111 protein-coding genes, 1 tRNA gene and 1 riboswitch (2 of these 113 cut by a window edge) are annotated in these 113,643 nt (G+C 57.1%); of the genes, 54 read left to right on the top strand and 58 right to left on the bottom strand.

Features of this window, described 5'->3' with window-relative positions; all coding sequences use genetic code 11:
* The 4 genes from AC2FIT_RS08980 to AC2FIT_RS08965 all read left to right on the top strand — a co-directional run.
* A protein-coding gene (locus AC2FIT_RS08980) for a DUF294 nucleotidyltransferase-like domain-containing protein (protein WP_496828679.1) crosses the window boundary here: on the top strand, positions 1–704 show its 3' portion. Its footprint begins 1,120 nt before the window's first position; 704 of the gene's 1,824 nt are visible here — the last part of the coding sequence; the start codon falls outside the window, past its left edge; it ends in the stop codon at positions 702–704.
* A 45-nt stretch (positions 705–749) separates the two neighbouring features.
* Entirely contained in the window at positions 750–1,268 is a 519-nt protein-coding gene (locus AC2FIT_RS08975) for a hypothetical protein (RefSeq protein ID WP_496828677.1), read from the top strand.
* A gap of 1 nt (position 1,269) precedes the next feature.
* Positions 1,270–2,682: a 3'-5' exonuclease gene (locus AC2FIT_RS08970; RefSeq protein WP_496828675.1), complete on the top strand. Its 1,413-nt coding sequence runs from the start codon at positions 1,270–1,272 to the stop codon at positions 2,680–2,682.
* Between the two features lie 90 nt (positions 2,683–2,772).
* Positions 2,773–3,273 carry a flavin reductase family protein gene (locus tag AC2FIT_RS08965; protein WP_496828673.1) on the top strand — a complete coding sequence of 167 codons (501 nt, stop codon included), beginning with the start codon at positions 2,773–2,775 and terminating at the stop codon, positions 3,271–3,273.
* Between the two features lie 3 nt (positions 3,274–3,276).
* On the opposite strand, the gene AC2FIT_RS08960 is transcribed toward AC2FIT_RS08965, so the two are convergent.
* From AC2FIT_RS08960 to AC2FIT_RS08950, 3 genes are read right to left on the bottom strand one after another with little or no spacing between them, the layout of a single operon-like run.
* Complete coding sequence (locus AC2FIT_RS08960) at positions 3,277–3,756, bottom strand: DUF6505 family protein (protein WP_496828815.1); 480 nt, start codon at positions 3,754–3,756, stop codon at positions 3,277–3,279.
* A gap of 2 nt (positions 3,757–3,758) precedes the next feature.
* Positions 3,759–4,448, bottom strand: coding sequence for a biotin/lipoate--protein ligase family protein (locus tag AC2FIT_RS08955; protein WP_496828671.1), 690 nt, complete (start codon positions 4,446–4,448; stop codon positions 3,759–3,761).
* Positions 4,445–5,506 carry an Mrp/NBP35 family ATP-binding protein gene (locus AC2FIT_RS08950; RefSeq protein ID WP_496828669.1) on the bottom strand — a complete coding sequence of 354 codons (1,062 nt, stop codon included), beginning with the start codon at positions 5,504–5,506 and terminating at the stop codon, positions 4,445–4,447. The genes AC2FIT_RS08955 and AC2FIT_RS08950 overlap by 4 nt, the downstream gene beginning before the upstream one ends.
* Positions 5,507–5,614: 108 nt before the next feature.
* Between AC2FIT_RS08950 and AC2FIT_RS08945 the strand changes: the two genes are divergently transcribed.
* On the top strand, positions 5,615–6,343 hold the full coding sequence (locus AC2FIT_RS08945) for a c-type cytochrome (protein WP_496828667.1): 729 nt from the start codon (positions 5,615–5,617) through the stop codon (positions 6,341–6,343).
* Here the strand turns inward: AC2FIT_RS08945 and AC2FIT_RS08940 are convergent.
* Positions 6,337–8,292, bottom strand: coding sequence for a 4Fe-4S binding protein (locus AC2FIT_RS08940; RefSeq protein WP_496828665.1), 1,956 nt, complete (start codon positions 8,290–8,292; stop codon positions 6,337–6,339). The two genes, AC2FIT_RS08945 and AC2FIT_RS08940, sit on opposite strands and share 7 nt — an antisense overlap.
* Before the next feature lie 239 nt (positions 8,293–8,531).
* Here AC2FIT_RS08940 and AC2FIT_RS08935 point away from each other — a divergent pair, with 239 nt between their 5' ends.
* From AC2FIT_RS08935 to AC2FIT_RS08890, 10 genes are all read left to right on the top strand, one after another.
* The gene (locus tag AC2FIT_RS08935; protein ID WP_496828663.1) at positions 8,532–9,086 is read left to right on the top strand and encodes a DUF3305 domain-containing protein; all 555 of its coding nucleotides are present in this window, start codon (positions 8,532–8,534) and stop codon (positions 9,084–9,086) included.
* Positions 9,083–9,649, top strand: a complete 567-nt coding sequence (locus AC2FIT_RS08930) for a DUF3306 domain-containing protein (RefSeq protein WP_496828661.1) — start codon at positions 9,083–9,085, stop codon at positions 9,647–9,649. The genes AC2FIT_RS08935 and AC2FIT_RS08930 overlap by 4 nt, the downstream gene beginning before the upstream one ends.
* A 4-nt stretch (positions 9,650–9,653) precedes the next feature.
* Positions 9,654–10,265, top strand: coding sequence for a TorD/DmsD family molecular chaperone (locus tag AC2FIT_RS08925; RefSeq protein WP_496828659.1), 612 nt, complete (start codon positions 9,654–9,656; stop codon positions 10,263–10,265).
* Between the two features lie 62 nt (positions 10,266–10,327).
* Positions 10,328–10,516 (top strand): ubiquinol-cytochrome c reductase iron-sulfur subunit N-terminal domain-containing protein, encoded by a 189-nt coding sequence (locus tag AC2FIT_RS08920; protein ID WP_068334771.1) that lies wholly within the window; start codon positions 10,328–10,330, stop codon positions 10,514–10,516.
* A gap of 104 nt (positions 10,517–10,620) precedes the next feature.
* A complete protein-coding gene (locus tag AC2FIT_RS08915; RefSeq protein ID WP_496828658.1) occupies positions 10,621–13,515 on the top strand; it encodes a formate dehydrogenase subunit alpha in 2,895 nt (964 codons plus the stop codon).
* Between the two features lie 16 nt (positions 13,516–13,531).
* The gene (gene fdh3B, locus AC2FIT_RS08910) at positions 13,532–14,128 is read left to right on the top strand and encodes a formate dehydrogenase FDH3 subunit beta (RefSeq protein ID WP_039530246.1); all 597 of its coding nucleotides are present in this window, start codon (positions 13,532–13,534) and stop codon (positions 14,126–14,128) included.
* Between the two features lie 74 nt (positions 14,129–14,202).
* Positions 14,203–15,411, top strand: coding sequence for a formate dehydrogenase subunit gamma (locus tag AC2FIT_RS08905; RefSeq protein ID WP_496828656.1), 1,209 nt, complete (start codon positions 14,203–14,205; stop codon positions 15,409–15,411).
* Positions 15,412–16,689, top strand: a complete 1,278-nt coding sequence (locus AC2FIT_RS08900; protein ID WP_496828654.1) for a c-type cytochrome — start codon at positions 15,412–15,414, stop codon at positions 16,687–16,689.
* Positions 16,686–16,811: a hypothetical protein gene (locus AC2FIT_RS08895; protein ID WP_263618944.1), complete on the top strand. Its 126-nt coding sequence runs from the start codon at positions 16,686–16,688 to the stop codon at positions 16,809–16,811. Before AC2FIT_RS08900 ends, AC2FIT_RS08895 begins: the two co-directional genes overlap by 4 nt.
* Positions 16,812–17,684, top strand: a complete 873-nt coding sequence (locus AC2FIT_RS08890) for a substrate-binding domain-containing protein (protein WP_496828652.1) — start codon at positions 16,812–16,814, stop codon at positions 17,682–17,684. It abuts the gene before it with no gap.
* Positions 17,685–17,688: 4 nt separating this feature from the next.
* Here the strand turns inward: AC2FIT_RS08890 and AC2FIT_RS08885 are convergent, their stop codons facing one another.
* From AC2FIT_RS08885 to AC2FIT_RS08845, 9 genes are all read right to left on the bottom strand, one after another.
* The gene (locus tag AC2FIT_RS08885) at positions 17,689–18,504 is read right to left on the bottom strand and encodes an ABC transporter substrate-binding protein (RefSeq protein WP_496828650.1); all 816 of its coding nucleotides are present in this window, start codon (positions 18,502–18,504) and stop codon (positions 17,689–17,691) included.
* Positions 18,505–18,523: 19 nt separating this feature from the next.
* Entirely contained in the window at positions 18,524–19,258 is a 735-nt protein-coding gene (locus AC2FIT_RS08880; protein ID WP_496828648.1) for an ATP-binding cassette domain-containing protein, read from the bottom strand.
* Positions 19,251–19,964: an ABC transporter permease gene (locus tag AC2FIT_RS08875; RefSeq protein WP_496828646.1), complete on the bottom strand. Its 714-nt coding sequence runs from the start codon at positions 19,962–19,964 to the stop codon at positions 19,251–19,253. The genes AC2FIT_RS08880 and AC2FIT_RS08875 overlap by 8 nt, the downstream gene beginning before the upstream one ends.
* Before the next feature lie 153 nt (positions 19,965–20,117).
* Positions 20,118–21,107: an ABC transporter substrate-binding protein gene (locus tag AC2FIT_RS08870; RefSeq protein ID WP_496828644.1), complete on the bottom strand. Its 990-nt coding sequence runs from the start codon at positions 21,105–21,107 to the stop codon at positions 20,118–20,120.
* Between the two features lie 56 nt (positions 21,108–21,163).
* Entirely contained in the window at positions 21,164–22,009 is an 846-nt protein-coding gene (locus AC2FIT_RS08865; RefSeq protein ID WP_496828642.1) for an ABC transporter permease, read from the bottom strand.
* On the bottom strand, positions 22,006–22,938 hold the full coding sequence (locus AC2FIT_RS08860; protein ID WP_496828640.1) for an ABC transporter permease: 933 nt from the start codon (positions 22,936–22,938) through the stop codon (positions 22,006–22,008). Before AC2FIT_RS08860 ends, AC2FIT_RS08865 begins: the two co-directional genes overlap by 4 nt.
* Positions 22,931–23,725 carry an ABC transporter ATP-binding protein gene (locus AC2FIT_RS08855; protein ID WP_496828638.1) on the bottom strand — a complete coding sequence of 265 codons (795 nt, stop codon included), beginning with the start codon at positions 23,723–23,725 and terminating at the stop codon, positions 22,931–22,933. Before AC2FIT_RS08855 ends, AC2FIT_RS08860 begins: the two co-directional genes overlap by 8 nt.
* A gap of 54 nt (positions 23,726–23,779) precedes the next feature.
* On the bottom strand, positions 23,780–25,234 hold the full coding sequence (hydA, locus tag AC2FIT_RS08850) for a dihydropyrimidinase (RefSeq protein ID WP_496828636.1): 1,455 nt from the start codon (positions 25,232–25,234) through the stop codon (positions 23,780–23,782).
* Between the two features lie 87 nt (positions 25,235–25,321).
* Positions 25,322–26,572 carry a Zn-dependent hydrolase gene (locus AC2FIT_RS08845; RefSeq protein ID WP_496828634.1) on the bottom strand — a complete coding sequence of 417 codons (1,251 nt, stop codon included), beginning with the start codon at positions 26,570–26,572 and terminating at the stop codon, positions 25,322–25,324.
* Between the two features lie 171 nt (positions 26,573–26,743).
* Between AC2FIT_RS08845 and AC2FIT_RS08840 the strand changes: the two genes are divergently transcribed.
* Entirely contained in the window at positions 26,744–27,352 is a 609-nt protein-coding gene (locus AC2FIT_RS08840; protein ID WP_496828632.1) for a TetR family transcriptional regulator C-terminal domain-containing protein, read from the top strand.
* A gap of 45 nt (positions 27,353–27,397) precedes the next feature.
* Here the strand turns inward: AC2FIT_RS08840 and preA are convergent, their stop codons facing one another.
* Together preA and AC2FIT_RS08830 are read right to left on the bottom strand one after the other, a co-directional pair.
* Positions 27,398–28,702, bottom strand: coding sequence for an NAD-dependent dihydropyrimidine dehydrogenase subunit PreA (gene preA, locus AC2FIT_RS08835; protein WP_496828630.1), 1,305 nt, complete (start codon positions 28,700–28,702; stop codon positions 27,398–27,400).
* A gap of 45 nt (positions 28,703–28,747) precedes the next feature.
* Positions 28,748–30,082 carry an NAD(P)-dependent oxidoreductase gene (locus AC2FIT_RS08830; RefSeq protein WP_496828628.1) on the bottom strand — a complete coding sequence of 445 codons (1,335 nt, stop codon included), beginning with the start codon at positions 30,080–30,082 and terminating at the stop codon, positions 28,748–28,750.
* A gap of 304 nt (positions 30,083–30,386) precedes the next feature.
* Between AC2FIT_RS08830 and AC2FIT_RS08825 the strand changes: the two genes are divergently transcribed.
* Positions 30,387–31,382, top strand: coding sequence for a GT-B fold glycosyltransferase domain-containing protein (locus AC2FIT_RS08825; protein ID WP_496828626.1), 996 nt, complete (start codon positions 30,387–30,389; stop codon positions 31,380–31,382).
* A gap of 72 nt (positions 31,383–31,454) precedes the next feature.
* Positions 31,455–32,747 (top strand): O-acetylhomoserine aminocarboxypropyltransferase/cysteine synthase family protein, encoded by a 1,293-nt coding sequence (locus tag AC2FIT_RS08820; RefSeq protein WP_496828624.1) that lies wholly within the window; start codon positions 31,455–31,457, stop codon positions 32,745–32,747.
* Positions 32,748–32,910: 163 nt separating this feature from the next.
* Here AC2FIT_RS08820 and AC2FIT_RS08815 read toward each other — a convergent pair whose 3' ends face one another.
* On the bottom strand, positions 32,911–33,606 hold the full coding sequence (locus AC2FIT_RS08815; RefSeq protein WP_496828622.1) for an SIMPL domain-containing protein: 696 nt from the start codon (positions 33,604–33,606) through the stop codon (positions 32,911–32,913).
* Positions 33,607–33,770: 164 nt separating this feature from the next.
* On the opposite strand from AC2FIT_RS08815, the gene AC2FIT_RS08810 reads away from it, so the two are divergent.
* Positions 33,771–35,795 (top strand): hypothetical protein, encoded by a 2,025-nt coding sequence (locus AC2FIT_RS08810; RefSeq protein WP_496828620.1) that lies wholly within the window; start codon positions 33,771–33,773, stop codon positions 35,793–35,795.
* A 38-nt stretch (positions 35,796–35,833) separates the two neighbouring features.
* Here the strand turns inward: AC2FIT_RS08810 and hppD are convergent, their stop codons facing one another.
* Positions 35,834–36,931, bottom strand: a complete 1,098-nt coding sequence (gene hppD / locus AC2FIT_RS08805; RefSeq protein WP_496828618.1) for a 4-hydroxyphenylpyruvate dioxygenase — start codon at positions 36,929–36,931, stop codon at positions 35,834–35,836.
* A 145-nt stretch (positions 36,932–37,076) separates the two neighbouring features.
* Here hppD and AC2FIT_RS08800 point away from each other — a divergent pair, with 145 nt between their 5' ends.
* Together AC2FIT_RS08800 and AC2FIT_RS08795 are read left to right on the top strand one after the other, a co-directional pair.
* Positions 37,077–37,532, top strand: coding sequence for an Lrp/AsnC family transcriptional regulator (locus tag AC2FIT_RS08800; protein ID WP_496828616.1), 456 nt, complete (start codon positions 37,077–37,079; stop codon positions 37,530–37,532).
* A gap of 18 nt (positions 37,533–37,550) precedes the next feature.
* Positions 37,551–39,431 carry a monovalent cation:proton antiporter-2 (CPA2) family protein gene (locus AC2FIT_RS08795; RefSeq protein ID WP_496828614.1) on the top strand — a complete coding sequence of 627 codons (1,881 nt, stop codon included), beginning with the start codon at positions 37,551–37,553 and terminating at the stop codon, positions 39,429–39,431.
* Positions 39,432–39,459: 28 nt separating this feature from the next.
* Here the strand turns inward: AC2FIT_RS08795 and cobT are convergent, their stop codons facing one another.
* Positions 39,460–40,473, bottom strand: a complete 1,014-nt coding sequence (cobT, locus tag AC2FIT_RS08790) for a nicotinate-nucleotide--dimethylbenzimidazole phosphoribosyltransferase (protein WP_496828612.1) — start codon at positions 40,471–40,473, stop codon at positions 39,460–39,462.
* A 79-nt stretch (positions 40,474–40,552) separates the two neighbouring features.
* Here cobT and cobS point away from each other — a divergent pair, with 79 nt between their 5' ends.
* Positions 40,553–41,317 carry an adenosylcobinamide-GDP ribazoletransferase gene (cobS, locus tag AC2FIT_RS08785; RefSeq protein WP_496828610.1) on the top strand — a complete coding sequence of 255 codons (765 nt, stop codon included), beginning with the start codon at positions 40,553–40,555 and terminating at the stop codon, positions 41,315–41,317.
* Here the strand turns inward: cobS and AC2FIT_RS08780 are convergent.
* The 6 genes from AC2FIT_RS08780 to AC2FIT_RS08755 form a co-directional block, all read right to left on the bottom strand.
* Positions 41,314–42,084 carry an ion channel gene (locus AC2FIT_RS08780; protein ID WP_496828608.1) on the bottom strand — a complete coding sequence of 257 codons (771 nt, stop codon included), beginning with the start codon at positions 42,082–42,084 and terminating at the stop codon, positions 41,314–41,316. The two genes, cobS and AC2FIT_RS08780, sit on opposite strands and share 4 nt — an antisense overlap.
* Before the next feature lie 113 nt (positions 42,085–42,197).
* Complete coding sequence (locus tag AC2FIT_RS08775) at positions 42,198–42,707, bottom strand: CarD family transcriptional regulator (RefSeq protein ID WP_496828606.1); 510 nt, start codon at positions 42,705–42,707, stop codon at positions 42,198–42,200.
* Between the two features lie 282 nt (positions 42,708–42,989).
* Positions 42,990–43,328 (bottom strand): ferredoxin FdxA, encoded by a 339-nt coding sequence (gene fdxA, locus AC2FIT_RS08770; RefSeq protein ID WP_068334695.1) that lies wholly within the window; start codon positions 43,326–43,328, stop codon positions 42,990–42,992.
* Positions 43,329–43,394: 66 nt separating this feature from the next.
* On the bottom strand, positions 43,395–43,760 hold the full coding sequence (locus AC2FIT_RS08765; RefSeq protein WP_496828603.1) for an RNA-binding S4 domain-containing protein: 366 nt from the start codon (positions 43,758–43,760) through the stop codon (positions 43,395–43,397).
* 6 nt (positions 43,761–43,766) lie between these two features.
* A complete protein-coding gene (locus tag AC2FIT_RS08760) occupies positions 43,767–46,655 on the bottom strand; it encodes a helicase-related protein (RefSeq protein WP_496828601.1) in 2,889 nt (962 codons plus the stop codon).
* Positions 46,656–46,677: 22 nt separating this feature from the next.
* Entirely contained in the window at positions 46,678–47,286 is a 609-nt protein-coding gene (locus tag AC2FIT_RS08755) for a tetratricopeptide repeat protein (RefSeq protein WP_496828599.1), read from the bottom strand.
* A 30-nt stretch (positions 47,287–47,316) separates the two neighbouring features.
* Between AC2FIT_RS08755 and AC2FIT_RS08750 the strand changes: the two genes are divergently transcribed.
* The 4 genes from AC2FIT_RS08750 (at position 47,317) to AC2FIT_RS08735 (ending at position 50,723) form a co-directional block, all read left to right on the top strand.
* Positions 47,317–47,607, top strand: coding sequence for an SCP2 sterol-binding domain-containing protein (locus AC2FIT_RS08750; protein WP_496828597.1), 291 nt, complete (start codon positions 47,317–47,319; stop codon positions 47,605–47,607).
* Complete coding sequence (locus tag AC2FIT_RS08745; protein WP_496828595.1) at positions 47,604–48,584, top strand: alpha/beta hydrolase; 981 nt, start codon at positions 47,604–47,606, stop codon at positions 48,582–48,584. The genes AC2FIT_RS08750 and AC2FIT_RS08745 overlap by 4 nt, the downstream gene beginning before the upstream one ends.
* A gap of 82 nt (positions 48,585–48,666) precedes the next feature.
* Entirely contained in the window at positions 48,667–50,487 is a 1,821-nt protein-coding gene (locus tag AC2FIT_RS08740; protein WP_496828593.1) for a M3 family oligoendopeptidase, read from the top strand.
* A complete protein-coding gene (locus tag AC2FIT_RS08735; protein WP_496828591.1) occupies positions 50,484–50,723 on the top strand; it encodes a hypothetical protein in 240 nt (79 codons plus the stop codon). The genes AC2FIT_RS08740 and AC2FIT_RS08735 overlap by 4 nt, the downstream gene beginning before the upstream one ends.
* Before the next feature lie 67 nt (positions 50,724–50,790).
* Here the strand turns inward: AC2FIT_RS08735 and AC2FIT_RS08730 are convergent, their stop codons facing one another.
* The 4 genes from AC2FIT_RS08730 to AC2FIT_RS08715 form a co-directional block, all read right to left on the bottom strand.
* Positions 50,791–51,060, bottom strand: a complete 270-nt coding sequence (locus tag AC2FIT_RS08730; RefSeq protein ID WP_496828589.1) for a DksA/TraR family C4-type zinc finger protein — start codon at positions 51,058–51,060, stop codon at positions 50,791–50,793.
* Between the two features lie 57 nt (positions 51,061–51,117).
* Complete coding sequence (locus AC2FIT_RS08725; protein ID WP_496828587.1) at positions 51,118–52,092, bottom strand: Gfo/Idh/MocA family protein; 975 nt, start codon at positions 52,090–52,092, stop codon at positions 51,118–51,120.
* Between the two features lie 311 nt (positions 52,093–52,403).
* Positions 52,404–53,300: an RNA polymerase sigma factor RpoH gene (rpoH, locus tag AC2FIT_RS08720; protein WP_068334669.1), complete on the bottom strand. Its 897-nt coding sequence runs from the start codon at positions 53,298–53,300 to the stop codon at positions 52,404–52,406.
* Between the two features lie 146 nt (positions 53,301–53,446).
* Positions 53,447–54,481 (bottom strand): RluA family pseudouridine synthase, encoded by a 1,035-nt coding sequence (locus AC2FIT_RS08715; protein ID WP_496828585.1) that lies wholly within the window; start codon positions 54,479–54,481, stop codon positions 53,447–53,449.
* Between AC2FIT_RS08715 and AC2FIT_RS08710 the strand changes: the two genes are divergently transcribed.
* Positions 54,480–54,785: a DUF6476 family protein gene (locus AC2FIT_RS08710; RefSeq protein WP_068334663.1), complete on the top strand. Its 306-nt coding sequence runs from the start codon at positions 54,480–54,482 to the stop codon at positions 54,783–54,785. The two genes, AC2FIT_RS08715 and AC2FIT_RS08710, sit on opposite strands and share 2 nt — an antisense overlap.
* A 3-nt stretch (positions 54,786–54,788) precedes the next feature.
* Here AC2FIT_RS08710 and AC2FIT_RS08705 read toward each other — a convergent pair whose 3' ends face one another.
* From AC2FIT_RS08705 to AC2FIT_RS08680, 6 genes are all read right to left on the bottom strand, one after another.
* On the bottom strand, positions 54,789–55,772 hold the full coding sequence (locus AC2FIT_RS08705) for a hypothetical protein (RefSeq protein ID WP_496828582.1): 984 nt from the start codon (positions 55,770–55,772) through the stop codon (positions 54,789–54,791).
* Positions 55,773–55,803: 31 nt separating this feature from the next.
* Complete coding sequence (locus AC2FIT_RS08700) at positions 55,804–56,802, bottom strand: glycosyltransferase family 2 protein (protein ID WP_496828580.1); 999 nt, start codon at positions 56,800–56,802, stop codon at positions 55,804–55,806.
* A 134-nt stretch (positions 56,803–56,936) separates the two neighbouring features.
* Positions 56,937–58,928, bottom strand: coding sequence for a hypothetical protein (locus AC2FIT_RS08695; protein ID WP_496828578.1), 1,992 nt, complete (start codon positions 58,926–58,928; stop codon positions 56,937–56,939).
* Positions 58,925–59,866, bottom strand: coding sequence for a hypothetical protein (locus AC2FIT_RS08690; RefSeq protein ID WP_496828576.1), 942 nt, complete (start codon positions 59,864–59,866; stop codon positions 58,925–58,927). Before AC2FIT_RS08690 ends, AC2FIT_RS08695 begins: the two co-directional genes overlap by 4 nt.
* A gap of 5 nt (positions 59,867–59,871) precedes the next feature.
* Positions 59,872–60,855 (bottom strand): glycosyltransferase family 2 protein, encoded by a 984-nt coding sequence (locus tag AC2FIT_RS08685; protein ID WP_496828574.1) that lies wholly within the window; start codon positions 60,853–60,855, stop codon positions 59,872–59,874.
* 302 nt (positions 60,856–61,157) lie between these two features.
* Positions 61,158–61,244, bottom strand: a tRNA-Leu gene (locus tag AC2FIT_RS08680).
* Positions 61,245–61,387: 143 nt separating this feature from the next.
* On the opposite strand from AC2FIT_RS08680, the gene AC2FIT_RS08675 reads away from it, so the two are divergent.
* Both AC2FIT_RS08675 and lipB read left to right on the top strand, forming a co-directional pair.
* Positions 61,388–62,047 carry a DsbA family oxidoreductase gene (locus AC2FIT_RS08675; RefSeq protein ID WP_496828572.1) on the top strand — a complete coding sequence of 220 codons (660 nt, stop codon included), beginning with the start codon at positions 61,388–61,390 and terminating at the stop codon, positions 62,045–62,047.
* Between the two features lie 39 nt (positions 62,048–62,086).
* Positions 62,087–62,743 (top strand): lipoyl(octanoyl) transferase LipB, encoded by a 657-nt coding sequence (lipB, locus tag AC2FIT_RS08670; protein ID WP_496828570.1) that lies wholly within the window; start codon positions 62,087–62,089, stop codon positions 62,741–62,743.
* A gap of 419 nt (positions 62,744–63,162) precedes the next feature.
* Here lipB and AC2FIT_RS08665 read toward each other — a convergent pair whose 3' ends face one another.
* Complete coding sequence (locus AC2FIT_RS08665; protein ID WP_496828568.1) at positions 63,163–63,582, bottom strand: HIT family protein; 420 nt, start codon at positions 63,580–63,582, stop codon at positions 63,163–63,165.
* A gap of 304 nt (positions 63,583–63,886) precedes the next feature.
* Here AC2FIT_RS08665 and ctaD point away from each other — a divergent pair, with 304 nt between their 5' ends.
* From ctaD to AC2FIT_RS08650, 3 genes are all read left to right on the top strand, one after another.
* Entirely contained in the window at positions 63,887–65,545 is a 1,659-nt protein-coding gene (gene ctaD / locus AC2FIT_RS08660; protein ID WP_068334613.1) for a cytochrome c oxidase subunit I, read from the top strand.
* Between the two features lie 138 nt (positions 65,546–65,683).
* Complete coding sequence (locus AC2FIT_RS08655) at positions 65,684–66,283, top strand: 2-hydroxychromene-2-carboxylate isomerase (RefSeq protein ID WP_496828566.1); 600 nt, start codon at positions 65,684–65,686, stop codon at positions 66,281–66,283.
* 45 nt (positions 66,284–66,328) lie between these two features.
* Positions 66,329–66,817: a DUF2244 domain-containing protein gene (locus AC2FIT_RS08650; protein WP_496828564.1), complete on the top strand. Its 489-nt coding sequence runs from the start codon at positions 66,329–66,331 to the stop codon at positions 66,815–66,817.
* 26 nt (positions 66,818–66,843) lie between these two features.
* Here AC2FIT_RS08650 and AC2FIT_RS08645 read toward each other — a convergent pair whose 3' ends face one another.
* Positions 66,844–67,323, bottom strand: a complete 480-nt coding sequence (locus AC2FIT_RS08645) for a GatB/YqeY domain-containing protein (RefSeq protein ID WP_496828562.1) — start codon at positions 67,321–67,323, stop codon at positions 66,844–66,846.
* Between the two features lie 183 nt (positions 67,324–67,506).
* On the opposite strand from AC2FIT_RS08645, the gene carA reads away from it, so the two are divergent.
* Both carA and AC2FIT_RS08635 read left to right on the top strand, forming a co-directional pair.
* Positions 67,507–68,673, top strand: a complete 1,167-nt coding sequence (gene carA / locus AC2FIT_RS08640; RefSeq protein ID WP_496828560.1) for a glutamine-hydrolyzing carbamoyl-phosphate synthase small subunit — start codon at positions 67,507–67,509, stop codon at positions 68,671–68,673.
* A gap of 84 nt (positions 68,674–68,757) precedes the next feature.
* Positions 68,758–70,635 (top strand): glycosyltransferase, encoded by a 1,878-nt coding sequence (locus tag AC2FIT_RS08635; RefSeq protein ID WP_496828558.1) that lies wholly within the window; start codon positions 68,758–68,760, stop codon positions 70,633–70,635.
* On the opposite strand, the gene AC2FIT_RS08630 is transcribed toward AC2FIT_RS08635, so the two are convergent.
* Positions 70,636–71,283: a GntR family transcriptional regulator gene (locus AC2FIT_RS08630; RefSeq protein WP_224890396.1), complete on the bottom strand. Its 648-nt coding sequence runs from the start codon at positions 71,281–71,283 to the stop codon at positions 70,636–70,638. It lies immediately after the preceding gene.
* A gap of 100 nt (positions 71,284–71,383) precedes the next feature.
* On the opposite strand from AC2FIT_RS08630, the gene AC2FIT_RS08625 reads away from it, so the two are divergent.
* From AC2FIT_RS08625 to AC2FIT_RS08615, 3 genes are all read left to right on the top strand, one after another.
* On the top strand, positions 71,384–72,028 hold the full coding sequence (locus AC2FIT_RS08625; RefSeq protein ID WP_496828556.1) for a pyrimidine 5'-nucleotidase: 645 nt from the start codon (positions 71,384–71,386) through the stop codon (positions 72,026–72,028).
* Between the two features lie 86 nt (positions 72,029–72,114).
* Positions 72,115–72,363, top strand: coding sequence for a hypothetical protein (locus AC2FIT_RS08620; protein ID WP_496828554.1), 249 nt, complete (start codon positions 72,115–72,117; stop codon positions 72,361–72,363).
* Between the two features lie 77 nt (positions 72,364–72,440).
* Complete coding sequence (locus tag AC2FIT_RS08615; protein ID WP_496828552.1) at positions 72,441–73,637, top strand: UbiH/UbiF family hydroxylase; 1,197 nt, start codon at positions 72,441–72,443, stop codon at positions 73,635–73,637.
* Between the two features lie 9 nt (positions 73,638–73,646).
* Here AC2FIT_RS08615 and AC2FIT_RS08610 read toward each other — a convergent pair whose 3' ends face one another.
* On the bottom strand, positions 73,647–74,774 hold the full coding sequence (locus AC2FIT_RS08610) for an aminotransferase class V-fold PLP-dependent enzyme (protein ID WP_496828550.1): 1,128 nt from the start codon (positions 74,772–74,774) through the stop codon (positions 73,647–73,649).
* Between the two features lie 321 nt (positions 74,775–75,095).
* Here AC2FIT_RS08610 and AC2FIT_RS08605 point away from each other — a divergent pair, with 321 nt between their 5' ends.
* The gene (locus AC2FIT_RS08605; RefSeq protein WP_496828548.1) at positions 75,096–75,710 is read left to right on the top strand and encodes a GntR family transcriptional regulator; all 615 of its coding nucleotides are present in this window, start codon (positions 75,096–75,098) and stop codon (positions 75,708–75,710) included.
* A 6-nt stretch (positions 75,711–75,716) separates the two neighbouring features.
* Here AC2FIT_RS08605 and AC2FIT_RS08600 read toward each other — a convergent pair whose 3' ends face one another.
* Complete coding sequence (locus AC2FIT_RS08600) at positions 75,717–76,175, bottom strand: Lrp/AsnC family transcriptional regulator (protein ID WP_068334582.1); 459 nt, start codon at positions 76,173–76,175, stop codon at positions 75,717–75,719.
* On the bottom strand, positions 76,172–76,627 hold the full coding sequence (locus tag AC2FIT_RS08595) for an Lrp/AsnC family transcriptional regulator (protein WP_496828545.1): 456 nt from the start codon (positions 76,625–76,627) through the stop codon (positions 76,172–76,174). The genes AC2FIT_RS08600 and AC2FIT_RS08595 overlap by 4 nt, the downstream gene beginning before the upstream one ends.
* A 131-nt stretch (positions 76,628–76,758) precedes the next feature.
* Here AC2FIT_RS08595 and ilvC point away from each other — a divergent pair, with 131 nt between their 5' ends.
* On the top strand, positions 76,759–77,781 hold the full coding sequence (gene ilvC / locus AC2FIT_RS08590) for a ketol-acid reductoisomerase (protein ID WP_068334578.1): 1,023 nt from the start codon (positions 76,759–76,761) through the stop codon (positions 77,779–77,781).
* 128 nt (positions 77,782–77,909) lie between these two features.
* Positions 77,910–78,812: a DMT family transporter gene (locus tag AC2FIT_RS08585; protein ID WP_496828543.1), complete on the top strand. Its 903-nt coding sequence runs from the start codon at positions 77,910–77,912 to the stop codon at positions 78,810–78,812.
* On the opposite strand, the gene glmM is transcribed toward AC2FIT_RS08585, so the two are convergent.
* The 8 genes from glmM to AC2FIT_RS08545 all read right to left on the bottom strand — a co-directional run bounded on the left by glmM (position 78,809) and on the right by AC2FIT_RS08545 (position 89,707).
* Positions 78,809–80,152 carry a phosphoglucosamine mutase gene (glmM, locus tag AC2FIT_RS08580; protein WP_496828541.1) on the bottom strand — a complete coding sequence of 448 codons (1,344 nt, stop codon included), beginning with the start codon at positions 80,150–80,152 and terminating at the stop codon, positions 78,809–78,811. The two genes, AC2FIT_RS08585 and glmM, sit on opposite strands and share 4 nt — an antisense overlap.
* A gap of 35 nt (positions 80,153–80,187) precedes the next feature.
* Positions 80,188–81,186 (bottom strand): dihydropteroate synthase, encoded by a 999-nt coding sequence (gene folP, locus AC2FIT_RS08575; RefSeq protein WP_496828539.1) that lies wholly within the window; start codon positions 81,184–81,186, stop codon positions 80,188–80,190.
* Complete coding sequence (locus tag AC2FIT_RS08570; protein ID WP_496828537.1) at positions 81,183–82,103, bottom strand: dihydroneopterin aldolase; 921 nt, start codon at positions 82,101–82,103, stop codon at positions 81,183–81,185. Before AC2FIT_RS08570 ends, folP begins: the two co-directional genes overlap by 4 nt.
* 199 nt (positions 82,104–82,302) lie before the next feature.
* A complete protein-coding gene (locus AC2FIT_RS08565; RefSeq protein WP_224890383.1) occupies positions 82,303–82,944 on the bottom strand; it encodes a cell wall hydrolase in 642 nt (213 codons plus the stop codon).
* 186 nt (positions 82,945–83,130) lie between these two features.
* On the bottom strand, positions 83,131–85,671 hold the full coding sequence (locus AC2FIT_RS08560) for a putative PEP-binding protein (RefSeq protein WP_496828534.1): 2,541 nt from the start codon (positions 85,669–85,671) through the stop codon (positions 83,131–83,133).
* Between the two features lie 64 nt (positions 85,672–85,735).
* Positions 85,736–87,955 carry a glycine--tRNA ligase subunit beta gene (gene glyS / locus AC2FIT_RS08555; protein ID WP_496828532.1) on the bottom strand — a complete coding sequence of 740 codons (2,220 nt, stop codon included), beginning with the start codon at positions 87,953–87,955 and terminating at the stop codon, positions 85,736–85,738.
* A 9-nt stretch (positions 87,956–87,964) separates the two neighbouring features.
* Positions 87,965–89,179 (bottom strand): sodium/glutamate symporter, encoded by a 1,215-nt coding sequence (gltS, locus tag AC2FIT_RS08550; protein WP_496828530.1) that lies wholly within the window; start codon positions 89,177–89,179, stop codon positions 87,965–87,967.
* A gap of 6 nt (positions 89,180–89,185) precedes the next feature.
* Complete coding sequence (locus tag AC2FIT_RS08545; RefSeq protein ID WP_496828528.1) at positions 89,186–89,707, bottom strand: DUF6446 family protein; 522 nt, start codon at positions 89,705–89,707, stop codon at positions 89,186–89,188.
* A gap of 91 nt (positions 89,708–89,798) precedes the next feature.
* On the opposite strand from AC2FIT_RS08545, the gene AC2FIT_RS08540 reads away from it, so the two are divergent.
* Positions 89,799–90,431: a MarC family protein gene (locus AC2FIT_RS08540; protein WP_496828526.1), complete on the top strand. Its 633-nt coding sequence runs from the start codon at positions 89,799–89,801 to the stop codon at positions 90,429–90,431.
* An 8-nt stretch (positions 90,432–90,439) separates the two neighbouring features.
* On the opposite strand, the gene AC2FIT_RS08535 is transcribed toward AC2FIT_RS08540, so the two are convergent.
* Positions 90,440–91,369 (bottom strand): glycine--tRNA ligase subunit alpha, encoded by a 930-nt coding sequence (locus tag AC2FIT_RS08535; protein WP_496828524.1) that lies wholly within the window; start codon positions 91,367–91,369, stop codon positions 90,440–90,442.
* A 204-nt stretch (positions 91,370–91,573) separates the two neighbouring features.
* Between AC2FIT_RS08535 and AC2FIT_RS08530 the strand changes: the two genes are divergently transcribed.
* Positions 91,574–93,313: a serine protease gene (locus AC2FIT_RS08530; RefSeq protein WP_496828522.1), complete on the top strand. Its 1,740-nt coding sequence runs from the start codon at positions 91,574–91,576 to the stop codon at positions 93,311–93,313.
* Between the two features lie 44 nt (positions 93,314–93,357).
* Here the strand turns inward: AC2FIT_RS08530 and AC2FIT_RS08525 are convergent, their stop codons facing one another.
* Entirely contained in the window at positions 93,358–94,932 is a 1,575-nt protein-coding gene (locus AC2FIT_RS08525; protein ID WP_496828520.1) for a thiamine pyrophosphate-binding protein, read from the bottom strand.
* Positions 94,932–96,380: a TrkH family potassium uptake protein gene (locus AC2FIT_RS08520; RefSeq protein ID WP_496828518.1), complete on the bottom strand. Its 1,449-nt coding sequence runs from the start codon at positions 96,378–96,380 to the stop codon at positions 94,932–94,934. The genes AC2FIT_RS08525 and AC2FIT_RS08520 overlap by 1 nt, the downstream gene beginning before the upstream one ends.
* Positions 96,381–96,512: 132 nt before the next feature.
* Between AC2FIT_RS08520 and AC2FIT_RS08515 the strand changes: the two genes are divergently transcribed.
* A complete protein-coding gene (locus tag AC2FIT_RS08515) occupies positions 96,513–96,908 on the top strand; it encodes a hypothetical protein (RefSeq protein WP_496828516.1) in 396 nt (131 codons plus the stop codon).
* A 102-nt stretch (positions 96,909–97,010) separates the two neighbouring features.
* Entirely contained in the window at positions 97,011–97,280 is a 270-nt protein-coding gene (locus AC2FIT_RS08510) for a hypothetical protein (protein WP_496828514.1), read from the top strand.
* A 351-nt stretch (positions 97,281–97,631) separates the two neighbouring features.
* Here AC2FIT_RS08510 and folE2 read toward each other — a convergent pair whose 3' ends face one another.
* Positions 97,632–98,735 (bottom strand): GTP cyclohydrolase FolE2, encoded by a 1,104-nt coding sequence (folE2, locus tag AC2FIT_RS08505; RefSeq protein WP_496828512.1) that lies wholly within the window; start codon positions 98,733–98,735, stop codon positions 97,632–97,634.
* A 235-nt stretch (positions 98,736–98,970) separates the two neighbouring features.
* Here folE2 and AC2FIT_RS08500 point away from each other — a divergent pair, with 235 nt between their 5' ends.
* Entirely contained in the window at positions 98,971–99,111 is a 141-nt protein-coding gene (locus AC2FIT_RS08500; RefSeq protein WP_496828510.1) for a hypothetical protein, read from the top strand.
* Positions 99,112–99,212: 101 nt separating this feature from the next.
* Here AC2FIT_RS08500 and metZ read toward each other — a convergent pair whose 3' ends face one another.
* On the bottom strand, positions 99,213–100,403 hold the full coding sequence (gene metZ / locus AC2FIT_RS08495; protein ID WP_496828508.1) for an O-succinylhomoserine sulfhydrylase: 1,191 nt from the start codon (positions 100,401–100,403) through the stop codon (positions 99,213–99,215).
* 65 nt (positions 100,404–100,468) lie between these two features.
* Positions 100,469–100,546, bottom strand: a riboswitch (SAM riboswitch).
* Between the two features lie 359 nt (positions 100,547–100,905).
* Here metZ and AC2FIT_RS08490 point away from each other — a divergent pair.
* Positions 100,906–101,595 (top strand): glutathione S-transferase N-terminal domain-containing protein, encoded by a 690-nt coding sequence (locus tag AC2FIT_RS08490; protein ID WP_496828506.1) that lies wholly within the window; start codon positions 100,906–100,908, stop codon positions 101,593–101,595.
* Between the two features lie 12 nt (positions 101,596–101,607).
* On the opposite strand, the gene AC2FIT_RS08485 is transcribed toward AC2FIT_RS08490, so the two are convergent.
* Both AC2FIT_RS08485 and AC2FIT_RS08480 read right to left on the bottom strand, forming a co-directional pair.
* Positions 101,608–102,693, bottom strand: a complete 1,086-nt coding sequence (locus AC2FIT_RS08485; protein WP_496828504.1) for a Hint domain-containing protein — start codon at positions 102,691–102,693, stop codon at positions 101,608–101,610.
* Between the two features lie 118 nt (positions 102,694–102,811).
* Positions 102,812–103,213, bottom strand: coding sequence for an OB-fold nucleic acid binding domain-containing protein (locus AC2FIT_RS08480; protein ID WP_496828502.1), 402 nt, complete (start codon positions 103,211–103,213; stop codon positions 102,812–102,814).
* A gap of 127 nt (positions 103,214–103,340) precedes the next feature.
* Here AC2FIT_RS08480 and AC2FIT_RS08475 point away from each other — a divergent pair, with 127 nt between their 5' ends.
* Both AC2FIT_RS08475 and AC2FIT_RS08470 read left to right on the top strand, forming a co-directional pair.
* Complete coding sequence (locus tag AC2FIT_RS08475; protein WP_039534845.1) at positions 103,341–103,664, top strand: 2Fe-2S iron-sulfur cluster-binding protein; 324 nt, start codon at positions 103,341–103,343, stop codon at positions 103,662–103,664.
* Positions 103,664–104,410, top strand: coding sequence for an FG-GAP repeat domain-containing protein (locus AC2FIT_RS08470; RefSeq protein WP_496828499.1), 747 nt, complete (start codon positions 103,664–103,666; stop codon positions 104,408–104,410). The genes AC2FIT_RS08475 and AC2FIT_RS08470 overlap by 1 nt, the downstream gene beginning before the upstream one ends.
* Before the next feature lie 92 nt (positions 104,411–104,502).
* On the opposite strand, the gene purD is transcribed toward AC2FIT_RS08470, so the two are convergent.
* Positions 104,503–105,765 carry a phosphoribosylamine--glycine ligase gene (purD, locus tag AC2FIT_RS08465; RefSeq protein WP_496828497.1) on the bottom strand — a complete coding sequence of 421 codons (1,263 nt, stop codon included), beginning with the start codon at positions 105,763–105,765 and terminating at the stop codon, positions 104,503–104,505.
* A 75-nt stretch (positions 105,766–105,840) separates the two neighbouring features.
* Between purD and xseA the strand changes: the two genes are divergently transcribed.
* On the top strand, positions 105,841–107,334 hold the full coding sequence (gene xseA / locus AC2FIT_RS08460; RefSeq protein ID WP_496828495.1) for an exodeoxyribonuclease VII large subunit: 1,494 nt from the start codon (positions 105,841–105,843) through the stop codon (positions 107,332–107,334).
* A gap of 7 nt (positions 107,335–107,341) precedes the next feature.
* Here xseA and AC2FIT_RS08455 read toward each other — a convergent pair whose 3' ends face one another.
* Positions 107,342–107,737 (bottom strand): hypothetical protein, encoded by a 396-nt coding sequence (locus AC2FIT_RS08455; RefSeq protein WP_496828493.1) that lies wholly within the window; start codon positions 107,735–107,737, stop codon positions 107,342–107,344.
* 126 nt (positions 107,738–107,863) lie between these two features.
* Between AC2FIT_RS08455 and AC2FIT_RS08450 the strand changes: the two genes are divergently transcribed.
* The 5 genes from AC2FIT_RS08450 to AC2FIT_RS08430 all read left to right on the top strand — a co-directional run bounded on the left by AC2FIT_RS08450 (position 107,864) and on the right by AC2FIT_RS08430 (position 112,154).
* On the top strand, positions 107,864–108,502 hold the full coding sequence (locus AC2FIT_RS08450) for a lysoplasmalogenase family protein (protein ID WP_496828491.1): 639 nt from the start codon (positions 107,864–107,866) through the stop codon (positions 108,500–108,502).
* Between the two features lie 58 nt (positions 108,503–108,560).
* Entirely contained in the window at positions 108,561–109,724 is a 1,164-nt protein-coding gene (ftsY, locus tag AC2FIT_RS08445) for a signal recognition particle-docking protein FtsY (RefSeq protein ID WP_496828489.1), read from the top strand.
* 87 nt (positions 109,725–109,811) lie between these two features.
* Entirely contained in the window at positions 109,812–110,714 is a 903-nt protein-coding gene (locus tag AC2FIT_RS08440; protein WP_496828487.1) for an EamA family transporter, read from the top strand.
* Positions 110,715–110,730: 16 nt separating this feature from the next.
* Complete coding sequence (locus AC2FIT_RS08435; RefSeq protein ID WP_496828485.1) at positions 110,731–111,336, top strand: inner membrane-spanning protein YciB; 606 nt, start codon at positions 110,731–110,733, stop codon at positions 111,334–111,336.
* A 149-nt stretch (positions 111,337–111,485) separates the two neighbouring features.
* Positions 111,486–112,154, top strand: a complete 669-nt coding sequence (locus tag AC2FIT_RS08430) for a Crp/Fnr family transcriptional regulator (RefSeq protein ID WP_496828483.1) — start codon at positions 111,486–111,488, stop codon at positions 112,152–112,154.
* Positions 112,155–112,387: 233 nt separating this feature from the next.
* Here AC2FIT_RS08430 and AC2FIT_RS08425 read toward each other — a convergent pair whose 3' ends face one another.
* Positions 112,388–113,643: the 3' portion of a DegQ family serine endoprotease gene (locus AC2FIT_RS08425; protein WP_496828481.1), read on the bottom strand. It continues 235 nt past the right edge of the window; the window shows 1,256 of its 1,491 coding nt (coding positions 236–1,491); the start codon falls outside the window, past its right edge — the gene reads right to left on this strand; its stop codon occupies positions 112,388–112,390.

Here is a 113,643-nt window from a genome sequence, read left to right as displayed (position 1 = left end):
ATCTGGGTAAGTTTGTTTCTGACGGGCTGGACACTTGCGGATATTTTTACTGTCCCGGAGACATGATGGCGACCAATCCGCGCTGGTGCCAGCCAGTGCGCGTTTGGCGCGACTATTTCAGCGGCTGGATCGCGAAACCCAATCCCGAAGCTCAGATGCTCGCGTCGGTCATGTTCGATCTGCGCCCAATCGGCGGCGCGTTCGAGCTGTTCGAAGACCTTCAGGCGGATACGCTGGCGGCGGCCAATGCGAACTCGATCTTCGTGGCGCACATGATTTCAAACTCATTGAAGCACACACCTCCGCTTGGCTTGCTGCGCGGGTTCGCAACTATCCGGTCGGGTGAGCATCGCAACACGCTGGACCTCAAGCACAATGGCGTTGTGCCTGTCGTCGATCTGGCCCGTGTCTACAGCCTGCAGGGTCAACTGACCGAGGCCAACACGCGCGCCCGTCTAAAAGCGGCCGAAGCGGCAAATGTCCTCAGCCCGTCCGGTGCGCGCGATCTGCTGGATGCTTATGATCTGATCGCGGAAACGCGGCTGGAACATCAGGTGAGGCTGGTAAAGTCCGGTGAAAAACCCAACAACTATCTTCCGCCATCCGCTTTGTCGGACTTTGAGCGAAGTCATCTACGCGACGCTTTCGTTGTTGTAAAAACGATGCAATCTGCCGTGGGCCATGGCAAAGGTATGCTGGGCTAGGCAAGAAATTAAACGGGTGCAATCGCCCGTAATTCGGAGAGATATATGTTTCTGGAACTGATCGGCACAATCTTTGCGGGCTTTGCCTTCGCCGGTGTGGCCATGCTGGCGAACAAACTAACGGGCGGTCGCCTGCCCCGCTGGTCAGCGCCTGTCGCCGCGGGGTTGGGCATGATCGGAGTGACGATCGCCAGTGAGTATTCGTGGTACGACAGAACAGTCGAGACCCTGCCCGAAGGTATGGAAATTGTGCAGGAGGTCGAAAGCAAAGCCTTCTATCGCCCCTGGACTTACGCGGTGCCTTTCGTCAATCGGTTCGCTGCGGTCGACACGGTGTCTGTTCGAACCAATGAACAAGTTCCGGAACAAAGGCTTGTTGACATGTACTTTTTTGGTCGTTGGGCACCTGTCGAAAAACTTCCGATTGCTGTTAACTGCGCCACAAATAGCCGCGCCAGTCTGGCGGACGGGGCAGAATTCGGCGACGATGGCGGGATAGTGAACGCCGACTGGCTGAATGTCAGTGCCCAAGACCCAATCATTGAGGTCACCTGCGGAGTGTAACATGCTAAACCGGTTAAGCCTGCGCGTACGAATTTTTCTGTTCTTCTGCCTTTTGGCCGTAGGTGCGCTTGCCGTTAGTTCTGTTGCACTTTGGATCAGTTACCTGCGCGTCGCTGACCCATCCCTTGTCAATGCGTTCATCATGGCCGAAATCCTGATGGGATTTGGGTTCATCGCCCTGATTATCGCTGTTTGGCTTCTGTTTGACGACAATGTTGCGAAACCCATCGAACGCTTGTCAGCACAATTGCGGGCGCGTGCTCATGCAGGTGTCAGCACTGATGTCGACACGCAAGCCGCGCGCTACCTGGGCGATCTTGCCCCTGCCGCGGCGGGGCTGGCCGAGCAACTTTCTGGTAAAACCTTGGATGTGGCCCAAGCTGTTGCAGCCGAAACCGCCTATCTGACAGCGGAAAAAAAGAGGCTTACGGCGCTGCTGACAGAGATACCTGTGGCGATGGTTCTCGCCAGTCCGACGCATAGGATCGTCCTATATGACGGGCAGGCCGCCGGTGTTCTGGCCCAGATCGCGCATCCTCGTCTGAACGCGTCTTTGTTCGAATACTTGCAGCGCGGACCCTTGGAGCAGGCCCACAAGAAACTGTCGAAGTCCGGGTTTGAAGTCGACTGTACTCTCACCAGCGTCGACGGTGCGCAAACCTATTCCGCGCGGATGAAGCCTTTAGGCGATGCGCCCGGTTACTTGCTGATTTTTGACGAAAGCGCCGTGAACATCTCACCCGAAGAAGCGCGGCCGCTAGTTTACGACTTTGACCTGTTGAACAGCACGGACGGAGGCCAGTTCGAATCCCTCGCGTTGCAGGAACTGTGCTTTGTGGTGTTCGACACCGAAACCACAGGGCTGCTGCCGCACAAAGATGAGATTGTCCAGATCGGAGCGGTTCGGGTCGTCAATGGGCGCATTGTCGATGGCGAACATTTAGACATGCTGGTCGATCCCGGTATGCCGATCCCGCCAGCCTCGACCAAAGTCCATAAAGTCAGCGACCATATGGTTCAGGGTGCGCCGGATATTGTCGAGGCAGGTCGTACCTTCCATCAGTTCGCCCGGGATGCGGTGATCGTCGCCCATAACGCACCATTCGACATGGCCTTTTTGCGGCGCCACGCCAAACGCATGGAGGTCGACTGGGATCACCCCATTCTGGACACGGTTCTTTTGTCTGCGGTTCTTTTTGGGGCCAGCGATAAACACACATTGGATGCCTTATGCGCGCGGCTTGAGATCACCATTCCGGATGAGTTGCGGCATACGGCGCTGGGTGATGCTGTTGCGACGGCGCAAGCCCTGGTCAAGATGTTGCCGATGCTGCAAGCCCGCGGCATGGCGACCTTTGGTGCCGTCGTAGAAGCGACCCGCCAGCATGGCCGCCTGCTGGAAGACATGAATTAGACCTCGACACATTCAACTGTGTTGTCAGCTTTTCGTGGACAAACTTCGCAGGTCGTGGCACCTGAAACACGACGACTGCAAGAGCGTAAAATGACGGAAAAAACCTTCACTCCCACATCGGATCAAGTCAGCTCTTACCGTGAAGCGCTGGGGTGCTTTGGAACCGGCGTTACGGTTATCACAACGGATACGGGGAATGGGCCACGCGCGATTACTGTGAACTCTTTTTCGTCGGTGTCGCTGGACCCGCCATTGGTGTTGTGGTGCCTGGCCAAGGATTCCCATCGCTTCAACTCATTCAACGCGTGTCAGCACTATTCAATTCACGTGATGGCCGAGGATCAACAAGAACAGGCCTTACAGTTCGCCCGCGATGGGCTGGACTTCTCGCATACGGATTGGGCGTTGGATCACAAAGGGCGTCCGCAATTGACCGAATGCCTCGCGCGGTTTGACTGCAAGCTACACGCCAAACACGAGGCCGGTGATCACCTGATCATCATAGGTGAGGTGGAACGCGTGATGTACCGCAAGGGCAAAGGCCTGATTTTCAAACGCGGTCAGTTCGGCGGGTTCGCGGACCAGATTTAAACCTCACTCATCGGCCGAGCCGTGAACGGCCAGCGCCTCAAGCTGGGTTTCTTGCGGTGTGATGATCCGGAATGCCTCATGAACGCCGGTGTCTGACAGCTCGCGCGCCACGGTCAGCAACGTGTTTGGCGCGTGTTCCTCGCACAGATCGCACATTTGCGCCATTTCTGCCTGCGCCACTCCTAACGCCGCCTCCACTGAGGGCGCGCCGTAGAATTGCACAAAGTGCTCGGCAAGGTTTTTCGTGACCTGATCCAGTTCGGCCTCTTCAATCTGCGTAACCGCGACAAATGTCACCCGTCCGAAGGTTTCGACACCAAGCCAGCCATTCGAAAAGGCCTGTCGCGCTTTACCTTCCAGATCGGCCTGCCCCCAATTCGAGAATTCGAACCCGCCCGAGATGCACCACTCACCGGTTCGCGCCGGAGAGTGAAACACGTTCATATCGCTTTCGTCGAAATGGATCGCTCGGGCCAGTTTCATCATCAGTTCTCCAACAATTCGGTCAGTGGCCGCAGTCTGGTCTGTGAACCGTCACGGATCAACATTCCGAACCGTTCGTCCGTACCGAGGAATACGCCCTCCTCATACGGTTCACCCACACCCTGCAACAGCCCCATCCATTCGCCATGCAAAGGGGCGTTACCATCCTCTTGCCAGCGGTTGAGCCAAGTCAGCATATGACGCGACCAGCTTTCGACCAACTGCACGGCAGAGACATCGGCGCAGCCTTCGTCGTAAAGTGCTGTCACATCGGGCGTTTTCCCCGGATCTCCACCGGTTTGCAGCAATGCCAGCTCCCAGCCGACGACGAGCCAATCAGGCTCGATCTGGGGATCGGTGGTCGACGCGGCGACGTGGAACATCCCACATTTCGCGCCGTTCACATAGATCAGACCATCCCACCCCAGATGTACGGCAACCTCAGGTGGCGCCAATGCACCCAGTGCGTTCTGAAAACCAACGGCACATAGCGGCAACATCACCATGGCGTCCTGCAAGGGAACTTCGGGCGCAAAAACAATGGCAGCGCGGAGATGGTCGGTCTGAATGTTATAGACGACTGTACCGCCATCGCAGCCAAGCGCCGCCATGGCCTGCGCGCGCTCAAACGGGTCCTCTCCACCCTGTGCGGGATGGCCCATCAATAAGGGAGGAAACACCGGTTTGTTCATGCGTTTCCCTTGGCAATTAGGTCGCGGGCGATCTTGCGGAATGCTTCGGCCTGCGGGCTGTCAGGCTTTGTGACCACGATGGGGGCACCTCCATCAGCGGCCAAACGAATGTCCAAGTGCAGCGGAATTTCCCCCAACAATGGAACGCCCAGCGCGTCAGCTTCTGATGCGACACCGCCATGACCAAAGATATGCTCTTCATGCCCGCAGTTCGAACAGATATGGGTCGACATGTTTTCGATCATTCCAACAATCGGCGTTTTCAGCTGGTTGAACATGTCGATCCCTTTGCGGGCGTCGATCAGGGCTACGTCCTGCGGGGTTGAAACGACAATCGCGCCATCCACCTTGAATTTCTGGCTCAACGTCAACTGGACATCACCAGTACCGGGCGGCAGGTCCACGATCAGCACATCAAGCGCGCCCCATTGTACCTGCTTCATCATCTGTTGCAGCGCACCCATCAGCATCGGGCCACGCCAGACAACCGCCTGCCCTTCGTTGGTCATTAAACCCATCGACATCATGGTCACGCCATGATTACGCAGTGGCAGGATCGTCTTGCCATCAGGGCTGGCCGGACGACCAGAAACCCCAAGCATGCGTGGCTGCGACGGGCCATAAACATCCGCGTCCAACAGGCCGACACGCCGTCCTTCGGCCGCCAATGCACAAGCAAGGTTGGCCGAGACGGTCGACTTACCAACACCCCCCTTACCCGACGCAACAGCAATAATCCGATCGACACCCGGTACAGCCTGCGGTCCGGTTTCCGATGGTTTTGGCTTGGGCTTCAGCTCCGGCGGTGCCTTGTCGGAATGCGCCGTCATCATCGCGGAAACCTTGGCAACGCCTTCAACCATCTGTGCGGCTTGTTCGGCAGCGGCCCGAACGGGTTCCATACGATCGGCCTGTTTCGGGTCGATCTCAAGCACGAAACGCACGGTGCCGCCGTCCACGTTCAACGCACGAACAACACCCGCGCTGACGATATCCTGACCAGAGACAGGATCGGTGATCTTTTTAAGGTTTGCCAGAACCGCGTCACGAACACTCATGCCTGCACCCCGTTAGTCTGCCCAACCTTGTGGCTGATTTTCATTGCATGTGTCTCCGTCTTTTTCTGTTCAATTGACGCATTTGGGGCCGGGCCGCTAGATTAGGCCATGCGCTTTGTCCTTTTGTGCCTGACCCTGACGCTCTCTGCCACCCCCTCTTTGTCGCAAGAGGCGCTGGGGCTTGCCGCCCCGGCTGAGGTAAAAGAGTCCGGTCTGTTGCAACATATTCTTCCGCGCTTCTCGCTCAAGACCGGGATACGGGTTATTGCGGATGACGCGGGTGTTTTGCTGTTGGAGACGGCTCCCCCGGGTGATCCTGTCTTTACCCGCTCCGGTGTGGTCTATCACCTGCGGATCGAACGTGATCCCAGGCATGAGCGATTCCGCGATTGGCTGTTGTCGGATATCGGCAAGAATACGGTTGAAAGCTTTACTCCGGAACAAGGCGCACCCTTCTCTGCAAGTTTCGAAGTCGCAGCGACCCAGCAGGAAACCGCTGTCGATGGCGATGCACTCCGGGGCGAGGAGTTGTCGTTGACCCATTGCGGACGGTGTCACGTGATAGGCCCGCGGAACCGGATGAACGGGCTGGGCTCAACCCCCTCTTTCGCGGTGCTGCGCGCGATGCCGGATTGGTCCGAACGGTTTGAAGCCTTCTTCGCCCTTAACCCCCACCCCGCCTTTACGCAGATTGACGGGTTGACGCCGCCTTTCGACCCCGAGCGCCCCTCACCCATTCATCCGGTCCAAATGACCTTGGAAGAGCTTGAGGCGATTCTGGCTTTTGTGTCGGTTATCAAGGCTGCAGAACTTGGCGCCCCGCTACAGCTTCAGTGATCCTTTCTGTCTGAGAAGTAGTCTTCGGTCGTGACAACCTTGGGCTTCGGCTTTGACTGGAACGGGTTGTCGTCGTGCTGGAACTGCACTTTCACGCGGCAATTGTCGCACATCTGGATCATCCGCGCTTGTTCTGAGGTGGCGAACATCGAATGCGTGCCCGACAGCTTTTCCATGATCCGTTCGATCGTGGACTTCACCCCGAACAGGGCACCGCATTCCACGCAGGCAAACGGTTCTTCCTCGTTCAGAACCTGCTGCGACAATGCGGCGTCGCTGAGATCCAGTTGCGGAACTAAAGAGATCGCATCCTCGGGACAGATGCCCTTGCACAAGCCACATTGCAGACAGGCGTCCTGCTGAAAGTTCAGTTGCGGCTTGTCCGGGTTGTCGATCAACGCACCGGATGGGCACAGCGACACACAGCTCAGGCACAGCGTGCAGGCATCGGTATCTACCGCAATGGCTCCATAGGGCGCGTTTTCTGGCAACGGCAGGGGCACATCTGCCTGAGGGTTCAGCGCCTGCGCCGACAGCCGCGTGATTTGCCGGCGATTGCCCAACGACAAGACTGGATCAGCCAAGGGCAGTGGAACGTCCTGCGCATACAGCAATTCTGACATTGCATCCGGGTCGGCCTCATCAATCAGCCCTATACTATCCGGCCCGGCAATCGCATGCGCAAGCGCCAGCTCTTGGTTCAGCGCGTGGCGTTCAGTGGTGGGGGCCAGCAGGATGTCGACGCGTGCAAAGCCGTGGGCCAGCGCGGCCAGCATCTCGGCGTGACCGAAACCCGAGATCACGCTCAGTTCCAACGGGATGACGTCTGCTGGCAGGCCGCGCCCAAACCGCGCGGCAAGCCGGATCATCTCGGCCCCATGTGCATCATGCACCAGCAACCGAGGCGCTTCGCCCCCTGCACGCCGATACGTGCGCGCCAGAATGTGCATCCGCGACAGAAGGGCGGAAACTGGCGGGTCTTCGTAGGTTATGGCAGTTGAGGGGCACAGTGCCGCGCAGGCTCCGCATCCGGCGCACACCATCGGCTCAATCGACACGTGCTCACCCGCCGGGGTGATTGCACCCGTCGGGCAGATATCAAGGCAATTGGTACAGGCAACCTGTTCGGCACGGGAATGCGCGCAGAGCGTCTCTTCCAACCGAACGTAAAGCGGCTTTTCGAACGTACCGACCAGTTGGACCGCCTGGAACGCAATACGCTCGACCGCGACCAAATCTTTGGGATCGGCGCGCAAATACCCCTCGCGTTTGGCAGGGGCCTGAACGAACGGAGTGCCACCGGTCAGGTCAAGAACAATGTCGCAGGATGAGAGCGCGCCATTGCGCGGTTCGGACCAACCGAAGGCCCCACGACCGCCCGGTTCAAGCTGCTGCAATCCATCAAAACGCAATGAAAACCTACCCAGCGCACCCGTCACAGACCGCAACTGCCCTCGTACCACATCAAAGCTGCGCGTGATCGGCTGCGCATTGTCAGTGATCAGCACTGTAACGGCCAGCGTATCAGACAGCCTATTGGCCAAATCAAAGGCCGGTTCACCGGGACCAACAATAAAGCAGGTGCCTTCGCTTACAACATCAACGCTGCGCGTGATTGGCTGAGGTAGCAATGCTTCGGCGGCCAGAGCCGCCATCTTAGGGGCTGCTGCGCTGCCCTGCTCAGACCACCCGGCACGATCGCGCAGATCCACGAAGGCTGGCGTGTCGACTTCCAGTTCGTCGGCAAGGGTGCGGAACACGTCCTGCTCCTGCCCGCAGGCGATAAAAACCTGCTCTTCCTCTTGCAAGGCTCGTGACACCACCCCCAGCTGATCAGTGCAAAGCGCGGTATGAAGTTTAGAGCATTCAACATCGCAGGAACCTGCAATCCGGTCGCCGTCTACGGTTTGACTGCCTGCGCAATCACAAAGCAATAGTTTGGTACCCATATCCTCCCCCGGACACATTCCCTATGCTTTGCACATTAAACCGTATTAGCACTCAGGCAATCCGCTTAGCAGCATTCATTGATGAATTTGTGAATTACGAAACCAGTTCCCGACAATTGAAGTAAGGAACAGACATTAAAATATTATGTTTCAAAAGAATTCATGCTTGGCACAAAGCCGGATTGTGTACCATAGTAGACGCTAGGGAAGGCAGGGGAGAGCCTTTCGGGGAGGAGCCAGTGGCCAAGGCCGCAAGCCAGATCGAAATGCCAATCGGCGTCGTCGTGCGCAAAACACCCGGTGTTACTCGCTGGGCCAAATGGAACTGGCGTGCCGTTGCCGTATTACCGGGTGCCGGACCGGCAGACTGGCGTGAGTTGCGCCGCGAAGGTGATGCAGTGGAATACCATGCCGCCACCCTGCCCCTGACACTTTGGGCGGATGAAACCGAAGCCTACATGGTCAACCTGTCCGACGGCCAACCCTCAATCTATCTGGTTCTACGCGATGCGCTTGATGGTGAACGTCCGATGGATGCGGTCCTTGTCACGGCATCCCCGTTCGAAGGGCAGGACTATGCCGATACCGGGGAAGAAATAGTCGAGAAAATTCCAATGACCGATGGTCTGATCGCATGGGTCAGGGATTTCGCGTTGGAACATCATCGCGATGAAGTTTTCGTCAAACGCCGCCGTGACAAAAAGCGGACCGATCTTGTGGAAGACGGTAAGGGGGACGCTCGCATCCGGCAGGCTTCGGACGTTTACCGCGCTCCGCGGAGGATGTCGCAATGACCCAAGCCCGCGATTTCTGGTCCCGTCGCAAGGCCGCCGTTCAGGCTGAGGCCGAAGCCGAAGTGATCGCGGCCGAAGACCAAACCATTGCCGCACAACAGGCCGAGTTGCAAGAAAAGAGCGACGCCGAAATATTGGCTGAGTTCAACCTGCCCGACCCCGATCAGTTGCAAGCCGGGGATGACGTCTCGGGCTTTATGGCCAAGGCGGTGCCAGACCGCCTGCGCCGCCGCGCGCTGCGGCGTTTGTGGCGGCTGAATCCGGTTCTGGCCAATGTCGACGGACTGGTCGATTACGGCGAAGATTATACCGACGCTGCGTGCGTGATCGAAAATATCTCTACGGCCTATCAGGTTGGCAAAGGCATGCTGGCCCATATCGAAGCGCTAGCGGCTCAAGCTGAAGAAGAACAGCCGGAAGAAGACACAGCCGAACCGGACGCGGACCCCGAGTTGCTGGAAGAGCCTAGCCCGACGCCCGTTGTAGTCGCTGTGGCTGAGGACACCGAAGAGGTCGAACCGGCCCCGAGCCCACGTCGCATGAAATTCGAGTTTGAAGGATAGCCTTATGACCGCAAACAACGCGCAAAAACTTGATGTCTCATCCGAGGATCGCCTGCGCGCGGATTTCTATAACTTTCTTGGACTTCTTCTGGCTGCCCCGCCGGATAAGATGCTGCTGGATCAGGTCGCTGGCCTGACTGGTGACGATACTGATCTGGGGAAGGCCATTCAAGCCATGGCGCGTGTGGCAAAGGTTACCAAACCCACCGCGGCGGAACGTGAGTTCAATGCGCTGTTCATTGGGTTGGGACGTGGCGAGCTGCTGCCCTATGCCAGCTTTTACCTGACCGGCTTTCTGAACGAAAAACCCTTGGCGCAGCTGCGCAAGGACATGGCCGCACGCAGTATCACGCGGGCCAAAAACGTGTTTGAACCCGAGGACAATATCGCCTCGTTGATGGAGATGATGGCGGGAATGATCGTTGGCCGCTTTGGTGTGCCTGCCACATTGGCTGATCAAAAGGCGTTCTGGAACAAACATATCGGCCCCTGGGCCACGCATTTCTATGCGGATCTGGAAGCAGCCGAAGCATCGGTTCTTTACGCATCTGTCGGCACGGCCGGTCGGGTATTCATGGAGATCGAGCGCGAAGCGTTTCGAATGACGACAGCCTGAACCGCTGTCCTTCACCGGCGCCTTTTCTGGGCGTCAAACTGCAAATGGGAAAGGAGATGCCCATGAGCAAGACCAAGGAAGAAGGCGCAACGCGCCGCGACTTCCTCAAACTGGCCGGAACCGCAGCACCCGCTGCCGTTGCCGCCGCCAGCCTGACCGGACAGGCCGAAGCAGCCGAGCTGCCTACGGACGAAACCCGGATGCAGGACACCGCGCATACGCGCGCTTACCTCGACAGCGCCCGGTTCTAACCCGGACGTTGTCACACCCGGCAGACGGTTGCGATTGGCCCTGACGTCGGCATCAACAGTACCAAGCCAGCCATGCAGGTCATGGCCAGCAAGGGAGGAGAAAAATGCTTAGGAAAAAGACCAACGGGGTTGCGAGACGCCCCCAGCGGACAAGTATCCTGTCCCAGATCGGCGAGAAAACCGTTGATCGCCGCGCATTCCTGCGTGGTTCGGGCCTGACGATTGGCGGCCTTGCCGCGATCAGCGCCACGGGTGGAACCGTGACACAGGCCAATGCCGCCGCCACAGCCACCGGCGCGGTCAACCTAGTCAAATCGGTTTGCACGCATTGTTCGGTCGGTTGCACCGTGGTTGCCGAAGTATCGAACGGCGTATGGATCGGTCAGGAGCCGGGCTGGGATAGCCCGTTCAATTTGGGTGCGCACTGCGCCAAGGGGGCCTCGGTTCGCGAACACGCCCACGGCGAGCGCCGCCTGAAGTACCCGATGAAAAAAGAAGGCGGAGAGTGGAAACGCATCAGCTGGGAAGAGGCGATCAACGAGATCGGCGACGGCATGATGAACATCCGCCAGGAATCCGGACCAGACAGCGTGTACTGGCTGGGGTCTGCAAAGCACAACAATGAACAGGCCTACCTGTTCCGCAAGTTCGCCGCCTATTGGGGTACGAACAACGTGGACCACCAAGCCCGGATTTGCCACTCAACCACGGTTGCGGGCGTTGCGAATACATGGGGCTACGGTGCCATGACCAATTCGTACAACGACATCCATAACTCAAAAGCGATCTTCATCATCGGCGGCAACCCGGCCGAGGCGCACCCCGTCTCGCTGCTGCATGTTCTGCGCGCGAAAGAGCAGAACAACGCACCGCTGATCGTTTGTGACCCGCGCTTTACGCGCACAGCGGCACACGCGGATGAATATGTCCGGTTCCGTCCCGGAACAGACGTTGCCCTGATCTGGGGTATGCTGTGGCACATCTTCGACAACGGTTGGGAGGACAAAGAGTTCATCCGCACCCGTGTCTGGGGAATGGACCAGATCCGTGAGGAGGTCGCCAACTGGACACCCGAAGAAACCGAGCGCGTGACTGGTGTACCCGGTTCACAGCTGAAGCGCGTGGCGCGCACTTTGGTGAACAATCGCCCCGGCACGGTGATCTGGTGCATGGGTGGTACGCAGCATACAAACGGGAACAACAACACCCGCGCCTACTGCGTGCTGCAACTTGCACTTGGTAACATGGGCACGTCCGGCGGTGGAACGAACATCTTCCGCGGCCATGACAACGTGCAGGGCGCGACGGATCTTGGTGTTCTGTCCCACACCCTGCCCGGCTACTATGGCCTGTCAAAAGGGGCTTGGGCCCATTGGGCGCGCGTCTGGGGTGAAGACCCAGAATGGCTGGCTGGTCAGTTCGCTTCGATCAAGGACAAGGACGGCAAGGACAAGCCGCTTCAGAACGAACGCGGCATTCCGGTGTCTCGTTGGATCGATGGTGTTCTGGAAGACCCGGCAAACATGGACCAGGACAACAACGTTCGCGCCATGGTTCTGTGGGGTCACGCTCCGAACTCGCAAACGCGAGGACCGGAGATGAAGACGGCGATGGAGAAGCTGGACATGCTGGTCGTAATTGACCCGTATCCCACCGTCTCGGCTGTTCTGCATGACCGCACCGATGGCGTCTACCTCTTGCCCGCCTGTACGCAGTTCGAAACCCGTGGCTCGGTCACGGCCTCGAACCGATCGCTACAGTGGCGCGATAAAGTGGTCGATCCGCTGTTCGAAAGCCTGCCGGACGAGGTTATCATGGCCAAGTTCGCAAACAAGTTCGGCTGGGCAGATCGTCTGTTCCGCAATATCGAGATGGAGGACCCCGAGACCCCGAATGTTGAAAGCATCACCCGTGAGTTCAACTCGGGCCTCTGGACCATCGGCTATACAGGCCAATCGCCAGAACGTCTGAAGAGTCACATGGCCAACCAGCACACGTTCGACAGAACCACGCTGCAGGCTGTTGGCGGTCCGAATGACGGCGAATATTACGGCCTGCCCTGGCCCTGCTGGGGAACGCCGGAAATGGGTCATACAGGGACACCGAACCTTTATGATATGTCCAAACCGGTAGCCGAAGGTGGTCTGACCTTCCGCGCGCGCTTTGGCGTGGAACGCGACGGTGACAACCTGCTGGCCGAAGGGGTCTATAGTGTTGGGTCGGAAATTCAGGATGGATATCCCGAATTCACGATGCAGATGCTCATGGACCTTGGCTGGGACGGTGACTTGACGGATGAGGAACGCGCGGCCATCGACGCCGTTGCGGGACCAGAGACCAACTGGAAAACCGACCTTTCCGGCGGTATCCAGCGGGTTGCGATCAAGCATGGCTGCGCGCCCTTCGGGAACGCCAAGGCCCGCGCGGTCGTCTGGACCTTCCCGGATCCGATCCCACTGCATCGCGAGCCGCTCTATACCAACCGGCGCGATCTGGTGGAGGACTATCCAACCTACGAAGACCGTCAGGCCTATCGCCTGCCGACCCTTTATGCGTCGATCCAGAAGAACGACTTTTCAAAGGATTACCCGATAATCCTCACGTCAGGTCGTCTGGTCGAATATGAAGGCGGCGGGGATGAGACGCGGTCAAATCCATGGCTGGCTGAACTTCAACAGGACATGTTCGTCGAGATCAATCCGCGCGACGCCAACAACCTTGGTATTCGTGACGGTAGCCAGGTCTGGGTCGAAGGTCCGGAAGGAGGCAAGGTCAAGGTGATGGCGATGCTGACCAACAGGGTCGGTGCCGGCGTGGCCTTCATGCCATTCCACTTCGGTGGCCATTTCCAGGGCGATGATCTGCGGGCGAAGTACCCCCAGGGTGCTGATCCCTACGTGCTGGGCGAAAGTTCTAACACTGCTCAGACCTATGGCTACGATTCAGTGACCCAGATGCAAGAGACCAAAGCGACTCTCTGCAAAATCTGGGCAGCGTAAGGGAGGAAAAGAGAACATGGCAGCAAGAGCAAAATTTCTCTGCGACGCCGAACGCTGCATCGAGTGCAATGCCTGCGTCACCGCGTGTAAGAACGAACACGAGGTGCCGTGGGGCGTGAACCGCCGCAGGGTGGTGACGATCAATGACGGTGACCCGGGCGAACGCTCGATCTCGGTCGCCTGTATGCATTGCTCGGACGCGCCTTGCATGGCGGTGTGCCCGGTCGACTGCTTCTATCAGAACGAAGAAGGGGTCGTCCTGCACTCCAAGGACCTGTGCATTGGCTGCGGCTACTGCTTCTACGCGTGCCCCTTTGGCGCGCCGCAGTATCCGCAGGCAGGCAACTTCGGATCACGCGGCAAGATGGACAAATGTACCTTCTGCGCCGGTGGGCCCGAGGAAACGCACTCGACTGCAGAGTTCGCCAAATATGGTCGCAACCGGATCGCAGAAGGCAAACTGCCTATCTGCGCCGAGATGTGTTCTACGAAAGCCCTGCTCGCCGGTGACGGCGACGTGGTGTCGGCCATCTACCGTGAGCGTGTTGTCGCACGCGGGTTCGGCTCGGGCGCTTGGGGCTGGGGCACGGCTTACGACCAGAAAGACGGCTAAGGCCGCTTTCCGTAAACCAAACAGGCGACCTGCATACGTGGGTCGCCTGATCAGGGATTTTGACCGAGGTTCAGATGTTCCGCTTATTCATCGCATTGCTGTTTACCATTGGACTGGCACAAGCCGCCGTCGCGCAAACCAACGAGACCGAGGCACCGGCCCCCACAAATGAGCGTACCTCGACCGGTGGCGCGACTACGCTAGAGGACATACTGGCTCGTCAGCGCGGTGAAAAAGTGGACGACAGCTACCGATCGCAAAACACCGGCCAAGGCAATGTCGAAGGGTTACTGGGGCAGTTCGGGACACGCGGGGTTGCCTCGGACAGCGATGTCTACCGCGCGTTACGTTATGGTTCGGCCGACGTAACTGTGTCGTCGCGCGGACCCGCCGACAGCGTTCTTATTCAGGACGGTGGTATGTGGTGGATGGCATTTCGCACCGGTCCGTTGCGCGAATACGGAACGTATATCATTGCTGGAATGCTGGCCATCCTCGTGCTGTTTTTTCTGCTGCGTGGAAGAATTCGCATAGACGGGGAAAAGACAGGCCGGACCGTGCTCCGCTTCAACGGGTTTGAACGTTTCGGCCACTGGTTGTTCGCGGGATCATTCCTGGTTCTGGGAATAACGGGCTTGTTGACCCTTTATGGCCGCGACTTCCTGATCCCGATCTTCGGAAAAGAAGGTTTCGCGACTATCGCGCAGGGCTGCAAGTGGCTGCACAACAACCTGGCCTGGGCCTTTATGCTGGGGCTGGTCATTATCACGGTGAATTGGATCGCGCACAACATCCCCAACCGCACCGACCTGAAATGGCTGGCCGCCGGAGGGGGGTTATTCACCAAAGGCAGCCACCCGCCCGCCAAGAAATTCAACGCCGGCCAAAAGGTGATCTTCTGGGCCTGTGTCTTGTTGGGTGTATCGATCAGCCTGTCGGGCCTGTCCCTTCTGTTCCCGTTCGAACTGCCGATGTTCGCCAAGACCTTCTCGGTCGCGAATGCCACGGGAATTCCTCAGATGCTTGGCCTGAACCTGCCGACGCAAATGTCCCCGCAAGAAGAGATGCAATACGCGCAGCTCTGGCACGTGATCGTCGCCTATATCTTCATCGCCATTATCATTGCGCATATCTACCTTGGCTCGGTCGGGATGGAAGGCGCGTTCGATGCCATGGGCACGGGCGAAGTCGAAGAGCAATGGGCGCGCGAACATCACTCGTTGTGGTTGGAAGAGGTGCAGGAAAAAGAAGCCGGAAAAGCAGCGGCCTCGCCTGCGGAATAGATGCGCTGGCTGGCCGTTGCACTTGCTCTGATCCCCCTGCCCGCCTTGGCCGAGTTCTTTACGCTCAAAGGTCACGGTGGACCGATCATGGGGATCGCGACCGCGCCTGATGGGCGGATCGCAACGGCAAGCTTCGATAATTCCGTTGGCTTGTGGTCGGACGGCAAGCCGGAATGGCTTGAGGGGCACGAGGCGGCTGTCAACTGTGTCTCTTTCAACGGGCGTGCGATCTACTCAGCTGGGGATGACTTTACCTTGCGCCGCTGGCCGGGCGGCGAGGTTGTCGGCCGTCACAAAGGAAAGATCGTGGGTCTTGCGGCCTCGAAAACTCACGTGGCAACGGCAAGTTGGGACGGTACCATCGGACTTTGGCCCGAGGACGGTTCAAGCGCACATACCCTAACCATTGGTAGCGGGGTTAACGCTGTGGCCTTCTCATCCGATGGCGCCACATTGTATTCCGCCGGTATGGATGGAACTTTGCGAATTTGGGATGTGGCCAGCGGTCAGGAAACCCGGCGTCTAGTCGAACATGGCTTTGGGATAAATGAGCTTGTTCTGAACACCCAAGACAACTGGATTGCCTATGGGGCGGTTGACGGTGTGACGCGCATACTGGATCTGAATACCGGAGAAGAGCGCGATTTTACCCTTGGCCGCCGTCCTATCCTGGCCTTGGCGCTTAGCCCGGATCGCACAATGCTGGCAGTGGGCGATGGTGAAGGTTACATCATGGTCATCGACACGCAGGACTGGCGTATCGCACAGGATTTCCGCGCCACCCTGCGCGGGCCGGTTTGGGCTTTGGCGTTTTCTACCGACGGGCGGAACATTCACGCCGGCGGTATTGATGAGGCGATGTATAGCTGGCCTGTGTCGGCACTTGGCGATCAGGCGCAAATGGCTGCGATTGAGCCAAGTTTCCTTAAAAACCCAGAAGAGATGAGCAATGGTGAACGCCAGTTTGCCCGCAAATGCTCGATCTGTCATAGCCTGACACCCGATGGGGAAAGGCGGGCGGGTCCGACATTGCATGGCGTCTTTGGTCGAAAGGCAGGAACGTTGCCGGGATATTTCTACTCGGATACGCTGCAAGACTCTGATATCATTTGGAATGACGATACGATAAATGCCCTTTTCGACGAAGGGCCAGACCACTACATTCCGGGGTCAAAGATGCCGATGCAACGGATCACACAAGCGCAGGACCGCGACGATTTGGTCGCCTTTCTGCGCCGCGCAACGGCACCGGAGAACGCAACCGGAGGAGACCGATGAAAGCCTTTATTGCCGCTGTGGCCGCAATGGTCGTGATTACCGCTGCTGCACCCTTTGCGCTGCAACAGATGGGATTCAGCGCGGCGGATGTGGGATCCGGATCCGCTGTGCGCCTCGACTAAATGTCTGAATACCTGACGACGAAAGAGCTGGCCGACCTGCTGCGCATTGGCGAGCGGAAGGCCTATGACCTTGCCTCATCTGGTGAGGTTCCCTGTGTTCGCGCCATGGGTAAGCTTCTGTTTCCAAGGGCCGAGGTTATCGCATGGCTCAACGCCTCACGCTCGGGCCCGCAGGTGGCCGAGCCGCCCCTGCCCCCGATTGTTGCAGGCAGCCACGATCCGTTGCTGGATTGGGCGCTGCGTGAAAGCGGCTCTGGTCTGGCGACGTATTATGACGGCTCGTTCGATGGGTTGGAACGCCTGAAGGATCGCAGCGCACAAGCCGCGGCGCTGCATATTCACGAAGACAACGGCTTTAACACGCAATCCCTGCGCGCCAATCTCGGTGAGGCTCCGGTTGTTCTTTACGAAATCGCGCTGCGACAGCGCGGGCTGCTTCTGTCCCCGGAAGCCACAGGCATCTCCGGATTTTCTGATATGAAAGGACGGCGGGTGATCCTGCGTCAGGACAGCGCCGCCAGTCAGCGGTTATTCGACACACAACTTGAAGCCCACGGGCTGACGCGCGACGATCTGGACACTCTACCCACCGCTGCCCGCACCGAAGAAGAACTGGCCATTGCCCTGCACGACAGCAAGGCCGAGGTTGGGTTCGGGCTGGGTGCCTTGGCTGGGCTCTACGATCTGAAGTTCGTTCCGACCCATTCCGAGCGTCTGGATCTCGCCATCTGGCGACGCGCCTATTTCGAGGATCCGATGCTGAAACTGCTGGGCTTTATGCAATCAGAACGTTTCAGCATTCGCGCCGCCGAGTTCGGTGGCTATGACCTGTCTGGATTGGGAACAATCCACCACAACGGCGCCAGCGGCTGACGCGTTATTCTGCGTTCGGAAAAAACAACTGCTGGCCGTCCAGCTTGTAAGACGCGATCGCCTCCTGACCATGCGGACCGATGAGCCAGTCGATGAACCTCTGGCCTGCAGCGGCGCGAACATGGGGGTGCTTTTCAGCGTTCACAAGAATGACACCGTACTGATTGAACAAACGCGGATCGCCTTCGACCAGAACCTCAAGATTGTCCTTGTTCCCGAAAGATTGCCATGTGGCGCGATCCGTCAGCACATAGGCACCCATCCCGTTTGCCACATTCAGCGTCGCCCCCATTCCCGAGCCGGTTTCTCGGTACCACGTCCCTGATGCCGCAGTGGGGTCGGCAGCCGTAGCATCCCACAGGCGCATCTCTGCCTTGTGCGTGCCGCTGTCATCCCCGCGCGAAGCAAACGGGGCTTCTGCCTCGGCGACCGCAGTCAGTGCAGCCACAATATCCGTGCCACCCTTCACCTTTGCCGGATCAGACTTCGGCCCGACAAGAACAAAGTCGTTATACATCACGTCAAAACGCTGAACGCCCCAGCCGTCGGCCACAAATTTCTCCTCAGCTGGCTTGGAATGCACCAGCAGCACATCCCCATCCCCGTTAATCGCGTTACGAATCGCCTGACCTGTGCCAACGGAAACCACCCGGACATCTATGCCTGTTTCAGCCTCAAACCCCGGAAGGATATAGTCCAAAAGGCCCGAATTCTGGGTCGAGGTCGTCGATTGAACTACGATAAACGGCTCTTCGGCACCCACCGCTGTCGCCGTCAAACCGACAGCAATCAAGCTTGCCTGAACAATGTTCCGGATCATTTAGAACTCCAATTTTTAATTAGGTAACCAACCCGCCTGCCAGATATCGGCGTGCGGCGTCGCTTTTGGGGGCATCCAACACCTGTTTCGCTGCACCGTGTTCAACCACCCGACCGCCCTGCATCATTACGATGTCGGCAGCCAATCGTCGGGCCTGACCAATGTCATGCGTCACCATAACGATACGCACGCCACGGGATGAGGCCCACTGAACCATCCGTTCGATCATCTGCGTGGCGCTCGGGTCAAGCGCGCTGGTGGGTTCATCCAGAAACAGCGTCTCGGGGTTAAGCGCGAGGGCGCGCAGAATGGCTAGACGTTGCGCCTCCCCCCCAGACAACGACCTGGCAGACTGCCGAGCCTTACCATCCAGCCCACCCTCGGTCAGCAAATCCTGGATGCGGGTTTTCCGTTCGCTGCGGGGCAAACCTTGGCGTTTCAGGACAAAATCCAGGTTTGCCGCAACAGACCGGCGCAGCAAGACAGGCTGTTGAAACACCATCCCCTGTCGTGCTTTGTGTTCAGCGTTCAGGGGTACACCATCCTGCATCACCTGGCCACGATCCGGTACAATCAACCCATGAAGACACCGCAGCAAGAGGCTCTTGCCCGCCCCGTTCGGCCCAAGGATCAGGGTTGGTCCCGGCCCGTCGAGGTTCAAACTGGGTACGTCCAGCAACGCCTTACCTTTGCGCGTAATCCGTACGCCCCCCACCGACAGGCAACTTGCCATATCTGAAACCAGGTCACGCATGGCGCAGCCCTTCCTGTTCGGCCCGCAAGCTGAGTGTGCTGACCATGGCAGTCACGGCAACCGCGATACCGATCAGGATCGCACCAAGAGCCAGCGCCAGCGCAAGGTTGCCCTTGGACGTTTCAAGCGCGATTGTCGTCGTCATCACCCGCGTCACATGGTTGATATTCCCACCCACGATGATCACCGCTCCGACCTCAGCAATGGCGCGCCCGAAACCGGCCAAGAGCGCCGTTACCAGCGCCAATCGCGCATCCCACAACAAAACCGGGACCGAGGACAGCCGTGACACGCCCAACGAGCGGAGCTGTTCCGAATACTCCTCAGCCAGCATCTCGATGACTTGACGGGTCAGCGCCGCGATGATGGGGGTGACCAGAACCACCTGTGCGATGATCATGGCGGTTGGGGTGTACAGTAGCTCCAAAACTCCAAGCGGACCCGAACGCGACAACATCAGATAAACCAGAAGCCCCACAACGACAGGAGGCAGGCCCATCAGGGCGTTCATCAGAACGATCAACACGCGCCGTCCGGGAAACCGCGCGACCGCCAAGGCGGCCCCCAAAGGCATGCCGATCAGCGCAGAAATCAGGACAGCGACAAGCGAAACCTTCAGGGACAACAGCACAATCGCCCAAAGCTCTGCATCCCCGTTCAGGATCAAAGCTATGGCTGCGTCGAATTCTGATGCAAAATTTTGCATTTTTTTCTAAGTTTTAGGGTTGGCCGTACTAAACGCGTCAAATTACAAAAGAATACTACCCATTTCTCAACACAAGTACAGTGTCAATTCCTGTGCACCAAAAGGAAACGCGGCCCCAGTTGGGACCGCGCCAGTTTCGGAATTTGCCAAAAATCAGTTCAGGGCAGCATCGGTAATCGTGTGTGTCCACGCGCCCTCGGGCTGCTTGGTGATCACTGGATCCGAACCGCCGGCCAGCAGAGTATCCACCGTACGCTGAAAGTCCTCCTCTTCGAGCGCGCCGTTTGAACCGGCAGTCAGCTTGGCAATCTCGCTCATCATGCGCTTTTGATGTTCTTCCGTCTGGGCACCGGTCGCGTCATTCTCAAGCACGATTTCAGCTGCTTCATCAGGGTTTTCCTCGGCGTATTTCCAGCCTTTCATCGAAGCACGAACAAACCGTTCCATGCGGTCAACAAAACCTTCGTCACTCAGGTTTTCCTCCAGAACATACAAACCGTCCTCAAGCGTGGCGACGCCCTGTTCCTCGTATTTAAAGGTGACAAGCTCATCCGGGCTGACGCCGGCGTCGATCACCTGCCAGTATTCATTATAGGTCATGGTGCTGATGCAATCGGCCTGACGCTGCAGCAACGGATCGACGTTAAAGCCCTGCTTCAGGACCTCAACACCGTTCTCGCTCTTGCCGCTGGTGTCGATGCCCAACTGGCTCATCCAGCTCATGAACGGGAATTCGTTGCCGAAAAACCAAACACCCAGCGTGCGGTTCTTAAGATCTTCAGGTGACGAGATCCCAGCATCTTTCCAGCATGTCAGCATCATGCCAGAGCTTTTGAACGGTTGCGCGATATTGACCAGCGGCAAGCCCTTTTCGCGTGCGGCGAGCGCGGCCGGCATCCATTCAACGGTGACATCGGCACCACCGCCCGCGATCACCTGCGTCGGCGCGATATCTGGGCCGCCCGGCAGGATTGTGACATTTAGCCCCTCTTCTTCGTAAAACCCTTTGTCCTTGGCTACATAGTAGCCCGCGAACTGCGCCTGCGTGACCCACTTTAACTGCAGCGTCACTTCATCCGCCGCCAAGGCTGTGCTGGCTGCAAGGCTGAAAGCAGCAATCGCCCCGCTGAGTAGCTTATTCATCTTCATCTCTCCTAGTTGTTGTTGGTGCCCCGTTTTCGAGGTCTGTTTAATCTTTGTTATCCGCGTTGCGACGGGTGCCAGAAGGTCACCGCCTTTTCGATCATAGCGACCAAGCCATAAAATGCCGTCCCGGCCAAGGCGGCCACGACGATCTCAGCCCAGACCATATCCAGCGAAAGCTGCCCAACGCTGGTTGAAATCCGGAATCCCATACCCAAGGTCGGCGAACCAAAGAACTCGGCCACGATAGCGCCAATCAGCGCAAGAGTGGTAGAAATCTTTAGCCCGTTGAATATAAACGGCATCGCCGCAGGAAGGCGCAGCTTTAGGAAGCTTTGCCAATAGGTCGCCGCATAAGTCTCCATCAAGTCGCGCTGCATGGCTGTGGCTTCTCGGAGGCCGGCTACGGTGTTAACCAGCATCGGAAAGAACACCATCACCACAACCACCGCCGCCTTGGAGTGCCAGTCAAACCCGAACCACATCACCAGAATGGGGGCGGTTCCCACGATTGGCAGGGCCGCCACAAAGTTTCCGACCGGCAGCAACCCAAGCCGCAAGAAATCCCACCTGTCCACGGCAATCGCCACCAAAAAGGCCGATCCGCACCCGATGATATAACCGCTGAGCGCCCCTTTGATGATCGTCTGAACAAAGTCAGCCCAAAGAATTGGTAAGCTGTCTGCAAAGCGCACTGCGATCAAGGATGGCGCAGGCAGGATGACCAGCGGTACATCAAGCCCCCGCACCGTCAGTTCCCATATCCCTATGATTGTAAGACCAAAGATAAGGGGCGCTAAAAACCGCACGGTCTGCGTATCGGCATAGGGTCCGCTTGCCAGTCGGCTGTTTATCCACCAACCGAACAGCCACAGAAGGATTGCGCTGAAAACGAGTATCATTGCGCCATCCCCATCCGTTTCAGAACCGAACGCTCAAACAGGCCCAGCAGACCAACGAGACATGCTGCCAATATCGCTGCGGCAAACAGGGCCGACCAGATCTGCACTGTCTGACCGTAATAGCTCCCTGCCAGCAGACGCGCGCCCAGACCGGCAACCGCCCCGGTCGGCAGTTCGCCAACAATGGCTCCGACGAGTGAGGCCGCGATGCCGATCTTTAGCGAGGTAAACAGGTAAGGCATGGACGCCGGCAGGCGCAGCTTCCAAAACCCTTGCGATTGGCTGGCGTTATAGGTGCGCAAAAGGTCCAACTGCATCGCATCGGGGCTGCGCAGCCCCTTTACCATGCCAACCACGACCGGGAAAAAGCTGAGGTAAGCCGAGATGATCGCTTTGGGAATGATCCCTTGAATGCCCACAGAATACAGGACCACGATGATCATCGGCGCAAGTGCGATGATAGGTATGGTCTGGCTGACGATGGCCCAGGGCATGACCGACAAATCCATAACGCGGCTATGCACGATCCCGACGGCCAGCAGAATGCCCAACCCCGTGCCGATCGCAAATCCAAGCATTGTGGCGCTGAGTGTCACCCATGAGTGGTAGATTAGGGATCTTTTCGAGGTGATCTTTTTCTCGACCGTGCTGTCCCACAACTCTTCAGCCACCTGATGCGGTGCAGGCAGACGTGGGCGGTCCTGCTCCCACGTTTCGTCAATCGCAAAGCTGTTGTCGAAGATCAGCCCAAACTCATTCATATCTCGCCGATCGGCCGCGTTAGGCGGATCGACGGATTCTCCGGCCCGTTCGAGTTCGGTCAACACACCCTTAATGTTCATCGGCACGCTGGCCGCGTACCAAAACAGAATGATGACGCCGACAACGGTCAGGACCGCCCAGAATGCCCTTATCCCCGTACTAGTCATCCGAATGCCCCGCCCTCAGACCTTCACGTACGCGATGCGCAACTTCGATGAATTCAGGACTGTCTCGAATATCCAAAGGTCGCTCCTTTGGCAAAGGACTGTCGATTACATCCGTAATCCGCCCCGGCCGCGGGCTCATCACCACTATCTTTGTGCTGAGATACACAGCCTCGGGGATCGAATGAGTGACAAACCCGATGGTTTTTTCTGTTCGCGCCCACAGGGCCAGAAGCTGCTCGTTCAGGTGGTCGCGCACAATCTCATCCAGCGCCCCGAAAGGTTCATCCATCAGCAGAAGATCCGCATCAAACGCCAGCGCCCGAGCGATGCTGGCACGCTGTTGCATGCCACCTGACAACTGCCATGGGAACTTGCCGCCAAATCCAGTTAGATCAACAAGTTCCAGAACTTTGCTCACCCTGTCTTCTTGCTCGGCTGACGAGTATCCCATGATCTCAAGCGGCAGTTTGATATTTTTTGCGATGGTTCGCCACGGGTACAGACCCGCTGCCTGAAACACATACCCATAGGCCCGGTTTCGCCGCGCCTCATCCGGTGTCATGCCGTTGACCGTCAGCGTGCCCCCGGTTGGCGTTTCAAGCGCTGCAATACACCGCAAAAAGGTCGTCTTACCGCAACCCGACGGCCCGATAAAACTGACGAAATCACCCTTGTTGATCGTCAGTTCTACGTCTTTGAGCGCGTGGACCGGCCCGTCATTTGTCTGGAACGTCAAATCCAGCTGATTTGCCTCAATTACGGGCTCGGTCGTACTTTCAGTGTTCATTGTACTGCCTTGAAAATATTATCTTTATGCGGAGCCTGCAGTTACTGGCCTACACTAAACTCCCGTCGCCGGGATGCCCGACCGTTCGACTGGCCTTGGGGCGGTAAGCTCTTTCCAGGTGCTCAGTGCCTTGTTGACGGTGGTGTTGGCCTCACGCGCAACAAACTTGCCGTGGCCTTCTTGTGTTTTGATCTCGCCGTCATGCACGGCCACCTGTCCGCGGGTCAAGGTAAAGCGAGGCAAGCCCTTGACTTGCTTTCCTTCAAACACGTTGTAGTCGATCGAAGATTGCTGCGTTTCGGCGGTGATCGTTTTGCTCTTTTCAGGGTCCCAAACGACGATGTCGGCATCAGCGCCTACAAGGATTGCGCCTTTTTTTGGGTAGCAGTTCAATATCTTAGCGATGTTTGTTGAAGTAACTGCAACGAACTCGTTTGGCGTTAACCGCCCGGTATTCACACCGTGGGTCCACAGCATCGGCATCCGGTCCTCCAGACCGCCAGTGCCATTCGGGATCTTGGTGAAATCGCCGACGCCATAGCGCTTCTGTTCAGTCGTAAACGCACAATGATCCGTGGCCACGACGCTCAGCGAGCCCGACTGCAGCCCCGCCCACAGGCTATCCTGGTGCTGTTTGTTGCGAAACGGAGGGCTCATGACTCGCCGCGCCGCATGGTCCCAGTCGGGATGCGCATATTCGCTGTCGTCCAGCGTCAGGTGCTGGATCAGCGGCTCTCCCCACACGCGTTTGCCTAGCATCTTGGCCCGACGGATGGCCTCATGCGCTTCTTCACAGGAGGTATGCACCACGTAAAGCGGCACGCCCGCCATATCAGCGATCATGATGGCACGGTTCGTGGCTTCGCCTTCGACCTGTGGCGGGCGTGAGTAGGCATGCGCCTCGGGGCCAGAATTACCTTCGGCCAACAGCTTGGCTTGCAACTCGGCCACGACATCACCATTCTCGGCATGCACCATCGCGATACCGCCCAGTTCCGCCAACCGCTTGAATGACGCGAACAGCTCATCGTCATTCACCATAAGCGCGCCTTTATAGGCCATGAAGTGTTTAAACGTATTGATTCCACGCTCTTCCACAACGGTTTTGATGTCATCAAACACTTGCTCACCCCACCAGGTCACAGCCATATGGAAGGAATAGTCACAGTTCGCGCGGGTCGATTTATTATCCCAGCGCTTCAAGGCGTCCAGCAGGCTTTCCCCGGGGTTGGGCAGAGCGAAATCCACCACCATCGTTGTGCCACCAGCCAAGGCCGCCCGTGTCCCGCTTTCGAAATCATCGCTGGAATACGTTCCCATAAACGGCATCTCAAGGTGCGTATGCGGGTCAATGCCACCCGGCATCACATAGCAGCCCGTCGCGTCCAGTTCCTTGTCGCCCTTCAGTCCTATCCCGATCTCGGTGATCACACCATCTTCTACCATCACGTCCGCCTTATAGGACAAGTCCGCAGTGACAACGGTTCCGTTCTTGATAACTGTGCTCATTTTAATCTCCCTAACGCGGTCTTCGCCGCTTGTTTTGTTAGCCTACCGTCTCGTGGGGAACGCCCGCCAGAGGACGGCTGGTCCAGATTATTCCACGATTTCGGCAGTTTCGACGACGGCATGAAACAGAACATCCGCCCCGGCTGCAGCCCAGTCTTTGCTGATTTCTTCGGCCTCGTTATGGCTCAAGCCGTCAACACAGGGGCACATGACCATGGCCGTCGGCGCCACGCGGTTGATCCAGCATGCGTCATGACCCGCACCCGAGATGATGTCGGTATGCGAATAGCCCAACCGCTCTGCCGCATCACGCACGGCAGCCACGCAGCCCTCATCGAATTTCACGGGATCGAACCCGCCGACCTTCTCGAATTCGATCTGCAGACCCATCTCGTCGACGATATCCTCAGCGGCGACGCGCAGGCGATTTTCCATGTCGGTGATCACCTCCAACTCGGGCGAGCGGAAGTCGACCGTGAAGACCACCTTACCCGGAATCACATTACGCGAGTTCGGATATACGTCGATATGTCCAGCGGCCCCTACTGCATGAGGCGCGTGCGACCATGCGATTTCATCAACCTTCTCAAGAATTCGCGCCATCGCAAGGCCAGCGTTCTTACGCATCGGCATAGGGGTCGACCCTGTATGGGCGTCCTTGCCTGTCACGGTGATCTGCGTCCAGCTAAGACCCTGACCGTGCGTGACCACGCCAATATCCTTTCCTTCGGCCTCAAGGATTGGCCCCTGCTCGATATGAAGCTCAAAGAATGCGTGCATCTTGCGTGCGCCAACCTCTTCATCACCTCGCCAGCCAATGCGCTGAAGCTCATCACCGAATTTCTTACCCTCGGCATCTTCGCGGTCATAGGCCCAATCCTGCGTGTGCATCCCGGCAAACACGCCCGAAGACAACATCGCTGGCGCATAACGAGTGCCCTCTTCATTGGTCCAGTTGGTTGCCACGATCGGATGCTTGGTCTTGATACCAAGATCGTTCAGAGTCCGTATGATCTCTAATCCGCCCAGCACGCCCAGCACGCCATCATACTTTCCACCCGTTGGCTGTGTGTCCAGATGCGACCCTACATAAACCGGAAGCGCATCTGGATCAGTTCCAGCACGGTGCGCAAACATGTTTCCCATCTGGTCCAGACCCATGGTACAGCCCGCATCCTCACACCATTTCTGGAAAAGCGCGCGTCCTTCGGCATCTTCATCCGTCAGCGTTTGACGATTATTGCCGCCTGCAACACCCGGGCCAATCTTTGCCATCTCCATCAGGCTATCCCACAACCTGTCGCCATTGATTCTGAGGTTCTGCGCCGGAGCTGCCATTGGTGTCTTCCCTGTTGCTTGCGATTTAGCTCGCTTGTGGTGTCTTGATTTGACCATATGGTCAAACTCACGCTATCACGGGTTCGACGTCAGTCAAGAAATTGCATGGTGCCGCCAGAAGTTTCGGCGCTATTTACCCGCGCATGGCAAAAAAAGAGACACGCTGAAAACATGCCCAAGGATCGTGCCCCGACCCGTATACAGAAAAAGAATCGCGCCACGATTCTCAATGCCGCCCTGAACGTGTTCTCAGCCCATGGGTTTCGTGGGGCGACAGTCGATCAGATCGCGAGTGAGGCCGGGCTGAGCAAACCGAACCTTCTGTATTACTTCCCATCAAAAGAAGCGATCCATACCGCGCTGCTGTCGGGCTTGCTTGAGACATGGCTGGCACCGCTGCACGATCTGGACGCGGACGGCGAACCGATGGAAGAAATTCTGTCTTATATCCATCGGAAACTGCAAATGAGCCGCGAACTGCCCCGCGAAAGCCGTCTTTTCGCCAACGAGCTTGTTCAGGGTGCGCCCCGCATCCATGACGCCTTGTCAAACGACCTCAAGGCATTGGTCGACGAAAAAACCACGGTTCTGACGGGATGGATGGATGAGGGAAAAATTGCGCGCTTGCATCCCTATCACCTGATCTTTTCGATCTGGGCGCTAACGCAGCATTACGCTGATTTTGATGTTCAGGTCCGTGCCATTCTTGGCGACGAAGACCCGTTCGTAGGGGCTGAGCCGTTTATCGACACGCTCTATCGCAAGTTATTGACGCCATAAAGAAAGGGGCCGTTGACCGGCCCCTTTCTTCGTCTGTCATTAGTGTTATTCGGCGGCTTTCGACATCGGATTGTTGGGATGCGTTGTCCAGTTGGCGTAGTTTGGCTGCACCTCCAATCCGGTGCGCGGATCGACCTCTCCGGCCTCCATCGGCACCATCGAGATGCACCCATCCACCGGACACACATCGACACACAGGTTACAGGCGACGCATTCTTCGTCCTTTACCTCGAACACGCGGTCCGCAGACATCGAGATCGCCTGGTGGCTGGTGTCTTCGCATGCGGCATAGCAGCGGCCACACTTGATGCACTGATCCTGATCGATCTTGGCCTTGGCTACGTAGTTCAGGTTCAGATACTGCCAGTCGGTTACATTTGGCACCGCAAGGCCCACGACCTGCGACACATCCGTATATCCCTTTTCGTCCATCCATTTGGACAGGCCAGCCGTCAGTTCGTCGATGATCTTGAAGCCGTAGGTCATGGCCGCGGTGCAAACCTGAACCGTGCCACAGCCCAGCGCCATGAACTCGGCTGCATCGCGCCAGGTGGTCACGCCGCCAATACCCGAGATCGGCAATCCATGCGTTGCCTCAGCGCGCGAAATTTCCGACACCATCGACAGGGCAATCGGCTTTACCGCAGGTCCGCAATAGCCGCCGTGGCTGCCCTTGCCGTCAATCGAGGGTTCCGGACTGAATGTATCCAGATTGACACTTGTGATTGAATTGATCGTGTTGATCAGCGACACCGCATCCGCGCCGCCATTTCTTGCGGCCGCAGCAGGCTTGCGGATATCCGTGATGTTAGGCGTCAACTTTACGATCACCGGACGGTCGTAGTATTTTTTGCACCAACGCGTGACCATCTCGATGTATTCCGGGACCTGCCCAACGGCTGAGCCCATTCCACGCTCGCTCATCCCGTGCGGGCAGCCAAAATTCAGCTCGATCCCGTCCGCACCGGTTTCAGCCACGCGCGGCAGGATGGCTTTCCACGCCTCTTCCTCGCACGGTACCATGATCGAGGCGATGAGCGCACGGTCCGGGTAATCGGCCTTGACCCGCGCCATCTCTTCAAGGTTCACCTCAAGCGGGCGGTCGGTGATCAGTTCAATGTTGTTCAAGCCCAGCAAGCGCCGATCAGCCCCATAGATCGCACCATAGCGCGGCCCGTTGACATTCACGACCGGCGGCCCTTCGGACCCCAGTGTTTTCCAAACGACACCGCCCCATCCGGCCTCGAATGCGCGGCGAACGTTGTATTCCTTGTCAGTTGGTGGCGCCGAAGCCAGCCAGTACGGATTAGGGCTTTCGATACCCAAAAAGTTTGTTTTTAAATCAGCCATTTATCCGGCCTCCCTGATGCAGGTTTGCATCTTTGTCTATCAGTTTCACGCTGTCAGGCTCGCATGGATATCCATCGCGGCATCGCGACCCTCGGCAACGGCAGTCACCGTCAGGTCTTCTCCGCCGGCGGCACAGTCCCCTCCGGCCCAGACACCGGCTATCGAGGTGCGCCCGGCCCCTGTCACGGCAATCTTGTTACCGTCCAGCTGCAAACCTTCCGGTGCGCCCTCAAGCGTCTGGCCGATGGCCTTCAGAACCTGATCTGCGGCCAGTCGCACTGTTTCACCAGTACCTTTGAGTTGACCGTCGTGACTGGAAGTATACTCCAATTCGATTTCAACAGCCGTACCGTTTCCATGTATGGCTACGGGCTGGACGTTGGTCATGATCTTCACACCGTGTGAGGCCGCCAGGTCTTGTTCATATCGACTGGCCCCCATGGCATCGCGCCCACGGCGATAGGCTATGGTGACATTCTCGGCCCCCAACAGCTTGGACTTTACCGAGGCGTCGACTGCGGTCATCCCGCCGCCGATCACCACAACATTGCGCCCAACCGGCAGATCCGCCAAATCAGAGGCCTGACGAACATCCGAGATGAAATCGACCGCAAACCGAACACCTTCCTTTTCAGCCCCGTCCGCCCGCAGGGCGTTCACCCCCGCCAAACCGATTGACAGGAAAACCGCATCGTAGTTTTCGATCAGACCGTTCAGTGAGACGCCCTCACCCAGCACCGAACCGGTCTCAATGGTAAGGCCGCCGATTTTTAACAACCAGTCGACCTCGGCCTGCGCAAAGTCATTGGTCGATTTGTATGCGGCAATGCCATATTCGTTCAGCCCGCCCGGCTTGGGTTTGCCTTCATGGATCACCACGTCATGCCCCAGCATCGCAAGCCGGTGCGCGCAGGCAAGGCCAGCGGGCCCTGCCCCGACGACGGCAATGGTTTTGCCGCTTGGTGCGGCCCGACTAAACGGATGATTGCCAGACACCATGACACTGTCGGTCGCGTAACGCTGCAAGCGGCCGATCTCGACCGGAGCGCCCTCGGCAGCTTCGCGTACGCAGGCTTCTTCGCACAGTGTCTCGGTCGGACACACGCGGGCGCACATACCGCCCAGGATATTCTGCGCCAGAATGGTCTCTCCCGCCGCTTCGGGTTGACCTGCCTGAATCTGCCGCATGAACAGCGGAATATCGATGTCTGTCGGACAAGCGGTCACGCACGGCGCATCGTAGCAGAAATAGCATCTATCCGCGGCCACTGCGGCCTCATGCGCGGCCAATGGCGGATGCAGATCCGTAAAATTCGAGGTCAGCTCATCGCTGGAAAGCCGCCCGGATACAATGCCGGGGGCCATCTGGCCCTGTGCCATCGCTCTACTCCCTGTAGATATGTTTGTTGTGGTATCAGCTTGCCACATTCTAATTTTTTATCAATTGGTAAAATTTATAAAATGACTAAAAAAAGCAAAAACCAGCAAAATTCCCCGAATTCCCAATGAACCGCATAGTTTTTGACCACCCGACAAACCAGTTCGGACAAAAAGTTGAGGGGCAGATTGCCAACGCGGCCCTCGTATCAGATTTTCCCTGCATCAGGTTTTGACGGGCCTTGCTGCGTATTGTAGGTCAAAACGCGCAGCGCCGGTCATCGGCAAGAATTCCGAAAGTCATCCGATGCAGGCCAGTACACTGAATTTCAACATCGTCATCATCGGGCAAAACAATCGCCTTCAATACGAAGCGCTGCTATTTGCAGCCTCGTTGCGCCACAGCTCACCGAATTTTTCTGGCCGTCTGTTCGTGGCGGTTCCGAAACCCGGCCCGCGCTGGCTGCAAGACCCAGGTATCCAGAATGAGGATGTCCTGAAGGCTTTGCGCCAGCTGGACGCCGAAATCCTGCCATTCGACAGCAACGTGTTTGGCGACAGCTACCCCTATGGCAACAAGATCGAGGCGCTGCTGGCCCTACCCGAAGGTGAACCATTTGTGTTCTTCGACAGCGATACCCTGATCACCGGGGACCTGACCGCTGTTCCCTTTGACTTTGACCGCCCCGGCGCCTCGCAAAAGGTGGAGGGGACGTGGCCCAAACCGACCCTATATGGCCCTGGTTTCGATGGTATTTGGCGCGCTCTATACCGTCGTTTTGAACTGGATTTTCAAAGCTCGCTGGATACCAGTCAACCAATCGACCACTGGCGGCGGTATTTGTATTTTAATGCGGGCTATTTCTTTTATTCCTGCCCCCGCCAGTTTGGCGAACGCTTTTTGAGCTATGCCCGCACGATCCGGGACGAAGATATCCCCGAACTGATAGGTCAGACCCTAGACCCATGGCTGGATCAGGTCGCCCTGCCGCTGGTCATTCACGCATTTGGAGGGGGGCGAGACGCCCTCCCCCCGGGTCTGCTGGATGGATCGGTCAGTTGCCACTATCGCCTGTTTCCCCTGCTCTATGCGCGCGAGAGCGACCATGTGGTCGAGGTGCTGGAAACCGTGGTGGCCCCCAACAGGGTCAAGAAGGTTCTCAAAGGTTATGACCCAATCAAGAAGCTGGTCCTGCAGCGCAAGGGCCACAAGATCCGCGACCTGTTCGACCGGGGCAACCTGCCCCAGCGCGAGCAGGCCATACGAAACACGATCAAGAACAACGGCCTTTGGATGCGCTGACAGGAATGTTGTACGTGCGCGCTCAATCGCCTAGAGATTCTGCAACTTACATCCCAACAGGAGATTTTGACGATGTCAGACGGCCCTACCTACGGTTTTGACACGCTACAGATTCATGCGGGCGCACGCCCCGATCCGGCAACCGGTGCGCGGCAGACACCGATTTACCAGACCACCGCCTATGTATTCCGTGACGCCGACCACGCAGCGGCCCTTTTTAATCTGCAAGAGGTCGGGTTCATCTATTCGCGGCTGACCAATCCAACCGTGGCAGTGCTGCAGGAACGTGTCGCCACGCTGGAAGGTGGCGTGGGCGCGGTCTGCTGCTCCTCGGGCCACGCGGCGCAAATCATGGCGCTGTTCCCGCTGATGGGACCGGGCTGCAACGTGGTGGCTTCAACTCGTCTGTATGGTGGCACCGTCACGCAGTTCAGCCAAACGATCAAACGCTTTGGCTGGTCGGCCACGTTCGTGGATACCGACGATCTTGACGCGGTAAAAGCCGCTGTAGACGAAAACACACGCGCAATTTTCTGTGAATCCATCGCCAACCCGGGCGGCTATGTCACCGATATCCGTGCCCTTGCGGATGTGGCCGATGCAGCGGGCATTCCGCTGATCGTCGACAACACCTCGGCCACGCCTTACCTGTGCCGCCCGATTGAGCACGGCGCGACACTGGTCGTACATTCGACCACCAAGTACCTGACCGGAAACGGCACCGTCACCGGCGGCTGCATCGTGGATTCTGGCAAATTCGACTGGTCTGCAAATGACAAGTTCCCGTCGCTCAGCGAACCGGAACAAGCTTACCACGGGTTGAAATTCCACGAGACCTTTGGCCCGCTGGCCTTCACCTTCCACGGGATCGCCATCGGTCTACGTGATCTGGGCATGACCATGAACCCGCAGGCGGCGCACTACACGCTGATGGGGATCGAAACCTTGTCCTTGCGGATGGAGCGCCATGTAGAGAACGCGCAGAAGATCGCTGCCTGGCTTGAGGCCGATGACCGCGTTGAATACGTGACCTATGCCGGTCTGCCGTCCTCGCCCTATTACGACCGCGTCACGTCGCAGTACAAGAAAGGCGCCGGTGCGCTGTTTACCTTTGCTGTGAAGGGTGGCTATGACGCCTGTGTCAAACTGGTGAACGCACTGGAAATTTTCAGCCACGTGGCCAACCTGGGCGACACGCGGTCGCTGATTATTCATTCAGCTTCGACCACGCACCGCCAGCTCAGCCCCGAGCAGCAAGAGGCCGCAGGCGCAGGTCCCGGCGTTGTGCGTGTGTCCATTGGCATCGAAGACGCAGACGATCTGATCGCCGATCTGGATCAGGCATTGGCCAAAGCTGCGGCCTGAACCGTAGGCAAGCAAACGTCCGGGCTATTCCGGGCGTTTGCCACCGACGCCGTTCGACAGTGAATGGCTGAAAAACTGCGTTCGAGGCCTTGCTGACCGTGAACAAGTGCGACCCGTCAAGCCAACTGCAAGTCTGCTGATGGCTTGAACTTTGGGCAAGCGTTCACTCGGCAATCCCGAATTCCATCGACACGTTGACCGAGACTGAAATCTCACCACCCGCAACCGGGACACCTCCGGCCTCGGAAACATCCATCGCGCGCATCATTGGTGCAGGGCGGACACCGCCGACCTGCTCACTAATCTGTTGTACTGGGCCCAGTGTCACGTTCGCCGCTTGCGCCAGTTGTTCAGCCTTTGCAATGGCTTCCGCCACTGCTTTCGCCCGTGCTTCAGCCTCTAAAAGCGTCGGGTCCTGAACACCGAAGGTCAGGCCACGAAAATCGTTTGCACCATCCTCAATAACTCCGTCCATGATTGTACCCAGCTGAGCCAGATCACGTACCCGGACCTGAACAGTGTTGGAGGCGACAAAACCTGAAATCTCGGGTCGATCACCGTTCGAGGTATTTCGCCCGGACCAGACCGGAGACAGCGACAGGTCGCGGGTTTGCACGTCGCGCGCCTCAAGCCCCATGTCCTCTAGCCGTTTCAGGATCAACGCCACCGCATCAGATGTCGCCTGCATCGCATTTGAGGCCTGCGGGTCTTCGTTTGTTACGCCCACAGTAATGGTCGCCACATCCGGTGCAGCTTGCACAATGCCGGATGCATCCACCGTGATGCGACGTTCTTGCGCATGGGTCATGCCCGCGACCGTAACGGCCAGCAGTGCGGCCAGAAAAGCGCTTTTCTTCAAGATCTTCCCTCCAATTTCTTCATTCTATACATGGGGCTGCAGGGTCAGACCAAACAAGGGGAGAATTTGGGTTTGCCTTCCCCTCGGCAATATCCTGCTTTAATGTCTGCTTGCGAACGAAAAGTCGTTTGCATTGATGCTGACAAATATGGTTCCTCGGGAATATGAAACCCGCCTTTGCGCTGTCTTTTTCTGCAACCGGAATATCTGTGCATCACCAATCGGATAGCGATTGGTATTGTATAGGCGAAGTTGCGTTGGACGCGCCGGATTTGAACGCGCAGTTGTTTGCGCTGAGGGACCGGGCCTTCGCCCTGGAAAACAATCTGACGTGTCAGATCATCATTCCATCTGATCAAGTTCGGTTCCTGTCCGTAGAAGCTGACGCTCATTCCCAGAGCGAAAACGCCGAACATACGCTGGCGGACGCGACGCCCTATTCGGTCGATGAACTGGTTTTTGACAGCGCCACAATCGGCAAAACAACCCATATCGCGGCCGTAACGCGACAAACGCTGATCGAAGCGAAGGATTTTTCCACCGACCATGGGTTTGTTCCGATTCAGATCACGACAGAGTCGGCCCCAGAAGACTTTCCTGCAAAACCAATGTTCCCAGTGCCGGAAATTACCTCTGCTTCCGAAGAAACGGCCGAGGGGGTTGAAACGGACAAACTGCCTGCAAACGTACATGTGATTGCTGATGAAACGCCTCCGGAGTCTTTCCGGTCCGTACCAACGCCGATCTCGCCCGGACAATCGACCACCAACGTTTTAGAAAAACACTATGTCATTCCAGGAGCGGTGGCACTGGGTCTGGCAGTTTTGTTCGGCGCATGGGCGTTGATTGGTTCAGGCGAAGACAAAGACGTTCGGACCGGGTCGGTGCAATCCGAAGAGGCTGCGCCTGAACCCGACCCTCAGGCCGATATCGTATCAGAGGCCACACCCGAAACGCCTGCGATCGGTACCGCACAAGTCGAGCCGCAGATAATCGACCGGGAAGATGAACAACCAGACGTGGCTGAGGACGCGCTGGAAATCTCGCCCACGGATGCGGCGATACTTGAAGCGCTGACTGTCGCACCCACTGAGACGCCTCCGACTGAAGAGGCCGAGATTGCGTCACCGGCAACCCCGTCATCGTCGCCCACTGCTGACGACGCGCAGCCCGACCTTACCCCGGCGGATGAGGCGATACGTAATGCCCTCAATATCGCGCCAACGGTTGTGGAGGAGATCGCCCGCGATCCCGAGCCGCCTGAGGATCAGGCCCTGCCCGGTATAAAGATCACATCCCCGGAACCGCTGGACCCACCGGTCCCTCTGTCACAAGACGAACCGTATCTAGCTTCTGTTGATGGCACCAACCTGTCAAATGACGCGATCGCCCTGCCCTCGGTCCAGAGCTATGACACCGATGCGCCCTTTGAACGGGTTGCCTTGCCCAGCGTCGCCGGTACCCGTTTTGAGCTGGATGATAGTGGCCTCGTTGCGCCCACCGTTGAAGGAACACTGAACCCCGAAGGTGTTGTCGTCTATCTCGGCCGCCCGTCGAAAGTGCCGCCCGAGCCACCTGTCCGGTTCGAAGAGGAACCAACCCTCGAGGAAGCCCCAAACAGCAGGCTTGCCGGGTTGCGACCAAAACTTCGCCCCGCAGATCTGACCAGCCGGTTTGAACGACAGCAATTGGGTGGCCGCACCCGAGAAGAGCTGGCGGTGCTGCGCCCCAAACTGCGCCCTGCTTCACTGCAACAGCAACCAGAGGTGGACGAAACGCCAACCGCGCTGGCCGTTGTACGCGTGCCGCGCCCTAAGCTTCGCCCGGCGGGGCTTGCCCCTGCCGCCGCCACTGCGCAACCCACAAACTTGGGGTCGACGGCGGCTGTTGATCAACCCGAAACCGACACGTTTCAGCCCAAGGCGGTTGCACCCAAAATACCGTCCTCGGCGTCGGTCGCGAGACAAGCGACAATCGACAACGCGATGAACCTTCGAAAATTGAACCTGATTGGTGTTTACGGTACGCCCGCAAACCGCCGCGCTCTGGTGCGGTTGCCAAGCGGTCGCTACAAAAAGCTAAAGGTCGGGGACAGGATTGACGGCGGCAAGGTCATCGCAATCGGCGACAGCGAGTTGCGCTATCAGAAAAAAGGCCGGAACGTCACGCTGAAAATGCCGCGGGGGTGATGCGGGCGTTATCGCCCACATCTGATTAACCTTGAGGCTCAAGCCGCTGGTATTTCGCCACTTTCGATTTGCTCACGCTCAATGGACTCGAACAGCGCCTGAAAGTTTCCTTCACCGAACCCGTCATCACCCTTGCGCTGAATGAACTCGAAGAAGATGGGGCCAATTACAGTTTTCGAGAATATCTGGAGTAGGATTTTCGTCTCACCACCATCCAGCACGCCTTCGCCATCGATCAGGATTCCGTGTTTCATCATCTGATCCAGTGGTTCTTCGTGGTCAGCGACCCGCTCCTTCGACAACTCGTAGTATGTTCGGTTCGGGCCGGGCATGAACTTAAGCCCCTTTTCCGCAATCGCATCGGTCGAGGCATAGATGTCCTCGCTTCCCACCGCGATGTGCTGAATACCCTCACCCTTGTATTTGTTGAGGTACGATACGATCTGACCCGTTTCGCCCCGGTCTTCGTTAATCGGAATACGGATACGTCCGCAAGGTGAGGTCAACGCACGGCTGTACAAGCCCGTATACTTCCCCTGAATGTCGAAAAACCGGATTTCACGGAAGTTGAACAGACGCTCGTAGAACTCAAACCACTTGTCCATATTTCCGCGATAGACGTTATGTGTCAGGTGATCGAGGTAATAAAAGCCGTCTCCGCGCGGTTTTGACTGTGCGATCCAATTGAACTCTTCATTATAGGGGGACGTGTCGTAGTATTGGTCGATAAAATAGATCAGTGACCCGCCAATCCCCTTGATCGCCGGAACGTCCATTGTCTTATCCGTGCCATCATAGGGTTCACCCCCTTTTGCAATCGCATGGTCGTACGCCTCCTGCGCGTCTGCGACACGCCAGCCCATCGCCGGGGCGCAAGGACCATGTTCATCGACAAAGCGGGCTGCAAAGCTCTGAGGGTCAGCGTTCAGGATGTAGGTTACGTCACCTTGCTGCCAAAGCTCGACCGCAGGCTTTTCCTTGTGGTGCGCAACTTTTTCGAAACCCATCTTTGCGAACAAGTCGCGCAGTTCTTGCGGATCGGGATGGGCAAACTCAACAAACTCGAACCCATCCGTACCGACAGGGTTTTCGGGGCTAATGGTGGATTTTGGCGCATTATGAGGGAACGGACCCATGATGGATCTCCTTGAAATAGAAGTTTCCTAGCTGAGTCAAAAATAAACCTTTTGCAGCGCTATTTCTGCGCATTGTTTTAATGTAAAATGGCGATAAGCGCGCAAAACACGCATCATAACGCACAGATTAGGAAAAACTTCGCATATGCTGGACTCCACCGATTTGCGTCTTTTATCTGCATTGCAGGTCGATGCCCATCTAACAGCACATCAGTTGGGGGAGTTGCTGAACCTGTCGGCCAGTCAGGCCGGTCGGCGCCGACAGCGGCTTGAGGCCGAAGGATACATTACCGGCTATGCCGCGCGATTGGACCCATTAAAGCTTGGATTGCACGTTCAGGGGTTCGTTCAGGTACATCTGGGCACGCATGGCCCCGAACAATCCGCCAGCTTTGCCCGCATGGTGGACACGCGCCCCGAGATCACCAGCGCCTGGACGATGACCGGAGAGGCAGATTACCTGCTGCATGTCTATTGCGACGATCTAGCCGCGCTCAATCGCTTGCTTCACCAGGTGATACTGCCGCATCCTGCTGTGGCGCGAGTCCAGAGCCAAATCGTGATGGACCAGCTTAAACGCGACGCCCCTTTACCCACCTGACCCGCCGAAAGGACGACTATGGACGATTTCCTCTACCAGGCTTCGATCTATCTGGCGGCTGCCGTGATCGCCGTGCCACTATCGGCGCGACTGGGTTTAGGGTCCGTTCTGGGCTACTTGGCCGCAGGGATCGTGATCGGCCCGTGGCTGGGTCTGGTGGGGGCCGAGACCGAGAGCCTACAGCACGTGGCCGAATTCGGCGTGGTCATGATGCTGTTCCTGATCGGGTTAGAGCTTGAACCCCGCGCGCTGTGGGATATGCGTGACCGTCTTTTGGGTCTGGGTGGTTTACAAGTCGGCCTGTCGACCGCTGCGATTGCTGCGGTGGCTATCTATGCAAACCATCCTTGGTCGGTCGCTCTGGCCGTTGGACTGACACTTTCGCTGTCTTCAACGGCGATCGTGCTGCAAACCCTGTCCGAAAAGGGTCTGATGCAGACCAATGGTGGCCGGGCAACATTTTCGGTGCTGCTGACCCAGGATATCGCTGTGATCCCGATTCTGGCGCTGCTGCCACTGCTGGCACTTCCCGCGATGCCGCATCTTGAAAGCGACGGGTCCATCGACCGCGGCGTGAAAGACCTGCATGACGCTGGGCACCATAGCCTTTCACTGGTCGAAGGTCTTCCGGGATGGGCGGTTACATTGGTTACGCTTGGCGCCATTGCCTTTGTCATTCTTGCAGGTGTCTACCTTACCCGTCCCCTGTTCCGCTTTATTCACGCCACGCGCCTGCGCGAAATGTATACGGCACTGGCCCTAATGATCGTCGTCGGCATTTCCTTCCTCATGACGCTTGTCGGCTTGTCCCCGGCTCTCGGTGCGTTTCTAGCGGGCGTTGTATTGGCCAGTTCAGAGTTCAGGCATGAGATGGAAAGTGACCTTGAACCGTTCAAAGGTCTGTTCTTGGGCCTGTTCTTCATCACCGTCGGTGCCGGAATTGATGTTGCCTATTTCTTCAACGATCCTTTGGAACTGATCGGGCTGGCCCTTCTTGTCATCCTGACCAAGGGCATCATTCTGTTCCTCGTCGGGCGGGCGTTTCGGCTGAAAGGCAGAGATCACTGGCTGTTTACACTCGGTTTGGCGCAAGCTGGCGAATTTGGTTTTGTCCTGTTGGCCTTTTCCACGCAACAAAACGTTATCCCGCCGGACCTGTCGCAGAAACTACTGATGATCGTCGCTTTGACCATGCTCATCACGCCACTGCTGTTCATTATTTACGATCTTTTGTCGCGCCGGATCGGTGACAGTGCGCCCCAGCCGGAACCCGATGAAATCGACGAAAAAGGTCCAGTTATTATCGCGGGCATCGGGCGCTTTGGTCAGATCGTGAACCGGTTGGTTCGCGCCAGCGGGTTCAAAACCATTGTTCTTGACCACGATATCGAGACCATCCAACTTATGCGCCGCTTTGGTGTCAAAGGGTTCCTGGGTGATCCGACCCGGCCGGAACTGCTGCGCGCGGCTGGGCTTGAGAAAGCCGCCGTTCTTGTCGCTGCGATGGACGATCCAAAACACGTGACCCGCCTGGTCAGTTTTGCGCGCCGTCAGCGCCCCGATTTGCACATCATCGCGCGCGCGCATGATCGCACCCATGTGTACGAACTGTATCAGGCCGGCGCGGACGATATCGTGCGGGAAATGTTCGATAGCTCACTTCGCGCAGGGCGTTACGTGCTGGAAAATATCGGCCTCAGCGAGTACGAGGCCGCGCAAGCCGAACAGACCTTTTATCATCACGACCGCGAGTCGATCCGTGAACTCGCCGAACTGTGGATCCCTGGCATGCCTACGGCAGAGAACAAGAAGTACCTTGAGCGCGCCCAGCAATTCGAGAAAGAGCTTGAGACCGAACTACTGGAATTGGCTGAGAAACACGCCCAGAAATCTGCCTGATCCTCGAACACGGATCAGGTCATCGGGGTCAGGCGTCTGAAACACCCGCCTCAGCAAAAGTTGCCATGCCCGAGTGGCAGGCCACCGCGCTTTTAAGGATGTTGATGGCCAACGCGCCGCCTGAACCCTCACCCAGACGCAGGCCAAGGTCCAACAACGGCTTTTTACCCAGCTTTTGCAACAGGGTGCCATGCGCGCCTTCGGCGCTCTGGTGCCCTGCTATGGCGTGGTCTAGTGCGCCTTCGGCGACATCTGCCAAACAGGCCGCCGCTGCCGAACAGATGAAGCCGTCGAGAATAACCGGTATGCGCAAGATCCGTGCAGCCGCGATGGCACCAGCCATGGCCGCGATCTCGCGCCCACCGAGGCAGCGTAAAATTTCCAATCCGTCTTTTGCATCTGCATGCAGGGCCACACCTTCGGCCACCACACGGGTTTTGTTGGCCAACCCTGCGTCATCAACACCCGTTCCGCGCCCGGTCCAGTCGGCTGCATCTCCGCCGAACAGCGCACAGGCAATTGCAGCCGCTGGTGTGGTATTGCCGATCCCCATCTCACCGACAACCAAAAGATCGACGCTGGGGTCAACTGCATTCCACCCGGCGCGCAGGGCCTTCAGCAGCCCATCTTCGGACAGGGCGGGTTCTTTGGTGAAATCTGCCGTAGGCCGATCAAGGTCCAAAGCATGCACATCCATCCTGGCTCCTGCGGCCACAGCCAGTTGATTGATCGCCGCGCCGCCATGTTCGAAATTCATCACCATCTGCGCGGTCACTTCGGGTGGAAAGGCAGACACGCCCTGCGCCGTAACACCGTGGTTTCCTGCGAATACAATGACCTGTGGCTTCGAAATCCGCGGGCGCGCATTCGCACGCCAACCAGCATACCAGATCGCCAGATCCTCAAGCCGCCCCAGCGCGCTAGGCGGTTTGGTCAGTTGCCCATTGCGGTCAGCCGCCCCTTGCAGCGCCTTGGCATCGGGCCCCAGTGCCTGGCACAAGGCTTTGCGGAACGTTTTCAGATCAATAAGTTCAGGCAGCATCCAAAGCCTCGTTGCATCGGTGTGGACCTGAGTGTTTAACCGAAGTGTCCGACCCAACAAGACCCCGAAAGGCGCGGGAGTGCATAAAAACGATACCAGTCTGATCTCTGTGTGGGATATTCCACTTTCGCTGGTCTTACTGACCCGTCTGCCAGTGCCGCGCCTGCCAGAAAAGTCCTTCATTCGGCAAGCTGAGGCAACATGGGCTTTTCCCTTGGTCGGACTGGCCGTGGGCCTGCTGGCCAACGCAGCCGCTTGGGTCGCACTCACGCTGAACCTGTCCGCACCGGTGAGTGCGATTTTCCTGATCACGGTGCTGGTCTTAACAACTGGCGCCATGCACGAAGACGGGCTGGCTGACACGGCGGATGGCTTATGGGGCGGTTTCACGGCCGAGCGCCGATTGGAAATCATGAAAGACAGCCATATCGGTACCTATGGTGTGTTGGCACTGATCTTTTCACAAACCCTGCGCATCATGCTGGTCACAACGCTTTTGGCCTCTGGCGGATTTTCCACCATCCTTGCGGCCTGCATCACGTCGCGCGCAGTCTTGCCATTTCTGATGGCCACCCTTCCAAACGCCCGAACTAGCGGCCTGAGCCATTCGGTCGGTGCACCACGGGCTGGAACGGTCGCATTAGGCCTTGGGTTGGCCATACTGTGTGCGGCACTTTTGATGGGCGCTGCCGCCGCCCTTCCCATGCTTGTTGCTGGATTGGCGATTGGCTTTTTTGCACAGATCGCAAGGTCCAAGATTGGTGGTCAAACCGGCGATATTCTGGGGGCCAGTCAACAACTGGCAGAGTTGGCGTTCCTTACCGTTGCGGTTGCTGCGCTTTAACTCGTGCCGCCAGTTTCAATCTTCAGAGTTTCGCCACAATGTTTGCAATGCACCGCGTCGGGATCATGGCGGTAAAGCCCACAATGAGGGCATTTGTGCCGGACTTTCTGTGGCATGAATATGGCTTGCGCCAGTCGCACAAACAAAGCCACGCCAACAACCATGATGAATACTGAAAACAACTTTCCAGCAGGGGTCACCAAGGTGATATCTCCGAACCCGGTTGTTGTTAGCGTCGCCATGGTGAAATAAAGCGCATCAATATAGGGCGTCTGACTATCCTCTGGGATAAAGAACACCAGAACTGCCGTTGAGGTCGCGAACACGAACACCATCAGATTTATTGCAGCGATAACCGCATCTTCGTGGGTCCGAAAAAACTGGCTGTCGCGTCGTAGGTCCCGAAGTAAGTGATAAGAGTGGATCAGGCGCAAAGCGCGCAAAATCCGCACGAAGGCCAGGTTTCCGGGCAAAAACGGCTCGAGCAACAGTGAGGCGATCACGACGATATCTGCCAGAGTGTAAATTTTGCGCAGCAGTTTCCAGCGGTCTTTCGCTATCCACATCCGGGCGAGAAAATCCAGCAGGATGACAAGCCCGACACACAGGCTGGCAATCTTTATCCCGGGCCCATGCGGAATATTCGCCGTGGCCACGAAGAAGACGATGGAAGCCGCATCAAAGAGGATCAGCCCGTAGCGAAACCAGACCGAGACCGGTTCATGCGCGATATACAGAAACTTGATGGTGTGCTTAATTTTGTCCATGTATCCGCCTCTGTTCGCAGGAAAATTAGCCGCAAAGGCACAATTCACCAAGGCCAGATATAAAAAAGGCCGCCCCAGAGACGGAGCGGCCAAAACGTCAGAAACGGCTGAAATCAGGCAGCGCGCGAAGTCAGAACCTCATCTACCTGCTTGGTGGCTGAAACTTCTCCGGCCCCGGATACGGCCGCCACTTCGCGGGTCAGGCGCTCAAGCGCAGCCTCATAAAGCTGACGCTCGGAATAGCTCTGCTCGCGCTGGTCATCGGTGCGATGCAGGTCGCGGACAACCTCAGCGATTGAGATCAGGTCGCCCGAGTTGATCTTTTGTTCATACTCCTGCGCCCGACGGGACCACATAGCGCGTTTGACCTTCGCCTTGCCCTTAAGTGTCTTCATCGCCTGGCTGATGACATCGGGGGAGCTTAGTGAGCGCAAACCAGATTCAGTGATCTTGTTTGTAGGCACCCGCAAGGTCATCTTGTCCTTTTCAAACGAGATGACGAACAGCTCGAGCGAATGTCCCGCAACTTCTTGCTCTTCGATCGATATGATCTGGCCTACGCCATGCGCAGGATAGACAACATAGTCGTTGGGGCGGAACTCAAGCTTTTTCGACTTAGACATACAGGATCATCCTTGGTTACAGAGCGAGGTGTGGACGACAAAAAAACCAGCCGGAGCCACTCTCGGCCCCGTCATGCGGTCGTTTTGTCACAAAATCAGAACTCCAAAGCAATCATACTTACGGAGCACATCCCCATCTCATTCATCATTCAGGAAAAGAGTATATCACAAAAATACGACGCCTGAAAGGTCACGCCCTTTCGCGGACGTGAAACTCCTTTTATACCAGCGCATTACAGCCCGATTTTACACCTAAACGAACAAGTTCAGAGAGCGAATCGCTCAGCCCCCTTCGCCGGGCGCTTCAGAGAAGTATTTCTCCATCTTGCCCTCTTCACCATCACGGTCCGCCGCCTCGGGCAACGGATCTTTCTTGGTGACGATAACCGGCCACATTTCCGAATACTTCCGATTGAACTCAACCCATTGATCCATACCCGGTTCAGTATCAGGGCGGATTGCATCTGCGGGGCACTCTGGCTCACACACTCCGCAGTCAATGCATTCATCGGGGTGAATAACCAACGTGTTCTCACCTTCATAGAAACAGTCGACCGGACATACTTCCACACAGTCGGTATATTTGCAGCCAATGCAGTTTTCGGTGACAACATAGGTCATTGTTTGAATCCCATTTGCGGTTTGGGAGTTTAGCTAATCCAGTCTTTTAGTGTCTTCAAGGGCAGATCACCCCTCTTTGGTGCGAGAAAGATCAAGCGCGCGCCGATCCTTCTTTGTCGGACGACCCTTTCCTTCGAAACCGGGATTCTTGGGCGGTACGTCCCTTTTTTCCGTCAAATCCGTGTAAAGTGTTTGCGCTTCCGGTGCCGGGCCACGGCGTTCACCCAGTTCTTCAACCCGTACAACCCGCACAATACGTCCTTGCGGGAAGGTTAAGACATCCCCAGGTCCCACCGGCTGCGCCGATTTCAAAACCCGGTTTCCGTTTAGCCGGACATGGCCGCCGCTTACCTGTTTGGCGGCCAGGCTACGGGTCTTGAAGAACCGCGCCTGCCACAGCCATTTGTCGATCCGCAGCCTGGGATTGACCATCCCTACTTAGTTACCGTCCTTCAAACCCATCAGCGCAGCCGCAAATGGGTTGTCTGGGTCGATCGCTTTTTCTTTCTTGGGCGGCCGCGACGAGAAGGTTTTGGCCCCTTGCGGCTTGCCACCTTTCTTACCTTGCGGTTTGCCGCGCCCATCCTGAGGCTTGCCGCGCGGTTTTCCTTTGCCCTGCCCCTGTCGGTGTTCCCGACGCGGGCCACGGTTGACCTGACGCTGACGACCCCAGGTGAAGGTATAAAACACCTCGACCTCTGGCACATCTGCCGCAGGAGCCTCGGCTGTTGCCTCGGTGCTGTCGGTAGCCTCGGCTGTTGCCTCGGTGCTGTCGGTAGCCTCGGCTATAGCCTCGGTGCTGTCGGTAGCCTCGGCTATCGCCTCGGCGGGTGCGGCAGTTTCTTCGGGTACCGCTTCGGGTCCTTCGGTTGCCGCCTCTGATGCCGGGGTTTCGTCGACTGCCGACTGTTCTGTCGCTTCCGCGACAGGTTGTTCAGCCGGTACAGGTTTTACCTTTTCCCGCTCGCCCCGCTCAGCGTTATAGCCCAGCCCCTGCATCAGATCAGCGAATTGATCCAACGTCATGCCGGTAATCGACAACATATCCGGCTTGGCTTCAAACCCGCCACGGCTGTCTTCGGCGCGCAGCATGTCGGCCAGCCGTTCTAGCATATCGATCCTGATCGAGCGATCTCCGGCATCGCGGTAACCACACATGGTGTCGTAACCCTTGGGCGCATCCTTGGCGACGGGTACAGTGACAAGCCCCGGGGGCGGAGCTTCGGGAAATTCCTGCAAACCGCTGGACAGTGCCCACAGAACCAGACGCAGACGCGTTGGCGCGGGCTTCAGCAGCAGCGGCATAAATATGGTGAACTGACCAAAACGGATGCCGTGCTTACGCAAGGCACCGCGGGCGTCCTGATCCAGATCCTTGACGTCCTGCGCGACTTGCGCGCGCGGCAAAACGCCCAGAGCTTCTACCATTCGGAACGCAAAGCCCTTGGCCAGTCCAGACAATTCTTCATCGCGCGACAGGTTCAAAAGCGGCTCAAACAGCGCGGCGATCTTGCGGTCGATGAAATGCTGCAAGCGACGTTGAACCTTTTGCTCAACATCCGGTCCAACTGATTCATCTACAAACACCTCGACCATGGGTTTGAGGGGTTCAGACCCGGCAACAAGTTTGCCGATCGCATACTCGCCCCACATCAGGCCACCCTGATCAGTGAAATCAATTTCGGTATCGGGCGCGTTGTAGAAGCGGTCGGCGCGCAGATGGAATTGCGGCGCGAGTGCTTGCAGAGAGGCCGATTTTAAAGCTTTTGCTTCGGTTCCTTGCGCGCTTTTGTCCGGTATGAACCGGAACCCTTCTAGTCGACCGACAAATTCACCTTCGACGGTCACTTCACCCTTGTCATTTACTTCGGCCAAAAGGGCCTCCTTCTGTTTGAGCCGGCGCAGCAACACGGACGTGCGCCGGTCCACAAATCTTTGCGTCAAACGGTCATGCAACGCGTCCGACACCCTGTCTTCTACAGCGCGGGTTACCGCACGCCAATGTGATTCGTCGCGTACCCAGCCGTTTCGCTGCGCAACATATGTCCAAGTTCGAATATATGCCAATCTTTTGGACAACGCATCAATATCCCCATCCGTCCGATCAATCCGACGAATCTGCCTCATCAAGAAGTCATCGGGTATCGAACCGCTTTGGTGCAGGTGGCCATAGATCACCTCAAGAAGGTTGGCATGTTCGGCATGGCTGATGCCTCGAAAATCCGGAATCCGGCACACATCCCATAGCAGACGGACAGATTGCGGGTCGCTGGCGCGGGCGGCAACTTCGGCGACCTGCGCAAGCGACTTGAGAGCATTCAAATCATCCGCGGGCCGTGCCTTTGTGAGGTGTTCGTCATTCGGGCTGACGTCAAGCGAGTCGATCAGCGCGTCAATTGACCCAAACCGCAAGGCTGCATTACGCCAGTTTAGTTTTTTCACCGGCGTAAAACGGCTGTCCATAATGGCCTGCGCCATACCTTCATCCAAGGGCGGGGCCTCTCCGGTGACACCAAAAGTGCCGTCGGACATGCCGCGCCCCGCGCGACCAGCAATCTGGGCCAGCTCATTCGGTGCCAAGGGCCGCATCCGACGACCGTCGAACTTGGTCAGCGAAGAGAACGCCACGTGGTTCACATCAAGGTTCAACCCCATCCCGATGGCGTCTGTCGCAACCAGATAATCCACCTCACCATTCTGATACAATTCGACCTGAGCGTTGCGGGTACGAGGGCTGAGCGCCCCCATGACCACGGCCGCGCCACCCTTTTGACGCCGCAGCAATTCGGCAATGGCATAAACGTTTTCGATCGAAAACCCGACGATGGCGCTGCGTGGCGGCATTCGACTGATCTTCTTGGAACCGGAATAGACAAGCTGTGACATCCGTTCACGGCGCACGAACTGAGCATCGGGGACAAGGGCGGCGATAGGTCCACGCATGGTGTCAGCACCCAGAAACAGCGTTTCATTCGTGCCCCGCGCGCGCAACAACCGGTCTGTGAAAACGTGGCCGCGTTCGGGATCGGCGCAGAGTTGAATCTCATCAATGGCGACGAAATCAGCGCCCATTCCTTCGGGCATCGCCTCAACCGTGCAGATCCAGTACTGCGTACGCGGCGGCACGATCCGCTCTTCGCCGGTAACCAGGGCCACAACGGAAGGACCACGGATCGCAACGATCTTGTCGTAAACCTCACGCGCCAAAAGACGCAGCGGCAGACCGATCACACCGGTTCGGTAGCCGAGCATACGTTCAACCGCGTAGTGGGTTTTGCCTGTATTGGTCGGGCCCAGTACGGCCACTATTCGGGATGACCCGCTCAATTCTGCCCCCTGCCCCGATTTGTCAGAGGGCCGAGCCCTCGACCTGAGGCTTCAGTCGATTCACCGCATTGGTTACTTCTTCGTGATGCGGATGTATAGCCAGCGCCCGCTGATAAGCCTTCAGGGCCTTTTCAGGTTGCTCAACTATCTCGAAAATCAGGCCCAGCCCGAAAATGGCCTCGTAATTGTAGGGGTTCAGCGTCAGCGCGTGTTCCAGGTCAGCCGCGGCCATGCCAAAGCGATCCATGCCAAAAAACGCCGACGCGCGCAGGTGCCAGCCTTCGGCAAACCCCGGCGCATGGTCGGTCAGCGCGGTCAGGTGTTCGATTGCGGCCACCGTATCCCCGTCATCCAAAGCCTCGCGCCCACGCTCAAGCAGCAAATCTGCCGATGCTGATCCCGATTGAGACCAAAGCGCCTTGAGCTGCCGATCAATGCCAATCGCCTGTTCCGGCGTTGATTGTGCCAATTCCTTTAGCAAGGCGGCTTCGTCCCTCGAGTCCGCTTGTTGCGCAAGCAGACTGGTGGAAAACATGACCGTGACAAAAAGTGCCGCTACGGTACGTTTGAGATTGTCGATTGCAATACCCATAACAATGCGCAGTGTAGCGTTGCGACCGGGGATGTCCATCCACGGCGCATCAACAAAATGAGGAACACCATGAGTGACACTCTTGAAAAAGCAGCGGCCGCGCTGAACGACAAACTCTCGGGCGGTGATTTCGACTCGACCGCCAAGTTTGATATCAACGGCATGGGCGCAATCGTTCTGGATGCAAACGGCGCGCGCGTCAGCGACGACGACGCAGAAGTTACGTTAAGCGCAGATGCGGATACGTTCGAGCAAATCCTGAGCGGTGACTTGAATCCGACCGGCGCATTCATGTCAGGCAAGCTGAGCGTGGACGGAGACATGAGTGTCGCCATGAAGCTCGCCTCGGTACTGGCATGACCGAGTTGTCGCCGGCCCCTTTCTTTGCGGACGTGGCCGGCGGACCCGCCGGTGGGGCGGCACATTGGATCACGACCGCAGACAACACCCGTATCCGTGTGGGTCACTGGCGCTCGGACAACGAAACGAACGGCACGGTGATGATGTTCCCGGGCCGAACGGAGTACATTGAAAAATACGGTGGAGCGGCGACTGAATTCATAGACCGAGGATTTGCATTTCTAACGGTTGACTGGCGTGGTCAGGGGCTGGCAGATCGCCCGCTGCCCGATCCGCGCGTCGGGCATGTTGAAAAGTTCACTGACTATCAGCAGGACGTGCTTGCAACTTTGGACCTCGCCGAAAAACTTGGCCTACCAAAGCCTTGGTATGTGGTTGGTCATTCGATGGGTGGTGCGATTGGCCTACGTGCAGTGCTTGAACGTGACAGCTTCGCCGCCTGCGCCTTTACCGGCCCGATGTGGGGCATCTTTTTCACGCCAATCATGAAACCGCTCAGCCGGCTCACGGCGTATTGGGGCCCGCGGATCGGGCTTGGGCAAAAGACACCCCCGACCACAACGATGGAAAGCTATGTCGTCTCACAGCCTTTCGAGGGAAATATCCTGACGCGCGATCCAGCTATGTACCAGATGATGAAAGACCAGCTTGCGGCCCATCCTGAACTGTCGCTGGCAGCGCCCTCGACGATCTGGCTGCGCGAAGCATTAGATGAATGCGCCTGGCTGATGGCGCAAACCGCACCCACGACGCCTGGCCTTACCTTCCTGGGCAGTCACGAGCAAATCGTTGACCGCAAGGCAATCCGCGCGCGGATGGAAAACTGGCCCAATGGGACGTTGGTCGAAATTCCTGATGGTGAACACGAAGTTCTGATGGAGCCGCCCGAGGTGCGCGGCCCGGTGTTTGACCAAATTGCGGCGCATTTCATGGCGACGCAGTCAGGTGCCAAGACCGCGACCACATTGTCCAGCTAACCGCCCCCTTGCGCGAAGGCGGCTTGTGATCCGGGCCGCCCAGGCCTAGATGTTTGCCAAAGCAGATAATCCGAGGTGATCCATGCGCGACCTTCCCTTTCCCGTCCGTGACGCAAACGCAGCCGGAGGCACCGGCGATCTTGGCAACCTGCCGGAATGGGATTTGACCGACCTTTATAGCTCGGATGAAGCACCGGAGCTGGACCGCGATCTAAAGTGGCTTGAGGGCGAATGCGCCGCCTTCGCAACCGACTATGAAGGCAAGCTTGCTGATCTGGACGCCGATGGGCTTTTGACCTGTGTCCAAAGAAACGAAAAGATCAACACGATTGCCGGGCGCATCATGTCCTTCGCGGGTCTGCGCTATTACCAGCTGACCACCGATGCCGAGCGCGCCAAATTCCTGTCGGACATGCAGGAAAAAGTCACCATCTTCACCACTCCGCTGGTTTTTTTCACGTTGGAAATCAACCGGATCGACGATGACGCTTTGAAAGCGCGCTTCGACGCGAATGCTGATCTGGCCCGCTATGAGCCGGTCTTCCGCCGCATCCGCGCGATGAAACCCTATCAATTGTCCGATGAGCTTGAAAAATTCCTGCACGATCTGGGCGTGGTCGGCGACGCGTGGGAGCGCCTGTTCGACGAAACCATCGCCGGGCTGACATTCGACGTTGACGGCGAAGAACTGAACATCGAGGGCACCCTGAACCTGCTAACCGAGCAGGACCGCAGCAAACGCGAGGCCGCGTCTCGCGAGTTGGCCCGTGTGTTTCAGGACAACATCAAAACCTTTGCACGTGTGCACAACACGCAGGCCAAGGAAAAAGAAATCGTTGACCGCTGGCGCAAGATGCCAACGGCTCAGACCGGTCGTCACCTGTCAAACGATGTCGAACCAGAAGTGGTCGAGGCGCTGCGCGAGGCCGTCGTTGCCGCCTATCCCAAGCTGAGCCATCGTTACTACGAGTTGAAACGCAAATGGCTTGGCCTAGACGTCATGCAGGTCTGGGACCGCAACGCGCCGCTGCCGATGGAAGACACCCGCGTTGTTGGCTGGGATGAGGCTGAAAAGACCGTGATGGAGGCCTATAACGCCTTCGACCCCCGCATGGGCGAGATTGCATCGCCCTTCTTCAGCAAAGGCTGGATCGACGCGGCGGTAAAACCGGGCAAAGCGCCGGGCGCGTTTGCTCATCCAACTGTGACCGAGGTGCATCCTTACGTGATGCTCAACTATCTGGGCAAACCAAGGGACGTGATGACGCTGGCGCATGAGCTTGGCCACGGTGTCCATCAGGTTCTGGCCGCCGACCAGGGCGAAATGCTGTCATCGACCCCACTGACGCTGGCCGAAACTGCGTCTGTCTTTGGTGAAATGCTAACGTTCCGCAAGATGCTGGATCAGGCAGAGACCCCAGAACAGCGTAAGGTTTTGCTGGCCGGGAAGGTCGAGGACATGATCAATACCGTGGTCCGCCAGATCGCGTTCTATGACTTTGAGTGCAAGCTGCACGCGGCGAGGCGCCAAGGCGAACTGACCCCAGATGACATCAACGCCCTGTGGATGAGCGTTCAGGCCGAAAGCCTTGGCCCGGCATTCGAATTCATGGACGGGTATGAGACTTTCTGGGCCTATATCCCACACTTCGTCCACTCGCCTTTCTACGTCTATGCCTATGCCTTCGGCGACGGCTTGGTGAACGCGCTCTATTCGGTTTACGAAAGCGGTTCCGAAGGGTTCGAGGACAAGTATTTCGAAATGCTGCGCGCTGGTGGGTCCAAGCACCACAAGGAGCTGCTCGCCCCGTTTGGGCTGGACGCAAGCGATCCCAAATTCTGGGACAAAGGCCTTTCGATGATATCTGGCTTCATCGACGAACTTGAGGCGATGGAGGGGTGACACCGTCGTCGAAGGATGGGCGCTGGGCCACGTTCAAGGCCAAACTGCGCCCTATCCTTGCGCGCATCCGACGAACCGTGCCCCGTGGTTTGCGGTTCGTCGTAGGCATACTCATGATTATTGGTGGTGTTTTCGGGTTCCTGCCCGTGTTGGGTTTCTGGATGATCCCGTTGGGCGTAATGGTGGCCGCAATGGATGTTCGGTTACTTATTCGCTGGTGGCAAATGTCCAAATGACTTGTCTGCGCAGGGATTGCTGGGCATGTGCACGTTTCGATCTTCCTGCACATCCCGGCGTATCCAACTATTTAAGCTGACTATCCTTTGACCCACGCCGATTTATACCGCCACGTGAGCTAAAAGCTGCATCACGTTCTTGCTGACATTCCAGGCACAATTTGACGCCAGGCAAGGCAATCCGTCGTTTTTCAGGGATCGGCTCTTCGCATTCAGCACAATAGATGAGGCTATCGCCAGAAGGCCGCCTACGTGCCTGCATCCGCGCCAGTTCGTCCGAAATAGACGCTTCTATCTGTTCACTCACCGCGCCGTCCCGCGCCCAGCCGCCAGCCATGTTCTCCTCCTGATTTGCTGTTTTACACAGTAAACCCGCGGAACGCAGCGCGGCAAGTCAGAGGGAAACAGCCCGGTCCAACACAAGGTCAATCATCTGTTGCGTCCCGCGTGAGAATTCCAGCGGACATGGATACGCCTCCCCGTCGCGGACCGAACGGCAAAACGCCTCGACCTGAAGTTTATAGTGATCGTCGCCGGGGAAACGTGTGACCTGAACCTCAAGCCCCGGTCGATGCAGCTCAACACGCGCCTCTCCGAACACACGGGCATTAAACGGAGCGGTCAGACGGATTACCCCACCTTCACCGTGGAACACCATCTCCTGATGCGGGTGCATGCGGATTGAGACATAGCTGGAATAGGTGAAATCCGGGAACTGCGCCCGAATTTCGGTGAACGTGTCTATTCCATCCTCCCAGCGGATCGCTGATTGTACCTTAGTGGGTTCCTGACCCGTCGCGAACCGGGCGCTGCCGATCACATAGACACCAATATCCCGAAGCCCGCCCCCGCCTGTTTCCGCGCGGTTTCGTATGTTTCCGGTGTCCGCGCGGTTGTCAAAGCTGAACGCCCCAGTCACATGAACAAGTTTACCTATAGCCCCGTCGGCTATCAACTTTCGCACAAACTGCCACTGCGGATGATGAACGATCATGTATGCTTCGGCGGCCAGCAGACCCGTCTCATCCCGTTTCTGGATCAAGGGCGAAAACTCGTTCGCTGTCATGGTCATCGGCTTTTCGCACAACACGTGCTTTCCGGCCTCCAGCGCCTTCAGGCTCCATTCCACGTGCATATGATTAGGTAGGGGGATGTAGACTGCCTCAATCTGAGGGTCCGCCAGCAAAGCTTCGTAATTGTCATAGACCGTCAGATCGGGGCAAAAGGCTTGAAACGGTTCAGCCTTTGCCGCACTGGACGTCGCCAACCCCGCCAAACGCGCGCCGTTGGCAGCATGAATCGCGGGAGCCATGTATTGCCGTGCGAACTTAGCGGCGCCCACAACGCCCCACTGAACCGGTTTTTGCATATTCTCCTCCAAGATTCGTTATTCATTGGCCGAATCTGATGGTTAACGCTAACAGTTCGGTTTTATGAATTTCTATCAATCAAAAGGCTTCAAGTCAGGCTTTTCTATTTCACAAGCCTGTATGATTTCTGGAAACAGATTGTTTACGCGAAAACCGGTGTTTTGTCAGATGTTTGCGCAAGGCAACTGAAGCTGGTTTCCTGGGTCCCGTACTTTGCGGTTCTTGGAATGATCGGTGACGCGAAGCCAGGTTGGCTGACGGTAACAAAAAAGCCCGCCATGATAAGCGGGCTTTCCTCAAATGGTGCGATTTAGACCGCGTTTAGCATTCCTTTTTCGCGTGCCAGCTCTCGCATCTTTTTTTGCAGCTTTTCAAAGGCACGAACCTCGATCTGACGAATACGCTCGCGACTGACATTGTACTGCACGCTCAACTCTTCCAACGTCACAGGTTGGTCCATCAACCGGCGTTGCGTCAGGATGTCTTTTTCCCGGTCGTTCAGAACATCCAATGCGGCTGCCAAAAGTTCGCGGCGTGCGTCCAATTCGTCACGAGCTTCATAATCTCCGGCCTGATCGGCATCTTCGTCCTCCAGCCAATCCTGCCACTGCATCGTGCCTTCACCTTCGGACCCGACGGTCGCATTCAGCGAGGCATCCCCACCGGACATCCGGCGGTTCATGCTGATGACTTCTTCTTCTGTCACGCCCAGATCATTGGCGATCTGCGCGACGTTTTCAGGACGCAGGTCGCCCTCTTCCAACGCACCGATGCGCGCTTTGGCCTTGCGCAGGTTGAAAAATAGCTTCTTCTGCGCCGAGGTTGTACCCAGTTTTACCAGCGACCACGACCGCAGGATGTATTCCTGAATCGAGGCGCGAATCCACCACATGGCGTAAGTCGCCAACCGGAACCCTTTTTCGGGATCAAAGCGTTTCACCGCCTGCATCAGGCCTACGTTGGCCTCGGAAATCACCTCGGCCTGCGGCAATCCATAGCCGCGATACCCCATGGCGATCTTGGCCGCCAGGCGCAGGTGCGATGTCACCATTTTATGCGCCGCTTCAGTGTCTTGTTCTTCCACCCAACGCTTGGCAAGCATGTACTCTTCTTCCGGTTCCAGCAGCGGAAACTTGCGAATTTCCTGCATATAGCGGTTCAGGCCGCCTTCTGGCGTCGGCGCGGGGAGATTTGCGTAATTTGCCATGTTTCATGTCCCTCCGACAAATGTTTAAGTCTTTAACATTGGATATGGTCATCCATATCAACTCGTTCAAGAGGTCACATTACCAGTTTGGAATTAACGTTAGATAAAGGAAACCTAAGAAAGTCTTATTCACGCAACTTTGCATTTTATGTCAGCGGTGCGTGAAGTTGATCAATTAGTGTTTGCATGTCATGGGGCAAACCGGCCTCGAACCGCATATTTTTACCTGTGACGGGATGCTCAAACCCCAAAACAGCCGCGTGAAGCGCTTGTCTTGAAAAATCGCGAACAGCCTCGGACGAAGTGACGCTGAACGCCTTTGCGGCCAGTTTTCGTTTGCCGCCGTAAACCGGATCGCCCACCAGACCATGCCCGGCATGTGCCATATGAACGCGAATCTGATGCGTGCGTCCGGTTTCCAGCCAGCATTCGATCAGCGCCAGCCCTGCCGGTGATCCAAAAGTTTCAACCACGCGCGCCCGCGTAACCGCGTGACGCCCGCCGTGAAACAGGACGGCCTGTCTTTGCCGGTCAGTCTTGTGTCGCGCCAACTGAGTCGTCAGGCGCATGATGTTTCCGGGCTCAAAGCTGACACCTTTAACACCGCGCAGACGCGGATCATTTGCATCGGGCACGCCATAGCAAATAGCGCGGTAATACCGCTCGACCGTATGTGCCTCGAACTGAGCGGCCAGACCGTGATGCGCCGCGTCTGATTTCGCAACCACCAGAAGACCGCTGGTTTCCTTGTCGATCCGGTGCACAATTCCCGGCCGTTTCACCCCTCCGACGCCAGACAGATGATCACCGCAATGATGCAACAACGCGTTCACCAGCGTCCCTCTTGGTGACCCCGGTGCGGGGTGAACAACCATGCCTGCGGGTTTGTTGATGACAATCAGGTCATCGTCTTCAAATACAACCTCCAGCGGGATGTCCTCGGGGCCGATGTGGCTGTCTTCGGCCTCGGGCACGGTGATCGCGACACTTGCGCCACCAACCACCTTGGCCTTTGGGTCGATGGCCGCAACACCGTTAATCAGTACAGCACCTTCGTCGATCAACTTGGCCAATCGGGTTCGCGACAGGTTTTCCTCGGCTGGCACATCGCGCGAAAGCGCCTTATCAAGGCGTGACGGCGGATCGGCCGCGATCTGAAATTCAATCTGACGGGTGCCCATGACTATCCCTTCCGAACCCCAAGAACCGCAGGAAACGCCGCAGCTTCGTCTGCTGCGGAGAATGGTCATGCTGCTGACCGCGGTGATGATTGGCGGGGTTCTAGTGACATTCGCCCTGATTGTCATCCGGCTATCGGACCGAACCCCCACCCTGCCCGATCAGGTCGACCTACCCGACGGGGCCAAAGCACAAGCCGTGACCATCGGCAGCAACTGGTATGCAGTGGTGACTGATGACGATCGCATTCTGATATTTGACAAGACAACGGGTCGCCAGCGTCAGGAAATTGTCGTCGAGCCGTAATGCTCAGGCTTTCAACGTCATTCGGAAAACGATTTCGGATGCGCGACTTAGCGCTTCATACTCTTCGGGAGTATCGCGACGAAACTTCTGGTCTTCCTCGCTTAACTCGACCGGGTCGAACAAACCGGGCCGGTCGGGGAAGAACTCTTGCTGAAACGCGACGTCTTTCGTGGTCAGGTACTGATCCAACCAAGCGCGTTCATCCGGCTCCAACACATCATATCGCCGGATCATGACCGGATCGCTTGCCACTTGCCGACGGAGTTGGCGGCTCTCCTTGCGCCCCATTGCCCGTGACACGATGCCAAACGCCTCGCTTGCTGCACGCGATTGAGACAGGTTCGACGGCCGGTCAACCGCCCCACCATCCGGCAACGCGACGCCGATCCGCGACATGAAATCATCCACAACATGACCCTGTACCATTTGCGCACGGTCATACAGCATTGGTACGATTTCAACACCGGGAAAAGCCTGCCGAATTTGCTGCGCTTTCGCCGAGAAGCTGAAGGTGTCCGGGTTGGCTTTTATTGTTGCCAACCGGTCCCTGACGAACGCGGACCCGATGGTAGCCAATCGGCCATTCTTGGCGCGCTGCTTGTAATCTGCCTCAAAGAAATCCGAGTAGCGGCGGCAGTAGAAGGTGATCCGCATCTCGCGCGCGGGGATTTCGGCAAACGCCTGTGCCAGCCTAGTCAGGTCACAAGAGTAAAACATCTCGGACGACACCAGACAGATCTGATCGCCGTGCATCTGATACTCGATCGCCATAAGCTCATGGAACGGGTCCATCGGCTTGTTACTCTGATTTATGTGGAAGGCAATTGAGTTGTGACTGATCGCCAGACGATTGCTCCCCTCCGCGCGGCGGCGGCCAGCCTCCATGTAATGCAGACCGACATCAGCCAGCTGCGCCTTGTTCTGGCGCACATAGGACTGTAGCGCCGTCGTCCCAGTTTTGGGCATGCCGATATGCAGCCAAAGCATCAGAGGCCTCCTGCTTGAGACGTAAACCCGCTCATTCCTTTGAGCTTGCCGCAAAATCCGCCGTCATTTGCCGCATCAGATCCCGCATTTGGGGTTGCGCCCGAAGTTCCGCAATCTTCTGTCGGTGCAGATCACAGGACAAATGGTGCAGCCGTGCGATTTCGGGGTCTGACAACATCTCATAATAGTGGTCGCGCTTGCGGTCCAGAATGACATCGATCGAGCCATCCTCCTCGGCGTTGTGGTTCATCATGTTCCAGTAATCCATACCAAGGCTATCGCCCAGGTGATGGGCCCGCCCGCGCATTTTCTTGACCAGATAGCTTTCGCAGGACTTCAGCGCGTAATGGTTGATCTGCACCAGATCGTATCCGACGGAATCCCGCGCGGACCGCCAGCTGCCGGTGAAATAGCGATCCGGCATCAGCTGCCCTGATCCGTTATACCAGTGGCACTCCTGCATGGTCTCCACTGCGGGGCGCTTGGGCCGGTGGACGCCCAGCGCAGTCCAAAGTTGTCTTTGGAACATAGTTTTGAACCCCCACGCCTGCGGCGGGCGGTGTTTTTGTTCTTGCGCAGCCAATCGAAACTGATCCGAAACGAACCGATCCTCATACCGTTCGACACCCGCGTTTCCGAAAAGCCGCCATGTCATCGAGATCATTTTGGCGTCCGGGATGGCGCCGGTCAGCGCGCGCAGCGTATTGTCTCCGGTTTTCACATTTATATGCTCATCAGCATCTATCACGATCACCCAATCGTGGGGTTGTGCGACGTCCATTTTCAGAAACTTTCTATACGCACGTTTTTGCGGGCTGCTCTGGCGTCGCGAATTGTTGTCGACATGGGTTAGAATACCCATCGTCTCCAGCCGCTTTAGCAAGGCGTCCGTGCCGTCTATGCAATCATTGGTCATCACGACCATCTGGTCGACGCCAATCGCACGGTTATGGGCCACCCATTCCAGCACAAACGGGCCTTCATTCTTCATCGGGGTGATGCTGATGTATCGGGGGTCTTGATCAGACACTTATTCGCCTCGTATTGTACCGCTTTTTGAACCTGCGCTTGATGTTCTGCGGTATCCGCTCGGGGTGCAGCCTAAACCGACTAGCCGCAGCAGCCAAGAGCGACCCGGAGTCGTTCTGAAAGGCGCTACCATTCTCATCGCGCGCGCGCCAACTGGTTGGCAAACCGTTTGAATGGTGGGAACAGGTCATGAGCTTTTTGTAAGTAGGGCCTCGCCTTTTCCTTTTCCCCCCGCCGAAGGTAGATTTGCCCGGCTTCGCCTTGAATGACTGGGGTATTGTCGTCAATGTCAGCGGCCTGAATGATCTGATTTTGCCCTTGGTCTTGAGCGCCTTTTCTTTCCAGGAACTTTCCCATTGCGAAAATCAGAAAAGGGTTGCCGGGATCACAGGCCAAAGCGTCGGCCAACATCAGTTGAGCACGCGTCTGGTCCGCATCGGCCTCGTACAGTGTTGCCAATCTCTTGTGATAAAGCGGGTTTTCCGGCCAATCCGCTGAGGTTTTTCGCATCACGTCTATCGTTTCTGCAAGACTGGATACGCCCAAGTACCAACTCAGCATCGCTTGGGCGGCGGATACGGATGGATCATCGTGTTCGATGCGTATCAGATTACCAAAGCTCTCTTGCAGACGCTCTAATCGGAAACGGTCGTCAAGAAGCCTGCGCGCCTTTTGGTCCAACGTCAGATCAGACCAATCCAACAAGATAAGATCGAAGTTGCACGGCTGTCTGGCCAGCACCTTATGTTGCACCAGATAGAGGTTGTTAAAGGGAGGGAAACGTTGACGCCGAACTTCTCTTTGAAGGCGCCAGTCTGCGGGCGGAAAGAGCCGGAAAGACACCTGATCTCGGTACAGCATTCGCGAGCTCAACACCACCACGTCCGGGCGCAGAGGTTTGGCCCAAAAAGCACGTGCCAGGTTTCGACTTGCCGACCAACGTTTTTTTTGCGCCCCCAAGGTGGCGGCCCGAATAGCCAGAAGAACGGCGTAGTCCTCGGGCCAAAGATTGGCATTCTTCAATCCTTCCTCGGCCAGACGTTCACATTCTTTCCAATTGGACAGGCAAAAACAGTTTAGCGCCTGCAAAACCGGCATAAACGCGTTGTCTAGGTTTTCTTCGAGAATGGGTTTCGCAAGCGCGTATGCTTGTTCAAACTGGTCGTTCGCCGCCAGATATTGCGCTGCCTTGGCGTAAACATGCGACGCCTCAGAGACATTCAAGAAGGCCTTTGGCCCCTTGGCAACACGACCAATCACCCGAAGGTTCGCCTCTGACATTTGTTGCTCGGTCAGAACATCTTTGAACACCAAACGTTGCCGGCCGGAAATTCTGGCCGCCGCCATTGAAAACGCCGAGATGTAGGGCGCAATCACCTGCTCGGCCCGTGACATGGTGTAGAGTTCAAGAAAGTCGCCCTGCGCTCGGGTCATGCCCGACACATCCGCAATATCCGACATCCGCAGCACTTGCGGATACCGGTTTTGAAACCGGGTGATTAGTTCAGGCTGATCGGAAAACATGATGGCTGTTTGCCCGGCGTTTGCCTCAAGATGCGCCTCGTAAAGCTCTTCGGGTTCGATTTTTGCGGGCCATGTCGTGTGCTTCCAGGGCAAACCGTTCAGGATGTCGCCTCGTCTGATATGGTAGGCTGACACGCCCTGCCCCGACAGTTTTTCATCGGCGCGCGCCATGACCTTTCGAATTTCGTTGGTAAAACCGATCCGATGGATGAAATCCCGATACCTTGGGCGAATGGTTTCGATATCCTCCCACGGAAAGGCCAAAACCTCGAACCCTTCCTCAACCAGAACCGAGCGACCATCATTCAGATGCGCGATCAGGCGCTCGGCAGAGTTGTCGCCCTGAAAGGCCCAGATCGGCAAAGCCTGAGAGTTGAGCCTGTCAAACTCCTCGGCATCAAGGAAATGCGCATCCATCCAATCCTGTGTGAACAACTCTTGCGGCTGATCCAATTCCGGCGCGTCAGACCCTTGCGGGAACCAATTGACCTTGTAAGCGGTGCCAAAATCCTCGGCCAAACGAATGCAGGTCAGCATCATCAGCAGGCGCGCACCCATCCTGTCTTTGCGCTGTCCAATGAACACCCCTTTTGCTGACGTCATTGGGACCTCTCGCCCTCGGCCATAGTGGCGCGGCGCAGTAACCGGAACCTCTGGCGCGCCTGCCGGACCAATTTGGGATGGCGCTCACCCGCCTGCGCCTCGATCGCGCGCATGACCATCGGAAGGTTTCGACGCGCGCGCATCATTCGATAGAATTCGCCGGGTTCAAGCGAACCATCCATTGCCTTCAACATCACGGGCTTCAGAATATCCAGCTTTCTAAGCATCGGCGCCGCAAAATGGTTCGAAAACCAAGTTTTTAGGAGCACGACATTATCGCCTTGCAACCGCGTAACCTGCCGTCGATCCAGATCGAAGAACGGATCATAAAAAACATAAGCCTTACCGGCGCGTTTCACCGTTTGTGCGGCATCCCCCAAGGGCAGATCCCAATCCTGCACCTGCCCGAACCGATATCTTGTTTCCCAAGGCACCAGCCGTTCATCCAGCGATGTTTGCGGGTTAAACGCGACAACATTTGCGCCCGGCACCAGCCCGGAAAAGACCAGCGCCCCAAACCCACCCATCGAAGCCCCGGCAAAGACAACCTGATCGAATTGTTTGAAAAAGCCTTCTGCCGCGCGGTTCTGGAAATAGGTGATGATCTCGGGGTCACGGTACCATGCCTTGGTGCGTGCAAAGACCCCCATATGAGACCAGCCCGCATCACGAAAGAACTTCCACCCCCAGGGCTCGCGGGCAAAAGACAGATCGTTGGCGTTGGCGATATTGTCAAAGCTGACAACCAACTGAGACGCAGAGCGATGGTGAAACAACACCGAATGCCGTTCAAGCTTTTGCAGGAAACCTGCGCCATCGCCACCCGGGTAAAGCTCAACAAACCACGGTGGAGCGGGATCGGTCAAAATGCGTTCGAACCCCGTTTTTCGGTCGGGGTGATCAGGTTTCAACTGCTGTTTCGATAGGTCGTCTGCCATGATCCTCAGATTAGATTATCTGCCAGCCACAGCCGAAAATCCACCCAATCCGGGCGCATCTTGATTTCGGCGATCTTGGCCCGGTGCCAATCACAGGCCTGTTTATGCAGCGCCCCCAGGGTTTCGTCCGCTTTTAGCTTTTCCAACAGCGGTGCGGCACGCCGAGCGATGGGCTGGATAGACGGGTCGGGCTTTTTGTTTGCATTCATGTCCTGCCAATAGGACTGGCCCTGATCCACCTTGATGTGATTGGTGCGCCCGCGGTCACGCTTGATCAAAAAGCCATCCAAAGACCGGACCGAATAATGATGCAGCCGCCCAAGCGAATGGTCGAACCCACGCCAAGCCCGCCACCCCACTTTGTCAGCCGGAAACAACTTGCCACCCGCATCAGACCACGCAATCTCAGCCGCCTTGCCTTGCGCGATTCCTTTTGGGCGGTGCGGCCCGAAGCGGGTAAACTTACCGTTGTTGCGAAACAGAGTCTTAAGACCATAGGCCCGGCCCGAGTGATACGGAAATTCTGTATCCCCCATCGCAAAAGCCTCGGTCACTGGTTTGTCTTCAAAACTGATGTTTCCGGAACTTCCAAACAGCTTCCACGCGAATGAGATTGCATCCACCGGTCGACCCGCGCGGCTCTCAACCTCAGCGATAAGTGCGCCAAAGCTGTTGTCTCCGTGTCGGATATTCCAGAACTCATCCACATCAAGGCACAACAGCCAGTCCGCCTCTTTGACCTTCGGCTGTCGTCGCGCCTGTCGGAGCATCTGGTGCTGCGGGTTGCCGCCCTCTTTCACTTCGTTCACGACATGTGTCGCCAGCCCAAGGTCCTGCAATCTGCGGGCGATATCGTCCGTGCCATCCTCACAATCGTTGGTAAAGATCACAAAGTGATCCACCCCGATCGTTTTATGGAATGCGACCCATTCCAACATGTATGGGCCTTCGTTCTTCATGGTGGTGAATACGGTAATGGCCTGCGACATCAATACTTCCCGACTTTCGTTACCCCTTGTCATACACATCCGAACGTACCGCGGCGAGACTGTAATTGAACCAGTCAATCGAAGCCGCACGGATCCGTGATTGTGACGTGGGTGCCCGAGACAACCATCCTTCAACACGGCCTGCATTCGGCCGATGATTGCTTGATGTTCTGTCTGGGCGGGAACGTTAACAGTTCGACTTAATCTGCTGTAAGGCAAAGCCCCAAGACATCTGGTCATCCACCCCAAGAAGGTTTGGTGGCCTTCAAGTTTGTCGAAAAGGATTGAGACAGTCCATCACTTGGTGCGGTCGAGAAGACTCGAACTTCCACGGGTGTTACCCCACAGCGACCTCAACGCTGCGCGTCTACCAATTCCGCCACGACCGCACTACCAGTGACTTGGTAGAGGGGCATATAGACGCTGACGATCAGGATGTGAAGAGGCAAAAAACACGCCGGTTTGAATTCCTTTAAGGTGCCGTATTCTGTACCGACAAGGTACAACGCAACACACCGCAAGGAGCATGAATATGTCTGCCGCCGATACACACCCCGCTGTTCAAGTTGACATCGTGTCGGACGTTGTCTGCCCTTGGTGTATTGTCGGATTTCTGCAACTGGATCAGGCCTTGCAGCAAACAGGTATACAGGCGCGTATCAGGTGGCATCCTTTTGAATTGAACCCGGCCATGCCACCGGAAGGCCAGAACCTGCGCGAGCATATAATGGAGAAATACGGATCGACGCTGGATCAAAGCCAGCAGGCACGGCAACAGTTGACGAAACTGGGGGCCGAACTGGGGTTTGCGTTCAACTTCGACGATGACAGCCGGATCATGAACACCTTTTCAGCGCATCAATTGCTGGACTGGGCAGAGACGCAGAGTCGTCAACACCCACTGAAATTGGCTTTGTTCAAGGCGTATTTCACCGACCAGAAAGACATTTCTGAAGTTGATACCCTCTTGAATGCGGTCTCTCAGGCCGGACTGGACGCCGAGGCTGCGCGATCGGTACTCGAATCCGGCCAGCAGGTCGGCTCCGTGCGCGAAAAGCAGGAGTTCTGGACCAGCCGTGGCATTTCCGGCGTACCGTCGATGGTGTTTGGCAGCAAATACCTAGTGACAGGGGCGCAAGGTGTGGACGCGTACCGCCAGATTCTGCACCGCTGTATGGCCGAGGCCGCCTGACCCCTTTCCCTTGCTGCGTCCGCGCGATAAGAAACCGTCATGGAATGGAAGATCACCGATGGTTTGACCGATTACACCGAAGCCGTTGCCTTTATGGAGGCGCGCGTGGCTGCAATCGCGGCGGGTGAAGCGGATGAATGCATCTGGCTGCTGGAACATCCACCGCTCTACACGGCTGGAACATCGGCCCGGATCGAGGATTTGACAGACCCTCATCGGTTTCCAGTTTATGAATCCAAACGCGGCGGGGAATACACCTATCACGGCCCCGGTCAGCGTGTGGCCTATGTCATGCTGGATCTCAACACGCGTGGCAAGGACGTGCGTGAGTTTGTCAAAAAGCTTGAGAACTGGGTGATCGCAGCCTTAGCGGAATTCAGCGTTAAGGGTGAGATTCGCAATGGCCGCGTCGGCGTCTGGGTACGGCGGGACGACAAACCGTTAACCGCAGCCGGACGCCCCGCCGAGGACAAGATCGCAGCCATTGGCCTGCGTCTGCGCAAATGGGTCAGCTTTCACGGCATCTCGATCAATGTTGAACCAGACCTTGAGCATTTTTCCGGCATCGTCCCATGCGGCATCACCGAACATGGCGTGACCTCTTTGGTCGATCTCGGCTTGCCGGTGACAATGGCCGATGTTGACGCCGCCCTTCAAAAAACCTTTGCGGAATATTTCGAACCGGTCGAAGCCTGAGCGCGACCGAATCGTTTGTTTTCCCCCAGGTCAATTGACAATGGGCGAGCCAAATTCGCTTTGTTTCCATGCGGGGCTGAATTTCAGCAATAAGATCGCTGAATCTGGGGTTATTTCGGGAAATACACACTCTGCCGAATACAAAACGTCGCTTTACGGCTAATGTAATTTAACCGTTCTGGAGTGAGTGGTGTGTTAACCGGATAGCCTGATTGTTTTAGGTACCGGAAAAGTGTTTGGTTACGAGTCTGCCGTTCCGATCCCCAATCGGAACGGCAATTTTCTTCCAGAAACGTAGCGAATCGTTCCCATACAATTAGCAGCCTAGTGACTCACAGCGGCGGCAGACGCCATGGGATTCTCGCCTTGGCTTTGTCGCAACAGTCCAGCCTCCACGGCCCGACATACATCGCAACGGATCAGGCCAGAGCGGCCTTAATCTTGTCTGCGTGTTTGGCAATCAGGTCGAAATCACCCATCTTCCCGGGTGGCCGCATCGCGACACCTTCCTGACGCGGCAGGATGTGGAAATGCAGGTGGAACACCTCTTGCCCTCCGGCGGCCTCATTGAATTGCTGGACGGTCACACCATCCGCATCAAACGCCGTGACCACAGCTTTCGCCAGTTTCTGAACGGTTGCAGTCACGGCGGCAAGTTGCTCAGGGGTTGCATCCAACAAGTTGCGGCAGGGCGTTTTCGGGATCACCAGCAGGTGCCCGTCTGACCGCGGCATGATATCCATGAAGGCCAACGTTTCCTCATCCTCGTACACGCGGGTTGAAGGGATTTCCCCGCGCAGGATCTTTGCAAAGATGTTTTCGGGATCGTAGGCGGCCATACTCTTTCTCCGATTTCGAGTGTTGGCGTAGTTCTGCGGCCCTGTTCACCGGGGGTCAAGGTGGAACTCTGCGCTGCTTCAGACCAGGGCCTTAAAGACCCATTGAAATCGCTAACTCAGCCGCCAAATACATCGCATCAATGGCAACGATTTCGCGGCATCCCCTCCTACCCGCGACAATTATTCTTGATCCAGATCAAACTCCGCCATTGAAGGCGCGTTCAACGCAATTTAAAACCAGCAGGAATCCCGCGCGTTGGAGAGATCCGGCTGCGCGGTGCATATGCAACAGGAGGCACCTATAATGGCAGACGCAGCCATTCATGGTCACGATCATGAAGATCAGCGTGGGTTCTTTACCCGCTGGTTCATGTCGACCAACCACAAAGACATCGGGATTCTCTACCTGATCTTTTCAGCTCTGGCTGGTTTGATCTCGGTCGCGATGACCGTCTACATGCGGCTCGAGCTGATGCACCCCGGTGTGCAATACATGTGCCTCGAAGGCTTCATGGCCGATCCTTGCACCCCTAACGGACATCTTTGGAACGTAATGATCACCTATCACGGTGTTCTTATGATGTTCTTTGTGGTTATCCCGGCACTGTTCGGCGGATTTGGTAACTATTTCATGCCGTTGCAGATCGGTGCGCCGGATATGGCGTTCCCGCGGATGAACAACCTGTCTTTCTGGCTGTACGTCGCTGGCACGTCTCTGGGCGTGGCTTCGCTGCTGAGTCCCGGAGGCAACGATCAGCTTGGCTCAGGTGTTGGGTGGGTCCTGTATCCGCCGCTATCGACGACCGAGGGCGGCATGTCCATGGATCTAGCGATCTTTGCCGTGCACGTATCGGGCGCCTCTTCGATCCTCGGCGCGATCAACATGATCACGACGTTCCTGAACATGCGTGCCCCCGGCATGACTTTGTTCAAGGTACCGCTGTTCAGCTGGTCGATCTTCGTCACCGCGTGGCTGATTCTATTGTCGTTGCCAGTTTTGGCCGGCGCAATCACCATGTTGCTGATGGACCGTAACTTTGGTTTCACCTTCTTCGATCCGGCAGGTGGTGGTGACCCGATCCTGTACCAGCATATCCTGTGGTTCTTCGGCCACCCCGAAGTGTACATCGTGATCCTGCCTGGGTTCGGCATTATCAGTCACGTGATCGCCACATTCTCTCGCAAGCCGATCTTTGGGTATCTGCCGATGGTATGGGCGATCATCGCGATCGGGGTGCTGGGCTTTGTCGTATGGGCGCACCATATGTACACAGTTGGCATGTCGCTGCGGCAGCAGGCTTACTTTATGCTAGCCACGATGGTTATTGCGGTTCCAACAGGGGTTAAGGTCTTTTCGTGGATCGCGACCATGTGGGGCGGCTCGATCGAGTTTAAGACACCGATGCTGTTTGCCTTCGGCTTCCTGTTCCTGTTCACCGTAGGCGGTGTGACCGGTGTGGTTCTGTCGCAGGCCGGTATCGACCGCGCCTATCACGACACCTACTATGTCGTCGCGCACTTCCACTACGTGATGAGCTTGGGTGCAGTCTTCGCCATCTTTGCAGGAGTGTACTTCTACTTCTCGAAGATGACGGGTCGTCAGTACTCGGAGTTCTGGGGCAAGGTGCACTTCTGGATGTTCTTCATCGGTGCGAACCTGACCTTCTTCCCGCAGCACTTCCTCGGCCGTCAGGGCATGCCGCGCCGCTACATCGACTACCCTGAGGCTTTCGCTCAGTGGAACTTCGTGTCGTCGATTGGTGCGTTCATTTCGTTCGCCTCATTCCTGCTGTTCTTCGGCATCGTCTTCTACGCCCTGTTCCGCGGTGCCAAAGAGACACGTCCGAACCCGTGGAACGAATACGCGGATACTTTGGAATGGACCCTGCCCTCACCTCCGCCCGAGCACACGTTCGAGCAGCTTCCAAAGCAGGAAGACTGGGACAAAGGCCACGCGCACTAATCCAGCAAACGTAAAGAAACCCCGCCTAAACGGCGGGGTTTTTTCTTGCTACCGGTATCGACTGCTGAACCGTCGCACGAGTCGCGAAAATCGGCTATGCTGATACTGGCGGTTCAACCGGCAACCCGAGGTATCCTCATGCCTGAGATTGATTTTTGGTATTCCATTGGCAGCACCTATACGTTCCTGACAGTCATGCGTCTGGACGATTGGTGCGCTGAGAATGATGTTGCCGTGAAATGGCGACCTTTCAACGTGCGAACGGTCATGTCAGAGCAGCGCAACATACCCTTCGCGGGCAAGCCGGTAAAATCTGCCTATATGTGGCGGGATATCGAACGTCGGGCAGCAAAGTACCATATACACGCGCGGCTCCCTGCTCCCTACCCGATCTCTGACCTGGCGCTGGCCAATCAGGTCGCCTTGCTGGGCATGGATGATGGGTGGGGCAAGACCTTTACCCAGATTCTGTATCGCATCTGGTTCGACGACAATATCGAAGCTGGCAGCGAAACCGCAATCACCGAAGCGTTGCACAGGTGTCAGAAAGACCCGCGCATGGTTCTGGCGCGCGCCCGCAGCCCCGATACGGTTTCAGCGCTAGAGGCAGAAACTGAACAGGCCAAAAAACTGGGTGTTTTTGGTGCCCCCAGCCTTGTCGTCAACGGCGAGGTTTTCTGGGGAGATGACCGGCTGGATGATGCGCTGTCCTGGGCGCGTGTGGGTCACGTAGCCTGATCATTTCCCCTTCGACACAACCAAGCTTTGCGCTAGGTTTCGGCTATGCCATACCAATGGAATCAAACCTCTGAGACAGAGCAGGAATTGCGTCTTTGGCCGCATAACTCGTTGCCACCGCGCGGTGCGATGACCGTGATCCTGTCAGTATTTCTGTTTGGTCTGATCCCGCTGCTTGCAATGCTGGGGTCAGTCATTCTGTGGGGGTTGCTGCCATTTCTCATTCTGACCGTTTTAGGCCTGTGGCTTGCAATCCAGACAAACTATCGCGCGCGCAGCATGTTCGAAGTTCTGACTTTGACTGGTACGCAAGCCCGGTTGATCCACCACACACCGGGAAAACAGCAGCAGGAATGGTCTTGCAACCGATACTGGGCACGGCCCGAAATGCACGAAAAAGGTGGGCCAGTGCCGCACTACGTTACCCTGATAGGAGACGGGCGCGAAGTAGAAATCGGGGCTTTTCTGTCCGAAGACGAACGAATCGCACTTTATGACGATCTGAAACGGAAACTTCGCGAACCAGCCGCGTAACAGCCCCAAGTTCTAAGGATGATCTGTCAGCCACCCGAAGCAGCGCAAAGATGATCTTTAACCATTGGGCCTACTTTGCCAAAATCCATACGTCCGGTGTAACGCGTTTTTAACTCGCCCATCACCTTGCCCATATCCCGAATGGATCCGGCGCCTGTGGCCGTGATTGCGGTCTGAATAGCTTTTGAGACCTCATCATCATCCAACTGTTTGGGTAAAAACTCCTCAATAACTTCAACCTCGCGAAGTTCGCGCTCAGCCAAGTCAAGGCGTCCACCTTCTTCGTAGGCGCGCGCGCTTTCCTTGCGCTGCTTGGTCATTTTACCAAGGATTTCAAGGACCTCAACGTCGCCACAGCCCTTGGCCTCTTCATTTTCAGACGCTCGTGACGCGATGTCGCGGTCTTTGATCGCAGCATTGATAAGCCGTAGCGTCGACAAACGCTCGGTCTCTTTGTCTTTCATCGCTTGCTTCAGGGCAGTGTTCACCCGTGCTCGCATATCCATATGATCTGTCCATCCCCATGGAAAAGGAACCCCGACCTTATCGAAACAAAAAGCGCGACACAACAGGGGACGAATATATCTAACCCATTGATTTCACTAAATAGCCGAAAATTTGAACAGGCTTGACCCAGCGCCATAACGCCCTTAGGTATGCGCCGGTTTACCTAAAAGGAGAGTCGCCCGATGGCCCAGAATGCACCGACCAAGCCCACCGCATGTCTGGCCTTGGCCGACGGAACACTATTCTACGGGATGGGCTTCGGCGCAACCGGTCAGACCGTGGCTGAACTGTGCTTCAACACCGCCATGACCGGATATCAGGAGATCATGACCGATCCGTCTTATGCGGGGCAAGTCGTGACGTTTACTTTTCCTCATATCGGCAATGTCGGTGTAAACCCCGAAGACGACGAAACCGGTGATCCCGTTGCCGCCGGGATGGTCGTTAAATGGGACCCGACTGAGCCGTCGAATTGGCGGTCTGCCGAAGAATTGAAGGCGTGGCTTGTCCGTCGCGGTCGCATCGCCATAGGTGGGATCGACACCCGGCGTCTGACCCGCGCTATCCGCCAGCAAGGCGCGCCGCATGTCGCCTTGGCCCATGACCCCGAGGGTAATTTCGACATTGAAGCATTGGTCGCAGCGGCCCGCGCATTTGCCGGGCTCGAAGGCATGGATCTGGCCAAAGAAGTCACATGCGCACAAAGCTATCGTTGGGATGAAATGCGGTGGGCTTGGCCTGACGGCTATACCCGGCAGGAAGCACCCGTGCATAAGGTCGTCGCCATCGACTACGGCGCAAAGCGAAACATCCTGCGGTGTCTGGCCTCGGCCGGTTGTGACGTGACCGTGCTGCCGGCCACAGCAACAGCAGCCGAAGTTCTGGCGCATAATCCTGACGGTATCTTCCTGTCGAACGGCCCCGGCGACCCGGCGGCCACCGGTAAATACGCTGTTCCGATGATCAAAGAGGTTTTGGACACCACTGACCTTCCGGTTTTCGGCATCTGCCTTGGCCACCAAATGCTGGCACTGGCGCTTGGCGGTCAAACCGTCAAGATGAACCACGGTCACCACGGTGCCAACCACCCTGTGAAAGACATGGAAACCGGGAAGGTTGAAATCACCTCGATGAACCACGGTTTTGCGGTGGACGCACAATCGCTGCCGGATGGTGTGGTGGAAACGCATCGCTCGTTGTTCGACGGGTCGAACTGCGGCATTCGCATGACGGGTCGCCCCGTCTATTCCGTGCAGCATCACCCCGAGGCTTCGCCGGGACCGCAGGACAGTTTTTACCTGTTCGAACGCTTTGCCGAGGCGATGTCGGAAAGAAAAACGCGGGCTTAAAAGCCAGACTGGTTATGATTAACCTGTTGTTAACCCAAGTTGAACAACCCTGCCGCGCAAGCTTCGCGTCAGGGTTGTTTCTTTATGGTCGAACTAAATCTACATCATTTCGCGCAGGCTGCGCCGATACCCGCGCGGATCCGCAAGCCGTTAGGGACTTGTCTTGTCGACCGCGGCTTGATCACTCAATCCCAGCTTGACGAAGCGTTGTTCATGCAATCTTGGCAAAGATCCCCGTTGGGCGAGATACTCGTGTCCGAAGGTTGGGTCGACCGTCGGGATGTACTCAATGCCTTGTCAGATCAAACCGGTCTTCAAATTGCCGATTTCGATAGGTCTCCGCCCTCGCCGGAGCTGTGCAAGATAAAACCAGTCGAGTTCTGGCTGACCCATAACGTCATTCCCTGGCAACGTATCGGCCCCATCTTGCTGGTTGCCACGGCGCGGGCTGACTTGTTTCCTGACGTACGCGGCGGCTTGCAGGATGCGGGGTTTACCGTCATGCCCGTGCTTGTCGCCCCCGATCAGATCGACAAAGCTATTGCTCAAATATTCTCTGAGACATTGGCCAAGGCAGCCGAAACCCGCGTTGATCTGGACCAGAGCTGTCGCTCATGGACCCCGAAGTCACGCGTTGGGTCTGCTGCGGTATTGTCGGGGGTTTTGGTGTCTTTTGCCGCCTTTCCGATAGTCGGACTGGCCGTATTGGTTGCGGCTGCGGTGTTCAGTTTGATCTTGTTTGCGTGTTTTCGCCTTCTTGGCCTGTTCGGGTTCTTGTGGCAGGTAGCAATGCGCCGTGCCGACCCAGTCTCGTCAGGGCCGCCACGGGTGTTGCCGCGTGTGTCCATCATGGTTCCGCTCTACAAAGAGCGCGAGATCGCCGGTGCGCTCATTCGACGTTTACAAAGACTCACGTACCCCAAGGCACTGCTGGATGTCATTCTGGTGCTGGAAGAATCTGACGATGTGACGCGCACCACTCTTTCCGGTGTCGATCTGCCCAGTTGGATCAGGAGCGTCGAAGTGCCTGAACTGAACGGGCTGACTACCAAACCTCGCGCCATGAACTTTGCCCTGGACTTCTGTCGCGGCGACATTTTGGGGGTCTGGGATGCCGAAGATGCACCGCAGCCGGACCAGATCGAACGCGTCGCCCGACACTTCGCACAAGCGGACGAAGATGTCGTCTGCCTGCAGGGTGTTCTTGACTACTACAATCCACGTACCAACTGGCGGTCGCGCTGCTTTACCATTGAATACAACGGCTGGTTTCGGGTCGTGCTGCAGGGCATCGCACGGCTAGGGCTTGTGGTGCCGCTGGGTGGAACAACATTCTTTTTCCGGCGCGACAAGCTGTTGGAACTGGGCGGGTGGGATGCCCACAATGTCACCGAGGACGCCGATCTGGGTGTACGTCTGTCACGTGCAGGCTATCGTACCGAGATCGTCGATACCGCCACTTATGAAGAGGCAAATTTTCACGCGTGGCCTTGGGTCAAACAGCGTTCTCGTTGGCTTAAAGGCTTCATGGTGACGTATCTTGTTCACATGCGCTCTCCCCTGAAATTGCTCAGGGATCTCGGTATCCTTAGGTTTCTGGGTGTACAGGCTTTTTTTCTTGGGACCGTTGGACAGTTCCTGCTGGCCCCGGTTCTCTGGCTGTTTTGGCTGACGAGCTTTGGCTTGCCCAGCCCCTTAGACCCGATCCTCTCACGGTCCATGCTGGCTGCATTGGTGGCCCTGTTCCTGACCGCCGAGATCACCAACGCAGCCGTTGGTTTCATTGCTGTATCGGCCCGGGAAAGACGGTTCTTGCTGCCATGGGTACCAACAATGCCGCTTTACTTCCCATTGGGTGTTTTGGCCGCATACAAAGCCCTTTGGGAGTTGGTATTGAACCCATTTTTCTGGGACAAAACGCAACATGGCCAAGCCATTGAGGAAGACATGCTGCCTCAATGATCAGGTCTCGCGCAGAACTGCATCCTGTTTCAGGCGGGTCATGAAAGCGACCGATATATGGTCCTTCAGCGCACGTTCAGCCGCTTGTTCATTGCGTGCAGCGATGGCCTCGACAATGCCTTTGTGTTCGCTCTGCGCGATTTCACCGCGCCCCTGCACGGCCAGGGATGTGGTGGCCATAAGCGCCATCGTGCGATGCACGAGGTCAAGCTGCTGAACCAGATAACGGTTGTGCGAGGCGAGGTGTATCTGCTCGTGAAACCGCCTGTTCGCGCGCGACAAAGCCGACGGGTCGCCGACAAGCTCGTCATCGGCGGCCACCATATCCTGCAACACCCTGATCTCTTCTTCGGTGGCATGCTTGGCCGCCAACTTTGCAGCCAGCCCCTCTAACTCGCGTCTTACGACATACAATTCGGCCATCTGGTTGTGGTCAAGCGAGGCCACAATCAGCGACCGGCCGTCCCGTTCCAGCAGCGATTGCGTCTCAAGCCGCTGCAACGCTTCGCGAATTGGGGTCCGTGAGACCCCGAACCGTTCCGCAAGCTCGCTTTCAACCAGACGGTCGCCGGGTTTGTAAACGCCAACGTCTATCGCTTCGAGAATAAGACGGTAGGCGTCTTTGGACGGTTGTCTGGCTTGGGGCATGGGGTGGTTCGTCTCCTCGTTCGAACATGTCTATCCGTCACTTGCCCTGCGGATCAAGTGCGGCATTGAAAACCGTGTCGCAGCGCCCTAAACCCAAACCATGGTCAAACCTGCTTTTTCTCACGTCACCCAATGGGTGTTCGACCTCGACAATACACTCTACCCGCCGCATATGCGACTGTTCGACCAGATCGAGATGCTGATGACGGATTACGTCGTGCAGGCCATCGGTGTAGAGCGGGCCGAGGCGGACCGTCTGCGCTCGTACTATTGGCGGCAATACGGCACGACGCTGGCCGGTTTGATGGCCGAGCATGATCTGGACCCTGACCCCTATCTGCACGCGGTTCATCAGGTGGATATGAGCCACCTTGACCCCGACGCCGAACTGGCCGACCACATCCGGTCCCTGCCCGGCCGCCGCATTGTTTACACCAATGGCAGCGCGCCCTACGCCGAACGGGTGCTTGAAGCGCGTGGTCTTGCCGGGCTGTTCGATGCAATCTATGGCGTCGAGCATGCGGGCTATCGCCCGAAGCCCGAAAAAGCCGCGTTCGAGGCGATATTTACCCAGGATGGAATCGATACAGAACAAGCGGCCATGTTCGAGGATGACCCCCGGAATCTGGCTGCTCCGCACGCGATGGGAATGCGCACTGTGCACGTCGCGCCCGAGCCTCATGAGGCCGACCATATCCACCATCACACCGATGATTTAACTGCGTTTTTGGCCCGTCTGCGATAGGCTGTCACACTGCGACGATCTGCACGTTCTGCAGGTGCAATATCATCCATATATGCCCATCAGCGACGAACAGAATCGGAGAAACCATGAGCGCGATCGAGATGCCTCGGCGCCTGCCCATTTGGCAGCGCATCCTTTTTTCAATCCCCCTGTTTGGCTGGATTGCCCGCGATGCAGCCTATGGCAAGCCCGAGGATTGGGGCTACACCGCCGCTGCGCTTGTCAGCATGTGGGGGTGTTCGACCCTGATCTTTGGCTTGCCTGGCCTCTATATCCCAGCTGTGATGATGGTGCCGCTGATTTTCCTTCTTCTCATCCTGGTGTCACGCGGCTGACAGACGGGACAGGATGTCACTTGGCGCCGGATTTGGAACCGAACTAGATTCTGGCCAAGCACTCGGAGACCAAGGCAATGAAAGACAGCTGTGACATCCTGATTTCCGGCGGAGGTATCGCCGGGCTAACCGCTGCGGCAGCGTTCGGGACTGCTGGGTTCGACGTTGTGTGCGTCGACCCTGCCCCGCCAGTTACCGAACGGGATGTGGACGGGTCAGATCTTCGCACAACGGCCTTTCTGCAACCGGCACGGGGATTGCTGGAACAATGCGGGCTGTGGCAACGTCTGGCCGACCACGCATCGCCCCTGCAAATCATGCGGATCGTCGATGCAGGCGGAGACGTGCCAGAACCCCGCATTGTAAGGGACTTCAACGCCTCTGATATCTCGGACCAGCCGTTTGGCTGGAACCTGCCCAATTGGCTGCTGCGGCGCGACATGGTGGCGCGCTTGGCCGAATTGCCTAACGTTGATTTTCGGCCCGGCACCGGCGCCAACAGCCTATTTACCCGCACCGCCGAAGCGCGGGTAGGCCTCAGCGATGGTAGTCGCATTCGCTGCAAGCTGGTCGTGGCTGCAGACGGGCGCGCCTCGCCCATGCGTGAGGCAGCGGGGATCAACGTCCATACTACGCGCTACGGTCAAAAGGCACTGGCCTTCGCGGTGACACATCCCAACCCCCACCAGAACATCTCTACCGAAATCCACCGTTCGGGCGGGCCGTTTACTTTGGTTCCCTTGCCAGATTGGCAGGGTCAGCCGTCGTCTGCGATTGTCTGGATGGAACGTGGTCCACGGGCCGTAGAACTACTGAACACTGGCCCAGAAGAATTCGAGGCGTTGATGACCGAACGCTCATGTGGGGTGTTAGGGCCGCTAAAGCTGGCGTCGCGCCGGACGATCTGGCCGATCATCAGCCAATCGGCAGAACGGCTGTCCGGCGAACGGATCGCCCTGATGGCTGAAGCCGCCCATGTCGTGCCGCCGATCGGCGCTCAAGGTCTGAACATGTCATTGGGTGACTTACGCAGCCTGCTGGACCTTGCCCAAGCCCGGCCTGAAGGTTTGGGTGACGTGCAAATGCTGGACGCCTATCACAAGGCCCGGCACACCGAGATTGAAGTGCGCGTCAAGGGTATCGATTTACTGAACCGCGCCTCAATGATAGAGGCGCGTCCGCTGCGCGATGCACGCGCGTTGGGGCTGAACGCGCTTTATTCGCTACCGCCTGTGCGCAAAACACTAATGCAGATGGGCCTTGGCGTACGCTGAGGTCCTAGATCACAGAACCTGATCCAGAACACGCCTGAGCCGCGCTATCGTACCGTCGACGTCATAGAGTTTGTCCAAGCCGAACAAGCCAAGGCGGAATGTGCTGAAATCTTCGGGCTCATCACATTGCAACGGTACGCCTGCCGCGATCTGCATGCCAAGGGCGGCAAATTTCTTGCCGTTCTGAACTTCGGGGTCTGAGGTGTAGGTGACCACGACGCCCGGTGCCCCGAAACCGTCAGCTGCAACCGAAACAACGCCTTTCTCTTTCAGCAAAGCACGAACGCCATTCCCCAGCGCCCACTGCGCATCGCGCAACTTTTCAAAGCCGTAGTCACGGGTTTCGACCATCGTATCACGGAACGCCTGTAACGCATCGGTTGGCATTGTGGCGTGATAAGCGTGCCCTCCGTTTTCATAGGCCTGCATGATCTGCCGCCATTTTTTCAGATCTACGGCAAAGCTGTCCGACGTTGTTTCCGCTAACTTTGCTTCGGCCCGTTCAGACAGCATGACCAGCCCGGCACAGGGCGATGCGCTCCACCCCTTCTGTGGGGCCGAGATCAGCACATCGACTCCGGTGGATTTCATATCGACCCACGCGCAGCCCGAGGCGATGCAATCCAAGACCATGAGGGCACCGACCTCATGCGCCGCTGCGGCCATGGCCGTTATATATTCATCCGGCAGAATAAGACCCGCAGATGTCTCAACATGCGGTGCGAAAACCACATCCGGCCGATTTTCACGAATTGTTGAAACCACTTCGTCAATCGGGGCAGGTGCAAAAGGTGACGGGCTGGAGTTCCCGGTCTGCCGAGCCTTAAGAACCGTCGCAGATGCAGTCAGCGTCGCGGACTCGATGATCTGACTCCAACGATAGGAAAACCACCCGTTGCGAACGACAAGAACATTCGCGTTGCGCGCAAACTGCCGGGCCACAGCCTCCATCCCAAAGGTCCCACCCCCCGGAACCACAGCCACTCCATCAGCCTTGTATACATCGCGCAGCATCTCTGAAATGTCTCGCATGACGGTCTGGAACCGGGCCGACATGTGGTTCAACGACCGGTCTGTGAAAACAACCGAGAATTCTTCCAGACCGTTCGGATCAATTTCTTCCAAAAGTGCGGGCATGCTGTGTCCTTTCAAACTGCGTAACAGGATTTCTGGAGCCTTTTTTACCGATGGTAAAGCCCCGGCATCCCGGCCGCAATTGACGTCACGGAACTCTCCGTCGCAATAGAAAATTAACCTTAGAAAGCGCAAATCACACGGTGACTTGACGCCAAATAGTGTCACCACCCCTTTACACCCAGAGGTGTTTCTGAACAGATACATACACTTTGTAGAAGAAAGGTATTGTTGCCCGTGACTGCTCATAAGCGGACCAGTTTTCAGTTTGTAAGAGACGAAGTTAAACGGCGCATTGAAAGCCGGATTTGGCCACAGGGATCTTTGCTGCCCACGGAAACGCAATTGGCCGAAGAATTCAATTGCGCACGTGCGACCGTGAACCGAGCCCTTCGAGAGCTTGCCGATCAGGGAATAGTTGAGCGTAAACGCAAAAGCGGCACGCGTGTCAAAAAGGAACCCAGCAAGCATGCGAAGGTCGAATTCTCATTGGCTCGTCAGGCTGTAGAAAAGCAGAATTCTATATATCGATATGCGCTTGTCGAGCGCAGCGTTGTGTCCAGCCCCGGCTGGTTGGCCTCTCAGCTTTGCGTTTCGCCCGACGCGCGTGTGTTGCACGTGATCTGCATGCACTATGCGGACAACCGTCCTTTTCAACTGGAAGAACGCTGGATCAATATCGAAACCGTCCCCGATGTTGAGCATGCCGATCTGACCTCTCAAGGTCCGCACGAATGGTTGCTGAATATTGCGCCGTTTACCGAGGCCGAGATTTCATTTTGCGCGATATCCGCGGATGGCCGGTTGGCTGAGTTCATGGGCACCACCACGGGCACTTCGATGATACAGATGGAGCGGACAATCTGGAAAGATGGTGTTCCAATGACATTCGCGCGCGAAACTCATCACCCCGGTTTTTGCATCCGAACCAAATACTAACGCGTTTTAGCCAATTGGGCCGGGCAGCCGCTCTTCGCTTAGCAATACGTTAGCTTCAACATCCCCTGCCCCCGGCAAGGTCATGATACGCCGCCGAAGAACTCGTTCGAAATCAGAAAGGTCTCGCGCGACAACCCTTAGGCGATAGTCATAAAGACCCAAAACATGCTCAACCGTTTGCACCTCGGGGATGGCGCTGACAGCTCGCTCAAAATCCTCAAGACTGACTTGCCCCTTGCGGGCCAGCTTTACCCCCAGAAATACGGTCACGCCGAACCCCAACGCTTCGGCATTTAAGCGCAAGCGACGCCCTTTGATGACCCCTGCCGTCTCTAACCTGCGGATGCGCCGCCAAGTTGCGGGTTGAGACAGGCCAAGTTTGCGCCCCAGCGCCCCCGCGCTTTGCGTGGCGTCCTGAACCAGCGCACGCAGGATTTGGCGGTCGGTTTCATCAAGCTCGATCACACCGGCAACACCTCGTTTCGCTTGACCCGCGCGATATGCATCAACGCCTCGATATCAGCGATATGTGGTAAGGTCAGGATACGGTCGCGGTAGAGTTGTTGATAGTGGGTCATATCGCGCGCAAGAACCGACAAGCGGACATCAACACGCCCCAGAAATGTCTGAATTTCAATCACTTCCGAAACCATGCGGGCAGCTGCTGTAAACTCATCGAAGGCCCGAGGCTGCGTTTTGTCCAACGTTATGCGCAGCGAAACCTCGACCGCGTAACCCAAAGCGGCCCAATCTATCACCACCTGTTGCCCCTGGATGACGCTAGCGGCCTGCATCTTTTCAACCCGTCGCCAGCAGATACCCTGGCTCACGCCGCACCGCTCGGCCAACTCAGCCATAGACAGCGTGGGTTCGGCTTGAAGGTGGCGCAGAATTCGTCGATCCATGTCGTCTAGCATGATAATTACGTCTTACTAAGTTTCTGCGAATAACTTTTCCCTTAGTTCGCAAAAAGTCGATTGTAAAGCACTCGCCAACAGCACCGCGCCCCACTAAAAGCACAGAAACCCTAACGGAAAGGACCGGATACATGCGCGTCTATTATGATCGCGATTGCGACATCAACCTGATCAAAGACAAGAAAGTGGCTATCCTGGGCTATGGCTCGCAAGGTCACGCCCACGCGCTGAACCTGCGTGACTCGGGTGCGAAGAACCTGGTTGTCGCGCTGCGCGAAGGCTCTGCCTCTGCCAAGAAAGCCGAAGCAGAAGGCCTGCAGGTCATGGGCATCGCCGAAGCCGCAGCCTGGTGCGATGTCATCATGTTCACCATGCCCGACGAACTGCAGGCAGAGACCTACAAGAAATACGTGCATGACAACATCAAACCCGGTGCAGCCATCGCGTTCGCTCACGGCCTGAACGTCCACTTTGGCCTGATTGAGCCGAAAGAAGGCGTAGACGTCATCATGATGGCCCCCAAAGGCCCAGGCCACACCGTACGCGGTGAATATGTCAAAGGCGGCGGCGTCCCTTGCCTCGTAGCCGTCAATACTGACGCGACCGGCAAAGCACTGGAAATCGGGCTTTCGTATTGTTCAGCCATCGGCGGCGGCCGTTCGGGCATCATCGAGACCAACTTCCGCGAAGAGTGTGAAACCGATCTTTTCGGCGAACAGGCCGTTCTGTGCGGCGGTCTGGTCGAGTTGATACGCTGCGGCTTTGAAACTCTGGTTGAGGCCGGCTATGCGCCTGAGATGGCCTATTTCGAGTGTCTGCACGAAGTAAAGCTGATCGTAGATCTGATCTACGAAGGCGGCATCGCGAACATGAACTACTCGATCTCGAACACCGCTGAATACGGCGAGTATGTTTCGGGTCCGCGCGTTCTGCCCTATGAGCAGACCAAGAAAGAGATGAAGGCCATTCTGACCGACATCCAGACGGGTAAATTCGTGCGTGACTTCATGCAGGAAAACCAAGTTGGTCAACCTTTCTTCAAAGGCACCCGTCGTCTGAACGACGAGCACCAGATCGAAGAAGTTGGCCGGAAACTGCGCGCTATGATGCCGTGGATTTCCGCTGGTAAACTGGTGGATCAAGAAAAGAACTAAGGCACATAAAGCCTTGCGTCAGGGCGGCCCTACCGGCCGCCTTTTTTTATCAATAATACTCAGCAACGTCTTGTGAATGTTCGGTTTACGTGTTCACCAAGGCGAAGAATAACGAAGTCAGCACTCATATGGTTGATCAAGCCACATCGCGCGACTGGGGTGGTGTCATCGCCCTTGGCCTTATCTGGGGCGGCACTTTCATGGTCGTTACCATGGCGCTTGAAGGATACGGGCCGGTCACCGTTGCCACCGCGCGTACGACCTTGGGCGCATTGACTCTGCTTGCGATGATGGTGCTGACCGGGCGTACAATACCAACCGGCCATGCGCAGCTTTGGAGGTACATCGCAATCATCGGCGTGCTGTCGACCGCACTGCCCTTTCTGCTGCTGAGCTGGGGGCAACAATACGTAGCTTCGGCATTTGCTGGCCTGTCGATGGCAGCGATTCCTTTGATGGTTCTACCGTTGGCGCATTTCTTTTCCGACGAACCCCTGAACCTCCGGCGGTTCGTTGGCGTCTCGCTTGGCTTCTGCGGTGCGCTGCTGTTGATCGGCCCGGGTCTGGCGCAAATTGGTCAAGGCGCAGAGCCGTTGGCGCAATTGGCCTGTATCGGCGCGGCACTGTGTTACTCCGGCGCGTCGATATTCACGCGGCGCTGCCCGCCGATTGATCCCGTGGTTCTGGCGGCGCTGTCACTGGTTGTGGGCGCGACGCTCTTGCTTCCGATCATGCTGGTGACCGAAGGTCTCCCGCGTTGGGAAGGCACGCGCCCAGGCCTTGCGATCATTGCACTGGGTCTTGTCCCGACAGCATTTGCGACCCTCTTGCGCGTATCCATCATTCGCAGCGCGGGGTCCGTGTTTCTGACCTTGGTCAACTATCAAGTGCCCATTTGGTCCATGGTCTTCGGCGCGTGGATCCTGTCCGAGGCTTTGCCGCTGCGGTTCTTCATCGCACTGGCCATGATCCTGACCGGGCTGGCCATCAGCCAGTGGTTCAGTCTGCGCAAGATGTTGATTGGGCGCTAACCAGCGACGGCTTCAACCTCGGCGACGATTCCGTCAACGACCTGCGTCAGCAGCGAGTCGTCCTCGCATTCCGCCATCACGCGGATCAGTGGTTCCGTCCCCGACTTGCGTATCAGCAAACGACCCTGCCCGTTCAGGCGCGCCTCGGCATCTGCGATTGCGGCTTTGACACTGGTTGCCTCCAGCGGCGTTTGTCCGTCTTGATAACGCACGTTTTTCAGCAGTTGCGGAACGGTTTCGAATTGAATTGCCAGTTCCGAGGCTTTGCGACCAGTATGCACCATCTCGGCCAAGAAGTGCAGGCCAGCCATAAGGCCATCACCAGTGGTGGCATAGTCGCTCATGACGATGTGGCCTGATTGTTCACCGCCCAGATTGAATCCGCCTTCGCGCATCCTTTCAACGACATATCTGTCGCCAACAGCCGTCCGTTCCAGCCGCAACCCATGCGCCGCAAGGTGGCGTTCCAGCCCAAGATTCGACATGACAGTCGCAACGAGTGCCCCGCCTTCCAGACGATCTGCCGCCGCCCAACTGGTGGCCAGCAGCGCCATCAATTGATCCCCGTCAGCCACCTGCCCGTTTTCATCGATCATCACAACACGGTCGGCATCGCCGTCTAAGCAAATGCCCACATCTGCTCCGTGCGCCACAACCGTCTCTGCCGCGAGCTGTGGATTGGTCGAACCACAATTTAGATTGATGTTTTTACCATTCGGCACCACGCCGACCGGAATGACCTCGGCCCCCAGCTCCCACAAAACCTCGGGCGCGGTACGGTGCGCGGCACCATTGGCGCAATCGATCACCACCTTCAACCCGTCCAAACGGACATCGCGGGACAGTGAGGATTTCACCCGCTCACCATACCGAAACCTGGCGTCGTCCACGCGACGCGCCCGGCCAATGTTTTGCGCTTGGGCTGGTTTTACACCGGTTTCGATCAGGCGCTCAATCTCCAACTCTGCCTGGTCGGAAAGCTTGTAACCATCTGGGCCAAAGAACTTGATGCCGTTATCCTCAGCCGGGTTATGGCTGGCCGAGATCATGACACCAAGATCAGCCCGCATCGAGCGGGTCATCAGCCCCACAGCCGGCGTAGGCACCGGACCCAGCAGCAGCACGTTCATACCGGTCGAGGTCAACCCCGCCGTCAACGCATTTTCCAGCATATAGCCCGATAAACGCGTATCCTTCCCTATCACAACCCGGTGCTCGCTGGATTGATCCCGGCGGAAATAACGTCCTACGGCTGCCCCAATACGCAAAGCCATCTCGGCCGTAATCGGATGGGTATTCGCGGTGCCCCGCACCCCATCGGTTCCGAACAGCTTGCGCATGGTGTTACTCCGTTCATTTCTTGCCTGCACAGGGATTACCGGACGGCAGCCCATAGACGCAAGGCCTGAGCGGTCTCAACCACGTCATGAACCCGCACGATTTGCGCGCCTTGCGACACCCCTGACAGTGCCACGGCGATTGATCCCGGGCCACGGGCGTCTTTGCGGGGCTCTTGCCCGATTTGCCCAATGAAGCCCTTTCGCGACACCCCCAGCAGTATTGGGCAGCCCAACCCATGAAACAGGCTGAGATTTCGCAGAAGAGTCAAATTGTGATCCAGTGTCTTGCCAAACCCTATACCCGGATCAACCACGATCCTGTCGCGGGTCAACCCCAACTGCTCTAGCTTGGAGACTTGTCCTGCAAGAAAATCATAAACATCCAGTAACACGTCATCATACTGAGGGTCGTCCTGCATTGAGGATGGGTCACCCTGCATGTGCATCACACAAACGGGTGCGTCGACCTCAGCGCAAAACGGCGCAAGCTGTGGATCAAAGGTAAATCCGGACACGTCGTTGATCAGCCCTGCGCCGGTATCCCACGCCGCCTGCGCAACGTTGGCCTTGCGCGTATCAATGGAGATAAGTGCCGTTGTGTTTGCACGAATGGCTTCGATCACAGGCTGGGTTCGCGCGATTTCCTCACCCTCGGGTACGAACGAAGCGCCGGGTCGTGTCGATTCGCCACCGATGTCCAGTATGGTCGCGCCATGTGCCACCATTTGTTCCGCGGCCGACAAGGCTGCTTCGACAGAGTTATGCAGCCCACCATCCGAAAAACTGTCGGGCGTCGCATTGAGGATGCCCATAATCTGCGGCTGATTCATTGTCAGCCCTGCAATGTCGGCACGTGGTCGGGTCAACAGATCCAACGCTTCGTGAGGAACATCCTGCGCGGTGACAACCACCGGGGTTTCGGTTCGGGATAGCTTTTCGGCATGCGTAAACCAAAGCGGCTGCCCCGCTAGGGAAACCGCGCCGGCCGGGCGGGTCCAGCCGTGTTGCACCAGAGGTCTGTAGTAAGCAGTCACAACTGCGCCTGATCCAGCGGTATGGCACGCAGTGGTGTTTTGGGCGCGTTCGGTAATGCACCGCCGATAACCATCATTTCGCTCGCCTCGAATGTGGCAGCAAACCATGCCGCCAACGCAACAGCGTCTGACGGAGCGGCGGACGGGCCATCAACGGCGTCGAGAACAATCTTGGAAGGTGCCCAAACGCAGATCTGTCCGTTTCTCATCGCCCAATCCAGCTCGGTCCGAGTGGATACCACCACGCAACGGTGGTCCCGTTCGGCCAGAACCCACGCGTTCTGCTCGATCGCCAACAGATCAATCCGGCGCTGCGTCATCGCGTGTCCGGTTTGCGGCACCGAAAGATCAGATGCACCAACGCACAGGATCAACGGACGTTGGCGGTTTTCCAACTGGTCAATCCATCCGGTCAGGTTGGCAGAGGCGATCGCTTCGTTTGACAGGAAAACAAGGCGCGGATGAGGGCGTTCTTCCTCGACAACGTCATGGTGCAACGCGTCTTTGCCACGAACGATCTCAACGCCCAATGCCCCCGGACCACGATCCAGCTTTTCTATGCGGACAAAGGCTCTTACGGCCTGTGGTTCAAGTAGAATGCGTTCAGCTACACGCTCAGCCAGTGTTTCCAAAAGGTTGAGTCGTTCAGCAGCCAATTCATGCGCAATCGCTTCGGTAACTCGGTCATAAGACAGAATGCGGTCGACATCATCATTGATCGGGTCGCTTAGAGGGCGCACCTCGACCACAATGTTGAAGCAGATCCGCTGAGTTGTACCACGTTCCGCCTGAAAGGCGCCGATCTCAACCTCGACGATATGATCGCGAAGCGAAATTCGATCCAGCGGACCACGCGCCGCAGTCGCTTCGGACCGCTCAGACGGGTGCGCAAAGGCAAGACGGATTTCAGAACTCATGCGACGGACCTTTATTGGACTTGGTGGGCTTACAGGCCCACACTACGAGATGCGCGGGCGTATAGCATCGCAGCAAGCGCCATTCCAGTCTTCGAATGCGGCGTCGTCAGTCGGTTGAACGTCAAGAACTTACTCAGCCGCAAGCCGCTCGCTGGACTGGTCCAGTTGGCAGTAAATCGTCAGCACTCGCGCGCATCAATCAGTTGCTGGCAGTTCGATAGTTGTGCCGGTAGAAAATATGCACACCGATCCGCGCGGTTTCCTTGTATACACGCGCCCATGACGGGCGTACTGCGGTCGTGTGGTAGTGGGTGGCCCCTTCGGTGAGCTCTTTGGCGATGCCGTCGATTGCCGCACGCGCAACCTTGGCCACGCGCTCATACGCTTTCTTTTCGCGGATCACTTCCTTGCGGCCATCACAGGTATATGTGAACTGGCATTGGTATTTCTTGCCTGTCCCCTGCTTGATCACTCCGCAGACAGAATCGGGAAAGCGGCCACTTTCCACGCGGTTTAGGATCACCTCGGCCACGGCGAACTGTCCGCGCACGCTTTCGCCGCGCGCTTCAAAGTACAGCGCTTCCGCCAGGCATTTGAAATGTTTGTCCCCAGTGGCCTTGGGCTGTTGGTCCAGCCACGCCTTGGAATAGGATATTTTCGTGGTTTCAAGCTGCTTGCGCGGCTTGAACAGTTTAAAATAGTCGCGCGTGTTTTGTCCGGGCACTTCGGTCCGGGAAACAAGCTCGCGCTTGGCAGTATCGGTGGCTTCGCGTTCAGCGAAAGACACACTCGGCAGCATGGTTGCTGCCATCGTGGCAGCAGCCAGTATGTAGCGTAGCATCAGATAACCTCGCACAGGCACATATCGCGCCGTACCCTCCCCCGGCGGGCGCGACGTGCCATTTAGCGCAGTCTGACGCAGACGTCCAGTTCCGAGCAAAAAGCAAGTGAAAAATCGCCCGTGAGGAAAAATAAATCCATCACGAGGTCGCGTGAACACCACTATTTCTAGGGCTTCACCACCCTGTCAACCCCCAAGTCTGGACGAAATCGCCAGTTGAGCGGAAGCCAGCCGAGCGACAGGCACCCTGAACGGCGAACATGACACATAGTCAAACCCCAGTTCGCGGCAAACAGCGATTGATTCGGGGTTTCCGCCGTGTTCACCACATACAGACAGCGTAACTTTCGGCTGGGCCTGCCGTCCACGCTCAGCGCCGAGTTTCAGCAATTCCCCAACCCCGTCCGAGTCAAGCACATGGAACGGGTCTTCGACAAAAACGCCCTGACGAACATAGGCCGACATGAACCGCCCTGCGTCGTCGCGCGACAGACCATAAGTCATTTGGGTCAGGTCGTTGGTGCCGAAACTTAGAAATGCAACCTGCGGTGCAATTTCATTCGCCCGCAAACAGGCGCGCGGCGTTTCGACCATGACGCCAAGGCGATACTCGAACTCTTGACCTTGCTCGCTCTCGACCGCTGCCGCGACCGAGTCGATGCGGGATTTGACCAATTCGACTTCGCGCTTGGCCGACACTAGCGGAATCATCACCTCAGGCACCACGGGCGCGCCGTCCTTGCTGGCCTCAAGCGTGGCTTCAAAGATCGCGCGGGCCTGCATGTCGTAGATTTCGGGCACTGTCACGCCAAGGCGCACACCGCGCAGACCCAACATCGGGTTATATTCGCTCATCTCTGCAACGCGCCGCTCGACGTCAGAGACCGGCAGATCCAATGCCTCGGCCAACTCGCGTTGACCGCTACGTGTGGTCGGCAGGAACTCGTGAAGCGGAGGGTCAAACAGTCGGATACAGACCGGCTGGCCTTCCATAATTCGGAACAGTTGCACAAAATCCTCTCGCTGCATCGGCAAGAGACGCTCCAGCACCGCAGCGCGTCCGGATGAAGTCTGCGCAAAGATCATTTCGCGCATCACGATCAAACGCCCGGGATCAAAAAACATATGCTCGGTTCTGCAAAGACCGATCCCCTGCGCCATAAAGTTCCGCGCTGTCTGCGCATCAGCCGGAGTATCGGCATTGGCCCGGATATCGATGTCGCGCTCTTTGTCGGCCCACCCCATAAGTGTTTGAAAACAATCATCAAGTGCGGCCTCTAACATAGCTGGTTGCCCAGCAAGGACCTGACCCGAAGTTCCGTCAATCGTCAGCGTATCACCTGTTGTAAAGACACGCCCATCCGGTGCAGTCAGCAAGTTCTTTCTGGTCTGGAACCGCATCTCGGACGCGCCGACGATACAAGGCAGCCCCAAACCGCGTCCGATCACGGCAGCATGACTGGTCATGCCGCCTTTTTCAGTCAGAACCGCCACTGCGGCATGCATTCCACGCACATCCTCGGGCGACGTCTCCCGACGCACAAGAACACAGGGTTCGCCCCGCGCGGCACTAGCCTGGGCTTCGGCAGCAGTGAAGACAAGCTTGCCCGTTGCAGCCCCCGGACTGGCGGCAATACCCGTTGTCAAAACGTCCCGGCGCGCCTCTGGGTGGACCTGCCGGTGCAGCATTTCGTTCAGTGAGTGCGGATCGATCCGCATAACCGCCTCTTGCGGTGGAATGATCCCATCTTCAGCCAATCGAACGGCAATTCGCATCGCGGCCCGCGCGCTGCGTTGTACGCGCACACCGTCGAGGATATGCACTTCTCCGTTCTGGATTACGAATTCTACCTGCATTTCCTCGCGCAGCTTGGCGCGCATTAAGGCTGCGTAGGCCTTGAGTTCTGCAAACGCCTCGGGCGCAACCTCTTCCAATGACTTCCCGCGCGGGTCCTTGGCCAGATAAAACGCCGCGACATCAGCCCCCAACGCATCACGGCCCTGACTCTGGCTCAGGTACCGTCCGTTTACCTGCAGAACTCCTGTCGTTGGATCAACAAGTTGCAATACACCCGAACCGCATTCTCCGTTTCCGACGCCGGGAATCATCTCTTGAATGACAAGCCCCAAACCTGCATCCGCTGGTGCCCCTTTGGCCTGACGCAGCAATCGGGCAGATGTGCCGCCCCATGCCCGTGCCATAGACCGCAGAACGGCGATCAGTTGCTCTCCGCGATCCAAAGGGAAGGTTTCGTCGGTTTCATCCTCATAGGCACGCAGGGACATGCGCAGCCCGTCGCGGCCATCTGCGTCGATGTCATCAAAAACGTCAGCATCCAGTCGGGCAACATGAACTGCATAGCTTTGGACAAAGCGCAGATACAGTGCAGCCGCAGCCTCGGACCCTATCGTCTTGGACAGCTCTGAATAGCGCGCGTCATTCATGCCGATATTCAGGATCGCACCCGGCCCGCCCCAATCGGGGTCTTCGGAACTAGGTCGGACACACAGCAGCGTCGTTTCTTCGAACTGATCGAGAATTGCCGTGACGTCGGGTACATAACCCTCTGCAATTCGACGCACGGCGTCAAAGGACAGCGCGACAGTCCGCGGCACCGGTAAATCCAGCCGAACCAAACGTTGCAGACATTTTGCCCGTCCGCCATGCGTGCTGGCGGATACGGGCGCTTGGGTCGTGATCAGAGTGGTATGCGGATTATTCTGCACTGCAGCACCTTTTAGTTAAACTGCAGCATAAGCCCTTGCTCCATTGGCGCAAGGGCGTTCTGGATCAGCCCTCGATCTTGCTGAGGTCCGCCACACTGGAACATACCTGACGGATTTGGCTGAGCAGGTTCAGGCGGTTGCGGCGGAGGATATCGTTGTCGGTGTTCACCTGAACCTCGTCAAAGAACGCATCGACCGGACCGCGCAGCGCAGCCATCGTCGCCATCGCCTTGGGGAAATCTTCGGCCTTCAGGGCGGGCTCGATTTCGCCTTGGGCCTGTTCCAAGGCGGCAAACAGCGCTTTTTCACTGTCCGTTTCGGCAAATTTCACATCCGCACCGTAAGAGTATTCGACCCCGTCCTTTTCCTCGGCCTGCGTCAGGATATTGTTGGCGCGCTTGAACCCCTGCACGAGGTTTTCCCCATCCTCGGTCGCAATCACCGCGTTCAGCGCGCGGGCGCGTTTGACCAGCAGGTTGAGGTCGTCATTCCCCTCCATCGCGATGCAGGCGTCGATAATGTCGTGGCGAATACCCTCGTCGCGGAGGAAGGTTTTCAGACGGTCGTGGAAGAAAGAGAGCAAGTCATCAGATGCATCCGGGACCTTTTTCTCAAGCTCAAGAAAGGCCGCCGCTGGGGAATCATCAAGCTTTTCCTTGACGGTATGGAAGGCAGCGCCAAAAACGCCGTGATCTGCAATTTCTTCCAACAGGTGCTCAACGTTTGATTCTGGCAAAGCATCGTTGATAGCGCTTTCTGCGCGGACCAACTGGCTATCAAAGAAACGATCCAGTCGTAGACGGAGGTCGTTATCAAGGATCAGACGAATAACACCCAGCGCCGCGCGGCGCAGGGCAAATGGGTCTTTGGAACCAGTCGGCTTCTCCTCAATCGCCCAGAAGCCGGTCAACGTGTCCAGTTTGTCGGCAAGTGCCACGGTGACTGACAGCGGTGCGGTCGGTACATCGTCGGACGGCCCCAGCGGCGAGTAATGCTCCTGCGCCACGGCGGCCACGGCGGCGTCTTCACCCGCAGCCTCGATGTAATAGCGGCCCATAAGCCCCTGAAGTTCAGGGAATTCATAGACCATCTCTGAACTCAAATCCGCCTTGGCCAAACGCGCGGCTTTCTCGGTCTGATCGGCATCCGCCCCGGTAACCGGGGCCAGTTCGCGGGCCAGTGCGGCGATACGGTCGATCCGCTCGGCCTGCGTGCCCAGCTTGTTTTGGAAGGTCACACTCTCCAGCGCGCGGGTCCATTGACTGATGTCCGATTTGGCGACGCGCAGGTCGTTCTCCCAGAAGAATTTTGCATCGGCCAGACGCGCCGACAGCACCTTTTGGTTCCCCGCCAGAATGGTCGCACCATTGTCGGCGGTTTCGCGGTTGGCGACGGTGATGAAACGCTCAATCCGGCCAGTTTTCGGACTACGGACCGAAAAGAATTTCTGGTGCTCTTTCATTGAGGTCTGCAACACCTCGGGCGGTAACTCAAGGAATTCGTCGTCGATCTGCCCCATCAGAACGACGGGCCATTCGACGAGACCAGCAACCTCGGCCAGCAGACCTTTGTCCTCCACCACCTCCAAACCGGCAGCAAAAGCCATGTTCTTCGCGTCGTTCCAAATGTGCTCGGCCCGGTCGGCGGGATTCAGCACCACAAAGGCGCGCTTTAGCTTGGCGGCGTAGTCGTCAAACGACGTAACAACAAAACGATCAGGCGCCATGAAACGGTGACCTGCTGTAATATCACCCGCTTTGATCCCTTCGACCTCAAGCGGCACGACCTGCGCGCCCGCTTCGTCGGAGAGGATACAGAGGATCGAATGCAGCGGGCGCACCCAGCGCAACAGGCCACTGCCCCAGCGCATCGACTTGGGCCAAGGGAAATTGCGGATGGTCGCGTCCAGCACTTCGGCCACGATCTCAGCCGCCGGACGGCCGGGTTTTTCGATGGTCGCGAAATAGACGGGACCTTTGGGTGTATCACGCTCTTCCAACTGATCGCGTGTCACACCTGCCCCGCGCAAGAACCCTTCGATGGCCTTGTCGGGTGCGCCAACCTTGGGACCTTTGCGTTCCTCGCGGGTGGTGGGGCTTTCGGCCAGCAGCCCCTCAACCGCCAAGGTCAGGCGGCGCGGCGTCGTCATCGCGGCAGCCCCGGCATAGGTCAAACCAGCCTCGACCAAACCATCGGTGATCCGCTTTTTCAGATCCTCGCCGGCACGGGTCTGCATGCGGGCGGGGATTTCCTCGGAAAACAGTTCGATCAACAGGTCGGGCATTTTCAGTCCTTAGAAATTAACGATCGTCTGGATAACGATTGCATTGGCGATGTCCACAAAGAAGGCGGATACAAGGGGCAGCACAATAAAGGCAATAGGGGACGGGCCATATCGCTTGGTGACTGCGGTCATATTGGCAATCGCGGTCGGAGTCGCGCCCAAGGCAAAGCCACCAAACCCCGCAGACAACACCGCGGCACGGTAATTACTGCCCATCACGGGGAACAGGACCCAGATCACAAAAGCGACGGCAAACAGGGTTTGCGCGCCCATGATAACCACGATGGCAAGACCAAGCTCTGCAATGGTCCAGAGCTGCAAGCTCATCAGCGACATGGCCAGAAACGCGCCCAGCGAGAACTCGGAAATCAGCGCCAGCGAGGGCGTTCGCGAAACCGGCGGCGCGTTTGGCGCAAGTGCAGTCCGGATGTTCGCGATGATGATCCCCATGATCAGACAAGGAACGAACAAAGGCAGCTTTAGCCCGATTGCTTTGATAACTTCGTTCAGCAGATACCCAAAGATGATCGCAAGATTCACGTGCAGCAGAACGCGCATGATCGTCAGGTGATCGATCTTGGTGTCGGCCCCGCCCCCATCATCCGGCAACCCGACAGTATGCTCCTCGTCCGGTCGCTCAGGGGTTAGGTTTTTACCTTCGACCAACAGGCGTGCAATCGGCCCGCCGACCAGCGCGGCAAGTACGAGACCGAGGGTCGCCACGGCCACGCCCAATTCGGTTGCGCCGTCAAGCCCAGTCACCGCACCTACCTCGGGCGCCCAGGCAATGGCTGTCCCGTGCCCACCAATCAATGCGGCCGATCCGAACAGAACACCCGCTTGCGCTGGATATCCAAAAGTAATTGCGCCAACTGCTCCGATGGCATTCTGGGAAACGATTGTGACCAGAGTCAGGATAAGCAGCAGAAACAGCGGTTTGCCGCCCGCTATCAAATCAGACAGCCGGGCGTTCAGGCCGATCCCGGCAAAAAACACGATCAGCAGGAAATCCCTTGAGGCAAGGTCAAAAGTCAGCTCCATTCCCGCCACAAGATAAAGAAACAGCAACGTAAACGACGCCAACAATCCGCCCGTCACGGGTTCAGGAATATTGAACTGACGTAGCACCGTGACCCGAGCGTTGATCTCAGCCCCGATCAGATAGACCGCGATACCAAGCGTGGCGGTTAGAAAACTGGGAACGTGGAGCGCTGCGTCTGTCATATTGCCTCAGTTTTCGGGCCGGGGTGGGCATTCCTCACCCACGACTGTTCCATCATAGGCTTTTTCACCGCAATTGTTCAGCGCGTGCCAGACATAGCCCTTGCCATCATTGGTTAGGACAACGATCCGGTCAACGCCGTAGTGAATATTCTTGGTGCCCATAAAGGCTTGCGCCTGTCCGGATTTCAATGCATCCGCGATGGCCACCGCGTCGTAGCAGTCAAACCACCCCGGCGCGGTCAACGGCTCGGGGTCTTTTACCGGCTGGAAAGCAGACAGGTCCTCGGAGGTCAGGTCAGTCTCAAAACACGCCCGGTATCGGATCGGAGAGCTGTCGGCATCGATGGCCTGAAACGCAGAATACGGGATCGGCTGAGAGTCCTCTGCCCCTTCTGCAAGCAACATGACATCCTCTCCGGGTTTCGCCGCGACATCATAGTAAAACCCATAGACCTGCAGATAATACATGCCCGCACCAGCCGCGAGGGCGGATACAAGCAGAATGATGGCAAGCAGTTTTCCGGTCATCTTCTGAACATCCTGATCACGCAGCCTCTTTCAACTTTTGGATAAATAGGCCAGTTTCCAAATCGATACAGGCTAAACCGAGGTCTTTGCGATGGACACGACCCTTGCCGTTGGGTTCTTTGGCGCGCTGTTTGCAATCATGAACCCGATCACCAACCTGCCCGTTTTCCTGAGTGTCACCGATGGCCTGACCCCCAGCGACCAACGCAAGGTTGCGGCAAAGACGGCCACCTATTGCCTGATCCTCGGCGGAGCATTTGCCGGTATCGGTAGCCAAACGCTGGGCTTGTTCGGGATCAGCGTAGACGATCTGCGGGTCGCAGGCGGATTGGTTGTCTTGATGATCGGCCTGAACATGCTGAGCGGCAACCAAAGCACCTCGCATCACGGGACGGAAGGCGAAAAGCAAGCCTATCCCGAACCGGCCACGGTTGCCTTCTATCCGTTGGCTTTTCCCATTCTGGTTGGCCCCGGCACGATCACGACGCTGATCCTGTATGCGCACCATATCTCCAAACCCATGGATGCAGCGGTCTATGCGGGTGTTTTCCTGATCGTGTTGTCTCTGCTTTTCATAACCTTCTGGAACGCCTCGGCCCTGTCCAAGCGCCTGTCTCAGAATGCCCGCGTCATCATGAGCCGGTTCATGGGCATGATCCTGTCGGCCATCGCGATCGGCATGATTGCCGATGGCCTCAAGGTGCTGTTGCCAGGATTGGCCTAGGCGCGCCATTACACCTCGAACCCGGCGGCTCCGGTCTGTACGAAGGCATCGGCACATTGCTTGGCCAACGCCCGAACCCGCCCGATATAGGCCTGCCGTTCGGTGACCGAGATCACGCCCCGCGCGTCCAGAAGATTGAAGATGTGCGACGCCTTGATGCACTGATCATAGGCGGGATGCGCCATGACGATACGCTTGCCAGTTTTGGGGTCGTCATGTTCCTGCCCTAGAATGGCAGCGCATTCCGCTTCGGCCTCTTCGAAATTGCGCAGCAGCACCTCGGTGTTCGCGACATCGAAGTTCCACCGCGCATATTCTTCTTCGGTCTGCTTGAAAATGTCGCCATAGGTCAGCGGGCTTGGCGACTGAGGATCGTTGAAGGGCATGTCCATCACGTGATCAATGCCCAGCACATACATCGCCAAACGTTCAAGACCATAGGTCAGTTCACCGGAAACGGGCGTACAGTCGTGGCCGCCGACCTGCTGGAAATAGGTGAACTGGCTGACTTCCATACCATCGCACCAGACCTCCCAGCCTAGCCCCCAGGCGCCAAGGGTCGGGCTTTCCCAGTCATCTTCGACAAATCGGATGTCATGCAGATCCATATCGATTCCGATGGCTTCCAGACTGCCCAAGTACAGCTCTTGCAGATCCGGGGGGCTGGGCTTGATCAGCACCTGATACTGGTAATAGTGCTGCAACCGGTTCGGGTTTTCGCCGTACCGCCCGTCAGTTGGTCGACGAGAGGGCTGCACATAAGCGGCGGCCCAAGGCTTTGACCCCAACGCGCGCAGCGTGGTCGCCGGGTGAAACGTGCCTGCGCCGACCTCCATGTCATACGGCTGCAGAATGGCGCATCCCTTCGACGCCCAATAGGTCTGCAATCGAAGGATTATTTCCTGAAATGAACGTGGTGCGCTGGACTGTTCGGTCATGACATTCCCTTTGGACGCGTCTGCGCCCGGTTCAGGTGGGTTTTGTCCTTCCTATGCAAGGGGCCAAGGAGCGTCAACGGGCCAATGCGGTCCGCTGTCACTGCGCCGCCACACTGGAAATTCCCCGTATTCCGGGCATGGCGTTCCCCCCTTCAAATCGCGTAGTCTGGGGAAAAGATAAAACACTGCGGACACAGGCAGACAATGACACGCATCATCACGGCACTTCTGTTTCTAATTCTCTTCAGCATCCGCACAGTTTCGGCGCAACAGGACGCAGGGGTCTGGGTTCAGGTCGAAGCCCACCCCTCGCTGCGCGAGGCACAGGAACGCGCGCAAGCATACGCGAACGTTTTGCCAGACGTGAACGGATTCCGCCTGAACTCTGGCTGGTATGCCATTGTTATCGGTCCATATTTACGAAGCGACGCCGATCAGGTTCTGCGGGTGTACCGGGCCGAAGGTCAGATCCCCGCAGACAGCTACATTACCTTTACAAGCGCGATGGGTCAGCAGTTTTGGCCAATCGGGGCGAATATTCTGAACCGTGGCGTGGTCACGCCGCCCATTGAACAGACCCCACAGCCCGATCTAACCGTTTCGGGCCTTAGCCCAAAACCGACAGATGAAACCCGTTCGCAAGCCTTGCAGTCTGAACGTCTGTTGACCGCGCAAGAGCGAATGGATTTACAGACTGCCCTTCAAGCGGCTGGGTTTTACAACGCGACCATAGACGGGGCGTACGGTCAGGGAACGCGTCGTTCGATGGGTGACTGGCAACGGTTTAATGGGTATGAGGCGACCGGCGTATTGACCAGTGCCCAGCGCAAAGCGCTGATGGACGACTATAACGCTCCATTAATCAGCGTTGGAATGCAGCGATATTCGGATCCGCAGGCGGGCATAGACCTCGACTTGCCGTTGGGCATTCTGGCCTTCGACCGCTATGAGGCACCTTTTGCGCATTTCAAAAGCACGTCCGATCTGGGTGCGACGGCCCTGCTGATCAGCCAGGAAGGTGATAGGGCTACCCTAAGGGCGCTGTACGAGGTCATGCAATCGCTCAAGATTGTTCCTTTGAATGGCCCACGAGAGCTGCGCGGCGACCAATTTACCCTTGAGGGTCGTGGCAACGACATCGTGTCATACACCCAAGCAACCCTGAAGGACGGCCAAATCAAAGGCTTTACACTGGTCTGGCCCGAAGGTGACGAAGCTCGTCGCGCAAGAGTTCTGGCTGCGATCAAAGCCAGCTTTTCGACAAACGGAGCGGTACTTGATTCAGGTGCCGGCGCGAATGCTGATCAACGCATAGACCTTGTTTCGGGCCTGCAAATCCGCACACCCCGCCTGTCGCGGTCGGGGTTCTTTACGGATGCAAATGGCACGATCCTGACTGTGTCTGAGGCCACGGACAGTTGCACTCGGATCACCCTTAACGACGATCAAGAGGTTCAGGTTGCCTGGGCCGACGCTGATTTAGGTGTTGCCGTATTGCGCCCGCGTCGCACCTTGGCACCCATCAACATCGCAGAGTTCAGCGCGGATCGACCGCGCATTCAATCCGAGGTCGCGGTGTCAGGCTTTTCGTACGAAGGCGCGCTGGGTGCGCCGACACTGACCTATGGCCAGATCACGGACGTGCGCGGTTTGAACGGAGAGGACGGTGTGAAGCGTCTGGCTTTGGCTGCCCAACCGGGCGACGCGGGTGGGCCGGTCTTTGATGACGCGGGACAAGTTGTCGGCATGCTTCTACCAACCCCGTCAGATGGACGCACGTTGCCCGCCTCGGTCAGCCTTGCGGCCACTGCTGAGCGGTTGAACAAGGTCCTTGAACAGGCTGGGGTGTCAGGTCAACCTGGTCAGGCCAGCGCGGGAATCTCACCAAATGAACTAAGCCGCAGAGCCAATGGAATGACTGTTCTTGTACATTGCTGGGACTAAGGCGCTTGGCTCAGAAACGCCGCCCTACGGGGCGGCTTTCCTGATTAGACGATATCCGGTGTCACCCGGATCAGTGTTGGCACTGGCGCATCAAAGGCCGCGCGCACAGCGGCCTGCATCTCTTCCAAGTTTGACGGCGCGGCAGACAAGGCGCCAAAAGCCTCGGCCAACTTGCAGAAATCGGGGTTTCGCGCGACCACCGCGTTCGGCGCTATCTGACCGCGTACCATGCTGTCTTCGATTTCTTTCAGTTTACCGTTATCCCAAAGAATAACGGGCAGCGACAGGCCAAGCTCGACTGCGACACCCAGCTCCATCATCGTGTAATGAAACCCGTAGTCGCCTGCTATGGCGACCGTCGGCCTTCCCCAGCGTGCGACTGCGCCACCAATTGCGGCGGGCAAAGCATATCCCAGCGTGCCAAACCCGGTCGGGTGGTGCCAGTGATAGGGATAGGCCATATCCCAGACCTCTTTCGCGACATAGGCGATTTGGGTCATGTCTGAATAAATCATCGTATCCGCTGGCATAGCATCGCGCAAAGCGTCAAGCACCGGTACAATCCCTGGACGCTCGGCATCTACTTCAGCCTTCCAACGGGAGCGTGCCTGGCTCACTTCTGCGGGCGTCCAGCCTGTGGCGGGTTTCACGCTGTCAATCGCGGCCCATAACGCCTTGGCAAAGCTTTCACCATCCGCTTGCAGCTTGATGCCCGCGCGGTGGTGGTCCCCCAGAACTCTTGGATCAAGATCGACCCGAACCAGTTGGGTGCCGTGACCGAGCGTATCGCGCCACAGATCAACCTCACCCAGCTCCGCCCCCACCGCGACGACAAGATCGGTAGACCCGATCACCTCGGCACTTGCGGGACGCGGCAGCGTGGCGCCAAAGTCCAGCTCGTAGCCCAGCCCCACCAAGCCCCGCCCAGCATAGGTTGTAAAACACGCCGCGCCCAATTCTGTCAGAATCTGCCGCCAGAGGTTGGACCTTGCGCCACCACCCAAAATGAACAGAGGTCTGCGCGCGATATTCAGCAAAGATACCACCGGCGCGACATCGGGCGGCAATACCTTAGTTCGCAATGCGGGCTGGTTGGGAAACGGCGCCGGATCAGCGTCGGCCTCAAGCTGAGAGATCGGCACCTGGACATGCTTTGGACGCGGGCGGGACAGTTCGAACTCTTCAAATGCGCGTTCGATCAGACCATAGGCCGCCTGTGCGGTGTTTGCCTGACATGACCAGTCCGCCACTGTATCAGCAGCCCCGCGTTGATCCTTCATCTGATGAAGCTGCCCGTGCACGGCTTGCGTTTCATCCAAACAGGACGACACCACCAGCATCGGCACCGAGTCCGAATAGGCTTGCCCCATCGGCGTCATGATATTGCACAGGCCAGGCCCGGTGATCACATAGGCCACCCCCGGCTTGCCGGTCGCCCGGGCATAGCCGTCCGCCATGAACCCTGCACCCTGCTCATGCCTAGTCAGAACATGAGTAAGGCCCGCCTCTTCGATACCTCGATACAGTTCCTGATTGTGCACGCCAGGGATGCCGAAAATCACATCAACGCCCCGATCCTTCAGCATGTGCGAAATCTGGGCACCCAAGGGTCTTTTCATTAGTCTCTCCAGAATTGGACGGTGAACAATGCGTAGACAGCCAGCAGTTCAAGCCGCCCAACCAGCATGCCGATAGACAGCAGCCACTTTGCGGTATCGTTCAGCCCGGCAAAGTTGCCCGCCGGACCGATTTGATCGCCCAACCCCGGCCCTACATTCGCCAGCGCAGTTGCAGCACCCGAAACCGACGTGATGAAATCCAGCCCGGTCAGCGCCAGCGCCCAGGCCAGCACGCCCAACGACAGCACGAAGAACATAAAAAAACTCATGACCGAGGTCAGAACATCCGGCCCGATCGTGCGTCCGCTATACCGCGGAGCAAAGACGCCGTGTGGCGAGCGGATGCGGCGGATCTGGGTTTTGATCGACGCAAACAGCAATTGATACCGGAATATCTTAATCGAGCAGGCAGTCGAGCCCGCGCAGCCTCCGATCAAACCGATCAGAAAGAACAGCATCACCGGAAAGTTGCCCCATCCCATGTAATCGACACTGGCATAGCCGGTGCCCGAGATGATCGAGGTGATGTTGAACAGGGATTCCCGGAATGCTTGTTCCCAACCGCGTGGAAAGACCGATATCAGGAACACGGCCATTATCAGAACCAACACCAAGATCGTGACCAGAAAGGTCCGTATCTGACTGTCCTGCCACAAGGAATTCGTATTGCCGTTTGCAAACTGCACGTAGCGCACGAAAGGCAACGCCGCCAGTACCATAAAGACCGATGCCGCATATTCGGTCGGTCCGGAGAACTGTGCGAAGGAAGAGTCATAATTCGAGAATCCTCCAGTCGCGATGGTTGTCATTGCATGCACGACAGAGTCGAAAAACCCCATTCCAAGACCGGCGTAAACCAGAGCACAAACAACGGTTAGGAAAACGTAAATAAGGGAAATCTGACCTGCAATCTCCTGCGCGCGCGGCAGGATTTTACCCATGGTCTCAAACCCTTCCGAACGGAAGATTTGCATCCCTCCGACCCGTAGCTCGGGCAAGAATACCATGGCAACCACGATAATGCCGATACCGCCCAGCCATTGCAGAATGCCGCGCCACAACAACAGACCCTGCGGCAGATCATCGAGGCTGGAAATGACGGTTGAGCCGGTGGTGGTCAGCCCTGACATCGCCTCGAAATACGCGTCGACAAAGCGCAGCTCGGTTTCACCGAACAGAAATGGAATGGCGCCAAAAAACGGAAGCGCAACCCAGACACCAGTGGTCAGCAAAAAGGTCTGACGGATCGTCAGACCTTCACCTACCCCGTTCGAACAACTGATAGACAGCACCACCCCGGCCAGAATGGTGATGACCCCACTTTCAAAAAACACATGCCATTCGCCGCGCCCTTCGATCAGGTCTGCAAGCATGGGCAGCATCATGGTCGCCCCAAGTATGGCGACCAACAGGCCAATTACATATCCAACCGGGCGCATATCCGTCATGAGGCGCAGCGTTGGCGCGCCTGCACGACCGAGTCAAGCGGATGTCCCGTTTAGCTGTCAGTTTTGCTGACAGGTGTGGGCATAGCGGGCGGCATCGAGGGTGCACGAGTCTTGCGCACAGGTTCCGAGGGTTTGGCTTCTGCCACCGCTAAAGCCGCCGTTTTCGAGGTTGTGGCGTTAACGGCTGCTCTACTCTCGGACGGTGCCACAGCAGACTTGGACACCTCGATATTGGTCGCCTTAGGCTTGGTGACCACAGGTTTTTCGCTGATTTTGGACGTTTCAGCCTTTGTTTCGATTACCGACTCGACTGGTTTCGTTTCCGCTTTCTGGGCGGGCCTTGCCTCAACGGGCTTCGGTGCGGCCTTCGGCGTCACCGCCTTGGCGACAGGCTTCGGCGCGGCAGGCTTGGCTGCTTGCGCTTTCGGGGCGGATTTGGGCTTTGCGGTTTGCGTTGCTGCCTTCGGCGTTGCGGGCTTGGCAGCCGGTTTTGCAGCAGGCTTCGCAACAGCGGGTTTAGCAGCCTGAGTCTTCGGTGCAGCCTTGGGCTGGGCTTGCCGCGTCGCTACCTTGGGAGTTGCGGCTTTAGCGACCGGTTTGCTTTGTTGTGTTTTAGGGCCGGCTGAGGCTTTGGTCGTTGCAGTGCGCCGCGTGCGGGTCGCCGGCTTCGGCTCGGCATTTTTTGTAGGCGCTGATGATTCGGCCTTTGGCGGTGCAGTACGAACACTTGGCCTGGGCTTCGCCGTTGCCGCCTTTCTGGACTTAGCGGCAGGCTTGGCTGCGGCCGCCTTTGGCTTTACTTTCGTCTTGGGTACCACCTGCGCAGGTGTCGACGAAGACGCGTTCAGAACTTGCATCGGAACGAATGGCAACTCCATCGCCGAGTTCGTGAAAATCTGAATGATCTTCAGTTGGTTGCTAATCGCATAACCTGCCATACGAATGGCCGCCGCTTGAAACTCAAGCGGTTGGGTGATCGGGTTCATTATTCATTTCTCCTGTGAAAGAAATGCAGCCATCAAAGGAAAGAAGAACCGTTATCCGTCCCGATCCCTCGGACGGAGTGCAGAGGCCTGAGGTTCCGGGGCGTCGCACGTCTCGGCTTCCTTTCAGTGGGGCGTGATCACGCACGCCACGGCAGCATTCCGCACCAGTTTATCGCGAAATGCACTGCGCGTGCAGAAATATTGCTGCGCTGCGGCAAAAATTCGCCAATTCAGATGTATTGAGGTTTTTGAGCCTCAGTAGTCATCACCCGACATGGAACAAGGTCGAGAACAGGCGCGGATCGAGGCTGGCTGAGACAAAGGTTGGACCTTCGGTCAGAACCGATACCGCGTCATGACTGTGAAGGCTTTCCTGATGGCTGGCCACAACGCGGAAATCGCCAACATGGTGGTCCGCCAGAAGCTCAGCACAGAAAAGGCGGGCTGCGTCTTCGACAAAGATTGGGTTGGCGGCGTTCAACTCGGCAAAGGCTTGTTCGTCTTCGCGCTTGACCATGACCTGAGTTTCAGTCGGAACCGCACGGCGGCAGAGCGCAATCAGGTCTTCGAACCAAAGGCAGTCTGCATCGCAATCCAGAACGACCGAAATCCGCGCGACCGAACGTTGCGAATGCGGTGTCGCGAGCTGTCCTCGCGTCGCGCGGGCATGCTCGCTCAATTCCAGAGAACACGGACAGGTCGATGAATAGACGTAGTCCAGATGCATGATCTTTTGGCGTACACCATTCTGTTCAACCAGTTCCAAGGCGATGTCGTAATACTGGTATCCTTCCAACCCAGACCGCAGGCTTTTCACCCGATCAGGGTAAGAGAACCGCATCTGCAAACGCGCATCAAAGCTGTCTAGGTCGGTTAGATAGTCATCCAGGGCGGCTTCCATGACCTCAAAACTGAATGTCCGCTCGGCGTGCTTGTAGAACGAGCGCATGATCCGGGACATGTTGATGCCCTTCTTTTCGGCATCGAGGCTGACCGTACCAGTCACGGATGTCTCAAGCGTCAAATCCTGGCCATGTTTGCGGTGAAACCGGATCGGCAGGCGAAAGTTGGATATACCGACATGCTGAATCTGCTGTTTGGCCCCGCGGATCAGGCTGGACGGTCCATTTTGCAGGTCCGGCAACGACGCACGATAGGCACTGTCGACCTGAAAACCCTCGGGATAGTCGCGCGACAGGGTCGGATAGTTCACAGGCACCAACCCCGGTATAAGGCGAGCGATAGCTGGATCAAGCTGGCTGATCTCGGCCTCGGTCGCGGTCTTAGCCCATCTACGGAGCGTTTTCAGCGCTGCAGCGGCCTCATCAGTGTCAGGTGCGTCATCAATGTTGCGGGGATGAACGTTCATTAGACGGGGTTCCCTGGTTGGTCGATCACTAAAATAGATGTCGAGGGTTCAATTACTAGTTTAGCCCGATACGTGCGGGATATCAGTCCGGATTTAAAAAACCCAGCATAAAACCGTCACACTCCAAACACCTGCGACCTGACGTTCCGCATTTATTCAAGCTGCGACACCCGATAGATCGCCCGTAGAATTCAGACTATCGTCGCCGGAGTCACGGTTTGCGGGCGCGTCACAAATGGGTTTGCCACAGGCCAACGCCTTAAAAGCGCTGAACCCCGGAACATTGAACGTCTTCAAGGGCAAGAACACTGCGCAACATGTGACGCCGGTGCTCGGAGTTATCCCGCGCGTGATTGCTGTGTTCTTCTTCTATTAAAACGCCCGCGCAAGCTTTTCCGATAAGGAACGGATGGGGTTTTATGGCCGAACCTGATCAGGGCGCCCCAAAGCGGTTCAACCGCTTCAGGGCAGCACATATCACTTTTGCGACGCGTCCAGTGCCTGCTTGATATCGGACAGCAGATCGCCTGCGTCCTCCAAACCGACAGACAGGCGGATCAGGCCGGGCGTGATACCCAGTTCAGCTTTCTGGTCGTCACTCAGGCGCTGATGGGTGGTTGTGGCGGGATGGGTCGCTATCGACTTGGAGTCACCGAGGTTGTTGGAAATAATCGGAATTCTCAGCGCGTTCAGAAAGGCAAACGCCGCCTTTTTCCCGCCCTTGATATCCAGGGACAGAACCGTGCCGCCCCTACCGCCCAGTTGAGTCTGCACCAGCGCATTCTGGGAATGGGATTGCAGCCCCGGATACAGCGTCCGGTCTAGCGCGGCATGCCCTTCAAGTGCCTCGGCCACGATCTGAGCGGTATCGACCTGTGCATTGACCCGTAGGGCCATTGTCTCCAACCCCTTCAACATGATCCAGGCGTTGAACGGGCTGAGCGCCCCGCCAGTGTGCTTAAGGTATGGCTCGACTGTGCCACGGATAAAGTCCTGGGTGCCTAAAATGACACCACCCAGCGCCCGCCCCTGCCCGTCAATATGTTTGGTCGCTGAGTACACAACCACATCGGCCCCCTGCTCAATCGCGCGAGAAAAGACCGGAGTGGAGAAAACATTGTCCACGATCACCACTGCCCCGACCTCATGGGCCAGTTTCGCAACCGCAGCGATGTCAATCACTTCAAGCGTCGGGTTCGACATTGATTCAAAGAAAACCGCCTTGGTATCCGGACGGATCGCTGCCTTCCACTGCGCAAGGTCGGTACCATCGACAAAACTCACATCCACGCCGAAACGGGTCAGAATATTCTCAACGATGTAAAGGCACGACCCAAACAGCGCTTTAGCGGAAACAATATGGTCACCGGCCTTCAGCATCGAAGTCAGCGCACCGTTGACCGCCGCCATGCCAGACGCGGTTGCAAAGGCGTCCTCGGCACCCTCCAACGTGGCAATGCGCTGTTCGAACATCGACACTGTGGGGTTGCCGTAGCGGGCATAAATGAACTCATCCGGGCCACATTCCAGAAACCGAGCCTCAGCCTGCTCTGCATTTTCATAGACGAACCCTTGGGTTAGGAAAATCGCCTCACTGACCTCGTTGTACTGGCTGCGGCGGATGCCACCATGGACGGCTTGGGTGCGTTTATTCCAGCTCTCGCTCATATCTTTCCTCTCGGCCCGTGTCTGGCACGGGCATCAAAAAAACCCCAGACGCGGTCAAGCGAAAGGGGCCTTTCATCCTGACCTTTTAGCGGTTTTGTTTAGCGTGGCCCGCAATCCGGTAACAAATCGCCACGTAGTGATGTTGCAATTACGCCGCATGCGCGAATGCGTCAACCCTGACAGGGGCAACGTCACGGTTCTGTAACCTACCTTTCACCAAAGCGTCATAGCGTTATGACAGCCGAACGCTCAACCACCTGTCGCGAATGACCTACTCCAGAACGGCACCGAAGCGTCCCGATTGTCATTGGTTCAGCTACACCCACCCCGGAGTGCTGCGGGTGTGCAATCAAGATCGGTTGAACCAGCCCAAGTTGCCTAGAGAATTGACCGCAATCCACAACCGTTGCTGGTCACAGCATTTTGCCCTGACCCGCAGAAAAGACATCTTGCCGTTTGCACAGAAAGCTTCATGATCCCCCTCCAACCCCAAGGAGATATCATGATCGACCTGTACTTCTGGCCCACGCCGAACGGCTGGAAAGCATCCGTCGCTTTGGAAGAGATGAAGCTGCCCTATACCACCCACCTGATCAATATAGGCAAGGGAGATCAGTTCGATCCCGAATTTCTGAAGATCGCCCCTAACAACCGCATGCCCGCCATCGTAGACCCTGACGGCCCGGACGGTGCTCCGATCTCGGTCTTTGAAAGCGGTGCTATCCTGATGTATCTGGCCCGCAAAACCGGACGTTTTTATGGCCAGACCGAGCGGGAGCGCATTGCCGTTGAAGAATGGTTGATGTGGCAGATGGGCGGCCTCGGGCCGATGGCTGGCCAAGCGCATCATTTCCTGAAATACGCCCCAAACATGGACCCTCCGCAAGATCTGCCATACGCCAAGGACCGGTACCGCACCGAGGTCGGCCGCCTTTATGGCGTACTTGACCGGCGATTGGCCGAGAATGAGTATGTCGCTGGCGATTTCTATTCTATCGCCGATATGTCGATCTGGGGATGGGCGAGCTTGTGGGAAGGCCAGCAGCAAACTCTTGAGGATAAACCCAACTTTGCCCGATGGTTAGAAACGGTCAGTGCCCGCCCCGGGGTACAAGCCGGGCGCGCGCTGCACGCAGAGTTGCGCGGCGACCATAGTAGCAAGCAAGCTCAGGACAATTTGTTCAAACGCTGACTCACCCAATACCTACTGGACGTAGCGCGATACCAACAGCTTGGCCTCGTGTTTGCACAAAACCTTGGCCGCTGTTGGGCCGTATTCCGGACGTGACACATCAGATAGATCAGGAAAGAGTTCCAACAGCTCTACGCGGCCCTCGTGTCCCATTCCGCTTAGGGCGATATCACCCGGAAACAGGCTTTCTGTTTGAGCTCCGTTGGATATCACGATCTCGTGCTCATCAAAGATGAAGTGATAGTAAGACACCCGCTGTGCGTCGGCCACAACGTCGACGCCGTTAAGGCCCAACAGGAATTTTGCCGGCACCAGCACCTCAGCCTCTTCGAACAGCAACTGCAAATCTGCAGATGGCATCAGGATACGGTGATTAGGCGAAACGAAAAGATCGCTGCTAGGCACACCTTCAGCCAATGCTCCTTTTGCAATCCGTATCGGCCTCAGATGGAGTGCATCCGCGCGTGAAACGTCAACGACGCGGAATCCAATCCAACGGATTTCTTTTGCCTGCCCATCTGCCGTTACGACCAGATCACCAACCTCTAGATGTTCGACAGCGGTTTCACCTTTGGGTGTTTGGATCAATGTGCCCTGAACAAAGCACGGAACATCAACAAGCGCAGTTGGGTCCGTGGTGTCCGGCGCATTACTGGGAGTGACGTCTGTGAAAACGTACGTATAAACGACCCCCGGAACCAAAGGTTCAGACGTGACGTAACCGGCAAGTACGCCGTCAACTTCTACACTGTAGAAATTAATTATGCCGCCTTCCGGATTCATAATCTGGAAATTTGTTTGAAGGAAGATATTGCCGCCCGGGGTCAGCCCTGGAATGTTGTTCCCGGCAATATCGGTCACTGTCCCTTGTTGGGTTGCGTCATCACCTTCTACGGGATTAATGCGGTTACCGTCGAAGATCGTGCCAGTGTCCGGATCTCCATTCGCAATCGGCACCGGTCCTGCTTGATCCACAACATTGAAGACGCGTCGGTCCTGTACTGGGTCAAAGTCCTCATCCAACATGATCTCTTGTTCGAACCCCCCCACACCCTGAATAATATCAGGTGCGTATCCGATGTAGGAATAAGTAGCCATTTCGACCTCAGACGCAGTTGCAACAGAAGCTCTCACCAGGTGAGCTGTTAACACTATACAGCACTCTTTTTTCAGCTTAAGTAACTGTTTTGTTTAATTTTATTATGCTTCTATTTGATTATGTATTGTTATTGTCCGTAGAGGCCCGCGTGCCCTCTTCCTGTACCAGCACATCCAGCATCCCCGAGATATCCTCGATCTCTTCCGCGATCACATGGGTCACCGAATGCGCCCGCTGCATCTGCCCGGTGACCCGCAACAATCGCCCCGAGATCACTGCACGACGGAAGCGTTCATAGATCTTGCGCCAAACCACCACATTCACGATGCCGGTCTCATCCTCAAGCGTAAGGAAGATCACCCCTTTGGCCGTCCCCGGCCTCTGCCTCAGGATCACCAGCCCGGCCACGGCAACGCGCGCGCCCTCGGGCGGGTCGTCCAGCCGATCCGAGGGCAAACAGGCGGGTGGGCACGGCCAGTCCCGGTGCGATGCCGCAGGACGATGAGTGACAACAAGCATGAGAACAAAAATAGAACAAACAGCAGGAAAGTCCAGACACGGCGCGATGAGTCGCAATTGAGGCTGGAAAGACCTATTTGCCTTGACTAAGGAAGAAATCGACAAACGAAAAAGGAAGACGCACGCAATGGCAAAGATCACCTATGTCGAGCATGGCGGTACCGAACACACAGTCGAAGTCGCCAACGGACTGACCGTCATGGAAGGAGCCCGCGACAACAACATTCCCGGCATTGAGGCCGATTGCGGCGGCGCCTGCGCCTGCTCGACCTGCCATGTCTATATCCATCCCGACTGGGTCGAGAAAATCCCAGCCAAGGATGACATGGAAGAGGATATGTTGGACTTTGCCTATGAACCCGACCCGGCCCGCTCGCGCCTGACCTGCCAGATCAAGGTTACTGATGCGCTGGATGGTCTGGTCGTCCAGATGCCCGAAAAACAGATCTGATGGACTCAAAAGCGCCGCGTCTGCAGACCCGCTTATGGCGGGCGCAGGTCCGCGGCGCCCTGCTAGCGATGTGCGCTTGGTTGGCGGGAATGGCACCTGCCGTTGCTGATGGCATTACACATGCCCGTTTTACAGACCCCACCACACGTTATGCTCATGGCGTATTGGGCGACACCATCGAATATGGCGCGCTGGAGCTGACGGTTCAGGGCAAAACGCGACGTATTCAATTGCCACCCGACAGGGTCTTTGAAGACCTTCAGCCGCGACTGGTGGATATGGACTTAGATGGATCCTCAGAGGTCATCGTCGTCGAGTCTCAGGACAGTACAGGCGCGCAACTCGCAATCTATGACAGCACTGGCGACAAAATCGCTGCGACGCCCCATATCGGCACCCGGTTTCGCTGGCTCGCCCCAATCGGAGCCGCCGATCTGGACGGCGACGGACATGTCGAGATCGCTTACATCGACCGTCCTCATCTAGCCAAGATGCTGCGCATCTGGCGTTTTCGGAATGGAGGGTTAACGGAAATTGCCACCCTGCCCGGCCTTACCAATCACCGTATCGGCCGAGACTTCATCACCGGTGGCATCCGGGATTGCGGTCGTGGCCCCGAACTGATTGTCGTCAGCGCCGATTGGCAGCAGATCGTCAGCGTCAGCTATCTTCAGGGTTGGACAACAGAGGTTCTGGCCTCGTTTAACCCTCAATCAATGAAACAAACCCTGAACTGCTCAGGTTGATGGCGCCCGCAGCCCGCATCAGCGGGCTGCCTGGCCCAAGGCCTTTGGCGATGCATCTTTGATGCAGCGTCAGGGCGCGGGAGCCTTTCGGCTCACAAAGCCCGCCAACCAATATCGCGCCGAAAGAACCCATCGGGCCAATCAATCCCGTCCACGGCTGCATAGGCCCGATCCCGCGCCTCCTGCAAAGTGTTGCCGCGCGCGGTGACGTTCAATACACGACCACCCGACGCCACGACCTGTCCGTCCGAGGTTTTGGTTCCGGCGTGAAACACCATGTTCCCGCTATCTTCAACCAGACCGTCCAACCCCTTGATCACGCTGCCCTTCTGATACGATCCGGGATACCCATTCGCCGCCATGACCACGGTAAGCGCGTGATCGTCCGCCCAGTTCACCCGCGCTTCGCTCAACCGACCTTCAGCCGCAGCGTGCATCAAGTCCATCACCTGCGCGCCAAGACGCATCATCAAAACCTGGCACTCAGGATCGCCAAAGCGCACGTTGTATTCGACCAGGCGCGGCTGGCCGTCCTTGATCATCAAACCGGCATATAGAACACCCTGAAACGGCGTGCCGCGACGCTTCATTTCTGCAACGGTGGGCTTAATAATCTCCTCCATCGCGCGTTCTTCGATCTCAGCACTCAGCACGGGAGCCGGAGAGTAAGCGCCCATACCACCGGTGTTCAAACCCGTATCGCCCTCGCCCACGCGTTTATGATCCTGTGCGGTGCCAACGGACAGGATGTCCTCGCCGTCGCACAACACAAAAAGCGACGCCTCTTCACCCTCCATGAATTCCTCAATGACGACTTCAGCCCCTGCGCCGCCAAAAGCGCCGCCAAACATATCGTCGATGGCTTCCAGAGCGGTTGCTTCGTCCATCGCCACGATCACACCCTTGCCAGCGGCCAGGCCATCGGCCTTTACCACAATCGGCGCACCCTGCTTTCGGATATAGGCTTTCGCAGGTTCGGCTTCGGTGAAGCGCGCATAAGCTGCGGTTGGCGCACCCGACGCGTCACAGATTTCCTTGGTAAAGCTTTTAGAGGCTTCCAACTGTGCCGCTGCAGCCGATGGGCCAAACACCAGCACACCCGCTTCACGCAGGCGATCGGCAACGCCCGCGGCCAGAGGCGCCTCGGGGCCGACAATCACGAAATCAATCGCGTTTTCTTCGGCAAAGCTGACAACCGCGCCGCCATTCTCGATATCCAACGCCGCACAATCCGCGATCTGCGCAATACCGGCATTGCCCGGCGCAACGATCAAGCGGTCACATTTGGGGTTCTGCATCACCGCCCAGGCCAGACTGTGTTCTCGCCCACCACTGCCGAGAATAAGGATATTCATGAATGCACTCCGATCTGCTTGGCCTCGCCTTTCGGGCGTTCTAAGCTGGCCGGACATTTGACACAAGGCGCTGAAATGTCCGACCTGCTAGACGACCCCATTCCCGGCCAAAACACCCCTGAATACACAGTTTCCGATATCTCGGGCGAGGTGAAACGGACGCTCGAAGGTGCATTCGGGCGAATCCGCGTCCGGGGTGAAGTTGGTCGCGTGTTCAAGGCGCGGTCGGGTCATCTGTATTATGACATCAAGGATGATCGGAATGTGCTGGCCTGCACAACGTGGAAGGGTCAGATTTCGGGCTTGTCCGTCGTACCGGAAGAAGGGCTTGAAGTTGTGGTCACCGGACGGCTGACCGCCTTTGGAGCACAGTCCAAATACAACCTGAACGTCGATGAGGTCGCCGTTGCCGGGCAAGGCGCGCTGATGGCACTGCTGGAAAAGCGCAAAAAGCAGCTTGAATCTGAGGGGCTGTTCGCGCCTGAGCGCAAAAAGCCCTTACCCTATCTGCCGCAAATCATTGGCGTCGTGACCTCTCCGTCAGGGGCGGTGATCCGGGACATTCTGCACCGGTTGCGCGACCGATTTCCGCGCAAGGTGCTGATCTGGCCAGTGGCTGTGCAGGGATCGAACTGCGCGCCCGAAGTCGCCAATGCAATTAACGGCTTCAACCAACTGACACCCGGCGGAGCGCTTCCACGCCCTGATCTGATCATCGTCGCCCGCGGCGGTGGATCGATCGAGGATTTGTGGGGGTTCAACGAAGAAATCGTTGCACGCGCTGCAGCGGCTTCGGACATCCCACTGATCTCGGCCGTGGGGCATGAGACCGACACGACCTTGATCGATTATGTCTCGGACCGCCGCGCGCCCACCCCGACAGCCGCTGCCGAACTAGCCGTACCTGTGCGGATGGAATTGCTGGCCTGGACCGGTGAACAAGGCGCACGCCTATCCCGAGCCGCAACGGATGCGGTTCAACGGCGGTCACAGCGTCTGCGCGATCTGTCCCGTGCATTACCACGCCCAGACAGCCTGTTGAACACCCCTCGGCAACGGCTTGATTTAATTGCAGATCGCCTGACGCCTGCGTTAGAGCGCGGGATCCAGAACCGTCACCTTCAAGTGGTGAAACTCTCTGCCCATCTGCGCCCGTCAACCCTGCGTAATCTTGTGACAAGCCGTCAGGAGGCCGTGCGCAACCTGTCCTCACGCCTGTCTTTGCGTCCTATTCAGCGTGAAATCAAACTGCAGCGTCAAGCCCTCTCGCGTCTGGGTGAGCGTTTGGGCACCGCGCAGGCAACACGGCTGGATCGGATGCGGCAACAGTTGGACGCAACCGACCGTCTGCGCGAAACGCTTAGTTACAAGGCGACGTTGCAACGGGGATATGCGGTGGTACGGGCCGACGATCAGGTCGTCACGACGAAAGCTGAGGCCGTGAAACACAGCGCGCTTCAGATTGAGTTTACCGACGGCGTGTTGAACACTGATCAACCGGCAGCGCCCCGACCATCTCAAAAGAAACCGTCCAAAAAGGATGCACCGGATCAGGGTTCGCTGTTCTGACGACGCCTCAAACCCCGACATCAGGCCCGTAGCAGATCATCTCCTGGTCGATATCTTCGGCCTCGTAGAGTTCCGTGTCCTCCGGGTCGCCCTCAAACTGCGCGACCAGGCCAGTTCCTGACTGCCTGAACACCCAGCATTGGGGGTCAAGCCGGTCTTCGTAGATGAAACAGATTTGGTCGCCCTGCTCGTACCAGACACCTTCTTTGCAATCGCCGTCCAGAAACGACCAGATCACGCGACGATTGGGCAAATAGCGCTCGACCCCGTAGACCTGCCCGTCGAAGCCGTAGAATAAAGTCTTGCCTTGCGTGTAGTCATCGAATTCCGCACCCGACAACGCGGATTGGGCTGACGCGGTATAGGCTGGCAAAAGGAAAAGAATCGCAAGAGCTCTGAGCATAGACGCATTGTGTCAGAAGCATTTGCCCAGTGCCAATAACCAATTCCGCAAAGCCACTTGCCTCGACGTCACAGGTTGAGGGGAATCAACTGCGCGTCGCAAGCTGTTGAAAAACAGGAGGTATACATGACAACTGTCCTATTCTGGCTCGCAGCTGCCTGCGCCTCGGCCTACCTGCCATTGTCACCTCGCCCGGCCAGCTTATTGAGATCCGTGTTAAAGACCGCCTCAGTTGCTTTGCTGGCTGTGATTGCGCTGCTGGATGCCGCTCCGTTACTGTTGGCGCTTGCATTGCTTCTATGCGCCACTGGTGACGCGTTGTTGTCTCGGGAAACGGACAACAGTTTCATGGCGGGCATAGGCGCTTTTGCCGGGGGTCACTTGGCATATATTGCCCTGTTTCTGACCCACCCGGCTAGCGATTCGTCTTTGATTTTCAACAAGCCCGCATATTTCTGGTCGCTGATCATCCTTGGTATCGTTACTGCCACACTGCTCATCCCGCGCGCCGGAGACCTCAAAGCGCCCGTTCTAATCTACATCCCGATCATTCTGGGGATGGGCATAACCGTTCTGGCCTTGCCCGAAAGCGGGGCTTTGCGTTGGGCCTTGCCCGCTGCATCTGCATTCATCGCGTCCGACCTTATCCTGGCGACTGAGAAATTCCTGCTGCCAACCGACCATCGCGCCCGCAGGATCACGCCCTATATGATCTGGCTGCTGTATTGGGGGGCGCAGTCCGGTTTGCTGATCGCGTTCCTCTGACCCTTTGCAACTGCCGCAAATCCGCATTAGGTGAGGGGAACACCTGCGGAGACCAAAAATGGCGTTTTTCTCAAAGCTCAAGGATAAGCTCTTTAACTCCTCGTCCCGCCTCGAACAGGGGCTTGAAGCCATCGTCCAGGATGGTGGCGAGGAAACAACCGCGCCAGATCCGATCATCCCCGAGCCTGAGCCGCAGCCGGACCCTGTACCGGAGGTTCCCCAACCAGTACCCGAAGGTCCGGAGCCCGCGCCATTTCCAGAGCCGGTTGAGGTCCCCGACCCTGCACCGGTTGATCCGACGCCTGCGCCTCCACCACCCGAAACGGCACCCTCCAAAGGGGTGCTGGGCCGATTGTTTGGCCGCAGTGAAGCCAAAACTGCCGTGCGTCGCACCCTTGACGATGACATGCTGGAACAACTCGAAGAGTTACTTATCGCATCGGATATGGGCGTAGATACTGCCCTTCGTGTCACCGCCAACATGGCTGAGGGGCGCTATGGTCGCAAGCTTTCAACGCAGGAAATCAAGCAGTTTTTGGCGCAAGAAGTCGCCCGCGTTATGGAGCCGGTGGCAAAGCCCCTCCCCATCTACGCAAAGCGTCCACAGGTGGTGCTGGTCGTGGGGGTAAACGGATCGGGCAAAACCACCACGATCGGCAAGCTTGCCAGCCAGTTCAAGGCGGCTGGCAAAAAGGTTGTGATCGCCGCCGGAGATACCTTTCGCGCTGCGGCGGTCGAGCAGCTACAAGTTTGGGGTGAACGCGCCGGTGTTCCCGTATTGACTGCGCCCGAGGGATCAGACCCGGCCAGCCTGGCCTTTGATGCACTTACCAAAGCGCAAGAAGACGGCGCCGACCTGCTGATGATCGACACTGCGGGCCGTCTTCAAAACCGCGCTGACCTGATGGAAGAACTTGCCAAGATCGTCCGCGTCATCCGCAAGAAAGACGAAACCGCGCCACACAACACCCTGCTGGTGCTCGACGCCACCACAGGCCAAAACGCCCTGAGCCAGGTGGAAACCTTCCGCAAGCTGGCCGACGTTTCGGGCCTAGTGATGACCAAGCTGGACGGCACGGCCAAAGGCGGCGTTCTGGTCGCACTAGCTGACAAATTCGGTTTGCCCATCCACGCAATCGGAGTCGGAGAGCAGATTGACGACCTCGCCCCCTTCGACCCCGAAGAATTCGCCGCCGCCCTCACCGGACTGGGCCAAAACTGATCCCCCCTTCATCTGGCTGAAAAATATCCTCGGGGGTCTGGGGGCAGACAGCCCCCAGCCTCTCTACCCAGCGAAAAGACCCGACACTTGAGCGACTGGCTGATCTCTCTCGAAGGCACGGAAGCAGGCCATCAACTCGCCTTGGGGCTTGCCCTGATGGCCGCCTTCCTGCACGCAATTTTTGGTGCATTGCAAAAGGGCCGCCATGATCCTTGGCTGTCGCGCGGGGTCATTGACGCAAGCTACTGCCTTATGGCAGCCCCCTTCGCCCTGCTTGTCGTGCCTTGGCCGGAGCCCTTCATGTGGCCGATCTTCGCCGTCGTCTGGCTGATCCATATCGCCTACAAAACCCTTCAGGCGATGGCCTATACCAAGGGCTCTTACACGGTCGTTTATCCGGTCGTCCGTGGCACCGGACCACTGTTTACCGTCATCGGAGCGTATCTGCTGTTCGAAGAAACCTTTACCGGCGTACAATGGTTTGGCGTGGCTGTCCTGCTGGCTGGCATTTTCGGGCTGGCCGCATATAACTTCCGTTTTTTGGAAACCAACCGCGAAACTCTTGGCATTGCTTTGGTTTTGGCCATCGCGACAGGTTTGTTTGTCGCCCTCTACACCACCTACGATGCTTACGGAATCCGCGCCACTGCCGATCCGTTCACATTTCTGGCGTGGTTCTTCATGATCGACGGCGCGGCTCTACCGGTCTATGCCTTCCTCAGATGGCGCGTGATGATTAACCGCCCTTCTGTCGGCCCTTTGATGCTGCGCGGACTTGTAGGCGGCCTTATCGCCCCCATGTCATTCGGAGCCATCATGATGGCCACCAGGCTTGATAAGGTTGGCGAGGCAGCGGTTTTGCGAGAAACCTCGACAGTGTTTGCCGCACTGATTGGATGGCTGGTGCTGAAAGAAACCGTGGGGCCAAGGCGCATTGCGCTGATGGCATTGATTGCATCAGGCGCCGTAATAGTTGAGATATGCGGGTAAGCAGCAGGAAAAACCAATGACAACCAAAAAAGAGATCAACCCGTTTATGAAACAGGTGCTGGAGCTTGGCCCTCCGATCGCGTTCTTCTTCATCTACCTGCGACTACGCGATGACAGCTTCCTGATTGGCGGCACCGAGTATTCCGGTTTCATCGTCGCTACCCTTCTATTTGTGCCACTGATGCTGGCCGCTATGGGCGTTCTTTGGTATCTCACGGGCAAGCTGAGCCGGATACAGGTTTTCACCGCAATCATGGTTATTTTCTTCGGCGGCCTGACCGCCTGGTTCAATGATGAACGGTTTTTCAAAATGAAAACCACGCTAGTTTACGGCTTCTTTGCCATCATGCTCGGCATCGGGCTTCTTCAGCGCAAATCCTACCTTGCCTATATTCTGGACGAGATGCTGCCCATGCGGCACGAGGGTTGGATGATTCTAACCAGACGCCTGTGTGGGTGTTTCGCATTTCTGGCCGTCGCCAACGAATTCGTTTGGCGCACCATGTCGACCGACCTTTGGGTCAAGATTGAAACTTTTGGCTTTCCCATTGCGCTGATGGTTTTCCTGATGCTGCAATTCAGCCTGCTGCAAAGCTACATGGATGATCCCGACCACCAGTAGGCGAACCAGATTCCCAAGGCTCGCTCGACGGTTACTTGCTTGCTCTGGTCAGATTGCACGGAAAAGTGGATAAAAATCCTTGGCGAAACGCAGAAGCTGTGAAAAGTTGTGGCACCACCCACCACTCATAGCCGGAGAACACTGTACGTATGACGGCTTTCCCAGACAGCGGCTTTCTGTCCGACGCGTCAGACAGGCTCAAGGCCATGCTTTCTGCACAGGCAACGGAAATCGCACTGGACCGTGGCGATGTGCTGTTTGAGCAAGGCGACGAAGGCGACGCACTGTACGCGATCCTCGAAGGTACGCTTGAGGTCTCCTTTCTGGCCATGAGCGGCCGCAAACTGTCGCTGACCCTGATGCGCCCCGGCGAGGTTTTTGGGGAGATAGCCTTGTTTGACAGCGGCCCGCGCACGGCGACAATCGTCGCGGCCGAACCGTCCCGCGTTTTGCGTGTCAGGCAGGGCGACGTGATGAACCAGATACGGCAACATCCAGACCTGGCGGTTGACATGATCCGGTTGGCCGGCCTGCGCATGCGCTGGATGGGATCGCAGCTTAACGAGCAGGTATTTCTGCCTATGCCGATCCGATTGGCTCGCAAGCTGTTGCACTTGTCTAAGCTTCAGGATGACCCCTCGACCCGGATCAGCTTATCGCAAAGCGAATTGGCCGAATTCGTTGGCGCCACCAGAGAGGCCGTGTCCAAGACAATATCCACCTGGAAGCGCGACAATGTCGTTCAAGCGTCACGCGGAGGCTTGAAGATACAGGATTTCGAAGCCCTACGCGAACTGGCAGATTCCGATCTTATCTGATTCCAGTGATCTGCTTCACAGACCACAGGCGGCACCGAGTCTACATTCGTACCTGTTACCGTAGGAGGTCAGAGAATCATCCCCGATATCTGTCCACTGACCTCTCCCTGTATCAGAGCCACACGTCTTTTCGGCGTGTGGCTCATTTCAATTTAAGAATACAGCTCTATCAAACCCGACATAAAAAAGGCCAGAGCGTTCACTCTGGCCTCTTAACTCGCTTGTGCCTTGGCTTACTCGCCGAGGCTCAACGCAACGAACCGGGGTTCTCCGCCACGACGCACCAAAAGCAACAGCGACTTGCGCCCTGCTTCACGCGCTTCTTCCATCCGCGCCTCAAGATCTTGGATCGACGTGACTGCTTGCTGCCCAGCCTCGGTGATCAAATCACCCGCGCGCAGCCCTTTGGAGAAAGCTTCGGAGGCTTCGTCGACCTCGGTCACAACCAGACCTTCGGCATCCGCATCCAAACCAAGATCCGTACGCAGCGCATCTGTCAGAGGTGAGATTGTGAGGCCCAGAATATCTGCATTTTCCTCGACCGGTGCGTCTGGAACTTCATCCTCGGAACTATCCGCGCGCTCCGCGTCTTCGCGACGTCCCAAGGTGACCAAAACGGTCTGAGTGCCTCCATCACGGTGGACCACGACGCGGACGGATTTGCCAACCGTGGTTTCACCCACCTGACGCACCAGCCCGCGTGTATCTTCAACCTCTACCCCATCAAAGCTGAGGATCACGTCACCCGCCAACAGGCCGGCCTCTTTCGCCGGGCCATTAGGTACATCGCTGATCAGCGCGCCGCCGGGCTTGTCCAGCCCCATCGCCTCGGCCATGTCTTCGGTCACATCCTGAATTCGTACACCCAGCCAGCCACGACGGGTTTCACCGAACTCGCGCAGTTGATCGACAACCTTGACGACAACGTTGGACGCCATCGAAAATCCGATCCCAATCGAGCCGCCATTTGGCGAAAGGATCGCGGTGTTTACGCCAATAACCTCACCATTCATATTGAATAGCGGTCCACCCGAGTTACCCCGGTTAATAGCCGCATCCGTTTGAATATAGTCATCGTAAGACCCGCTGAGCGCCCGATTACGTGCCGACACAATACCCGCCGAGACCGAGAAGCCCTGTCCTAGCGGGTTGCCCATGGCGATCACCCAATCACCAACCCGCGCAACGTCGCTGTCACCGAACTGCACATACTGCAGGGGGCCGGATGCTTCAACTTTCAGCAAAGCGATATCGGTTTTGTCATCAGTACCGATCACCTTTGCAGGCAGTTCTTTCTTGGGCTGACCGTCGCCGGGGAAGAACTCAACCAAAATTTCATCAGCTTCTGCGATTACGTGGTTATTCGTGACAATGTAGCCGTCTTCCGAGATCACAAAGCCCGAACCCAGTGCATTGCTGCGGCGCGGACGGTTGTCATCTTCACCGTTTCGGTCCTGAAATTCCCGAAAGAAATCCTCGAACGGTGAGC

The organism is Ruegeria sp. YTSA135 (genome assembly GCF_059610165.1).
This window is presented reverse-complemented; position numbering and strand designations above follow the sequence as displayed.

Excerpts from the sequence above, each read along its gene's own strand:
- AC2FIT_RS08975 (WP_496828677.1), top strand. The coding sequence starts at position 750 with ATGTTTCTGGAACTGATCGGCACAATCTTTGCGGGCTTTGCCTTCGCC.
- AC2FIT_RS08970 (WP_496828675.1), top strand. The coding sequence starts at position 1,270 with ATGCTAAACCGGTTAAGCCTGCGCGTACGAATTTTTCTGTTCTTCTGC.
- AC2FIT_RS08965 (WP_496828673.1), top strand. The coding sequence starts at position 2,773 with ATGACGGAAAAAACCTTCACTCCCACATCGGATCAAGTCAGCTCTTAC.
- AC2FIT_RS08960 (WP_496828815.1), bottom strand. The coding sequence starts at position 3,756 with ATGAAACTGGCCCGAGCGATCCATTTCGACGAAAGCGATATGAACGTG.
- AC2FIT_RS08955 (WP_496828671.1), bottom strand. The coding sequence starts at position 4,448 with ATGAACAAACCGGTGTTTCCTCCCTTATTGATGGGCCATCCCGCACAG.
- AC2FIT_RS08950 (WP_496828669.1), bottom strand. The coding sequence starts at position 5,506 with ATGAGTGTTCGTGACGCGGTTCTGGCAAACCTTAAAAAGATCACCGAT.
- AC2FIT_RS08945 (WP_496828667.1), top strand. The coding sequence starts at position 5,615 with ATGCGCTTTGTCCTTTTGTGCCTGACCCTGACGCTCTCTGCCACCCCC.
- AC2FIT_RS08940 (WP_496828665.1), bottom strand. The coding sequence starts at position 8,292 with ATGGGTACCAAACTATTGCTTTGTGATTGCGCAGGCAGTCAAACCGTA.
- AC2FIT_RS08930 (WP_496828661.1), top strand. The coding sequence starts at position 9,083 with ATGACCCAAGCCCGCGATTTCTGGTCCCGTCGCAAGGCCGCCGTTCAG.
- AC2FIT_RS08925 (WP_496828659.1), top strand. The coding sequence starts at position 9,654 with ATGACCGCAAACAACGCGCAAAAACTTGATGTCTCATCCGAGGATCGC.
- AC2FIT_RS08920 (WP_068334771.1), top strand. The coding sequence starts at position 10,328 with ATGAGCAAGACCAAGGAAGAAGGCGCAACGCGCCGCGACTTCCTCAAA.
- AC2FIT_RS08915 (WP_496828658.1), top strand. The coding sequence starts at position 10,621 with ATGCTTAGGAAAAAGACCAACGGGGTTGCGAGACGCCCCCAGCGGACA.
- fdh3B (WP_039530246.1), top strand. The coding sequence starts at position 13,532 with ATGGCAGCAAGAGCAAAATTTCTCTGCGACGCCGAACGCTGCATCGAG.
- AC2FIT_RS08905 (WP_496828656.1), top strand. The coding sequence starts at position 14,203 with ATGTTCCGCTTATTCATCGCATTGCTGTTTACCATTGGACTGGCACAA.
- AC2FIT_RS08900 (WP_496828654.1), top strand. The coding sequence starts at position 15,412 with ATGCGCTGGCTGGCCGTTGCACTTGCTCTGATCCCCCTGCCCGCCTTG.
- AC2FIT_RS08895 (WP_263618944.1), top strand. The coding sequence starts at position 16,686 with ATGAAAGCCTTTATTGCCGCTGTGGCCGCAATGGTCGTGATTACCGCT.
- AC2FIT_RS08890 (WP_496828652.1), top strand. The coding sequence starts at position 16,812 with ATGTCTGAATACCTGACGACGAAAGAGCTGGCCGACCTGCTGCGCATT.
- AC2FIT_RS08885 (WP_496828650.1), bottom strand. The coding sequence starts at position 18,504 with ATGATCCGGAACATTGTTCAGGCAAGCTTGATTGCTGTCGGTTTGACG.
- AC2FIT_RS08880 (WP_496828648.1), bottom strand. The coding sequence starts at position 19,258 with ATGCGTGACCTGGTTTCAGATATGGCAAGTTGCCTGTCGGTGGGGGGC.
- AC2FIT_RS08875 (WP_496828646.1), bottom strand. The coding sequence starts at position 19,964 with ATGCAAAATTTTGCATCAGAATTCGACGCAGCCATAGCTTTGATCCTG.
- AC2FIT_RS08870 (WP_496828644.1), bottom strand. The coding sequence starts at position 21,107 with ATGAATAAGCTACTCAGCGGGGCGATTGCTGCTTTCAGCCTTGCAGCC.
- AC2FIT_RS08865 (WP_496828642.1), bottom strand. The coding sequence starts at position 22,009 with ATGATACTCGTTTTCAGCGCAATCCTTCTGTGGCTGTTCGGTTGGTGG.
- AC2FIT_RS08860 (WP_496828640.1), bottom strand. The coding sequence starts at position 22,938 with ATGACTAGTACGGGGATAAGGGCATTCTGGGCGGTCCTGACCGTTGTC.
- AC2FIT_RS08855 (WP_496828638.1), bottom strand. The coding sequence starts at position 23,725 with ATGAACACTGAAAGTACGACCGAGCCCGTAATTGAGGCAAATCAGCTG.
- hydA (WP_496828636.1), bottom strand. The coding sequence starts at position 25,234 with ATGAGCACAGTTATCAAGAACGGAACCGTTGTCACTGCGGACTTGTCC.
- AC2FIT_RS08845 (WP_496828634.1), bottom strand. The coding sequence starts at position 26,572 with ATGGCAGCTCCGGCGCAGAACCTCAGAATCAATGGCGACAGGTTGTGG.
- AC2FIT_RS08840 (WP_496828632.1), top strand. The coding sequence starts at position 26,744 with ATGCCCAAGGATCGTGCCCCGACCCGTATACAGAAAAAGAATCGCGCC.
- preA (WP_496828630.1), bottom strand. The coding sequence starts at position 28,702 with ATGGCTGATTTAAAAACAAACTTTTTGGGTATCGAAAGCCCTAATCCG.
- AC2FIT_RS08830 (WP_496828628.1), bottom strand. The coding sequence starts at position 30,082 with ATGGCACAGGGCCAGATGGCCCCCGGCATTGTATCCGGGCGGCTTTCC.
- AC2FIT_RS08825 (WP_496828626.1), top strand. The coding sequence starts at position 30,387 with ATGCAGGCCAGTACACTGAATTTCAACATCGTCATCATCGGGCAAAAC.
- AC2FIT_RS08820 (WP_496828624.1), top strand. The coding sequence starts at position 31,455 with ATGTCAGACGGCCCTACCTACGGTTTTGACACGCTACAGATTCATGCG.
- AC2FIT_RS08810 (WP_496828620.1), top strand. The coding sequence starts at position 33,771 with ATGAAACCCGCCTTTGCGCTGTCTTTTTCTGCAACCGGAATATCTGTG.
- hppD (WP_496828618.1), bottom strand. The coding sequence starts at position 36,931 with ATGGGTCCGTTCCCTCATAATGCGCCAAAATCCACCATTAGCCCCGAA.
- AC2FIT_RS08800 (WP_496828616.1), top strand. The coding sequence starts at position 37,077 with ATGCTGGACTCCACCGATTTGCGTCTTTTATCTGCATTGCAGGTCGAT.
- AC2FIT_RS08795 (WP_496828614.1), top strand. The coding sequence starts at position 37,551 with ATGGACGATTTCCTCTACCAGGCTTCGATCTATCTGGCGGCTGCCGTG.
- cobT (WP_496828612.1), bottom strand. The coding sequence starts at position 40,473 with ATGCTGCCTGAACTTATTGATCTGAAAACGTTCCGCAAAGCCTTGTGC.
- AC2FIT_RS08780 (WP_496828608.1), bottom strand. The coding sequence starts at position 42,084 with ATGGACAAAATTAAGCACACCATCAAGTTTCTGTATATCGCGCATGAA.
- AC2FIT_RS08775 (WP_496828606.1), bottom strand. The coding sequence starts at position 42,707 with ATGTCTAAGTCGAAAAAGCTTGAGTTCCGCCCCAACGACTATGTTGTC.
- fdxA (WP_068334695.1), bottom strand. The coding sequence starts at position 43,328 with ATGACCTATGTTGTCACCGAAAACTGCATTGGCTGCAAATATACCGAC.
- AC2FIT_RS08765 (WP_496828603.1), bottom strand. The coding sequence starts at position 43,760 with ATGGTCAATCCCAGGCTGCGGATCGACAAATGGCTGTGGCAGGCGCGG.
- AC2FIT_RS08755 (WP_496828599.1), bottom strand. The coding sequence starts at position 47,286 with ATGGACATCCCCGGTCGCAACGCTACACTGCGCATTGTTATGGGTATT.
- AC2FIT_RS08750 (WP_496828597.1), top strand. The coding sequence starts at position 47,317 with ATGAGTGACACTCTTGAAAAAGCAGCGGCCGCGCTGAACGACAAACTC.
- AC2FIT_RS08745 (WP_496828595.1), top strand. The coding sequence starts at position 47,604 with ATGACCGAGTTGTCGCCGGCCCCTTTCTTTGCGGACGTGGCCGGCGGA.
- AC2FIT_RS08740 (WP_496828593.1), top strand. The coding sequence starts at position 48,667 with ATGCGCGACCTTCCCTTTCCCGTCCGTGACGCAAACGCAGCCGGAGGC.
- AC2FIT_RS08730 (WP_496828589.1), bottom strand. The coding sequence starts at position 51,060 with ATGGCTGGCGGCTGGGCGCGGGACGGCGCGGTGAGTGAACAGATAGAA.
- AC2FIT_RS08725 (WP_496828587.1), bottom strand. The coding sequence starts at position 52,092 with ATGCAAAAACCGGTTCAGTGGGGCGTTGTGGGCGCCGCTAAGTTCGCA.
- rpoH (WP_068334669.1), bottom strand. The coding sequence starts at position 53,300 with ATGGCAAATTACGCAAATCTCCCCGCGCCGACGCCAGAAGGCGGCCTG.
- AC2FIT_RS08710 (WP_068334663.1), top strand. The coding sequence starts at position 54,480 with ATGACTATCCCTTCCGAACCCCAAGAACCGCAGGAAACGCCGCAGCTT.
- AC2FIT_RS08715 (WP_496828585.1), bottom strand. The coding sequence starts at position 54,481 with ATGGGCACCCGTCAGATTGAATTTCAGATCGCGGCCGATCCGCCGTCA.
- AC2FIT_RS08705 (WP_496828582.1), bottom strand. The coding sequence starts at position 55,772 with ATGCTTTGGCTGCATATCGGCATGCCCAAAACTGGGACGACGGCGCTA.
- AC2FIT_RS08695 (WP_496828578.1), bottom strand. The coding sequence starts at position 58,928 with ATGACGTCAGCAAAAGGGGTGTTCATTGGACAGCGCAAAGACAGGATG.
- AC2FIT_RS08690 (WP_496828576.1), bottom strand. The coding sequence starts at position 59,866 with ATGGCAGACGACCTATCGAAACAGCAGTTGAAACCTGATCACCCCGAC.
- AC2FIT_RS08685 (WP_496828574.1), bottom strand. The coding sequence starts at position 60,855 with ATGTCGCAGGCCATTACCGTATTCACCACCATGAAGAACGAAGGCCCA.
- AC2FIT_RS08675 (WP_496828572.1), top strand. The coding sequence starts at position 61,388 with ATGTCTGCCGCCGATACACACCCCGCTGTTCAAGTTGACATCGTGTCG.
- lipB (WP_496828570.1), top strand. The coding sequence starts at position 62,087 with ATGGAATGGAAGATCACCGATGGTTTGACCGATTACACCGAAGCCGTT.
- AC2FIT_RS08665 (WP_496828568.1), bottom strand. The coding sequence starts at position 63,582 with ATGGCCGCCTACGATCCCGAAAACATCTTTGCAAAGATCCTGCGCGGG.
- ctaD (WP_068334613.1), top strand. The coding sequence starts at position 63,887 with ATGGCAGACGCAGCCATTCATGGTCACGATCATGAAGATCAGCGTGGG.
- AC2FIT_RS08655 (WP_496828566.1), top strand. The coding sequence starts at position 65,684 with ATGCCTGAGATTGATTTTTGGTATTCCATTGGCAGCACCTATACGTTC.
- AC2FIT_RS08650 (WP_496828564.1), top strand. The coding sequence starts at position 66,329 with ATGCCATACCAATGGAATCAAACCTCTGAGACAGAGCAGGAATTGCGT.
- AC2FIT_RS08645 (WP_496828562.1), bottom strand. The coding sequence starts at position 67,323 with ATGGATATGCGAGCACGGGTGAACACTGCCCTGAAGCAAGCGATGAAA.
- carA (WP_496828560.1), top strand. The coding sequence starts at position 67,507 with ATGGCCCAGAATGCACCGACCAAGCCCACCGCATGTCTGGCCTTGGCC.
- AC2FIT_RS08635 (WP_496828558.1), top strand. The coding sequence starts at position 68,758 with ATGGTCGAACTAAATCTACATCATTTCGCGCAGGCTGCGCCGATACCC.
- AC2FIT_RS08630 (WP_224890396.1), bottom strand. The coding sequence starts at position 71,283 with ATGCCCCAAGCCAGACAACCGTCCAAAGACGCCTACCGTCTTATTCTC.
- AC2FIT_RS08625 (WP_496828556.1), top strand. The coding sequence starts at position 71,384 with ATGGTCAAACCTGCTTTTTCTCACGTCACCCAATGGGTGTTCGACCTC.
- AC2FIT_RS08620 (WP_496828554.1), top strand. The coding sequence starts at position 72,115 with ATGAGCGCGATCGAGATGCCTCGGCGCCTGCCCATTTGGCAGCGCATC.
- AC2FIT_RS08615 (WP_496828552.1), top strand. The coding sequence starts at position 72,441 with ATGAAAGACAGCTGTGACATCCTGATTTCCGGCGGAGGTATCGCCGGG.
- AC2FIT_RS08610 (WP_496828550.1), bottom strand. The coding sequence starts at position 74,774 with ATGCCCGCACTTTTGGAAGAAATTGATCCGAACGGTCTGGAAGAATTC.
- AC2FIT_RS08595 (WP_496828545.1), bottom strand. The coding sequence starts at position 76,627 with ATGCTAGACGACATGGATCGACGAATTCTGCGCCACCTTCAAGCCGAA.
- ilvC (WP_068334578.1), top strand. The coding sequence starts at position 76,759 with ATGCGCGTCTATTATGATCGCGATTGCGACATCAACCTGATCAAAGAC.
- AC2FIT_RS08585 (WP_496828543.1), top strand. The coding sequence starts at position 77,910 with ATGGTTGATCAAGCCACATCGCGCGACTGGGGTGGTGTCATCGCCCTT.
- glmM (WP_496828541.1), bottom strand. The coding sequence starts at position 80,152 with ATGCGCAAGCTGTTCGGAACCGATGGGGTGCGGGGCACCGCGAATACC.
- AC2FIT_RS08570 (WP_496828537.1), bottom strand. The coding sequence starts at position 82,103 with ATGAGTTCTGAAATCCGTCTTGCCTTTGCGCACCCGTCTGAGCGGTCC.
- AC2FIT_RS08565 (WP_224890383.1), bottom strand. The coding sequence starts at position 82,944 with ATGCTACGCTACATACTGGCTGCTGCCACGATGGCAGCAACCATGCTG.
- glyS (WP_496828532.1), bottom strand. The coding sequence starts at position 87,955 with ATGCCCGACCTGTTGATCGAACTGTTTTCCGAGGAAATCCCCGCCCGC.
- gltS (WP_496828530.1), bottom strand. The coding sequence starts at position 89,179 with ATGACAGACGCAGCGCTCCACGTTCCCAGTTTTCTAACCGCCACGCTT.
- AC2FIT_RS08545 (WP_496828528.1), bottom strand. The coding sequence starts at position 89,707 with ATGACCGGAAAACTGCTTGCCATCATTCTGCTTGTATCCGCCCTCGCG.
- AC2FIT_RS08540 (WP_496828526.1), top strand. The coding sequence starts at position 89,799 with ATGGACACGACCCTTGCCGTTGGGTTCTTTGGCGCGCTGTTTGCAATC.
- AC2FIT_RS08535 (WP_496828524.1), bottom strand. The coding sequence starts at position 91,369 with ATGACCGAACAGTCCAGCGCACCACGTTCATTTCAGGAAATAATCCTT.
- AC2FIT_RS08530 (WP_496828522.1), top strand. The coding sequence starts at position 91,574 with ATGACACGCATCATCACGGCACTTCTGTTTCTAATTCTCTTCAGCATC.
- AC2FIT_RS08525 (WP_496828520.1), bottom strand. The coding sequence starts at position 94,932 with ATGAAAAGACCCTTGGGTGCCCAGATTTCGCACATGCTGAAGGATCGG.
- AC2FIT_RS08520 (WP_496828518.1), bottom strand. The coding sequence starts at position 96,380 with ATGACGGATATGCGCCCGGTTGGATATGTAATTGGCCTGTTGGTCGCC.
- folE2 (WP_496828512.1), bottom strand. The coding sequence starts at position 98,735 with ATGAACGTTCATCCCCGCAACATTGATGACGCACCTGACACTGATGAG.
- AC2FIT_RS08500 (WP_496828510.1), top strand. The coding sequence starts at position 98,971 with ATGGGTTTGCCACAGGCCAACGCCTTAAAAGCGCTGAACCCCGGAACA.
- metZ (WP_496828508.1), bottom strand. The coding sequence starts at position 100,403 with ATGAGCGAGAGCTGGAATAAACGCACCCAAGCCGTCCATGGTGGCATC.
- AC2FIT_RS08490 (WP_496828506.1), top strand. The coding sequence starts at position 100,906 with ATGATCGACCTGTACTTCTGGCCCACGCCGAACGGCTGGAAAGCATCC.
- AC2FIT_RS08485 (WP_496828504.1), bottom strand. The coding sequence starts at position 102,693 with ATGGCTACTTATTCCTACATCGGATACGCACCTGATATTATTCAGGGT.
- AC2FIT_RS08480 (WP_496828502.1), bottom strand. The coding sequence starts at position 103,213 with ATGCTTGTTGTCACTCATCGTCCTGCGGCATCGCACCGGGACTGGCCG.
- AC2FIT_RS08475 (WP_039534845.1), top strand. The coding sequence starts at position 103,341 with ATGGCAAAGATCACCTATGTCGAGCATGGCGGTACCGAACACACAGTC.
- AC2FIT_RS08470 (WP_496828499.1), top strand. The coding sequence starts at position 103,664 with ATGGACTCAAAAGCGCCGCGTCTGCAGACCCGCTTATGGCGGGCGCAG.
- purD (WP_496828497.1), bottom strand. The coding sequence starts at position 105,765 with ATGAATATCCTTATTCTCGGCAGTGGTGGGCGAGAACACAGTCTGGCC.
- xseA (WP_496828495.1), top strand. The coding sequence starts at position 105,841 with ATGTCCGACCTGCTAGACGACCCCATTCCCGGCCAAAACACCCCTGAA.
- AC2FIT_RS08455 (WP_496828493.1), bottom strand. The coding sequence starts at position 107,737 with ATGCTCAGAGCTCTTGCGATTCTTTTCCTTTTGCCAGCCTATACCGCG.
- AC2FIT_RS08450 (WP_496828491.1), top strand. The coding sequence starts at position 107,864 with ATGACAACTGTCCTATTCTGGCTCGCAGCTGCCTGCGCCTCGGCCTAC.
- ftsY (WP_496828489.1), top strand. The coding sequence starts at position 108,561 with ATGGCGTTTTTCTCAAAGCTCAAGGATAAGCTCTTTAACTCCTCGTCC.
- AC2FIT_RS08435 (WP_496828485.1), top strand. The coding sequence starts at position 110,731 with ATGACAACCAAAAAAGAGATCAACCCGTTTATGAAACAGGTGCTGGAG.
- AC2FIT_RS08430 (WP_496828483.1), top strand. The coding sequence starts at position 111,486 with ATGACGGCTTTCCCAGACAGCGGCTTTCTGTCCGACGCGTCAGACAGG.